We start from the raw sequence: 115,343 nt of genomic DNA on the forward strand, positions 1-115,343 counted from the left end.
CTAAATCGGTGTAAACAAACTTTGTATTAATTAAACTCATAATTTATTACAGTTAATATAATTTTAAAATACATTAATCTTTAATTTAAAATTAATCTTTAATTTAAAATAATTAAAGAAAATTGAAATAGGTCTGTGGTGATCAAAAATAAGTTTAAAAAACTGATAATCATTAGTTTAACATTCCTATTTAGCTTAGTGATATTATTAATTGTCGGTTTAATTAAACCCTTTAATAATAATGATATTGTTACGCAATCAAGCATTAAAAATCAATCATATAACCTAGTTAATCAAGCTAGAATTAACACCGTTAAAGATGGTGAAAAAATTTATCGTGATACTGACGATGAGTTTGTTAGCAACCAAGTAGCGGGTTATGAACGCAGCAATAATTTTAATGGTTTAAAGTTATCAAACGGTGGATATATCTTTATTTCTGATGAAGATGATAGTGTAATTTATCGCACGGATTATTTTTATAATGTCCTTTGAACTTATAAAATATCAAATGTCGATTCAATTGAACGCCATGTTTTAGAAGTTGCACAAGATGATAAAGATCCATCAACATTTTATCTTTTAGCAGCACCAAAAAACAATGATGATGTTGCACTTGCTGCTTATTCAAATTTTGATAAAAAAGGATTTGGAGTATTAGAAAAACTTAAAGAAAATCTTGATCGTGATATTTCTAAACGAATTGATAAACAAGCTGAAATATCAATCGATCCACAAACATTATTAGATAATATTCCTAATACTTGAAATAACAATCCTGACTTTTTAAAATCGTTAATTGGTTTTTCAAATAACGGTAGATTTGTTATTTCATTTAATAACTATTTAGCCAACCTAGCCAACCTTGTAGTTTATGGTGGAAGTGTTTATATTTTAGGTGGAACAGGTAATATTAATACCCAGATTGCTGACCGTTTCCAATCGTTAGGAATTTATCGAATTAATAAAGAAAGATTCAACGAAATTATTGGTTGACCTTATGCTGTTTTAATCGGTGGGTGAAACGAGCAAGGCAATAATAATAATAATAATAATAATAATAATAATATCTCAGTCAACTTACCAATTTTTGAAGATGTTAAATACACTTACGTAATGCGAGCAGCGATTGCAGGAGCTAGGATCATTAAAGATACTTCGCACTTACAATTAGGTGGTAGTTTTTCAATTGGTGATGAAAATGTTTTAACAGCTGGTAAGCATCACGAGATTAATCCAGTTAAAAATAATAGTTCAGATTTAAAAGCAATTGGTAGTTTTAGATTAAGTTTAAATATCCTTGAAGGTTTGGGTAAATTTAATTCACCATCAACAATAACAGAAGATACAGATCTTAAAAAATTAAATCCAGATTTCCAATTAGTTTCACACCTTGAAGACTTTAACTTTAATAACTTCACTGCATTAGAAACTAGCCAACAAAATATTAAAAACCGTTCAAAATTAGCAGGATTAGATGATTATTATTTCCACAATGTTGCTAACTTTGAAGATGGTTTTAGCTTCGGAACTTTTACAATGCAATTCAACGATTTAATTGTTGTTTTTGGTGTAAATCAGACTTATGATTTAATTGAAACGCCTGATTCAATTCGTCAATTATTTGGTAATAAAACTGATCAATACAATTGGAATCATTATGTCAATACAATTAATTCAAATGATCCAGAAAACCAGAACAAAGTAATCATTTGATCATTACATGCTCAAAGTAAAAATAAAACTGCAGCATTAGTTTATGTATTGCAATATCGCAATAATAATTACATAATCAGAAGTCTTAATACCGTAACACAAAGAAGTGGTGGCGTAACCCAACAGATTGCTAATAATTCTAACTTTGGTGCTTATCCAATTACCAACGCCATTGAGCTAGATGGAACCAAACGAATTGTTGTTTATTATGAAACAGCCAACACAACTTGGAAGTCATTATCATTGTTTGAATTTAATATCAATGACAATTTAGCCCAATTAAATACGGATGATACTTACCAAACTCCTAAAACATCTAGAATTACATATCTAGGTAGTGGAATGGCATTAATTAATCCTGAAAACGATACCTTATTCGTGCATTCAATTAAAGAATTAATTGAACCGTTTAACAACGATTTCATGATTAAAAAACAATTTATTCCGTTGTTTATTAAATATAACAATGGTGCTAACAACCCTGATCCTGAAATTGTTTTATTAATTCGTGCTAATGATATTGATTACAAAAATCAAAGCTTTAAATTCCATCCATTAATTAAAAACCCGTTGGTTGAAAATTATTATGAACACATCCCTGGATTAAATTTAGAATTTGAATATTCTGGATTTGGTTCTAACCCAACTTGAGTTTATCGAGGAATTGTTATTGCTTCGGTTGCAATCTTCTTACCACTAGTTTGAATTGGAATTTTCTTCGTATTAAAATTCTTTGGTTTTTCTGTGAAAAACATTGCAGAAACTAATAAACAAAAACGTAAGGATAAACACATCTTATTATCATTCCAAGATGCAATTAGTGAATCTGAAGAAAATAAGAATAAATACGAAATGAACAGTGCCATTGTTGAAAAACAATATGGTGATTTAATGCTGATGATTGACAAAGCTCAACATAACCAATTTGAAGATAAGATTAAGATATATTTCTATGAATCTTCTGCGATTACCAAAGAAGATGGTGATTTAGCGTTTAAATTATTAAAAACCAAATTACAACTTTTACAAAGGTATTTCACTGAAAATGGCATTCCGTGTTATCGTTATAACTTAAAAGATCACCGTGACATTTTCTTAAAGAATCCTAAGTTAGTAAACCACTTGAAAAAGACTAACTTCAAACTTCCTGTAATTATGGATAATAATGACATCTTGCACTATGGAAGTTATCCAAACAACGAAGAACTATCATCAATCTTTGGTATTAATATTAGTTGATTAAAGAAGATTGACTCATTAACAATTAAAACTGTTGATCCCAAGAATGTTGAAGAATTATTACGCAATAATAATCAAAAACCTTATCAACAAAATAATAATTACCAACAACAATTTGTTCAACAACCACGAGTTCAAGCACCAATTCCGCCACCAATAAGACCAACAGCTCCACCACCGAGAGCTCCGTTTAGAAGAACTTAATCAAAAAAATAAAAAAACCCAAAACATTTTCTCGTTTTGGGTTTTTGTTTGTTTAGTTATCCAAAACCCTTTATTTACAATGGTTTTGTTGATATTTTTAATAGATTAAAAACCAAGATAACTTCTATTTATTTTCTAAAATATCACAAATTAAAAATTCATGTGTTTTTAAGCTATTAAAATCCGAATTTTTGATTTATCAAATTATAAAAATTTTAATTAAGTTTATGAGAATTCAATGATTTTTTTATGCTATTATTTATATGCTTTAACATTCAACCTGGAGTGGCGGAATGGCAGACGCAGCAGACTCAAAATCTGCCGATAGCAATATCTTACGAGTTCAAGTCTCGTCTCCAGGACCAATAACTAATAACTAATAAACTAACTAACTAGGCAGCCATGAGCTGCCTCTTTTTTATGTCATATAAAAATAATTATTAATTATTGGTATATCAATAATTAATGAATCACAATAACTTAAAATATCTTAATTGAATAATTCTTTTGTAAACAAATTGAACTGAAAGAAGATCAATAAAGGCACTGCAAAAAAAGCAATCAAAACAAATTTGATTAAATTAAAGAATGAATATAATGAGAAGATTCCAGTTCAATAATCATTAATAAATAATAAATAAGCCCTTAGATTACTAACAGAATTATAATAATTAGCCACTTCAATAAAATTAATTGTATTAACAGCCTTAAACCATCATCAATACAACGGTGTAATTAATATTCCATTGATTGCTGAATATAAAAACATTGATATTGGCACAATTAGTAACCATATAACCAATCATTTAGCTTTTTTAGATCTTAATTTGGTTTTATTAAGGATTAAATTTAATAAATAAAAAATCAGAATGGTAAATATGTTGGTAATTGTTAAAAATAATATCCCAATTCAATTTGAAGGATTCCAAATAAAATGAATTAATGACAATACAGAAGCTAATAATAAAGAAGAAGCTAATGAACTGATATAAATAACAGGTATTAAAAAAACAACTGAAATATCAATTGTTAATGACAAATTGCTAAAAAACGGAATTCTTATTAGACTTGAAACGTATGCAAAAATGATGGCTAGTGCCAACATACTTGCGTTAAAAGACAGTTTAAAATTAAAACTATAATGGTTTTTTTTCTCTCGTTCTTTTCGCATTTGCATGACATTAATGTAATATTTTATGTCAAATACTCTTAGTATTATATTAATTAATTAATATAATAATTAAATAAAGTATTATTTATATAAAGATAAAAAATAAATTCATTAATAATGTCAAATTTATTAGAACTAAATGTAACTATTGAAATCCCTAAGGGATCAAACATCAAATATGAATATGATCGTAAGACTGGTCAAATCTCAGTAGATCGTATTTTATATGGTTCAGAAGTATACCCACACAACTACGGTTTTATTAAAGAAGCTCTAGATTGAGATGGTGATGAATTAGATTGTTTAGTGATTTCTAATCAAGCATTTCAACCAGGTATCAATGTTCCTGTAAGAATTTTAGGAATGATGGGAATGGTTGATGATGGTGAAACTGATAACAAACTGATTGGTGTTATTGCTTGTGACAAACGTTTTGAAAATATCAAAACTTTAAAAGATTTAGGTGCTCACAGCCTTAAAGAAATTAAAGGATTTTTTGAAACTTACAAGTTATTACAAAACAAAAAAGTATCAGTTAAAGGTTTCAAAGAAGTTGATGCAGCTATCCACGAATACAATAATTGTGTAAGTTTAATGAAGCAATATGGTTCATTACCTAAGGATGAATTCATTGCTAAAATGAGAAAACTTTATCCTGAAAAATACGAAGGATAATTTACTTTAATTTTTGCATAAAAATACAGTCGCATTTAGCGACTTATTTTTTTATCTATTAATTAAAAATATTTAAAATTTACGGTAAAAATAAGCATTTTTAATTAATTATTTAGTTTTAAAATAATATAAATAATGCTATTAGATTTATAAAAAAATGATCAGCAATAACAAAGAAATAATTGGTGGTATCGAAGTTAATGTCACTAAGAAAACCAAGATAAAAAATGTTTATATAAAAGTTAAACCTCCACACGGAGATGTTTTTGTTATTGCTCCTTATAATTTTCCAGATTATGAAATTAGAGTTTTTGTTTTAAATAAACTTAATTTGATTCATAAGATGAAAAAAAGAGTTTTAGCTCAATCTTATGAAAACTATAAAGAATATGTATCTGGTGAAGAAATTTTCTTATGAGGAGATATTTATAAATTAAATGTCATTGAACATAAAGGTAGATTTAAAATCAAAATTTTAAATCAAGAAACAATTGATTTTTATATTCCTTATAATGCAGAACAAGAAAGCAAAGAGAAGTTTTTTAATAATTGATATAAAAAACAATTAGCTTATGCAATGAAATTGATAGTTGAAAAACTAGAAGCTAAGATGAACGTTGCTGCTAATGAATATAGAATTAAAAACATGAAAACAAAATGGGGAACATGTAATGTTGATAAGAAGAGAATTTGGATTAATTTAAGATTGACTAAAAAACCGATCCAATGTTTAGAGTATGTCCTAGTTCATGAGATGGCTCATTTAATTGAAAGAAACCATACAAAGAGATTTTATTCATTAATTAATCAATACATGCCTGATTGAAAAATTATTGATCAAATTATGAAGAAAAACATTTAGTTTTAAAATAGATCAATTTAAATTTTTATTTTTTAAAAAATATGATTTTTACCGCATATTTTTAATATTTTTTATTTAAATAACATTAAAAATAATCACTAAATTAATAAAAAATATTTAAGCTAAAAATAGTGATTAAAATAAATTATTTCAAAAATAATAATGCTAATTTTTTGATAAACATTTAAGATTTAAATATGTAATATTTAAACTTTTAAAATAAGATATTTTAAAATTCAGTAATTATGTCAGAGTTAAAACTAAGTAATTTAAGTGTTAATATCGGTGAAAAGAGAATTTTAACCAACATTACAGCGTCAATTAAATCTGGAGATGTTGTTGCTATAATGGGTCCTAATGGGCATGGTAAATCAACATTACTTAAATCAATTATGGGTCATTATGACTCTAAAATTGTTAGAGGAAAAATAGAGTTTAAAAATCAAGTTTTAAACAAGTTAGAAGTTGATGAAAGAGCTAGATTAGGATTATATTTAGCTACTCAAGTTCCAGAAGAAATTCCTGGTGTTTCATTAGTAGAATTTATCCGTTCAGCAATTAATGCTAGGCGAGAAAAACCAATAGATTTACCAGAGTTTTATAAATTAGTTCAAACTAACACTAAAAAATTAAAGATGAATTTTGAACTATTAAATCGTTCAGTTAATGAAGGTTTTAGTGGTGGTGAGAAGAAAAAGAATGAAATCTTATTATTAAAAACTATTAACCCTGATTTTGCAATGCTTGATGAAATTGATTCAGGGCTAGATATTGATGCTTTAAAAATCATTACAAAAGAACTCCAAGAATGAGTTAAGGATAAAACAAAAGCATTAATCATTGTTTCTCACTATGAAAGAATGTTTAAATTAGTAAAACCGACCAAGGTTTTTGTTGTAGTCAATGGAACAATAATTACCCAAGGTGATGCTAGTTTAGCCAAACGAATTGATAAAGAAGGATATGATTGGATTAAAAAAGAATTCAAAATCGACTTTAAAGAAAGTAAAAAACAAGAATTTGATTTAGTTGATCCATTCAAACAATAATCTTTAAATATGAATAAAAAAATATTTGTTTTAGTTGATTCTAAAAAGTCAAAATTTAACTATAAAATTGAAGATAATGTTGATAGCTTTATCCATTTTTTAGATATTAATGATAACGATTCAAATTTAAAGATCAATGTTGATTTAAATGAAAATTCTTCGGCAAAAGTGATCATTTCTACATTTGGAATTAATAAAAATAAGAAGAAATATGACATTAAACTAAATCACTTATCTAATAGTGCTAAAAGTGTTTATCAAAACTATGTTGTGGCAACAGATTATTCTGATGTTTCATCAACAATTACTAGCGTTATTAAAAACAACACATATCACAATGATACAATCCAAGAGATCAGAGGTGTTTTATTAAGTGACAACGCATCAGTTAAGGGTGAACCGCAATTAATCATTGATGATAATAATGTTAAAGCTAAACATGCTATGGCTGTTGGCAGATTAAACCAAAACCACTTATTTTATTTGATGTCTAAGGGTGTTCCAAAAGCCGAAGCAATTAAATTAATTTTGATGGGATACTTTATTAAAACAATTAGCATCATTGATGATAAAAAGAAACAAGAACAAATCATCAAACAAGTTGAAGATTTATTCTTAAAAGTAAATTATGAAAGTTCAGTTAATTAGGCAACAGTTTAATTGGTTTAAAAACAATAAAGATTGGATTTATTTTGATAATGCAGCAACATCATTAAAACCAGATGCTGTAATCAATACGATTAGTGAATATTACAATAATTGATCGTTAAATCCTCATAATACTGATACAAAATTATCTAATCAATTAAATAATTTTATTGATCAAACCAGAACAAAAACAGCAAACTATCTAGGTGTTAATGCTGATGAAATTATTTTCAACAGTTCAGCTACTGAAATATTAAACTTATTTGCTTTTGGATTAATTGATTATTTAAAACCAAATGATGAAATTATTATCAACGAATTAGAGCATGCTAGTAATCTAATTAATTGGGTTGAATTAGCTAACCGTAATAATCTAAAATTGGTTTTAATTAAATCATTAGATGAATTAAAAACTAAAATTAACCAAAAAACAAAGGTTGTTGCTTTTTCAGCATTATCAAACATTTTTGGTTATCATGTTGATTATTTAAAATATGCTAACTTAATTAAAGCAATTAATCCTCATTGTTTGGTATTTATTGATGCTACGCAATATGTTGCTCATAATAAGATAATAATCACGCCTGACATTGATGGTTTATGTTTTTCAGCTCATAAGATTTTTGGACCGACAGGTTTAGGAATTGGCTACATAAAAAAATCATTACAACAAACATTAAAACCACTCAAATATGGTGGTGATATGTATTATGATTTTGATTTGAATAACAAAACAATAAGTTTTAAAAACAACCCACTTAAATACGAAGCTGGCACGAACAATGTATCAAGCATCTATGCTTGATCTAAAACGTTAGATTTTATTAATCAACTTTATGATCAGGGTTTTAAGGATTATGAACAACAATTAGTTAATTATTTTAAATCTAAAATCAAAAACCAAGATAAGTTGATATTAATCAATAAACAAGCAACATACCCAATTTTTTTAGTTCAAATTAAAGGTATTCATTCCCAAGATTTAGCTTCATATTTATCTTCAAAAAAAATCATTACCAGAGCAGGAGTTTCTTGCGTTCATTTATTAAAACAATATCAACAAGATGGCTATGTCAGAGTGTCATTATCAGCCTATAACACTTTTGAAGAAATTGATTATTTTTTTGATGTTATTCAACAGTTCGAATTAAAGGATATTTTAGATGGATTATTCTAACGCATTGATCAGAAGACAGATCATTATTGATTATTATCAAAACCCGATTAATTATTTAAAACAACCACTAAATAACGCAAAATATGAGGTTATTAAAACACAATCAGATAGTTGCACTGATCAATTTAATATTTATTTATTGATTGAAAATAACCGATTAATTGACTTAAAATTTTCAGGCAGTGGGTGTATTATTTCACAAACCACATTTGATTGTTTATCTAAGTATTTAATTAATCAAGAAATTAACCAAGTTAAAAAGATTTTAAATGCTTATTTAGAATTTATTTTTCATAATAAAAAAAGTGATTTATTGGCTGAAGAATTCGAAATTTTTTCATCAGTTAATATGCAATCTAACCGCATTATTTGCGCAACAATTAATGCTAAAGCATTAAATGATTATTTATCAAAGGAATAAACTATGGGCATATCTAAAAAGATCTTAAATAAAAAATACCAATACGGTTTTCATGATAAAGATACAGCAATTTTTGAAACCCACAAAGGGATTTCAAGAGAAATTGTTAAAGAAATATCAAGATTAAAGAATGAACCAAAATGAATGCTAGACATTCGCTTAAAAGCTTTTGATCAATTTATTAAGATGGATAATCCTAATTTTGGTCCTGATTTGTCGTTCATTGATTATGATAAAGCAATCATGTATTCAAAAGCAATTGAAACCCCACAAACTAACTGGGATGATGTTCCTAAAAAAATTAAGAATACATTTAAGAAATTAGGCATCATGGAAGCAGAAGCTAAATTCTTAAACGGGGTATCAACACAGTATGATTCACAAGCTGTATATAACAATATTTCAAAAGAATTAGAAGAATACGGAGTGATTTTTACTGATACAGATACTGCGGTTAAACAATACCCAGATTTAGTAAAAAAATATTTTGGTTCAATTGTTCCGAGTAATGACAATAAGTTTGCAGCCCTAAATACAGCATTCTGATCAGGTGGTTCATTTGTTTATGTTCCAAAAGGTGTTGAAATTAAAAAACCACTACAAGCTTATTTCAGAATTAACGGTCGTAATGTTGGTCAATTTGAACGCACGATCATTATCTTAGAAGAAGGCGCAAAATGTCATTATGTTGAAGGTTGCACTGCTCCTGTTTATTCAGAAGATAACTTACATTGTGCTGTTGTTGAAGTGTTTTTACATAAAAATGCAGTTGGACGATATACAACGATTCAAAACTGATCTGATAATGTTTTAAATTTAGTTACCAAACGTTCAATTGTTTATGAAAATGCTAAAATGTCATGAATTGATGGCAATATTGGTGCTCGGATTAATATGAAATATCCTTCATCAATTTTAGCTGGTAAGTATGCTAGTAGTGATTGTATTTCGATTGCTGTGGCTAATAAAGGAATTATTCAAGACGCTGGTGCTAAAATGATCCATCTAGCTCCATATACTAAATCTAGAATTGTTTCTAAATCAGTATCATTCAATGGTGGTGATACTTGCTATCGTGGTTTAGTTAAAATTGAAAAAGACGCACACCATTCAAGTTCGAAGGTAGAATGTGACACTTTATTAATGGATAATATATCAAGAACTGATACATTACCAACTGAGATCATTAAAAACAAATATTCTTCATTAGAACATGAAGCAAAAGTTTCAAATATTAGTGAAGAACAATTGTTTTATATGATGTCAAAAGGGATTAGTAAAGAAGTGGCTGAAAATCTAATTGTTCTAGGTTTTATTGAACCATTTACCAAAGAATTACCCATGGAATATGCCATTGAATTAAATCGTTTAATTACCATGGATATGGAAGGTAGTGTTGGTTAATTAATTCTTGATATTTTAATCAATTATTTTTATTAGTCTTACTTAATAAAAATAATCTAACCAAGATAAAATTAGTGGTTGATTGATATAAAGATTGCTTAGTTAAATCATCAACATCAGATTGGTTAATTATTTTATAATAGTAAGAATAAAACATAATAGTCTATGAGACCATTTTCAGAGCCAAATTATTATGAAGTATTAGGAGTTGAAGAAAACGCCACTAAAGAGCAAATCAAAAGGGCGTTTCGTAAGTTAGCTCGTGAATATCACCCCGATGTTAATAAATCTCCTGATGCTGAAGCTAAATTTAAAGAAATCAACCGTGCTTATACGATTTTAGGTAATGATGCTGGTCGTTTTGATTTTGATCGTAGACTAAAACAAAGAAAACAACAACAAGCAGCACAAGCCACACCTCCACCACCAAGGGCTAATAAAAACGAGAACTATTACCAAATTCTAAGGGTATCTGAAACTGATAGTCGTGAAAAAATCACAATCCAGTATAAGATGATGAAGCTGCAATATGATGCAGGTGGATTGTATGCTAAGGATGCTCATTCAGTAGAAATGAGCCGAAGGATTAAAACAGCTTATGAAGTTTTAAGTGATCCTAATAAACGACTTAAATATAATCTTTATTTAAAACAAACATCACCAGCTGTGATGAGTTTTGAAGTTTGATTATCACGACAACCTGATGTTAAGCAAACTAAAAAACAAAGCAATCCATTCAACAATGTTGAATTTAAATCAACTAAAACTAAGGTTGAAAAAGAAACCAAACACCAAACCCAAAATCAAGCTGAACAACAAACAACCAAACCTACTAAAAACCCTGATGCGTTGTTTGAAAAACTTCAAACTAATCCATTACAAATTATTAAAAAAACCTCAAAAATTCATTCAGTTTTAAGTTATTTCATGCTTGTGTTTATTGCGGTATCAGTAATCATGATCTTAATGCAATCACGCCCTGGGGTATCAACGTATTATCCAATTTTTGCACTAATTTGATTCCCGATTATTGGCATCTTAGCATTAGCACTATTATTCTTAGGATTCTTAAATATGTATATCTCATGAGACTTTAGTTCTAAGAATAAAGAATTCAAAAAAGTTAATATCATGTGGATTATTACGATATTAACTTTCTTCTCTGGGTTTTATGCAACTTATATTACCAAAAAAGCTGTTGATAACCAGATCATCTTCATGAACCGCATGAACGGTATGAATGATTAAATAATAAATATTGGTGTTTTTATTAATAAATGCGTCTAATGACGCATTTTTATTTTGTTTAAAACCACAACATCTAAAATAAATAACCCTATTTTTACATCTCTTAGTTTAATTATTTAATTAAACAATATATATCGTTTTTTAACTGAAATTATCGCATTAATTTATAAATCATAAAAAAGGTGTTGATTTAAAAATAATAAGAATATTGATTATTTGTTTTGATGAATTTTTTAAATAAGAAATTAAAAAATAAAAATAAATCAAAAACAAGGTAATTAATTAAAATGAGGATTAGACTTAAGAAAGCGTTTATTAGTTCGATAACAGGATTAGGGTTATCAGCATTAGTTATTTCATCATGCACACCCACACCAAGCACAAGGGAATTAGATGGACCACAAAAACCAAATCCTGATGATGAAACAAATAAACAAACTGATCCAATAATAACTAATCCAGGTGATGAAAATATTAACAAACCTAGACCTAGAATTAGATCAAATGAAAAGATCATTTTTCAAACAGCACAGGGTGATTCATATCCACAAATAAGAGCATTAAAAGTATTAGTTGATCTATATAATCAAGAGTTTGAAGATGATCAAGAACACTTAGATGTTGTGCTACAAAACAGAGAAATAACCAAAGCACGATCTGAGGTTTCATTAACAAGAAATACCGTTGATTTAATTAAAAAAGAAGATGATAAGATTCCCAACCTTATTTTGGGTAGTTTAAATTCAGTTAATGCGATCAATGATGTTGGTTATGGTTTGAATTTAAATAAGAGCAAAATCCTTAAGAGACAAAACTTTGAAGAATCAATTTTTGATTATTACAATACGCTAAATAATGCTAAAAAAGATAGTAATGATATTTATGGTTTGCCATTTAGTATTACTACATTTGATAGCTTAGTTTATAACAAACCATTAATGAATTTAATATTTAAATTCGTTAAAGATGGTGGTGGAATGGTTGATGAACATTCTAAGATTTATCAAGAATTAAAACAAGATGATTTCTTAACTAAGATTCCTAAAACTAAACGATGAAATGATCTTGAAGTTAAAAATCGTGAAGTCTTTAAGAATTTAGTTGTGAATGATGATACTTTTGGTGATTTTGAATCAATTATTGAGTTTTCTAATCAAATCGCACAAGGATTAAAATTAAAAGAAGAAATTAGTTCTCCAGAACCAACAAGAAGTATAAAGATCTTTACGACCGATTCATTTGCTTATACGATTCGCAAATATTTATGATCTAAATTAGGTAACAACGAACAAAGCTGGTTATGAACTCATAAGTATAATGATCAAAACCAAATGTTTTTGGATTTTACTAATTTAAAACAAGAAGAAACAATTAAAAAAATCGGTGATTTTTATAATTTCTTCAAAAATAATTTAACTTCACTACCATTATCAAAAAAAGAATATAAACCAACTGAAACAATTAGACCAAATTTATATTCTTATTATCTAGCACTAGGGACTGCTGCTGATTGAACTTTTAGTGACATTAGAACATTTGATACTGCTTTTGGAATTGGACCTCACGTTGGTTGAAGTCAATCAATACTTTCACCAGGAACACTAAAAGATATTAAAGATCCTAATGATCCTAAAAAAGGTGCAAGCATAGAAGATCTTAAAAAAGCAGGAGAACAAATGCCATCAGCTGATGATGTTGTATGAAAAAACCAATTAACCAGATTTAATAAGAACGATAAAGAACTAAACACCTTCTTAGTTGGTAGTGCTGGTTTAATTCCGATTAAATCAGCTCCACATAAAGAAAAACAAACAATTAAATTCTTAGAATGATTGTTTAGTGGTGAAACCAAAATTAAATCAGCAAACAGCCCATGAAAGGGTCGTTATATTTATGAAATCTTTAGTCAAATATCTGGATATAACTTTACTACCAAAGCTGCATTATCAAAACAAACTTATGATACTTTAACTAAGCAGATAGAACAAAAACAAAAGCGAGTTGATGCAATCATAAAATCAGATGATAAGTATTCTAAAATTAACGATCCTGATTGATCAACAATTTATATTGATAAAGCAGCAGCTGCTTCATTAAAAGATTATTTAGATTTCAAAGAAGAACTAAATAAAGATCCAAACAAAAATTCAATTGCCTTCTTATTTGACGATAAGAAGTCTTTAAGAATCAATAATCACTTTACTAGTTCGTTATTTACATTAACAAGAAACTTATTTGGAACTGCACAAACAAATGATAAGTTCATAACAAAACTACGAGCAGAAATCCAAAAACTTGATAAACAATAATATTTTAATAACTAAAACATCTTAGTTTTTAAACAATTTTTTTATATCAACCTCAAAGTTAATATCAATTAATTTATTAATGATATTAGCTTTTTTTATTGTTATTTTATTAACCTAAATCTGATTAACCAATATCATTTTGATAAATCTAAATTATTAATAAAATAATCTTTCTTAATGTTAGTATATAGAAATATAAAACGCCTGATATGAAAACTAAGATAGCAATTCTAGGGACAGGAGCGTGAGGCACTGCTCTTGCTAATGTGTTGTTAAAAAACAACAACATTGTTAATATGTGGGGAATTGATCAAGATGAAATTAATGATTTAAATAGCGGTTACAATACCAAATATTTTGGTCATAAAAAATTACATAAAACCCCTGATTTAGTTAGTAATAACTTAAAAGAAGTTGTTGATGGTTGTGATTATATTTTATTAGCCATTCCTTCAAAGTTTTTTAATGATGTGTTATCTAAGTTATCAGATGCATTAAATGATCGTAAGGTTAATTTAATTAATGTTGCCAAAGGGATGGATGCTAATAGTAAGCAATTCTGATCTGATGTTTTAAAAAAGATGTTTTCTAAAAACATCTTGACATTAACTTCATTATTAGGACCTTCGTTTGCTAACGAAGTATTTAATAACCATCCAACTGTTATTAATGCAGTGTCAGATAATGAACAAGCATGCAATAAGATTTGTCAATTATTTAACAACGACACCTTTGAATTAGTTGCATATAATAATGAACTAGCAGCAGAATTATTTGCTGCAATTAAAAACGTTTGTGCAATCGGGACTGGAATCATCTTTGAACAAACCCAATCAGCGAACACAAGATGTGCATTTATTACGAAGATTTTTAATGAAATGGATCTTTTATATCAAGCAATTGCCAAACAAAAATACGATCCTAAAGCTGTATGTCAATTAAGTGGAATTGGTGATTTTATTTTGACATGCACTAATAACCAATCACGTAACTTTAGCTTTGGTAATTTGGTGGCTAAATATGGAACTAAAAATGCTTTATTAAAAAACAATAATACCGTTGAAGGTTATGTTGCAGCCAAAACAATGTATGAAATTATTAAAACTAATAATTTAAATTTAAAACTATTAATTACAATTTATCAAATCTTATACGAAGGTTTAGATGAAAATATTTTAATTAAGAAATTAATCAATTAATGATTAATATAACCAATCTTTATTAACTTGAACTAATTAAGCAAAAATAACTTTTCATAGTGTTAAGATAAGAACATAAGATAACTACATAAAAATCTCGTTGATCATGCCAAACAAGAATACTCAAGAAGTTGATTTAACATCAGTAATTCCTTATTTTGATGATTATGAACAATCTAATCAAGCATCAGAAACATCAGTTTATTTATCAGCTCAAACGATTGAATTATCTGAGTATTATCAAAATGCAATAAAAGATATTAATTTATCTAATACCAAAGAGATTTATCTTCATGATCATGAAGCAATCAATGAGATTAAGAATCAATTTTATGCTAACTATGATCAAAACTATGATCAAAATATAAACCAAGATCAATATAATTATCAGCAAGAACAATATAACTATCAAGATAATAACCAAGAAGAAGAGTATTATCAACAACGTGCTGAAGCATTTTATAACAGTGCTTATACCCAACATTACCAAGAAAATGGTTATGAAGGTCCATTATTTACCGACCATCAATACCAAGATATGCATTTTTCATATGATCCTAATGCTGGTGATGATAGTCACGTTTATACATTTACTGATGGTAGAGAACGTTTGTTTTCAGACAGTGTCATTGATCCCAAAGAAGCTGAAAAAACAGCTGAATATGACATTGAGAATTTCATAAGAAATGCAGCTGATAAAAAAGCTGCTAAAAAGAAAGCTAAAGAAGAAAAGAAACGTCAAAAAGAAGAACAAAAACGACGTCAGAAAGAAGAAGCTGAATGATACCGTCAAGCTATGGAAAATAACACCACAAATTATAGCTTTGACTTTGGCTTTGATTTTGAAAACGTTGATTGGGACAATGTTAATTTTGGTGGTGATGATTCTAATCAAAATGAAATTGATGAAGCATACGAAGCACTTGGTGTATCACGCAGTGATAGTCCAGAAGCAATCAAATCAGCTTATCGTAAGTTAGCAAAAAAATATCACCCAGATCTTAATAAAGAACCGGGTGCTGAAGCGATGTTTAAAAAGATCAATCAAGCCTATGAAGTCTTGAATGAATATGTGCTTTAGTTGTTATTAATTGCTTTCATTAAATTAATGATTGCATTAATATAAACTTCATAACAAATTTTAATTTCATCAAAACTGATGCGTTCGTTTGGTGCGTGCATTAATACAGAATCCTTAGCAGGACCGTATGCCACACAATTAGTTACTAGTTTTGCATAAGTTCCACCACCAATAATTTTTGGTTGTGGATCTTTTTCTTTACTACTAAAAGCATAACAATCTAACATTAGTTTTAATAATGGTGAATTTAGATCGAAATTTTTAGCAGGTTTTGTATCAAGCAATTCAAAGCTAGCATCAATCTTGTGATCAACTAAATATTGTTCAATGTGTTTTTTAACATCATCAACACTATAAGTTACAGGCACTCTTAGATTGGTGCTAACTTTAATAATGTTGTTGTTAGTGCTGATTACACCAAGGTTGGCCGTAACTTCACCAGAGAAGTCACTAAAGCCCTTTAAAGCAGTATTTAAAGCGTATTGATTATCAAAATAATTATCATTAATGTATTTGATTAAATCTTTATTATCATCAAATACTTCTCCATAAGTTTTTAGTGCATTAATGATCGCATTAACTCCCTTGTTTGGTTGAGAACCATGGCTAGCAACACCAATATATTCAACGCCATCATTAAGCATTTTTTTATCATGATTATCTTGATAATCAAAATATTTTTGATTATCTTTGGTGCTAATTTTACAATAATCAGCAATCTGATTTATCACGCTTCCACCGTTGATAACTAAATTATTTTGGGATTTAAAATTTAAAGCAAAATCATAGATTAATTTTTCAGTGCTAATTACTGGTCATTGTCCATCAGGAGTAAAACCAAAATCAAACTCACCATGATCAGCCATATAATACTTCATACTTTCCATATCAGTTTCTTCACTTAAACCAAAGATCATACGGATTGTTCAATTTTCATCAATCAAATTATGATCGTGTAAGTATTTCATGACATGCAAGTTGATGATTGCAGGACCTTTATCATCAAGTGTTCCTCTGGCAATCACGCAATCATCTTTAACAATCGGTTCAAATGCTGATGTGTTTCATTGTTCAACCATTCCTTCTGAAACAACATCTAAATGTGCCATGATTCCAAAGATTTTTTTACCAGTGCCAATTTCACAAAAACCATAGCGATTATTAACATCTTTTGTTGTTCTAAAACCAAAAGATTTAGCTAAATCTAAAACATAATTTAAAGCATCATCTAAATGCTTGCCGTATGGTAATTTCTTATCATTTGATTTAAATGAAACAGAAGGAATTGCACAAAGGTTTTTAATGTCTTTAATAATTTGTTGCAATTTATTTTCAGTTAATGGATAGTTTTTAAACATAATTATTTGATTAGTCTGCTTAATAAATTATATAAGTTTAGTCTTTTTAAGACTAAGTTAATTGTTAAAATAATAATTGAAAGATAAATTTTTATGGATATTAAAAGTTTTTTAAAACCAGATTTATTCTTAAACAATCTGAGTTTTAACAATAAGCAAGAAGCGCTAAAATATTTTGGTGAATATTTAGTTAAGCATAATTATGCAAGTGATGCTAATCTTGTTTATGAAAAAGCAATTGAACGTGAAAATCAGTTTTCAACAGGAATTGGTAATAAGATTGCCTTACCCCATATTAGAAATGGTGTAATGAAACAACCTGTGATTTTGGTGGCTAAGGTTAATAGTATGGATTGACAATCCTTAGATAACCGAAATGTTGAAGTAATTTTCTTTATTGCTCTAGATGAAAATTCAAGTGGTAATGTGCATTTAGAGATTATTGGTAATTTATCAAGAAAACTGATTAACAAAGAATTCAGTGATGCTTTATTGAATGTTGATAGTTATGAAAAATTAGTTAATTTATTAACTAATGATGATGAGAAAAAAGCTGATAATCAAATAGAAAATAATGATATTAAATCAAACAGTTTATCAAATGATTCTGGTTATGATCTTGTAGCAATCACAGCATGTCCAACTGGGATTGCTCATACATTTATGGCTGCTGAAATTTTAGAAAAAACAGCCAAGGAAATGAACCTTAAAATTAAGGTTGAAACCCAAGGAACTGAAGGTCCTAAAAATGTCTTAAGTCAAGAAGAAATTAATAATGCAAAAGGTGTAATTATTGCCGTTGATAAAGTTGTTGATTTAAGCAGATTCAGCGGTAAAAATAACGTAATTGAGACAGGAACCAAAACCGTTATTAAAGATGCAAAATCAACAATTCAAACCATCTTAGATAACAAAGGAAAAACCCTTGAAGGAACTAAACCAAACGCTTCATCATCTCAACAGACTTTAAGCAGTGATGCAGCTGATATGATGAGCTTCAAAGGTTTTCATAAACGTATTTATAAAGCAATCATGAATGGGGTTTCATACATGCTTCCGTTTGTTGTATTTGGTGGCATTATGATTGCATTAGCATTCTTGATCGATATTAATCATGCTGGTGATAAATCTTATGGTTCAGTAACTGATGGTGCTAAATGATTTAAAACCCTTGGTGATATTGCTTTTGGATTAATCGTGCCAATCTTATGTGCTTATATGGCGTATGGATTGGTTGGTAAGTTTGGATTATTACCAGGATTTATATGTGGATTAATTTCATCTGGTAAATTCATTTTTGACATCAATATTGAAACAGGAGTAGTTAATTGATTTGCTCCAAGTAGTGTGTCAAGTGGATTTTTCGGTGCCATTGGTGGTGCATTATTAACAGCTGTTATTTTAATTGTTTTAGTTAAATACATCTTTAATAAGATGCCTAAATCATTAAATGGGATTAAGAATATCTTATTCATTCCATTAATTGGAACATTATTAATTGTTGTTATTTTCTGAATCTTAAACATTCCATTAATTTATTTAAATTGAGGCTTTAGCAAGTTATTAAATCTAATTAATGAAAGAAATTATCTATTACCATTATTAGGTTTAGTAATCGGATTAATGATGTCATTTGACTTAGGTGGTCCAATTAATAAAGCTGCTTATTTATTTTCAATTGCAACACTAAATGATGCAAACAGCGGAACAGTAGCGATGGCTGCTAGTATGGCGTCTGGAATGGTCCCACCATTAGGCATCGCACTAACTGCAACATTCTTTAAGAATATTTATGACAAAGACGAACGCCAGGCTGCATTTACCAACTACATTATGGGGCTATCGTTTGTTTCAGAAGGTGCCATTCCTTTTACTGCTAAAAATCCTAAAATCATGGTGCCAGCCAACTTAATTGGTGGAATGCTAACTGGTTTATTGGTTGGTATTTTTCAAATCACATTAGCCGCTCCTCATGGTGGTGTGTTTGTTTTTGCTTTAGTAAAAACAAACTTATTACAAACAGATAACACTTCATTAATTATCGGTGCTGGTGTTGGTTTATACATTCTAAGCATTATTATTGGTGCGTTTGCTTCAATGATATTAATTTGGTTATTATCAAAATACTTCAACAAACCAACAGGTGGTGATGATAAAACTAAAAAACAAAGTATCAAACCATTCTGAAAAATGTTTAAGCATAACAAAACCAACAAGTCTGTTAATAAAATCTTATGATCTACACAATAACTTTTTCACCATCAATTGATTATGTAATTAAAGATAATCAACAATTTAAACCAGATGGTTTAAATCGAATTAATGACTATGACTTTTATTGTGGTGGCAAGGGAATTAATGCTTCGGTTGTTTTAAAACGTATTGGGTTTGATAATAAGGCCATCTCATTTGTTGGTGGTAAAACAAAACAATTCTTTATTGATTTACTAAACAACGAAACCATAGAGCTAATTAATTTTGAAGTCAAAGATAATACCAGAATTAATGTTAAGTATTTTAATGATGAAACCAGTTTTGAAATCAATGGACCAAGAACTAAGATTGATCAAGCAACTTTTAATCAATTCTTAGAATTAATTAAAAGTTTTAAGAGCGATGATCTAGTTTTTGTCATGGGAACATGTGAGCTTGATCAATTAGATAGTTTGTTAAAAGTTTTAGTAACCAACAACATTGAGTTTGTTTTAGATGTTGATTTGAATAAAAACTTAGAACTATTAAAATATCATCCTTATTTAATTAAGCCTAACCGTGATGAATTATCACGGATGGTTGATTGTTCTATTAACAATCAAGATGATATTTTGAATGCAGCCGATCAATTAATTAAATTAGGCGCTAAGAATGTCATGGTGTCTGATGGTAAGAATGGCTCATACTTAGTATTAAATAATCACGATACTTATCAAATTACAATTGATCCAATTAAAGACATCAAATCAACAGTGGGTGCTGGTGATAGTTTAATAAGTAGTTTTGTTTGTTTATATAAACAAACAAAAGATATTAATGATGCTTTAATAAAAGCAACTTCAATATCAATTGGCACTGCTAGTAGTATGTGGTTGGCAAATAAATCAGACTTAACTAAATATCAAGATAAAATTCATATCAAGAAGATTAGATAACAAAAAAGTTAATTTAGATATGGAAAAAATACATAAAAGATTACATCAAATCTTTACCTTATTCTAAGTATCTATAAAACTTATAAACCTTCAAATTTTACGATAAATTTGAAGGTTTTTTATTGTCATTGCATTAAAAAACACATCCTAAATAGGATGTGTTAAATGAAGTTTTTTATAGAAATTAATTAATGAGGTAAATCGATATTATTAACTCTTAATCAAAGGATTTGAGAAGGTTTAGCCAACTTAGAGAACGGGCAAGTTTGGTGAGCTAATGTCATTAGTTCTTTTGCTTTATTTTCTTCTAAATCAATTGTTAATGAAATTCCAACTTTTAATTCAAAAGCCATTGGTTCATCTTGTTTGTGTAATTGAACTGTTACTTCAATTGGAGCTTCTTTAACATCTAATCCTAAATTAGCAGCTACTGCAAACACTGCTTGTGAATAACAACTAGCATAAGCTGCTGCAAATAATTGTTCAGGGTTATTGCGATCTGAATTAGCACCGCCAAGTTCTTTGGGAAAACCTAATGTTAAAGATAATTGGCCATCAGTAGTTTGCACTAAACCTTCACGCCCAGCTTTTGCTTTAGCCGTTGCTTCATATACCTTATTAAACATAATACTCCTTAGTTATTGATTAATGATTGAATTATAAAGCATCAATTAATTAAAATGTTATTTTAATAACATTTGATTAATTAAAAGAATGAACCAAATGGGTTTTTGTTTGATTTCAACATGCGCCCCATTTCTTCCATCTTGCTTGATGCATTTTGTCAGTCTTTTAGTAATTTATTTAATTCTTCAACCTTACGACCAGAACCTTTAATAATACGGTTTTTTCTAGAAGGTTCTCTGATTATTAATTTAGGATTTCGGCGTTCTTTTAATGTCATTGATGACATTAAAACTTTTCATACGTGAATTTTAGCAGTTGCTTCTTCAACACGATCTTCACTGATTTTATTAGAAATACCTGGAAGCATTTTAATGATTGAACCTAAACCTCCTAGTTTGGTAATTGATTCAGTTTGTTGTAATAAGTCTTCAAGATCCATTCTTCCTGATAGCATCTTTTCAAGACTTTTCATTGTGGTTTTTTCATCAATCACTTCGGTTGCTTTTTCAGCCAAAGTCATAACGTCACCAAACCCAAGAATACGATCAGCAATTCTTTCTGGGTGGAATAGTTCGATTGCTTCAAGTTTTTCACCACTGGTTGAAAACTTAATTGGCACATTTAGTATTGAAGTTAATGATAAAGCAGCCCCTGCTCTGGCATCACTATCTAATTTGGTAATAATAATCCCACTTAGTTTTAAATAATCATTAAATTCAGTAGCAATATTAATGATCTCTTGACCAGATAAACCATCAACAACCAATAAGATTTCATCAGGATCAACGTTGTTACGGATATTAACCAATTCATTCATTAATTCAACGTTAGTTTGTAATCGTCCAGCTGTATCATAAATGATCACATCAGCATTTTTTTGTTTGGCAACATCAATTGAGTTTCTTGCTGTTTTAATCGGATCAGTTAATCCTTCATTATAAAACGGCATATCGATTTGATCAGCCAACGTATTTAATTGATCAATCGCAGCTGGACGATAAATATCAAGACCAACTAATAAGCTATTTTTATTGTGTTGTTTTTGTAAGTATTTAGCAATCTTAGCAACCGTAGTAGTTTTCCCAGCCCCTTGTAACCCAACAAGCATAATCTTAGATAATTTCTTATCAATCTTTAATGGTTGATTGGCCTTACCTAAAATATTTACTAATTCTTCTTTAATAATCTTTAAGAAATAAGCTTGGACATCAGTTGATTTATCAATTGATTGGCCAATCGCTTTTTCTTTAATTGCTTTAATAAATGTCTTAACAACATTGATATTAACGTCAGCATCTAATAGTGCAATTCTGATCTCTCTTAATACTTCGGTTAAATCTTCTTCTTTAATAGTTTGTGCTAATAATCGTTTTTTTAACGACTTAGTCACAATTGATGAAATCATTGATTTAAGCATATTCTAGTTCTTTCAAATAATTATGTAGTAATTCTTTTTACCTTTTTTAATAACAGTTAATTTTTCATGATTAGCTGGTTGATAAACTTGTTCATAATCACTAATCTTAACATCATTAATTTGGATTGATCCTTGAGTGATTAATTCACGGATAATTCTTTTAGAATCAGCAACTTTTGCTTGTAATAATAAATCAATTATTTTAATTTGATTATTACGATCTAATTCAACTTTATCAAAGTTTGCAAAGACAACAAGTTTTTGTTCATCACTTAATTCATTAAGTTTGTTTTCAAACAGTGCTTGGTTCATTTTATGAACAATATCTAAATCTTCTTGTGAATGAATGAATTTAATTAAGTAATCAGCTAAATATTTTTGGGCAATTCTAGCTTTCTTGTTTTCTTGATGTTGTTTGATGATTTGATCTAATTCTTCTAACTTAACATCTAATACATAACGATAAATTAAATCAACAATAAAATCATCATCTTGGTTGTAAATGTATTGCCAGATTTCATACGGATGGGTTAGTGACTTATCTAAATACAAAGCACCTTTTTCAGATTTACCAAACTTATTACCACTCGAATTAAGTAATAAATTAAAAGTAATACCACATAAGTATTGGGTATTTTCTTCACCGTGTTTTTTCTTGATTAAATCAATACCTGTTGTGATATTACCCCATTGATCAGAACCACCACACTGAACTTGAACATCATATTGTTCATAAAGATGCAAGAAGTCATGTCCTTGAATGATGTTGTAAGAAAATTCTGCATAAGAAATTCCGTTTTCAATTCTTGAACGAATGAATTCTTTATCTAATAAATATGAAATATTAATTAATTTACCAGTATCACGTAAGAAATCTAAAACATTCATTGATTGATAAAAATCAATGTTGTTAATAATGTTAGCGTTTGTAAAACGCTCTAATTGAACTTTAATTTTTTTAGCATTTTCAAGGATTGTTTGTTTGGCTTGAATTTGGCGTTCATTAGCTTTACCACTTGGATCACCAATCAATCCAGTAGCACCACCAAGGATGGCATAAGTTTTAAAACCTAAGGTTTTAAAATATCTTAATGTGATGATTGGAATTAGATTACCTAAATGTAATGATTGACCGCTTGGATCAAAACCAACATAAACTCCTTTTTGGTTTTGTAATGCCAGTTTTAGTTTTTCTTCATTTGATATTTGTTTAATAATATTCCGTTTTTTAAGTTCAGTAATGAAATCCATATAATATCTTTTGTTATCTCAATTATATTATTTAGTTAATAATATAAGCTTTTAGCATTTATTAATGATGAATGAATAAGCAATGAAAATGATTAATAATTTTAAGAATAAATTTATCTTTAAAATCAAATATTAATTAGATGCTAAATTATTTAAATTTACCGTTGATTTTGTTTAAAAATCAACATTTATTAGTTATTAAAAATAAATAATAAAGTTAATCATTAATTAGTATTTTAAATCAGGATAAATTGGGTATTTATTTAATAAGTTTTTCACTTCAGATTTAACCTTATTAATAACACTAATTTCACCATTAGAAACAATAATTTGATCAATTCAATCAGCAATTAATCTAAAGTCATCTTGATTTAATTTTCTTGTTGTCATCGCAGCTGTGCCCATTCGAATTCCACTTGGTGTTGTTGGTGTATTGACATCATAAGGGATCGTATTTTTATTGACAACAATTCCAGCATCATATAACCAGTTTTCAACAAGATTACCTGTGATCTTAAATTTAGAATACAGATCCAAAGTAAATAAATGGTTATCAGTTCCGTTAGCAATCACCTTATAACCCTTATCAAGAAATGCCTGACAAAAAGCTTTATTATTATCAATTACATTCTTAATATATGTCTTAAATTCTGGTTGTAATGCTTCTTCAAAAGCAATTGCTTTTGCTGCAATAATATGTTCTAATGGACCGCCTAATTCTCCAGGAAAGACAGCGCTATCAATTTTTTTAATTAATTCTTCTTTATCTGTAAGAATAATACCACCCCTAGGTCCTCTTAATGTTTTGTGAGTTGTTGAAGTTACGATGTCACAATAAGGAACGGGGTTTTGGTGATAACCAGTAACAATTAATCCAGCAATATGAGCCACATCAGCCATCAATAATGCACCAACGTGATCAGCGATTTCTCTGAATTTTTTAAAATCAATTAATCTTGAATAATTAGATGCACCACAAACAATTAATTTTGGTTTGACTTCAATTGCTTTTTTTAGAATTGCATCATAATCTAATAGTTGGGTTTTTTCATCAACATTATAGTGATAAAAATCATAAATTTTTCCCGAAAAATTCACCTTAGCACCATGAGTTAAATGGCCACCGTCATTTAATCCCATTGCTAAAACTTTATCACCTGGTTTTAAGACAGCTAAATAAGCAGCAGCATTAGCTGTTGATCCAGAATGAGCTTGAACATTAGCATGTTTAGCATTAAACAATTGTTTTAAACGTTCGATGGCGATTGTTTCAATTTGATCAACGAACTCACAACCACCATAATAACGCTTACCAGGAATTCCTTCAGCATATTTATTAGTTAAAATTGAACCAGCTGCTTTTAATACATCCATTGAAACATAGTTTTCAGATGCAATTAGTTCAATATGATCACGTTGTCTTTGTAATTCGTGATTGATTAAATCAATAATCTTATTCATTGCTTACTCTTTTAAAAGTTATAGATAAAGTTTATTATAAATAATATGATATTTGTGGTAAAATTATTATGCTTTATGTGATTTAGTGGCTTCTAAATCATATTTCAATGGGACCTCAAAACAAAGTAATTTATTTAAAGGTTATATATAGTAATGCAAAAAACAACAATGCAAAAGCCAGTTGTTGCAACTAAAAACCGTAAGTGATATTTAGTTGATGCATCAGGTTTAGTATTAGGAAGATTAGCTGTTAAAGCTGCTAACTTACTAAGAGGTAAAAACAAATCTGACTTCACACCTAATGTTGATTGCGGTGATTATTTAATTATTTTAAATAGTGATAAAGTTGTTTTGACTGGTAACAAATTAGACGGTGAAAAGTGATACCGTCACTCAGGTTACATGGGTGGAATTAAATCACGAACTGGTCGTGAAATGGTTGAACATTATTCTGATCAATTATTGTATGACGCTATTAGAAGAATGCTACCAAAAAACCGTTTAGCTAAAGATATTCTTCGTAAGTTAAAGGTTTATAAAAACGATAAACATGAGCACGATGCTCAACAACCTACTACATTGGACTGGAGTAAATAATGGCTACAACTTTTAAAGGATTAGGAAGAAGAAAATCTTCAACTGCTATTGTTAAATTAACTCCAGGTTCTGGTAATTTAATCGTTAATAGAAGAAAAGCAGAAGAATACTTCCCAAACAAAATCGTTATTCAAGATATGCGTCAACCATTAGAAGTTACTAAGACAGGTGATATCTATGATATCAATGTTGTAGTATCTGGTGGTGGATTTACTGGTCAAGCTGGTGCAATTAGATTAGCAATTGCAAGAGCGCTAGTAAATATGAATCCCGATCTTAAAAAACAATTAAAACAACACAAGTTAGTAACTCGTGATGCTCGTGTTAAAGAACGTAAGAAATTCGGTCTTTACGGTGCGAGAAGAGCGCCTCAATTTACTAAGCGTTAGAATAATAAAATCCCTTATTTACGGGATTTTATTTTTATAAATCAACAATTTTATGCATACTAGAACTAACACCAAAAAGGTTTTTGTTGGTGATGTCCAGATTGGTGGGCAAAACAAAATTGTGCTCCAATCAATGACAATTGCCAAAACGAAGAATGTCAATAAGTGTTTGAGTGAAATCAATGCTTTAGTCAAAGAAGGTGCTGATTTAGTTCGAATTGCGGTTTTTGATGAAGCTGATAAAAAAGCAATTAAAAAAGTTGTTGATAAAGCACCATGCCCGATTATTGCTGATATTCACTTTAATCCTGATTATGCGATTGCAGCCATTAAAGCAGGATGCAAAAAAGTCCGTTTAAATCCAGGAAACATTAAGTCTAAAGAAAAACTTAAAGAAATTTGCTTGTTAGCAAAACAACACAATATCCCGATCAGGGTTGGTGTTAATTCTGGATCAATTCCATCTGACTTAATGCGTGAGCATGGTGTTAGTGCAAAAGCAATGATCATCGCAGCCCAACGCTATATCAGAATGTTAAAGCGCTTTGATTTTGATGATATTGTGATTTCACTAAAAACTTCAAGTGCTTTATTAAGTATGGAAGTTTATGAACTGGGTGCAAAAAAGTTTAATTACCCCTTACATTTAGGCATCACAGAAGCGGGCACATTAATTAATGGCACAATTAAATCAGTAGCTGGATTAACGCCATTATTATTAAAAGGCATTGGTGATACAATCAGAATTTCGTTATCAACCAACCCGGTTGATGAAATTAAGGTTGCTAAAAAAATGCTTAATTCACTTGGGTTATATGACAATCTAGTTGATGTTGTGGCTTGTCCGACTTGTGGAAGACTCAACTTTGATTTATTCAAAGTTGTTAATGAAGTTGAAAGCTTTGTTAAAGACCTGCAATTTCCATTAAAAGTATCAATTCTTGGTTGTTCAGTTAATGGTCCAGGAGAAGCAAAAGAAGCTGATATTGGGATTGCTGGTGGTAAATCTGAAGGGATTATTTTTAAAAAAGGCGTCGTTGTTAAATCTGTAAAACAAGAATATCTGGTTGATGAATTAAAACGCATGATTTTAGAAGAATATGAAAACTTTAAAACCAAAAAAATAAGTAAGAGAAAGGACGAATAATAATTTATGAAAAACTTTATTTTTAATCACCCATTAATTTCGGATAAATTAACAAGAATGCGTGATGTTAATACTGATTATTATTTTTTCAAACAATTATTAACTGAAATCACTTCATTGATGATGTATGAAGTTGCCAGAGATTATGAATTAGAAGAAATTACAGTAACAACCCCCTTAACAACAACTAAGGCTAAAAAATTAAAACAAAATTTTGTAATTGTGCCAATACTAAGAGCAGGATTAGGAATGGTTGATGGGGTGAATAGCATCTTACCAACAGCAAGAGTAGGTCATATTGGTTTATACCGTGATGAAACAACGTTCAAGCCAGTTGAATATTATGCAAAATTCCCTGAAACGATGTCAAATGCTGATGTGATTGTATTAGATCCAATGTTAGCCACTGGTTCATCAGTTGTTAAAGCGATTGAAATGATCAAAAAACACAAGCCAAAATCAATTAAATACATGGGATTATTGGGTGCTCCTGAAGGGTTAAAAGTATTAAACCAAGCTCATCCTGATGTTGATGTTTATTTAGCTTGCTTAGATGAAAAACTGAATGAAGATAATTACATTTATCCAGGTCTAGGCGATGCTGGTGATCGTATTTTTGGAACAAAATAGTGATTTTTAATAACCTTGTTTTTTATTCTTAAAAAACTATTCTTACTATGTTATTATTAATTATTACTTAGCTTATTTTTAAAATAGGTTTATTGGTTTATTTATTCATTCACACTAATCTTCATGCCTAAAAAATGATTTAAACTATCTTTTTTACTTTCAGGTTTAGCTGTTGTTTCAGTTAGTGTTTCTTCATGTGGATTTTTTTCTTTTTCAGATTTTGATCCTGGTTCTTTACCATCTGTTAATACCCAAAAAATCGTCACTGAAATTCCTAACCAAAACTACCAAAAAATCCATGATTTATCATTCAGTTTTGAGTTTAACAATACTGGTGGATACAACCCATCAAGACATTTAGCTAACCCAGAACAAAACCTTTCACAAGCATACCAAGTTTATGGAACTGGTTGGTTGTTTGATTGACAAAAACCTGATGCTGATCTTAATGATCAAAGAGCAACATGAACAGGATATTTTGCTACGAACTTACACGTTGCAGAAGCTTTACTAAACCCTTGGGATAATGAAAAATATCGCCCATCTTGATATGATCGTGTTCCGAATAGTGAATGATTAAAAATGCCAAATGAATCTGATCGTATGGATCATACCCTTTATTTCAATTTAGGTAAATGAACTAACGATTCAGATGATCGAATTGAAAATAAAAAAATGAGTTACTTACCAATCAGTAACTTACCAAAAACCGTTTATACAGCAACCAATTTTTTCAAAGAAGAATACAAACCAAATTGGTTAGGTGAAATTGAAAGAAATAATCCAAATATTCGTGAATATGTTGATTTTGCTGTTATTTCAATTACATTAGATTTAAGTTATAGTTTTGATATTTTTGGTAATAAAAAATACAACCAACAACGTGAATATGAAATTTATAATAAATGGATTGTTCCAGCCAAAGAAATTATCAAATCATCATGATCAAATGATCATTTAGAATCAGAAAATGATCATAAGCAAAAAGCAACATTAAAAACGGGACTTTTTGATCGCACAGATTATACAAGTGCTGAAAATGATTTATCTAAAATGCGCGTCTTTTTAGGTGGTTATCCTTATTATGCTGGTTGAACAAGACCGAGATATCTAAAAAACACTGTGCGTAGTCAAGTGGGCGATTATCAATACCGTAACTATGGAATTAGTGTTAATACCAACGGTTCGCCAGGTTGAACAATTAATGCTTCAAAATTATCAAATGATATTGCTGGTCAACCATTAAATACTGATTCAATAATCTCAGCTAACAGCGGAATTAGACGGGGAATTTATAATGCCAGTAATGCTACTAATTTCATGTTAGTTTATCGTAATACTAAATACAAACAATATGGTTATGGATATGTGATAGAAAACTCTAATCTATCAGCTGGATCATCAGGTTCAATGGCATTAACCAAACAAGATAAAGTGTTAGGAATTTATTTTGGAACCCTAGCCACTTCAAAAGAACAAGAAGCTACTTTTGGTTTAGTTGCTGCTTTATACAATCCTAGCCAAATTAGTGTGACAACAAGAACCAATGATGGTATTGAAAACAGCAGAATCTTACCTTATGATCTAATCTTTGGTAATAACATTATGTCTGATCGTTATGGTTCATACCGATCATCAATTAGAACTCTTAATCTAAATACCCAAATGTTTGATCTTGTTGATAATTTCCATCATCCAATCCAAGAAGATGAAGAACCAATCAATGATTGAGCTTAATTTTTGTTAAATTAAATTCTTTAAAAATAGCAAATAATAATCTGATTTTATTAGTTAAAAATCAGATTATTTTTTATCTTAAATTAATTATGATAATTATCGCTTTACAAAAATAAATAAGCGTATAATTTAAGAGTTCTTTTTTAAAAATAAATAGATAAAGAACACAACATAAAATGGTTGTTAGTAAGAAAACGATAATTTATAACCTATCGATTTTTAATCTTTCTTCACTATTAATCTTGATTATTTTAATGATTGTGTGAAGTCAAAAATTGATCGGAATTCAAGTAATTTATGCAAGTTTAATTACGATTGTTTTTTGTAATATCAACTTAGTAATTGGCTTATTCTTACCGAACAAAATTACCAAGATGTCATCAAAATTGACATTAAATCAACTAAAAAGTGTGCGTTTTGGTTTTTTTATGTTGGGCATTCTAACCGTTGGCTCGCGGATTATTTGGTTTGTAATTCCAATCATCATGATTGGCATTATCAATAACTGGGAAATTCAAGGTGAAATTTTTAACGTTTTACCAGCACTGATTTGACCATTATTATTGTTAGCTACTCATATCTTTGTCAATTACTGATTGATTAATAAAGAACTAAAAGAACAAAACCGTCTTAAGGAATTAAATAAAAATGTTGCCACAGGAGATAGTCTTCAAGAACCTTTCTAGTGAGCAGATGGATATTCAAAACCTACTAGGAGCAAAACCCCTAGAAAACCTCGAATGAACGCCGTTCATTCCCACTGCTCATGTCTTAAGTATCTTCTTAGTGTTAATCACAATTGCAATATTAACAGTTGTTTATTACTTAAAGATTAAAAAACTCGATCCAATACAACCACCAACTGGCTATGTGTTGATCGTTCAGTTGTTAATCTTGCAATTTGAAAACATTACAGTCGATTTACTAGGCGAAAAAAATAAAAAGCTAACGCCACTGTTTATAACAATATTCTTATATATTATGGTCAGCAACTTGATTTCATTAGTCGGGGGAATTGCTGCACCAACATCATCTTCAACTGTAACTTTTTCATTGGGATTGATGTCATTTATTGGAACGGTGATCATTGGCTTAAAATACCAAAAACTGGCTTATTTTAACGAGTTTTTTGTAAAAATCAAAATCAAAAATAAGCACATTCCAGTTTTACCAAACCCACTAAATATGATTGGTTGAGTTGCTCCATTATTATCAATCTCATTACGGTTATGGGGTAATATCTTGGCTGGTTCAATCTTCATCGCATTATTATATAGTGTGTTTAGAACCTTCTTTACATTAGGTAGTCCTGATGCGTTTAGTGGTGGATTGATTGCTGGGTCAATTGTTGGTGGATTAATCGTGCCAGTATTCCATGTTTATTTTGACATCTTGATCGCGATTATTCAGGCATTCGTTTTTGTAATGTTGATGCTGACATACTGATCACAACCAATTAAAGAATCTGAACGAGCAAAAGCTGAAAAACAAGAACAAATTAATGCAAAACTGAATTTGAACAGATAACTAATTGAAATCAAAACAATTAAAAAATAAAGCTTTTAGAATATAGCTATTAACAATTAAGGAAAGATAACAATGAACGTTTTATTAATAATTCATGATTTAATTACTCACGCTGGTGAAGCTAATAACACTGGAAGTGGCACTAGCACTGGCAATTTTGACAACCGTCTAGGTGCTTATATCGGTGCTGGTATGGCCATGGTTGCAGCTGCTGGGGTAGGTGCTGGTCAAGGGATTACGGCTGGGATGTGTGCAGCAGCAGCCGCTAGAAATCCTGAATTAATGCCAAAAATTAACATGTTCTGAATTGTTGGTTCAGCGATCTCAGAATCAAGTGCGATTTATGCTTTAATTATTGCTTTCATTTTAATCTTCGTGGCTAAATAGATTATGCGAGTTAAAAAACTTTTAATATTAAGTTTTAACTTCTTATTAACATCAACGATCGTTGCATCATGTTCAATTCCAGAAGAATTAACACCAAAAACGATTGTTAATGAGTTTTTTCCTAACTTCTGAGTTTTTATTTCGCACACAATCGCACTAACAATCATCATTTTGTTAGGAATTTTCTTATTATGAAAACCAACAAAACGCTTGTTAGCTAAAAGAACAGAACTGATCCAAGCTGAAATCAATAATGCTAATGAATTAAAAAAACAAGCACAAGCTTTATTAGATGATGCTAAAAAACAAAAGCTAAATGCTGAAGTTCAAGCAAGAGAAATCATCAATCTAGCAACTAACCAAGCATACAGTCTAAAAGCTGATGTTGAAAGTGATGCTAAACGTAAAGCTAACCGTATTATTGAAAACGCACAATCAGAAATCATTAAGCAAGAAGCATTATTAAAACAAGAGTTAGAAGAAAAAATTGTCGATATTGCTCTCGATGCAACATCTACATTAGTTAAAAAACATATCGACAAACAAGATCATGAACGTTTAGTTCATGAACTACTAAAAGAATTAAACTAATTTTATGGATACCAATGTTATTGGCTTTGCCAGAGCACTTGTTGATCTTGCTCACGAAGAAAATAAGGTGCAAGATTTTTATGAAGATCTAAGAATTGTCTTTAATTTAATTAAAACTGATACCGACTTAATGTCATTAATGAACAATAAGGTGTTATCAAAAACTGAAAAGCACGAAATCATTGATATCGTGTTTAAAGATAAATTAAACAAGACGATTATTAACTTCTTAAAAGTAATTATTGACAACCACGAGTTTTTCAATATTTCAACGATTATTCGTAAGTTTTTTAGATTAATTGAAGAAGAAAACCACACGATATTCATCAAGGTTTCATCAGCAGTTGAACTAAACCAAACACAACAAGAAGAACTGACACAAAAACTACGTAAGAAGTTTAATTCGAAACTTAATATCTTATTTGAAGTTAATCCTGACTTGATTGCTGGGGTTAGAATTCAATCAAATGATTTACTAATCGACAATACGATTGATGGTAAATTAAAGTTATTAAAAAACCGTTTAAAATCCTTAACAAAAGAAAGCTAGATTATGGCGATTAACTTAAATGAATATTCTTTATTAATTAAAGATCAGATTAAAAAGTATGCTAACAAAATCGTTAGTGACCAAAAAGGTTATATTATTACCATTGGTGATGGGATCGTTAGGGTTAGCGGACTTGATGATGTTTTATTAAATGAACTTGTTGAGTTTGAAACAGGAGCTTATGGAATTGCGTTAAACCTTGAACCAAACTCAGTTGGGGTGGTAATGCTTTCAGATTATTTTGATCTGAAAGAAGGTTCATCTGTTAAAAGAACAGGTAAAGTAATCCAAGCACCTGTTGGTGATGGCTTATTAGGAAGAGTAATCAACCCGATTGGAATCCCGATTGATGGTAAGGGTGAATTAAAAAACGTTTCATACGCTCCAATTGAAAAACCAGCATACGGAGTAATGCAACGTAAGAGTGTGCACCAACCATTAGAAACAGGAATTTTAGCAATTGATAGTATGTTACCAATTGGTAAGGGTCAACGTGAATTGATCATTGGTGACCGTCAAACTGGTAAGACCACAATTGCGATTGATACGATCATTAACCAAAAAGGTAAGAATGTAAATTGTATTTATGTAGCAATCGGTCAAAAGAACTCATCAGTTGCGCAAATTACCAGATTACTAGAAGAAACTGGTGCAATGAGTTATACGACAATTGTTAGTGCGACTGCTAGTGAATTAGCTGCATTATCATACATTGCTCCATTTACTGGTGTAACAATTGGTGAAGAGTGAATGCGTCAAGGTAAAGATGTACTAATCGTTTATGATGACTTATCAAAACACGCAGTAGCTTATCGCACATTATCATTATTATTACGTCGACCACCTGGTCGTGAAGCTTATCCTGGTGATATTTTCTATCTGCACTCACGATTATTAGAACGTGCAGGAAAACTAAGTGATGCATTAGGTGCTGGTTCAATTACGGCATTACCAATCATCGAAACCCAAGCTGGTGATATTTCAGCATACATTCCAACTAATGTAATTTCAATTACTGACGGACAATTATTCACCACAACATCACTATTTAACTCTGGACAACGTCCAGCCATCCACGTTGGGTTGTCAGTATCTCGGGTTGGTAGTGCTGCACAATTAAAATCAATTAAACAAGTATCAGGTAGTTTAAAACTAGAACTAGCCCAATACCGTGAATTAGATACCTTCTCACAATTCTCATCAGATCTAGATGCTGAAACTAAAATCGTATTAGAACACGGTAAACGGGTGATGGAGATGTTCAAACAACCCCAAGCCAAACCGATTGATCAAACTAGTGAAGCAGTATTATTATTCGGGATTAAGAATAAATTCATTAAATGAATTCCAATTGATCACATCATTAAGTTCAAAGAATTCATACTAAACAACATCAAAGAGCAAGCTGTGTATCAAAAAATTCACGATAAAAAAGCCTTTGATGATGAAATTAATGCTGAATTAATTAATTATTACAAAGACCAAGTTAAACGTTATACAGCAACCATCGTGGATTATGATGGTTCGATTTATGGCGATCTGAAAGAATTGGAGTAATTTATGGCTTCAATGCAAGATTTAAAACGGCGCATGGAATCGATCACGGTAACCCATAAGATTACCAAAGCGATGAAGATGCTGTCAACCGTTAAATTAAATCGTTTTAAAACGATTTTAGCCAAAACTAAGGATTTTTATCAAGAATTTTATGAAGTTATTGGTTCAGTGATTGCAAACTATAAAAAACTAAAACTTAACCAAAAAACTGATCAGAATAAATCAGATAAAAAACTATGGATCATCATTAGCACCCAACTAGGTTTATGTGGTTCATATAATACCAATATTGGTAAATTGATCTGTCAAAACATCAAACCCCAAGATGAAATCATCTTGTTAGGCACAAAATTAAATTCTTATTTAAAAACTAGAAATGTTGATAAACAAATCATCAAATCACTAACGCTTAATGATAAAGAAGTTGATTTTGATTGATCTTATGTGCTGGGTAAAATGATCTTAGATCTTTATGAGAAGAATAATTATCAAGCGATTAATTGTGTTTATACCAAATACATTAACAGCTTAAACTTCGAAGCTAAGGCAATTCAACTAATGCCAGCTGATCCTAGTATTTTTGAACTAAAAACCCTAGAATCAATTCAAGATAAATTTCCTACTAACATTAGTTTTGAACCAAGTGTGGATGTGATTATTCCATCATTAGAACAACAACTGTTACAAGTAATCTTATATGGTTGTTTGATCGAATCAAAAGTTTGTGAGTATGCTAGCAGGCGTAATGCCATGGATACAGCAGCTAAAAACGCTGATGATTTATTTAATAAATACAAGTTGTTATACAACCAACTTCGTCAAGCTAAGATTACTCAAGAAATTAATGAAATTGTTGCAGGAGCAGCGAAATAATTATGAATACAAAAAACAATTACGGTAAAGTTTATCAAGTGATTGGACCAGTAGTTGATGTTATCTTTGAAAAACAAGAAGATTTACCCAACATTTATGACTGTTTAATTATTGATAATAATGATCAAAAACTTTATTTAGAAGTTGCTCAACTAATTGGGGATGATATTGCTAGATGTATTGCGATGGGTCCAACCGAAGGATTAGCTCGTAATGTTAAAGTAACATCAACCAACCATCCGATTTCAGTGCCTGTGGGAACACAAGTATTAGGACGGATGTTCAATGTGATTGGTGAGCCAATTGATGATAAAAAACCCCTTGATGCGAACGTTAAAAGAATGCCAATTCACCGTAAAGCACCAAGTTTTGCTGATCAATCAAATGAACTAGAAGTTTTTGAAACAGGAATTAAAGTTATTGACTTACTAATCCCGTATGCTAAGGGTGGTAAGATTGGATTATTCGGTGGTGCTGGGGTTGGTAAAACCGTATTAGTTCAAGAATTAATTCACAACATTGCCACAGGTCATGGTGGTTTATCTGTCTTTGCTGGGGTTGGTGAAAGAACCCGTGAAGGTAATGATTTATACTACGAAATGATCGAAGGTGGGGTTATTGATAAAACTGCACTAGTCTTTGGTCAAATGAACGAACCCCCAGGTGCTAGAATGCGTGTAGCATTAACTGGTTTAACAATGGCTGAACACTTCAGAGATGCTAATAACCAAGATGTGTTATTATTCATTGATAATATCTTTAGATTTACCCAAGCAGGTTCTGAAGTATCTGCATTATTAGGTCGGATGCCTTCTGCGGTTGGTTATCAACCAACATTGGCTGAAGAAATGGGTTCATTACAAGAACGAATTACTTCAACTAAATCAGGTTCAATTACATCAGTTCAAGCAATTTACGTGCCAGCTGATGACTTAACTGACCCTGCTCCTTCAACAACATTCACGCACTTAGATGCAAAAACGGTTTTAGATCGAAATATCGCTTCATTAGGGATTTTCCCTGCGGTAAACCCGTTAGAATCAACTTCACGATTACTAGACCCAAGTGTGGTGGGAATTCAACACTACCAAACAGCTAGAAAAGTGCAAATGATTTTACAAAAATTCTTAGAATTACAAGATATTATTGCCATTCTAGGTATTGATGAACTATCAGAAGAAGATAAACTAATCGTTTCACGTGCTAGAAAGATCAGAAACTTCTTATCACAACCATTCTTTGTTGCTGAAAAATTCAGTGGTAACAAAGGTAAATACGTGCCGATTAATGAAACAATCAAAGGCTTTGCTGAAATCGTTGAAGGTAAACATGACGATCTACCTGAACAAGCATTCTTCTATGTTGGTTCAATTGATGAAGCAATTGAAAAAGCCAAAACTTTACAATAATTATTAACAACCCATTACATTATGGTTAATCTCAAAGTGCTAAGCCCCAAAGGGGTATTGTATGATGAACAGATTGAAATGCTACTAGTAAAAGGTGCTGATGGCTATGCTGGTTTTATGAAAAACACCGCACCATCAATCTTTACGATTAACCATTCAATCGGCTACATTACAACATTAGATAAAACCAAGAAAACAGTTGTCATTGATGATGCAACTTTATATTGTTATAAAGATACAATCAAACTCTTTGCACTAGACTTTATTTTTGCAGATAACTTATCATATGATGAAATTTTAGAACGCAAAAATGAACTAGAAAATAAAATAAAATATACAACTGATTCTAAAGAACTACTTCGTTTACAACACGCCTTAGATCTTGAATTACTAAAATTAAAAGAAGCGAAATAATGTTACATTTAGATTTATCTAAAATAAACGAACTTCAAAACCAAATTAATCATTTTGATCAAAATCATACTTATAGTGCATTAACTTATTATTCTTGATCGTTTTATGGTCTTGATGTAAGTTATCAACTAGTTGATGATAAAGGCATAATCTTAGATGGAAAAGTTGATTTAAAAATCAACTTTTTACATAATATCTTAAAAGATAAGTTTTCACCAACTCAAAAAGTGATTATTGCTCCGATTACAAAAAGTGATGATCAAAATAGTTTTTTAGAACTAATCAGTAACCAGATTAATCATCTTAAAAAAGATGAATGTGTTTTTATTGATGATCTAACTACTAAGCAGTTAGAATGATTAAAAACTAAATATCAGTTTGAGGTTGTTCATGAAACAACATCAAACTATTTTTATGAAACTAAAAAGCTAATTGATTTTGCTGGTAAAGCGTTGCAAAAAAAACGTAATCATCTTAACTATTTTTTAAAAAACTACGCAAATAACGCACAAATCAAGATTAATGATCAAGTTGATTATGATCAATTAACAGAGTTTTTTACGTCGTGAATTAAACAACAAAACCAAACAATTAATTACCAACCAGAATTAGATTTTTATTATGCAATTCTTGATTGAATTAAACAAAAAAAACTAAATTTAACCGTTTTGTATTACCAAGAAAAAATCATTGGTTTTAGTGTTTCTTATTCGATTAACAATCGTTGTGAAATTTTTATTGAACACTGTGATGAAACTTATCGTGGTGCTTATCAATACTTATTAAGTAATAGTTTAAAAATTCACCACCAAAACAACGAATTGACTGATCGCCAGGATGATTTAGCTAGCGAAAACATCTCGTTTTCAAAAAGTTCATACAAACCCTTATATACGATTAGTCGTTATCTAATTAAATTATGCTCGAACTAACAACTGACAAAAAACTAATTGAACAATACCAATACTTTTATCTAAGAGCATTTAGTGAAGAAAATGAATTTTCATGAAACTACTTAGTTAATGTTTATTATGATAATCAGATTAAAATCTATGTTGAAAAAGACATTAAAAAAGATTTTAAGTATGGTTGTTTTGTCTTAGATAAAACGATTAATGTTGATGGTGAAAAAAAATCAGCTGCATTAGTATTTGGGGTAGTGAGTGATGAACGCTTTCGGGGTAAGGGTGTATTAAATTTAAGTTTTGAACCATTCTTAGATCAGTTAGCACAACAATATGATTTGGTATTGATCCAAAGTTTTAATTGGAAAATTTATCGTAATTTCAAACTACAACCACTTGATAACTTACATAAGTTTGCCATCTTAAACCAATTCAAAAAAAACCATCATCCTAATAAGATTGATCTATTTAATTATCACCTTAACCAAGATAAGATTAATCAAATTTATCAGATTAGAAAACAATATTTAACTAAAAACAAGATTAATCATTATAGTGATTATTCTTTACAAGAATTTAATAAGTATTTATTATTCAACTTCTTGATTGGTGATGTGATTTATTATGATGAAAATCATTATTGCCAACTTAATAAGGACTATGAAGCTTATCAATTATTTTATTTAGATAAAAACAGCGTCCATGATTTCATTTTAAAGATTCCCACAATCTTAACGTTAAGTTTAAATGATTATCAACTTGATGATTTCAAGCATAATCAAGCATTAATTAAAACTAATCAGATTAATTTAACAAGAAGATATGAGAAGTCAAAATTAAAAATAAATCAAATATTTTTTAATGAGCTAAATTAAATGTGCTATAATTTGTATGGTTATAAACCAATGGAAGTATAGCTCAGCTGGTTAGAGCACACCCCTGATAAGGGTGAGGTCGATGGTTCAAGTCCATTTACTTCCACCAGTTTATGGGGACGTAGCTCAATTGATAGAGCACCTGACTTGCACTCAGGAGGTCGAGGGTTTGACCCCCTTCGTCTCCACCAGTAATAAAATGATTTCATGAAACGAGCAGAAAAAAGCGATTAGTTCTGCTCGTTTTTATTTTCATGGTAGTAGAATTATAACCATTACAATACTAAGCATTATCAAAAATGAAAAAGATTGCAATTATTACCGATTCATCATCAACAATTAAAGATGGTGAGATTAAAGACGTTTTTGTAGTTCCATTACAAATTACGGTGAATAACACCCAAACGTTTCTAGACGGTGTGAATATTGACCAAAACCAAGTTTATGATCTTTTGGTTAATGATAAAAAAGTTGATATCAAAACATCAATGCCTGTGATTGAAAGTATGCTAAAAACAACCAAACAAGTAGCAGACTTATATGATCATGTGTTTGTAATTCCATTAACAAGTGGTTTAAGTGGAACATTTAACCAGTGAAAGATGGTGATTGACTCAGAATTAAGTGATTACAAAAACATCAGTATTATCGACAGTTTTGATATTGCAATCTCATTGCGCTGATTAGTTAATGATGTTAAAGCATTAATTGATCAAGATAAATCAATTAGTGAAATAACTGAATATATTAACAATTGAAAAAACCGCATTTGCACTTTAATCGTGGTTAATGATTTAACTCAATTAAGAAAAGGTGGTCGGATTTCTAAGATGAAATCACTGATTGCAGGGGTGTTAAAAATTAGTCCGATCATTATGTTTCATAATGGAATTAACCAATTGATTGATAAATCAATTAACATTAAATCAGCAATTGATAAATGCTTAGAACATGTTTCTAAAACCCTGAAATTAACCAAAAACAAAGTAATCAAGATGGGTTTTTGTCATACCTTTAAACAAAAAACCAAAGTTAATGAAATTCTAAAGATCATTAATGAAAAACTTGGTGGGTATAATGGTGAAAAAGTTGATACAGCACCAATCACCCCAGTTGTTGGTGTTCATACGGGAATTAATGCCTTTTCAATTAGTTTTTTAATTGATAAATAATAAATATTATTTAAGTTGAAAAATCAAACGCTTAAAATATTTTTAATTTTTTCAATTTTTTATAGATATTAGTATTAAAATTAAAGTTGAAGAGTTTATAAAAAAAGAAAGAAGAATTAAAAATGTCTAAATTAAAAATTGGTATCAATGGATTTGGACGCATTGGGCGTTTAGCATGTAGAGATCTATTAAAAGACCCTACAGTAGAAGTTGTTGCAGTAAATGACTTAACAGATGCTAAAACATTAGCTTACTTACTTAAATATGACACTGCTCACGGTAAGTTAGCTGAAGAAGTAACTGCTACTGATTCTGAAATCGTAGTTGGTTCTCACAAAATTAAAGTTTATAGTGAAAAAGACCCTGCTAATATTCCTTGAAAAGATCACGGTGTTGATCTAGTTATCGAATCAACAGGTCGTTTCTTAACTCAAGAAACAGCTAATGCTCACATTAAAGGTGGTGCTAAAAAAGTTGTTCTATCAGCTCCAGCTAAAGAAAAAGGCATTAAAACAGTTGTTTATGAAGTAAACCACAAAGACATCAAGAAAGACGACACTGTAATTTCAGCAGCTAGTTGTACTACTAACTGTTTAGCTCCAGTTGTTAAGGTTCTAGAAGACAAATTCGGAATCAAAGCTGGATTTATGACTACTGTTCACGCATACACTGCTGACCAAAGATTACAAGATGCTCCTCACAGCGATTACAGAAGAGGACGTGCTGCTGCTAGCAACATGGTGCCAACTTCAACTGGTGCTGCTAAAGCAATCGGTTTAGTTGTTCCACAAGCTACTGGAAAATTAAACGGGATCGCAGTTCGTGTTCCAACAATCACTGGTTCATTAGTTGATTTAACTGTTAAATTAGAAAAAAATCCAACAGTTGAAGAAATTAACGCTGCTATGAAAGCTGCTGCTAGTGAATCATTCTTATACAGTGAAGACGCAATCGTTTCATCTGACATCATCAATGAAACTCACGGTTCAGTATTTGATAGTAAATTAACTTCAGTACTTGAAGCAAATGGTGAAAAACTATACAAAGTATATGCATGATACGACAACGAATCTTCATACGTTGCTCAATTATTAAGAGTTGCTAAATACTTTGCTAAACTTTAATTTAAGATCAAGATAGATTATGGTTACATACAATAAAAAAACCTTAAAAGACGTTGATCTTAAAGATAAAACAGTAATTGTGCGTGTTGATTTCAATGTGCCAATTAAAGATGGTAAGGTTGCTGATGAAAAAAGAATTGTTGCAGCATTACCAACAATTAAATACTTAATTGAACAAAATTGTAAGATCATTCTTTTAAGTCACTTAAGTAGAATTAAATCATTAGATGATATTAAATCTAATAAAAAAAGCTTAAGACCCGTTTATGAAAATTTAGCTGCAAAAATTGATAATGTTAAATTTTTAGATAAAAACGAAGGTTATGATGTTGTTGAAGCTACTAAGAAATTACAACCAAAAGAAGTATTATTATTAGAAAACACACGTTATAACGATGTTAATGAAGCTGGTGAAGTTGTTAAGAAAGAATCAAAAAACAGTCCAGAACTTGGTAAGTTCTGAGCTAGTTTAGCAGAAGTGTTTGTTAATGACGCTTTTGGAACTAGCCACCGTGCTCACGCTTCAAATGTTGGGATCGCTAAAAACATCAAGGATTCATGTGTTGGTTTTTTAGTGCAACAAGAATTAGAAGCTTTATCAAAATTAACAAACAAACCAGCACGCCCGTTTGTCGTAATTTTAGGTGGTGCTAAGGTATCTGATAAATTAAAAGTAATTGAATCATTACTAAAAACTGCTGATCACATCTTAATTGGTGGTGGAATGGTTAATACTTTTAATAAGGCTAAGGGATTCCATATTGGTAAATCATTATTTGAACCTGAAATGCTAGATACTGCTAAACGCATTTTAGATAATGATAAAGATAATAAGATCATCCTAGCAACTGACCAAATGGTAACAAAAGCTAGTGAAATCACTGATATCAAAACTGCCAAAGCAGGAGAATGTGTTTTTGCTAAGGATCAAGAAGAAGAAGACTTTGAAGCTCTTGATATTGGGGTTGAATCAATTCAAACTTTCAAATCATACATCCAAAAAGCAAAATCAATTTTCTGAAACGGTCCATTAGGGGTGTTTGAAAACCCGAACTATGAACGCGGATCATTAGAAATTGCTAAAGCAATTGCCAATTCAGATAGTTATAGCGTAATTGGTGGTGGTGATAGTGCTGCTGCTGCTAACAAGTTCAAATTAGCTGATCAATTCAGCTTCGTATCAACTGGTGGTGGTGCTTCATTAACATTCATGGAAGACACAGTGCTACCAGGAATTGAATGCATCCAAGAAAAATAATCGTTCTAAACAACTAACGATCATTTAAATCATTGATAAAAAATCATTCTTATATAATGATTACCTAGTAAGTTTTACTTACTAGGTTTTTTATTATTCATAAGTGATAAAAACCATTAAAAAATAACGATTTAATGTTTAAAAAAGCACTTAAATCTGAAATAGTTGCATAATGTTGCAACTTTTCAATTATTTTTGAAAGTTTTTTGATAAAATTTAAAAAATCAAAATTAAAAGAAAGACAAGGTAAAACAGACAATTAATGGCAAAAGTTGGGATCAAACTAACTGATAAAAAGAACAAAATCGGACTATTTGCTTCACTATCAATCATGATCGGATCAATGATTGGTGTGGGGATTTTTGTTAAAAACAAAGGGGTTTTTGAACAAACAGCCTTTAACCCTAATTTGGTAATTGCAGCTTGAGTATTAAGCTCAATCATCACTTTTTTAATCGCACTATCTTATATTGAAATCACCACAACTGGAAAATCTAAATTTGGGTTTGCTGGTTATTGTGAAACCGTTCTTGGTAAAAAAGCAGGACGGTTTTTAAAAATATCCCAATCACACTTTTATAACGGGATCATTGGGGTAGTATTATTTATTTATGCTGGTGAATTATTATTAAAGAGTATTGATTCAAACAATAGCATTGGATTATTAACTGACTTTAATCAAACTACCCCACGAGCTTCAATTGCGATGTCGATTGGTATTGGATTTGTGTTTTTTGTTTTGTTCTTTTTCATGAACTGACTATCATTAACACTATCTAAGGGATTCCAATCTTTAAGTGTATTCATTAAATTTGTTCCAATCATCATTATTACCATCATCGGGATTATTGCTGGTGCTAATAGTTATCAAGGATCATTATTTAATTCATATAATTCAACAATAACAACTAACGTTAAACAACCTGCAAGTATTGGTAATTCAATAACAATCATTTTAGGTATCTTGCCTTCGGTTCTTTTCTCGTTTGACTCATTTTTAAGCTTTACATCTGTTCAAGATAAGATGATTAAGCCTAAAAAATATGCAAACATCTTATTATCAATCGGGGTGATTACGGTTGCTGTTGCTTATTTATTGATTACTTTTGCCATGATCTTTCTAGGTAATGGTGATGCAACAAAAAGTATTAGTTCTAATCTATTAACAAAAGTATTTAACGTTGAACAAAACCAAGCCGAGAATATTGCTAACATATTCACAATCATCTTTAATATCTTCTTATTAGTATCAGTTCTAGGTGTGGCTAATGGGTTCATGATTGTTGCCATCTCAAACCACCAAGGATTAATTGAATCAGATCTAATCTTTGGATCAAAGATGCTTAAACGTTGATTTAATAAGAAGTTTGCTAACTTATCTGAACAAGATAAGTTCTACACCCAAAAAAGCGAATTACCAGGAATGATTTCATACCTGTTTGTATTCTGTTTATTTGGATTAATTATTATGACAATCAGCATTGCTCTTGGTAATGATCGGGTGGCTGATGGTGTTACGAACTTCCCAACATTATTCTTCTTTATTTTATATGCTCTAGTGCCGTTTGTTGTCTTCATTCGTCGTGTTAAAGTCTTTATCAAAGATAAAGATAAACGCCTAACAAGAGCTGAACAACAAGAATTAAAACAATTAAAAGCTACTAATAATTTAAATGAAGCACAACAAGCTAGATTAAAAGTTCTAACTGATAAAAATGAAGCATACTTAAATCTATTAAGATTTAGTAAAGAACATCAGATTAGTAAGTTCTTTTCATTCATCACACCAATTGCTTCAATTTCATTCTTCATCATTTTTGCTTACCAAGGAATTTATGCTTTCTTAATTGATCCAATTATTGAATCAGTTAATAATTCTTCTAAAACATTTGATGCATGGGGTGCATTTATTAATTCAACAGATACTATTGGTGGTGTTGGTTTACCTTATTACATGTTGCCAATTATTTATTTTGGATTATTAATCATCTTCTTCTTTATTCCTTGGATTAACTCATACTTACAAAAGAAATATCCAAATATTTAAAATTAGATTCTTATAACTAAATTAGTTCTCATTTTTAATGAGAACTTTTTTATTTTTTCTTTAAAAACAACCATTATTAAATTAGATCAAAAATTGATAAACCAAAAAGCAAGCCATTGCGTTGCAAAAAGCTTTTTTGCGAAGCTTAACACAGATTAAAGATCATTTATTTATAAGAGACAAAAATGTATATAAAAGGTAGGTTTTTAAGGTGGGTTGGTAATTACCACTTCATAACCTCGATATTTTCAATTATTAATACTGTCGTTTTAGCTACACCCTTAGCTTTGGGTTTGATATTAAAACTCTTATATTTAAGATTTTTTATATAGCTTTTTTAGAAAAATAATTAAATTATTTTTTCCAGCAAAGGGTTATAGAATTGTTTTTGATCACAAAGAATGTTGGTGCATAAAATTAATAAAAACAGAGTTGTTATTAAAAACATCTCATTCAGTAAAGAATTGGCCTTTAACGATTTTATGCATAAACACGATTTTTTCTTTAATTAATGATTAATCGTTTTATATTCTAAAAAATATATATTTTAGGTTATCAAAAATATTTGATACTTTTTTAATAAGAGAGATAATTAACCTTGGTATATTTTTTTCTTATAGAAAAAAAGTAACAAACGTATTCAAGAAAGTATTTAAGGAGAAAACATGAAATTAGAAATCATCATTGGCAAAAATAAAACAGGTAAGACTTTCTATCTTAAAAATAAGTATCCAGATGAAAAAGCAAAAACCACAACAAAAAGAGCGACTAAAGCAAAAGGCGATGATGCCTCAGAAGTAAACAACGACATTCAAGAAACAAAGAAAAAGGTTTTATACATTCCAGCAGAAATCGATTATGAATCGATTTATAAAAAAGGAGCTCTTGAAGGTGGTAAAAACGCACCTTTATCACCTCAAGCAAAAATGATTGAGTTCTTAAAAGATCAAGTTACATTCCAAGGAGAACTTCAATTAAAAGAAGATGAAAAGCAAAAAATAATATCAATGGCTAAATCTCTAGAAATCTTTAAAGAGAAATTGGAATATCTAACAGAAGAAGATTGCTATTTAGAAAAGATGGTTAATGAAATGATCCATCTGAATGATTATGAAAAGATTCAACAACAATTTAGTTTACTAAGCGATGCTAAAGTAGATAAAATAGAAGGAAGTTCAGGTTCAATGAATTATTCTTTATTAAGAATAATCAAAGAACTATTATCAGATGATACGATCCCTTTAAATAAAGATTGAATTCTAGTGATAGATGAAATTGAAAAGTTTTGTCACCCAGAATTGATTTATAAGATAGCTCATTTAGTTTTTGAAGTTGCTAAACAAATTGATGTTGTAATCACCACACACTCACCTATTTTTTTAGAAAGAATTTTTTACCTTCATAAGAATTACTTATTCTCAGAAAACAATGACCAATTAGAGATTTCATATAAAATAATGAAACCTTATTGGATAGAAGAGATTAAAAAAGCTAAACAAGACAGCAAACCTGAGGTTAATATTCTCAACTCTGAGTCTGAACCGTGAATTGAATTAGGATTTACTAAATCATTCCTTGATATGATAGTGTCTTGAAACTATAAAGAATTATCAGATGTAGCTAAAATACTTTTTTCAGACAAAGTTTTCTTAGTAGAAGGGATAAATGATAATGATTTTATAAATAGCTTAATTTTATCGCAAGGATTTATCGATAAATATGCCACAATTATTATTTGCGGTTCGAAGACAAGCGTTAAGAAAATGTATAAAAGAATGTCTAATCTCAAGATTAATACAATTTGCAAATTCTTCGTGATCTTTGATAAAGATAATGATGGTAGCTCAGAAAAGCAAGTTGAGGAATTATTGAAAGTCGATGATAAAACTAATGATGATAAACAAAAACAATATCAAATTAAATCCTGAATATTAGAAAAAATTAAAAAGAGAGTTAAAAGCGAAGAAGTTGTGCAGTTAGATAAAACTAACGCTACCCCTCCTAAAACGCATCCGTTTGATCGAAATATTGAAGAACATTTTTTTGAAAAAGAATCTAAAACCGATGAAAAGTTTCGTGTCAAAAAAGAAGATGGTGGAATTGAACTTGTAGACCTAAAAGGTAAAGAGATTATGTTTACTGTTGATTATGTAAAAGAAAAATCTACAAAATCAAATGTTGATGCATTGTTAGAAGAAGTTCGAGAAAAGATTGAAGATTTTATGAAATCGGAAATCAAAAAGATTACTGAATAAGATGGTGGTTTTTAGTTTAAAGAAGATCGAAGATTAGTTTAAGAAAAGCGTAGAGCTATTAACTTCTAAAAACTAGTTAGTTAAATTAAACAATATTAAGCGTTGTTCTAAAATCCTTAACCCTAATTGAAATATTAAGTGCAACACTAACCAGTTGTGCTTAATATTTTTTATTATCTACACATATGAACTATAAACACCTTCAGTTAGAAGAAAGATACTTCATAAACAAAATGTATTTTGAAGAAAGATTGTCTATTAATCAAATCTCTAAAATGATTAAAAGAAGTAAATCTACAATATCAAGAGAATTGAAAAGAAACTTAGATAACACAGGTTATTACGAACCGTGACATGCTAATTTTAAATATAAAAATAGGCAACGAAATAAATATCTATTTAGATTAAAAATGTATGAAGAACTTAGCAATACGTGATAACGGTGTGGAATTTTCAAAAATGGGATTAGACGTAAATGATTAAATTGTGACATTTATTTATGCAAACTATTTACTTCTTATCAAAGAGGTAGTGGAGAAAACTTAAATGAAATTTTAAGAAGGTAGCAAAAAAAGAACCAACTTAATGAAATAAATGAAGTAGAAATTGAAGAAGTTCAAAATCAAATTAATGAAATGGGCAGAAAAATGTTTAATTGGAATTCAAGTAAAGATTTCTACAATTTAGAAATGTGCATTAATTAAAAAAAATACCACCCAATTTCTTGGATAGTAATTCATGTTGTTTAAAATAGTGATGTTGTACTTAGTGCTTCAATCGAGGGATTAGTTCTCATTTTAATGAGAACTTTTTTATTTTTTTTTCTTTAAAAATAACCATTATTAAATTAGATCAATAATTGATAAACCAAAAAGCAAGCCATTTCGTAGCAAAAAGCTTGTTTTTTTTTTTTTTGTGAAGCTTAAAAGAGATTAAAGATCATTTATTTATAAGAAAGAAAAATATTTATAAAAGGTAGGTTTTTTTATGTATGAACAGTTTAATCAATACGGAGAAATAGAATTTAATCAACACGAAGAAATAAAAGAAGAAATAGAAAGAATTCAAAATTATAGAAGAAGCTTTATAAAAGCGAAGTTATTCTTTGCTTTATTTTTAATTCTTTCATTTGTTGGATGAATTTTAATTCTTGTATTTAATTCTAGCGGAGATACTTCTACTAGCCAAATTATTGGTGTTGCAGCTATGTCTGGTATTGGTTGATTTGGGACAGTAATTATGTCTATTGTGACCATATCAGTGTATTCAAAAATTTATAGGGAAATTAGCTCAACTCCAAATGCGCTAATTATTATAGGTATTTTTATTTTTCCATTTATCATAATTCCTATTGGTTTAGCTATTGCAACAAAGAACATGAGAAAACTTCAAGAAATGAAAGAAAATGAATTAAGTAAGCTATCAAATCAATCCGTTCAATAATGTTAATAGATTTGTTAATAGCAATCTAATTCCAAATAATAATTTAAACCAAAACGATATCCAACTCATTAATTAACAAACAAGTTCAAGCAGCATTAGTTCAACAACGATTAACTAAAGAACAAATTCAGTCTATTGTTCATGCTTAAGTTCAAGAACGATTAAAAAAGATTAAAGAAAAATAATAATCTAAGTTAATAAATGATTATGACAAAGCAAAGATTATGGATAACATCATTCATTGAAAGGTTTAGTTTAATTAAAAGACAATTATTTTCAAAAAAAGATTGTTTTTGTGAAACTCAAAATAATTCATTAATTAACGTCTTTTTAAATAATATGCTGATAAAGTAGATTGATTTTAATTTTTTGTTAACCATACCTAAAGAACAGCAATATATAGATTTAATAAACAAAAAAGGATAAAAAACAAATGAAGAAAAAGAAAGTTTTTCAGTTCAAAATAAAATGTATTATTAACATTTTCAGAAATTTTATTCAGGAGACAAGTTATTTAGTTGAATTTTTTGATTATAAAAAATGAGATGGCAAGGACTATATAAATAAAAGTAAAGAAGAAAAAGAAAGATCTTTTATAGACTATTTTATTTTCTTATTCCAAACCAACGATTCTAAAATATTGAATTTCTTCAGTATAAATGTTGAGAGTATAATAGATTTTCTTCTGTCTGAAAAAATTGGATTAAAAGAAAGTAAAAAATGAATCTTACAAAAGATAAGATTGAGAGCTCCTATTTTTACAAAAAAAGATGATAGCAACGAAAAGGTTTATCTACAATTAGGGCCTTATTTTATTGAAATAATTAATGAAGATGAACTTGTTTTTTATTTATTAAGCAATAACGCAAATAATCAAACACAATATAAAGCATTAGAACTAACATTAGCAAATAAAGATTTTGCGATTATTAAAGCATTGCCAAACCCAGAAAGATATGAAGAGATTTATTGAAAATTTTCGGGGGTTTTATCAGGACAAAAAGATTCAAATAATGAATTGCTATTTAAAGAAGAATATAATGAAAAATACAATCAATTAATCGACGATTTAGTCTTTGATCAAGATGATCATGAAAATATTGTTTCCAGAAGCGCGGAATTAATAAAACCGATAATAACAAATTGAGTTTGTAAACAATTTAGTCAAAATCTAAAAAATTGAAGACTTTCAGAAGATGATGATATATCAAATATTAGTCTATCTGATAAGGAATTGAGCGAAAGTAATATTTCTAGAAATATTACTAACTTTTCAATTGTAGATGATACGAAAAAGATAATTATTAATGCTGTTGTTGATCACAAAGGTCAGTTGATTCAAGATCGAAATGAGGATAATGAAAATAAACCGTCAGATATAAAATTAGAATTTAACTATAATCACGACAGATATTATCAAGATTATAAAAAGATATTGGTATTAATTTCTTTAAAATATCCATACGATAAAAATGATGAACAATTTATTTTTTTAGATATAGAAATAATTCCTGATGAAGCGATAAATATGTCAACTGATGACACGAATACTATATATGAAGTTGATTATGAATTAAATGGTAAATTGATACATAGAGGTAGTTTTAGAAGTTTTTCGGTTTGATCAGAAATAGAATCATTCATAGAAAAATTGATAAAAAAATACTGTCCCGAAAGATCTCGTGGTTATAGTTGATAATTATATTTTCTGGTTCTACCAATTTAATGTATTAGTTTATATACGAATAAAAAACAAATAAGGTAAAAAGTTAAGTTTATGTCATGGTTTTTTCAAGATTATAAAGAAAATTTTACGGCACGCGAAATAATTGAATTAGAAACAGAATTAGGAATAAGAATAAAACATGTCAAAGAATATAGAAAAAAATTTAATGGAATAAATGGTTTTTTAACCTTATTCTTAGCTATTAAATTAGTTGCAATGTTTTTTTTCTTATTTTGAGTCGCTTTTTTTATTAAGGATAAACTATATGATTATGATTCTACTTTTTCTATTTTTATAATTTCGGCAATTATTTTTTCCATTGTTTTTATCGGAGGAACGATTCTTTTTTGCACCATAATTCTATCAGTGTATTCTAAGTATTGATCATATAGTTCAGGTCGTTTTTGAACAGACTATATATTTAAGGAATTTGAAGGTAATACTTTTTATGACGATGTACGCCCAACACGGTTATTTATTATAGGTATGTCTTTTGCTTGACTTGGAATTGACTTAATATTAATACTTATCGGATTAAATATTGCATCAAAAAATATGAAAAAATATGAACAAACGCTCCTTGAAGAGCTAAGTTTTAAAGAAAGAAGCCAAACTAATTATTTTCGAATATATCATTCTTTATATAAAAAAGATTATGGATGCGGTAAGCCTGACGATGATGATATTATCGAATCTCGTAAATATCAGGATATGTATCAAAATAGATTTTGAAATAGGAATTTTACAAAAGGTGATCTTGATAGATTTGTTCAAACGAATGTTATTAACAAAAACACCATTAAATCATAACTAGAAAACCAATCCAATTAATAAGATGTGTTTAATAGTCAAGTTTCGAATGATAATCAACTAAAAATGGGTTCATTATTTTTAATATAAAAGATCAATAACAATTAAAAAAATAAAAAACTAATTTTATGGAAACGAAACACAAAGAACTTAATAAAGAATTTAATAATAACGAAGAGCTTGTCATTAATAAAACAACGCAGCAAAATAACGATTATTCATTAAATCCAGACGAAGTAACAATCAATCCGATTGATAATTTCTATAAGAAAATTACGAACAATGTTCCTTTAATTCTTGATGAGTATTTCAAAGATTTATTAGATGCTAACAACGAAAAAATCAAGAAGCAACCTGATCTAATAAAACAGATTATCGATTTAAAAGCTTCAATTTATAATGAACATAAAGATAAAAAGGTTATTAAAAGAGAAATGGACAATTCCCTTATCTTTGTTTGTTTTTTTTTAATCTTCGGAATATTTTTGGCACCAACTTATTCAAAAAATAAAGAAATAATTAAACAGTTTGAAAAAAATAAATCTGATAAATTAGCTAAAATCGAATATTTATTTGATCAACACAAAAAATTAACATTACAATTTACTAATCAATTATCATGTCATTCAATAATTGGTCATGTAGCTAAAAAACTGGGTCTTGGTTATGAGAATAATTGTAGCGAAGAGTTATTAGATTTTTATATGGATCATGATAATAAAAAAGGAAAAAGTGCGGTTTTAGGAATTGCTTCTTCGTTGGTTTTTTGATATAAAAATACCCCAATAATTAATTTTGTGAGAAAAAAAATATCTTTTTTTGAACATAAAACTTCTGGGTATAAGTTGCTTCCGACTACTCAATATGTCCGAACTTCTTTTGATGGATACAGAATAAGAGAAAACACTTGATACGAATATGATTCAGTAGAAGCAACTCATGTTGAAAAAATACCTTCTATTCATTTTTATGATCATTTTATTTTGTTAACTAATTTTAAGAGTAAACTTAATATTTCTACAAATCAAGAAAAATATTTACAATTTGAAAACCGTGAATTTTCAAATATTTATAAGATTAATACGGATGATTTTATTGATGTTGATTTGATGAATTTTTTTACACCTAAAGCACAAGAAGATTATGTTAATTGGCATCGACAATTCCCTAATGATAAATCATTAAATTTTTCTAAAAAAGGCGATTATTTTGAATTAACACCACCAGATGAATATATTGCTCGTACGATTAATACTTCAAACAACTTTAATTTAGTTGTCGAAAATTATAATGATGATATTTTTACCGTTGTTAATAGGGTTAAAAAAATTATTAGTTCATATTTCGAACAATTTGCTAGAAATGTAATGCCAGCAATAATATCACCAGCTATAAATCGTGAATGATATAACTCTGATAATCAATACCAACTCTCAGATAAAAATAATTCTTCGCAAAAATCAATAAAAACAAAAGAACTGAATTTTAGATACATACTATCAAGAATTGATAAACCAGAAAACTTATATTTCGTTAATTCTGTACCAGTCACACGGCCATGACTTGATATTTTGAATTTTGATGTAGATTCTGATGGGTTCGTTCAATTTGATTGCTTATATAAATCACATAATTCGATAAAGTTAGTTGATAATGTGGCTGTGACTAATGATCTTTTCGGTGAAGAAACAATTCCTGTAAAATATGATCGCTTCTACAAAATTGAAGAACCTAAGAAAATTTTCTTTTTACATAAAGAAAAAAATAATCATATCTTTTCAATTTCATCGAATTTAGAACAAACTTATTACGATTTACACAATCAAATAGACAATCACGAAAACAATCCCATATTTAATAATTGGACAGGAAAAATTAAGTTGTGAATGCCAAATCCTGAACGAATTATTAAGAAAAATCAAGATGATCGTTTTCCTGAAATTTTAGAAAAAATTCGTAACAATTCTGACCCTAGAATTTCAATTGAAGCTAACGATGATGGTTATTTCTTAATTGTAAATTTTGTTAGAAAAGATGAATTGATGAATGTTGAATTAAATAATATTATTCAAAAATTAAAAAAACTTTTATTAGAGCTAAGTTATCTAAACGATTAACATGCTAAAAATATAAAACAAATAATTAAGAAATAAAAAAAGGTATATAAATGTTTTCTATAATTGGTTGAGCTTTTAAGCTTTTTGGTTATTTATGGCTCTATTTCTTTAAACTTATCTGATGAGGTCTTCTTTGAATAGGGAGAGGAATTGGATTTCTTATATCTTTAATATTCAATAGAGATTAAGAATGATAAAAACTGATCATTATAATAAATAAAATAACAGCGAGAAATAACCGCAAAATATGATCTTATAAAGCAAAATTTTGAAATAAATATTAAAGAACTAAAAATCTTTAAGTATTTAATGACATTTAATTTTTGCTAAAAATTAAATAATAAAATAATTAAGTCCATATGTTTTGATAAATCTTTTAAGATCATTTAATTATTTTTTAGACTATAGTTTAAAAATATAACAACAACATAGAACTTTAGGAGATAAAATTGTCTAGCGATAAAAAAACTTATGCAAAGAAAGAATCATCGCCTAAATACGAATTGCGTACTTCTTTTGCTATAAAAAACAGAGATAATTCTAATTTCAAAATCAAATTTAGTTTAAGTGTCTTTTTAGAAAAAATTAAACAAACTTATCCAAACATCAATAATATTGAAGAAGTAGATTGTATTAAATCATGTAAAAATCGCGAAGGAAAGACTATTTATTATATAGATATAAAAAGAAAGAAACCTCCCTTTATTAAACTACAAGAGCATTTCTTTAATATAGTTAAATCTTATGCTAAAAAACATCATAATAATGGTAATAATAAAATAATTAACGACAATGATTTACAACCTGCGTTTGTATTTAATATAGAACCTGATGAGAAAAGTAATAACTCTCAAGATTCATCAATAAAAAATGGTGATATTTGTTTATCGTTAGATAATTTCGAATTATTTAACGATTTAGAGATTGATGAACAAGATAAAATTAATGAGACAAATTATTATTGATTTAAGTTTTTAAGTAGCTACAATTTTAACCCTTTAAGTCTATGATTATCGATAATTAATAATAATTTAATACTGGGTATTATTTCTATTCTTGATTTAAACGATATATTTAAAAAATTATTGGATAAAGCTGATAGACAATTTTTAACACATAAAAATAAAATCTATTATGGTGTGCCAGGTTGTGGTAAAAGCCATAAGGTTTATGAAGAAATTAAAAAAGAAGAGGCCTTTCATTTAAGAACAGTCTTTCATCCAGATTATTCTAATGCAGATTTTATCGGTCAAATTATGCCAACAGTTGATGACAATGGTAATATCAAATATTCTTTTAAACCTGGACCGTTTTCATTAGCCTTAGAAGAAGCATACAAAAAACCCAACGAAGATATCTTCTTTGTTATCGAAGAAATTAATCGTGGTAATGCTGCATCGATTTTTGGTGATGTTTTTCAATTATTAGATCGTGATGATGAAGGTGTAAGTAAATATCCAATTATTAATCTAGATATTCAAAAATATCTAGAATCAAAAATTGAAAACCAAAAATTTGAGCAAATTTTTATTCCTAAAAATTTAATTTTAGTTGCTACCATGAACACTAGTGACCAAAATGTTTTTGCACTAGATAATGCATTTAAAAGAAGATGAAACTTCATTAAGATTGATAATGATATTCAAAACAACGAAAACCATCCATATAAAGATTGATATGTTCCAGGACTAGATGAACCAACTACATGAAAAGAGTTTGTTGTTGTGATCAACAAAATAATTACTAAACACCAAAAAGATAATCTTTTTTTAAGTGAAGATAAGATGATTGGTCAATATTTTGTTGATAAAAATTTATTAATTGAATCTGAAGAAGAATTAAAAAACAACAACAAAACTCTAAATGAAAAAGCTCAATTTTTTGCCAACAAAGTAATCATGTATTTATGAGAAGATGTATTCAAAATGGATAGAGAAGCAATCTTTAATTCTGACTACAATTCATTAGATGAACTAATTAAGGATTTTTGTAATAAAAAAATGATATTTAATCAAAACTTTAAAACTAAAATTGAAGAATTCAGAAATCAAGAATCAAAACAAACATTTAGTGAAAATCAATAATCAATCAGTTTATGAAACCTGATGATAAAAAGCTTAAAATAGAATTAGAACTATCTGATTATTTTTGGAATAAAAAACCACATTTTGTTGGTGTTGAGATAAAAAACAATAAAATTGTTTTTTATCCACCCAAGAATTTTGTTTCATCAAAAAACAATGATGATCAATTAAAAAAACAAATTTTTCGTGTATTAAAAACTGTTAATCTTGATGTAAATAAAATAAGACAAAAAGATGATTTAGAACATGATGATTCACAAGAAGATAAGAATGTTCAACAAGATTTTTTAGCCAAAACAAACAATACTATTTTAATTAAGGATTGTTGGTTATTAATTGAACATTATCTAACCAACCAACGCTATGTAAGTATTGAAAAGAAATACTCATTCGGCACTAAACCTAAGATTAATTGAAAAAAAACAATTAAGCAAAAATCCATCATTTCTAATAACAATATTTTGTTCACTAAATATGTATGTGAAACTAATATTAGAACTGAAAATATTATTAATGAAATCTATCTTTATTGCGTTCAAAAAGCCTTTGATTATTTCGGTTGGTATTTTAATAAAACTTTTAATAATAAGAATAAAAAGAACGATCAATTTTTTCATCAAAATTGATCGTTAAAAATTATTAATGATGAGTTACATAAAACCTTTAATGATAACCAAAGATCGGTTTTGTTAGCCATGAAAAATATCATTCAGGGTGTTAGTATAAAACCTTGTGATGATAATGTTAGTGTTTATGGAACTGATCAATATGAATCTATTTATGAAACCATGATTGATAAGTTGTTTAATAACAACTTAAAGATAGAAGGTTTTTATTGTTATGCCAACCATCATCTTATTGATGATTTAAAACCCAAAAACCAATTAGAGCCACTAAGACCAGATAGTGGGTTTGTTTATGAAAATAACTTATATTTATTGGATGCAAAATATTATCTTTATTCAGATAAATCAACATTAATTAATATTCCCCAAACAACAGATATTCAAAAACAAATCACATACGGTAAGAATGCTGATAAGTTAGTTCATAACAATCAATTAAAATTTGATCAACCAATTCAAAATGTTTATAATGCTTTTTTATTACCATTTAATAAAAAAGATGATCATACTAACAATACTAACTTGAAATATGTTGGGTATTTAGTTTCACAATGAGAAGATAACAATCAAACATATCACTACATCCCGATTGTTTATATTGACATTAATTATTTGATTGATAATTATGATAAAAATGATGTGGATATAAGAAAAGAGTTAGCGAACTTAATAAAAGATAATGTTGATAAGCTTTTAGAAAAAAACAATAAAAGTGATGCTGAAAAAATTAACTTAGAACCAATTAATTAACAACATTTTTATTCTTTTAGAATAAAAACTTTAAGCTTTAAAAAAGACATCTTATATACATTATTAATCTAATTATTTTTAAATTTATTTATAAACCCTTGTTTATTTGATAACGAACTATTAATAACCTTCTATAACCTTATATTTATTAAACGATGTGCTATTTATTGTTATTTATAAATATCTAATTAAAATAAATAACTATAGTTGAATTGTTTAATGATTTTTAGTTGATAATAATAAAATTAACTAAATTATTAAGTTGTTGGGTTTTTTATCAAAAATGCTTATATAAATAATGAATAATAAAAGAAAGAAAATATTTAAATTAATGAGTTTATTAGGTACTGGTTCGATCTTAGGTATGGTTGCTGCTAGTTGTACAAATACCGTTGAACTCACAGCACAACAACGCATTAAAAACTATGCTAATACGATTGATAAAACTTCGTTTGAAATAGTTAAAGATGATAAACCGTTAGATATTAGTAAAACATTAGTTAAAGATATTGAAAAACAAAACTTTAAATACAAGAGTTCTAGTAGTAAGTTGTTATCTGATTGAAACTATGAAGTAGAAATCGTTGATAAAAAAGAAAACGAAGGTTCGATAAGTATTTCTGCAACTTTTAATAAAGAAGGTTATCAACCAGTCATCACGAATAACATCACTTTTGATGGTTTTATGAAACCAGATGATGATAAACAAGATAAGAACCAAATGCCTGATGATCAAGGTGAAAATCCAAAAGATGAGCCAATTCAAGACGATCCAGGGATTATTGATTCACCTGATGCAAGTAAGATTAAACAAGAAGTTGATAAATTAAATCAAGATGCATTTATCTTTAAGAAAAACGGTGTTGTTAGTGAAAAGAACCAACTTAAAGCTTCTGAAATAAATAATGATAATGTTGAATTAAAAGAAGGTTTAATTCAAAAAGATTTAATTGAAGGTTGAACAATTAGTTACAGTGTTTCAAACACTAATGTTGCAAAAGGAACACTTGATTTAAAATTAACTTTTAACAAAGAAGGATTTAATCCAATTGAATCTAAATTATTTAATATTGATGGTTTCATTAATTTAAATGAACAAATTGCTAATAAATTATTTGTTGACAAAATGGTTATGCCTGCTAAATATGATACGAATAAAGTATCTAAGAAGGTATTGCAATTAGACTCAGCACAGTTTAAAAATCTAGTTGAATTAAATAAATCTATTACTGTAAATAATATTACTTACAACAATGGGTTTACTAATTTATTAATAGCTAGTCTAAGCTCTAATAAAATTAATGCTAATAAATTAAACCAACAAGATGATTTAGTAACAGCTAATGATTTATATCTAACTGGTGGATTCAAGTTTGTTTCTTTATTTAAAGAAGATGATAGTAAATTTAATGTTAGCTATTATCTAGAACCAAAAGATGCTAACAATCCAGTGATGCTAAAATCTAAATCGATCCGTAGTTTAGAAATTCCTGTTCCAGGAATTTACATCAACGATCTTCTTCCAGATAATGTGAATGTTACAGTTGGTTCAATTAATTTAGAAAATGTAACATTTGATCCAAAAAACCAATCTAATATGGAAGAATATAAGAAGTTGGCTCAACAAGAAAATAGCAAATATAAATATGATGAAGCAACTAATAAACTAACTATTGGTGCTGGTTCAGATGGTAGTAAGATCTTTAATGTTAATCCGATTCAAATTCCTTATATTGAACCGAATAATAATGACAAGATCTGATTGAAAGCAGAATACTATTTTGATGGCGTTGGTATTTATAGTGATTTCTTCAGAACCAAAATTCGTGTTAAGAAAATTTATAACTCAAATAATGATAATAATACGGATAAAAATAGAGGAACTGATGCTTCACAAGATACTGCAAAAGCAATTAGTGATACAGAATTATTAGCACCATATAATAAGATGGAAAAATTCTACTCATTAAATTGAGCAGAAGCTCCTGATAGCAATCAATTCTTTGTAGGTTATCGTGATCAAGAAATTCATGGAAGTGAAAACACTGAAAGCGGTAAAGGTAAGAGTATCATAATTAATAATGAGTCTAACCCAGCGATCAAGTCAAACCAAGATACTGCTACAAACTTCTTATTCTATTCAAGAATTGGTTATTGAAAATCGCAAGTTAATGACCCGAATGCTTGGATTTGAGCAAATACAGCAACAATTCTTCACATTAATGCTAAAGCTTAAAATAAGCATCATTTAAAACTTATTTGATAAATAAGTTCATATTCAATTAAATAAACAATTATATTCAAACAAACAACAAAAAATGTTAAGCGTTTGTAGTGCTTAACATTTTTTGTTTATTATCTAAATTTATTTAATTAAATAATATCGGTGAATTTAATGTTTTCAAATGAAACAGTTCAAGAAGAACCTTTTGAAATATTTAATGTTAAATCTAATGACTTACTGTCTTCTTGATATTTAACGTTGCTAGCTGAGAAAAGATAGCTATTAATACCAATAATTCCATTAGTTTGTTGTGAATCTTCATCTACTGCCTTAGCTGAATAAACTTTAGAAGCACCTTCTAAGTTTTGATAAGCTGCTGGAAGGATTGAAACAGCTTTTAGACCTTTATCATTTACTTTAATAGCTTTGATTAAATTTTCAAAGTCAGTTTTTTGTAAAAGCATACCAAGTTCAAGATCATATGAGTTTGTTGAAGGTAATTCACCCTTAGATAAACTAGCCACTGCTGCTGGATTTGTTAAATTAAAATTACCACCACTAATTGAAGGTATAGAATCAGTAATTTTTAGTATGTTAACTGAATGTTGATCGAATTTGTTTGCAAGTTTAAAAGAATTTCCAGCTAATTTTACTGTAACGCTGGTATTATCAGTTTTATTTGTAGTAGTCTTTTCTTGAGCTTCTCCACTCACGCCACCACCACTGCAAGAACTTAATGCAATGGGAGCTAAAATAGCTGAAGCTAAAAATGATTTCTTCAGAATATTAAATCTTTTTGATTTATTCATATTTTGTATTTACATTAATTGATTAATTCAAAATAAGTGTCTAAAAAAAAAAAAAAACAACCCCTCTCAAATAAAAAAGTGATAAAACTCTTTAAAATAAAGATTTGTGCATCGATATTATTGTTGATTTTTACGGTTAAAACCATAAAAAATAAAAAACTATCCAGTAAGTTGGATAGTAGATTTTATTTAAAATTTAGCTTCTTTTTATTAATTAAAAAATGTTAGTAAATTTAATGTGTTCGAATGAAGCGCTTCAAGAAAGACCTTTTCCAATTGTTAAAGTAAAATCTAATGTTTTACTTTCTTCATTAACTGTAATATTTGAAGCTGCAAAAGCATAATTTTTTGAAATATCAGGAGTTGATAGAGGGTTATCTGTTGTATTGTAATCTTCATCTACAACAACAGCGTTGTAGTATTTAGAAGCTTCAGGTGAAGATGATGCTTGTGATGAGAAAGCTGAAACAGCTTTTAATCCCTTGCCATTCACTTTAATGCTTTTAACTAATTTTTCAAAATCATCTTTTAATAATCTGATTCCAGCTGAACTAGCCGTATTTGTTTCAGATACCTCTACTGATACTGGAAATACAGTTGCTGCTCCTGGTTTGATATTTCCGCCAGCAACAGTCAATGAGTTATTTGGTTTTGAACCAGCATTTTTAAGATTTTGGTAAGATTCTTGGTCAAATTTAACTGCAAGAGCTAATGAATCACCTGATAAACTTACTTTAATGTCGTTGTTTTCTTTATCTTTAACAGTTTTTTCTTGTGGATTACCACCAAGACCAGCTCCACTACAAGAACTTAATGCAATTGGAGCTAAAATAACTGAAGCTAAAAATGATTTTTTTAAGATATTGAATCTTTTTGATTTATTCATATTTTAATTTAATTAATCAATTAATCAATCTGGCTTCTAGTTTGCTAAAAAAAAAAAAAAAAGCAACCCCCAAGCAGAAATAAACTAAAATTCTTGTTCACCAAAATTTTCATTAATAAATATATATAAGGAAGTCTTAATTAAAAAATAAGTTATTAAAATTTGATTTAATACGAAAATTAAGCGATATTATATATCTTTTTCTAATTTTTAGGTTTAGTATAATAAACCTATGAATAATAAGATGGATCAAAGCCTGACCAGACAAGCCTTATACGATAATATTTCAAAATGAGAAGCCTTCTTACAAGGATATAAAAGCTTCTATGGTTTTGATTTTGAATGATCAAAATATATTAAAGATTGCAAGCTTTACTATGGATATTTTGATATCCATAGCTTTATCAAAACTTATGGTAAAGAATGCGAAGAAGACTTCAAACGATTTAAAGCTAGCATTGCTCAAAAAAAGCAAGAAGAAGAAAATAAACAACAAGCTGAACAAGATTTATCTAAGGAATTATTTAATGTCTATGATCAGTTATTTTATGCTGATAGTTTAAGAGTTAGATTATTAATTAACTTGTTGAATCCTAAGAATAGCTATGAGAAAAAAGAATTAAAGCGTTCATGAAAAAATGCTAAAGCTCAAGGCTATACTAAGCAAGAATGAATGAAAACATTGCTTAATATTCCTTTTAAAAAAGGAGAAGTTGATCCAATCGATTTTCAATACGACAAGCATGAAGTTTTCAAGATTTTAGATGAAATTAAGCAAGTTAAAAAAGATTATTTAAATAAGAGTTTAAAACAACGTGCTGATAAGTTTTCAACTAATAAAATTAGTCACTTTGAACAAGAAATTAATCAAGCCTCATTAGTTGTTGATTTCCATAACGATTTCGCTACACGTTTAATGGAACAAGAAGAACGTAAAAAAACAAGAGAACATAACTTATCAACTTATCATAAAGTGATTAGTAATTATCCTGAAAACAACAACGAAACTAAAAATTTAACTAATCCAATTGATGTGCTACAAACCAAAACAGGTCCAGTTTATCAAGCTCAATATGATGCATTATTCGATCAAAGACTTGATGAACAATTAAACGAAATCAAATCAACATCAAAGATGATTAATGATGAGTTTAAAAAAGCAGAAGCAATTAGAAAACAATCAGAACTAGAATATCAAAAAACTAGACAACTAAGAGAAAACCTTACCAAAGAAATTGAACATATTAATGAATCTTATGTTCACAAAAAAAGATAATATCTTATAATCTTAGACGTATAATATAAAATTGTTTTTATTAGATTTATAGAAAAGGAGGTAATTTTGTGCCGAAGGTTGAAGTAAAAGATGGTGATCTTGAATTAGCTTTACGTAAGTTTAAACGTGTTGCTAGTGAAACTAAACGTTCTTTCTTAAGACACGAATACCACCTAAGAAAAGGAATCAGACGTCGCGAAAAACAAAAAGCTGCTCGTAAGCGATTACAAAAGAAAAGCCGTATGTATTAGTCTGAAATTCCACTAGAATTTTCTATACAAAAACTTTAAAAGTTAATCATTTATTTTTCATAATATGCTGTAGTAATTACTACAGCATTTTTTATTGTTTTAAAAGATAAAAAAATAAGGAACGAAATAACTTTCGTTCCTTAAAATATAAAAGATGAGATTAATTTTTAATAATGGGGCGATTGACGGGATTTGAACCCGTGCGTGCCTGATTCACAGTCAGGTGTGTTAAACCGCTTCACCACAACCGCCATAAACACAGGTTAAATTATACTATATATTAATTTAGATTTCATAAATATCATGATATTCGTGATAGTTGCATAGCTTAACATAATCTAATGATAATGTTATAATTACTTAATAAGACTTGATGATAATTAGCTATGAAATTATTTAGAAGAGTATTTTTTGGAGTTGGTCTATTATCAATTGGTATTGGATCAACTTTAGGTGGTCTTTATACTTATCAAAAAGATAAAGTATTAAGCGAACAAGCAGCAATTCAAAGAGCAGAACATCATACAGAAATTCCTGGATTAAATGGTTATGATGAACAAAAACCAGCTGAATTTTTAAATTCTAAGATTGCTTTTGATGGTCATACTTTTAGTAATGAAAAACAAGCAGCTGCTTATTATTTAGCAACCAATAATGAATACATTAAAAGAAAACTTTATATTGGTGATAAGAAAAATATCATTAAAGACGCATCAACTTCTGAAATAACATCTGTATCTAGCTTAGATGAAATTGATCCTTCAAGAGTAAAACCTGCTTATTTATTAAGTGATGGAACTTATACTGAAGATCAAACTAAAGCTGCAATGGAATTATTAAAAGCTCCAGAATACTACACCAAAAGTATTAATGGTTTAGTTTATAACCAAAATGCCTCTTCTGTTAATAAACCAACAAATGATACTGATAAATACTTCAGAGACTTTTATTATTATCAGTTCCAAGATTATTCAAAAGCTAATTTTCAAACTGTTGATATCAATCCATTAAATTACTTTGATATTCTGAAATTAAAAAATATCGCTGTTAATTCATTAAATAAAAATGGCACTAAATATACATTAAGTGTTTATGATTTAGATAAAGAAAATAACCAATACAATAAGGTTGATAACGCAACATTATTAAACAAGATGTTTATTAATGAATTAAGTAACCAATTGTATTCAGTAATCAATGAGTTTTTATGAGAAAACTTATTTATTAATATCCAAGGAACAGTAAATAATTCAGGTAAAGTTTTCAAGATTTGATATGGTGTTCCTTATTTAGCTGCTAGTGATGATGCTTCAATTGAATATTATTTACCTTGATATTTAAGTGATGCAAGAGTTAATACTAACCAAAACGGTGCATTCAAAGACCAAAACCAGTTTATTAACAGTATTCTAAGTTATACTGATCCAAATACTTTTAACCAATCATTTAAAAAGGTTGAACCATTAGTAAGTTCATTTAATAAAACTATTGGTTGAAACTACCGTGATGAACGCAAATCTTTTGGTTTTGATAACGGCAAGATCACATTAAGAGCAAAAGGTAACTGGGTTGGATGAGGTTGATCGCCACATTTAGATGGTGATAATAATGCTGGAATTTATAGCAATGCCAAGTTCGCTAATATGTCAATTAGTTTGAATATTAATCAAAGCTGAGTTGATAAATATCAAGTTCCTAAAGAAAAAATTGATGCATTAAAAAACCAATTAGAAAAAATTATTCCAAGTGGTAATCAAAACCAAAAACAAACCTTTATTGATAGTGTTGTTGGTGCGATCCAAACCGTTTTAACTAAAAATATCTTCCAAGGATTTAATATCAACACCAACACTTCAAGAGATGATATTTACACTTATATTAATACCGTAATTGCTAACCAATTAACTCGTGAATTTACCTTAGCTTTAACTAAACGTAATGAAACTGTTAATACTGATGCATCAAAAGCTATCGAACAATTATTAGGTGGATTATTCTCGTTAAACGACACTTTAAATTCTCGTGAAAAATTATTCGTTATTGAATACAACAATCACCCATTATTCACTTTAAACTTAATAAGTGATGAAATGTTTAAGAAGATTTTTATTAATAAATACACTATCGAATTGAACCAAAGTGCTTTAACTTCAATGGTTAATGCTTTACAAGAGTATCAAAAGCAACAACCAACAAGAATTGGTAATTTATTATTAAATGTTTCAAATAATATTTCATACAATCCATCAACACATCAAGTTGTTTTAAAACCACTAACTGATACTAATCAGTTAGTTAAATACAATGCTGCTAGATTTGACATAACCAATTTATACCGTCAATTTGGTTTAAATCCAAACAACCAACACCACGCACAATTATTAACAAATCCATCTGATTCATCAAAAACTGATGTTGAAACTTACGGAGTTGTTAAAGCACTAGAAAATTCAATATCAAACGATAAATTAATTAATGTTAATGATGTTGTAATTGCTTGAAATGAAGATGGCACGATCAAGCCAACTAAATTAGCCAAGGTTTCAAGTTTAACCATTAATCCATCAGCTAATTCAACAAAATTAATTAGATACCGTTCTGAATTAGAAAATGAAATTATTAATGTTGGTCAACAAACCAAAGAAGTAATGGTAATCAGAAACTGATTAGGTGATATTATTGCCCAAGAGTTTTATGATAAAGATCAACTACCAACCGAAGAACAAATCAAAGAAAAGATGCAAGCAGCAGCACAAAAAATGAGTTTAAATCCATCAACTCAATACATCTTTGATAACGGAACATTTAAACATGTTGATAATTTAAATCTGATTTATGAAATAAATCTGGCAAATAATAAAAAATGATTCAATTCTTATCAAGAAGCATTTAGTTATATTGCAAGATTAATCCAAATTAGTTCAGTAAGAATTAATTAATAAATTAATTAGATAAATTTAAAAACAACCTTATTAATATTTTTATTAAGATTAATAAATCGTTGTTCGTATTCAGTTATCACATTATTTTTTAATAAATCATTGCTTTGATCTAACTTGTGTAAATCACGAGTAAAAGTAATGATTTTTATATTGTCAGACCCTTCAATCATTTCAAGAGCATAATCAAATAATTTATCATTATCCGTCTTGAATTCAATTGTGCCATCGTTCTTTAAAATGCGTTGATATTTTTTTAAGAATTCTAAATCAACAAGACGTTTTTTAGCATGACGTTTCTTAGGTCAAGGATCAGAAAAATTAAGATAAATTGTTTGAAAAATTTGATCGGGAATTTGATCATCAATTTGTGCAAAATCTACGTTTAAAATGAATAAATTGTTTAAATTTTCTAGATCAGTAAACTTATTAATCATCTTTAAAATCACGGTCGCATTTTTTTCAATACCAAGATAATTAACACTACGATCATTTAGTGCTTTTTGATAAATAAAATTACCCTTACCAGAACCGATTTCCAGCACATTATTTTTATTAATATCTAATTTGGTTTTTAATTGTTCAACACTAATTACATTTTTAGATTTAGCAATCTTTTGATCAGCATCTTTGATATTTCTTATACGCATAATATTTAACTACTTAATTTTCTTAAAATTATCCTGACGATTAACTTCATACAAAGCACAAACCACACTGTTAGCTAAATTAAAGCTGCGGATTTGACTACTCATTGGAATTTTTACTAAATGATTATCAAAACGATTTAACAATTCATCAGGTAAGCCATTAGTTTCTTTACCAAACATTAAATAAAGATCATGGTCTTTATTAAAATAATCAACAAAATCATAATCACTTAAATAATGTGTGGCTTTTTTGGTAAATAAAAACAGATTATTATCAATCTTATTAGCTTGATAAAATTCTTCAAAATCAGCATACTGTTTAAGTTCTAAATTATCTCAATAATCTAAATCAGCCCGTTTAAACTTTTCGTCTGTAATAAAAAATCCAAATGGATGGATCATATGCAAAGTGGCATTGAACCCAACACAACTTCTGGCAATATTACCTGCATTGCGTGGATCTTGGGGTTGGAATAAAACAATATTTAGTTTTGCTGACATATCTATATAATTTTAATGTTTAAATAAAAAAATAAATATAAAATTAAAATGGTATATTTTTATATTAAAATACTAGATTTTGGAATATGAATAAAAATTACAAAGACACTTTATTGATGCCTTCAACAGAGTTTGAAATGAAGGCAAATCTTTCAACAAAAGAAAGCAAGATTCAACAAAAGTGATTAGATGATGGCATTTATCAACTAGTTTTAGCTAAGAACCAACATAACGAACAAAAAACATTACACGACGGACCACCGTATGCTAATGGTAATATTCACGTTGGTCACGCTGTTAATAAAATTATTAAAGACATCATTGTAAGAAGATGATCGTCACTTGGATATTACAGTTTATATATCCCTGGTTGAGATACTCACGGATTACCAATCGAACATGCTGTGCAATCAAAAATGGGTCAAGAACAATTCTTTAAATTATCAGTTGTTGATCGTATGAATGAGTGCCGTGAGTTTGCTAGTATTCAAATCCAAAATCAAAAGAATCAATTTGCTTCATTAGGTTTATTAACAGACTTCAAAGCTTGTTATTATACTTATGATCCACAATATGAAATTGATCAATTAAAAGTATTTGCAAAAATGATTAATGAAGGTCTGGTATATCAAGATTACAAACCGATCTATTGATCATGATCTTCTAAATCAGTTTTATCAGATGCTGAAGTTGAATATAAAGAAGTTAAATCACCAAGCATTTATGTTAAGTTTAAGACCTTAGATAATGAACAAATTGGTAAGGATGTTAATTTAATTATCTGAACAACAACACCTTGAACTTTACCGTCTAACTTAGCAATTTCAGTGCATCCAGAATATGAATACACATTATTTGAATCTGGTGGTGAAAAATATTTAGTAACTTCAAATTTATACGAAAAATTAACGCAAAAATTTAATTTTAATGATGCAACTATCATCAAAAAAGTTAAAGGTTATTTATTAGATCGTATTAAATACAAACACTGTTTATATGATGACAACCAAGAACGCATGGTTGTTTTAGGAGAACACGTTAGTGACACTGACGGAACAGGTTTAGTGCATACTGCTCCTGGATTTGGTCTTGATGACTTCTTAGTATGTAAGCGTTATAAAATTGATGCTTATGTTCCGATTGATGATGATGGTAAATTTGATAATTCAGTTTATGATCAAAGTTTAGTTGGCGTTTTTTATGATGATGCTAACAAGATTATTACCAAACAATTAGAAGATAAAAATGCATTATTATCATTAGAATTCTTCAAACACCAAGCAGCACATGACTGGAGAAGTAAAAAACCAGTTATCTATCGTGCAACCAAACAATGGTTTATTAATATCAAATCAATCAAGGATCAGTTAATTAAAAACATTTCTGATGTTAAATATCCAAATGAACGTTATGAAAAACGAATGTTAAATATGATTGCTGAACGTTCAGATTGATGTATTAGCCGTCAAAGAACATGAGGTTTACCAATCCCGATTATCTTTGATGAAAATAATGAACCAATCTTAGATCGTGAAATCATTGATAATACCTTAAGAATTATGGAAAAAGAAGGTATTAAAGCATGATACGAACATGATGCTAAATATTTCTTAACAAATAAATACGATCCAAGAAAAAACTATCGTAAAGAAACTGACATCTTAGATGTTTGATTTGATTCAGGAACATCATTTAATGTTTTAAAACATAACAACATTAAGAATAAAGCGACAGTTTATTTTGAAGGTAATGACCAATACCGTGGTTGATTTAACAGTAGTATGATCTGTTCAACAGTAGCAAATAAAACTGCTCCTTATGAAGAATTAATTTCACACGGATTTACCTTAGATGAAAAAGGTTATAAGATGTCAAAATCACTGAATAATGTGATTGATCCACTAACTATCATTAAAGACAAAGGTGCTGATATTTTAAGATTATGAGCTGCTTCGATTGATTATAGTAATGATCACAGAATTGGTGATACGATTATTAATCAAAATATTGAAATTTACCGTAAAATTCGCAATACTTTATTTAGATTTATCTTAGGTAATTTAAGTGATTTTGATTTCAAAGATATGAAATCATACCAATTTAGTTTGGCTAATTTATTAACAATCAATCAAGTTAATCAATCATTCAAAAAGATTGATGAAGCATACAAACAATATAACTATCTAGAAATCACCAAAGAACTAAACAAGATGATTATTGATCTATCAGCTTGATACTTTGAAGTGATTAAAGACAGTTTATACTGTAACCAAAAAGAAGATCCTACAAGAAGAGCGATCCAAGCTGTATTAAATTACATCTTTATTAATTCATTATTCCGTATTTCACCAATCTTAGTTCATACTTGTGAAGAAGCGTACAGCTTTTATCCAATAACTAATAAACAAAAATCAGTATTCTTAATTGATCAACCATCATTATATGAAGTTAAAACTGATTTAAATTTAGATGAAATTAACAATTCATTTAATGAAATTAAAAATGAAGTATATGCTGAAATTGAAAAACTAAGAAAAGAAAAAGTTTTATCAAAATCAAATGAAGCAGTTGTATATTTAGCTAATAAATATGTTGATATCAACAAGCACTTAGCTAAATCATTAAAACAATGATTAAATGTTGCTGAATTATACTTCACAACCAACGATAAAACTACAGTGAAAAAAACAGAATTCATTAAGTGTCAAAGATGTTGAAACTACTTCAAAGAATTAAATAAGAATAATAATGAAATTTGTGATCGCTGTAATGATGTTATTTAGATGAAAAAGATCGCAATAATTTATGGCACTAATTTAGGAACCACTGAACTAATTGCCAAAAAAATTAATGATTTAATTAAATACCCAACAACCTTAATTGATGTAACTAAAATCGATGTCGATTTTGTTAATCAACATGATATCTTATTGTTAGGAACATCAACATGAGGCACTGGTGATATTCATGATGCTTGACTAGAGTTTGATTTCAAAAAACTTGATGTTAACAATAAAACCTTCTTATTATTTGGGTGTGGGGATAGTCAAACTTATCCTTACACTTTTTGTGATGGTGTCGGTAGATTGTTTGATATCTTAAATCGCAAAAAAGCTAAAATCATCGGTCAAATTAATAAAGAAGATTATGAGTATGATTTTGAAGAGTCAAAAGCGGTTTTTAAGAACAAAGTTGTTGGCTTATTAATTGATCAAGATTCTCAACCAGAAAAAACCGATTGGCGAATTGAAAAATGAACGACTTGAATTAACGAAAATTTAAAGTCTTTATTATAATATTTAGCTAGCTTTTTTTAAATTTTCTTTTGATATAATAAATAAGATAATGGACCCGTTTCTGATTATTTCATTTTTTCAGAAGGTTTTACATATATCTAAAATTTTTAAATATTGCTTAAAAAACTGCAATAGGCTCATTATATGGATAACAATCAAAATAACTTCAATCAACCTGTTCCAGCAGGTTATGATCAATACCAACAATCTTCATCAGCATTAGTAAGCTATGGTTATGATGCTAATGGGAATCCTGTAAGTGATCCAGCGTTAGCAGTCTATGATGCTAACGGTATGTTGATTCAACAAAACCAACAAGATCCAAACCAAGTTCAATATGATGAATATGGCAACCCTGTTGGTATGCTATCTGGTAATACTTATTCTCAAGAAAACGACCCTTATTACCAACAATACAATCAACAAAATCCACAAGATCCTAACCAAGTTCAATATGATGAATATGGTAACCCAGTAGGTATGCTACCTAACCAAAACCAAAATCAGGATCCAAACCAAGTTCAATACGACCAATACGGCAATCCTGTTGGTATGTTACCTGGTGCTCAAAACCAAGATATGAACCAAGTTCAATATGATGAATATGGTAATCCGATTGGTATGCTTCCAGGACAAGCACAAAATCAAGATCAAAACCAAGTTCAATACGACCAATACGGAAATCCAATTGGTATGCTGCCTGGTCAAGCTAATGATGCTAACCAGATGCAATATGACCAATATGGTAATCCAATTGGTATGTTACCTGGTGCTCAAAACCAAGATATGAACCAAGTTCAACCAGTTCAATATGATGAATATGGTAATCCGATTGGTATGCTTCCAGGACAAGTTAACGATGCTAACCAAATGCAACAAATGCAATATGACCAATACGGAAACCCAATTGGTATGTTACCTGGTCAAACAAGTGATGCTAACCAAATGCAGTATGACGAGTATGGTAACCCTGTTGGTATGCTACCTGCTCAAGCTGGTGATGCTAACCAAGCACAATACGATCAATACAATAACAATCAATTAGCTATAACTGACCCTAGCCAAATGCCATATGATGACTATGTAAATCCAAACAATCAAATGGGTCAACAAGATCAAGCTGGATACGATCAAAATCAATACGCTCAATACGACCAACAACAATATTCAGAACAACCTCAATACGACGAATACGGTAATTTAATCCAAGCTAACCAATGAGATAATTACAACCAACAAAACAACGCTTTGGTTGCTTCTGATTGAAATGATGCTAACCAACCAGTTCCAACAGAAGAACTAGAAGTTTCAGATGTAATCGTGCCAAGCACTAATGAAGAATTACAAGCTCAAGAAGATGATTTAAGAAACTTCTTAAATAATTCAGGAACTGAATTAATTTCTTACTACGATGAAGATGAAGAAGAAGAAAAACCTCGTAAGAAAAAACAACGTCAATCATCTGAACGTGGTTTATTACCAGAATTATCTTCAGTAAATCGTCCAGACCAAACACCAGTTACTGTTGCGTCTAGTGTAACTTCTGAATCACTATATGATGAAGATAATTTAAGCACAAACGAACAAGACGATGAAGAAGATCTAGTAGATGGTCAAATTCTTCAACCAGAAGATGAATCGAGTGATGATGAAGAAGAACAAATCATCAATTTGCCAATCGAAGAAATTGAATCTGCATTATTACCTAAATTCGAAGAAGTTCAAAAGAGCAGCTTAGAAGAAATTCAAAAAGTAAGAAAAGAAAGTGCTGAGAAATTAAAAGTGTTACAAGAAGCAAATCAAGAACTTAAGAGTTCTAATGAAGAATTACGTAATTCAAACTCAAGAATTGAAAACCAACTTCAAGCTTTATTAGATAGTATCCAAACAATGAATACTATCAAATCTGAAGATTCAGAACAAGAAGAAAACAAACGTTCAAAACTAGAAGAACGTCTAGAAGAATTAGCAAACAAGCTAGATCAAACTAAAGAAGTAGTTGATCAAACTCGTGAAATTTCACTTTCACAAGACAACACAAGCAACGAATTAATGATGCAAAGTTTTGAAAAGAAACTTGAAGCATTAACTGAACGCTTAAACCAAACACAAGAAGCTAAAGAAAAACAAGAAGAAGACTTCAGTGCTAAGTTAGAAAAAATTCTTGCTCAATCAAAAGAAACAACAGATGCTCTTGAATCTAAACTAAAAGAAAACACTGCTTCATTACAAAGTTCATTACAAGCTTCATTACAAGATTCAATCCAAGGTCAATTAGAAGAAAAACTTGAAAACAAGTTTGAAAACTTTGCTGACAAATTAACTGAAATCACTACTAAGAAAATTGGTGAAAAGATTGGTGAGAAGATTGTTGAACAAGAAACTAATAAAAAAGAAGAAATCAATTTACTTGAAAAATCACTTGATAAGAAATTATCTGATGTTTTAAGTAAGGTTGAAAGTTATGCAAACCAATCACAATTACAATCACAACACTTAAACCAAACATTGTCTTATCACCAACAACAAATTAATAACTCATTAAGACAATCAGCTCAAATGGCTCAATGAAACCAAATGAATCAAATGAATCAGATGAACCAAATGAGTCAAATGATGCAATTGCCACACTTACACCACATGGCAATGAATGGTATGCACCCAATGGGATACAACAACCCTTACAACCACATCCCACCAATGCCGCCACAAATGGTGCACCAACCTCACTACCACCAATTACCTCCACCACCAGCTCCAGCACCAGCGCCTGCGCCTGCTCCTGTAATTCAAAACCCATTACAATTACCTGGTGAAAACCCAACATTGTTTGAAAAACTAATGTTAGCAAACATGTTTAAACAAACAATTAACCCACCTCAACCACAACCTCAACCAGCTCCGAACTACCCACAACCAGTTCAACCACAAATCTTATCATTACCACCAACAGTAGTTCAACAACCAAACTACTTAGTGCCTCAACCTCAAATCATCCAAACACCAGCTCCAGCGCCAGCACCTGCTGCTCAACCTGTAGCTCCTAGCGTTTTACCTGTTAGACACCATGATTATTACAGCGAACGCTTAATGATGGATGATGCTTACAACGCTGGTTATGATGAAGCAATGTATGAACTAGAAAACCGTTACTACCAACAACCAGCATACGAATATCCAGAATACGAAGAAATCCAACCTTCATTTAGAAGACGTGGTGGTCGTCCAAAATTTGATCCATACAACAATCGATAATAAAAACTAATCGATAATAATCAACATGAAACATTATTCTAATTCTGATTATGAGATTGATCAGTTTGATGATCAAGAAAATAATGTCTATCAAGATGTTTATGACACTGGATTTGACGATGGTTACATTAAAGCTAATCAAGAAAATTTAATTGCTAACCAATACAAAAAACCAACAACTAGTTATCAAACCAAAGATAACACTAGTTTATACACACAATCAAGAACAGAGTTAGAAGATCTTAAAAATCAAAGTAATCGTGTTAATAGTGACATTGATTATTACGAACAATTACAAGTTGAAATTGGTAATGAAAAAAACCGACTACTAGCTGCACTTGATGAACTAGAAGCTAACCAACACCAATTTCACCCAGAAGATTTTGAAGCTGAACGTGAATATTTACTAAACGAATTAGATCGTTTAGAAAACGAACTTTATCATGTTGAACAATACAAAAACGATTCAATCGATTTTGTTAATGAACTAAATGAGCGTTTAAAAAAAGAACAAACTAGTCTTGATCATTACAATAAGGATCATGATAAGAACATTCGTTCAAATTACATTCAAATTGATGAACTAAAATCAAAATTATTTAACGAATCAAAACAGTATAAGGATTTATTAGCTTCATCTAGCAACGAAATTAAAGAACTAGATAATCAAATTAATGAGTTGCAATATTGAATTGATCAAAAACTGCATCAGTTAAATGCTGATAGTTATGGCACTCACAAACTTGATAATTTATCAAGACAACTATTACAAGATGAAATTAATGATTTAGTTGCTAAAAAAGCTAAATTACAAAGTGCTAAAAAGATTCATCTTTATAACATTAATCTTAAAAAAGAAACGATTAAGCGTTATAAAACACAACTAGATCAGTATCTAAATTCATTGAAAGAAATGAAAAAAGAACATGACAACAAATACAAGGGTTATGTTAATAGTTTAGATACTTTAAAGAACGAAGTTGAAAAAGCTAAGCAAAATTTTGATGATCAAAAGGGTAAGATTTTCCAAATCAAAGCCAGTGCTGATCAATATTTTGCGTTACGTAAGATTGAATTAGAAAATTCATACAAAAAAGCTAAACAAGCAATCTTACAAGCTAAGCAATCAAATGCTCAAACAGCTCAACAAAGAGAGTTGTTAACTGAAAAACAAAATAAAACTAAACGTTTATTAATCAAACTTCAAGAAGATAAAGATCGATTAAAGATCGCAAACTTATCTTTTGAATCAATGCGTAAGCAGTCATTAGCTGCTTTAAATAATTTACAAAACGAATTAAAACAAAAGTTTAGTTTTGTTGAAAATCGTCGCAAAGAACAAGATTTAATCGTTAATGAAAAAATTAACGAACTAGAAGAATACAAGTCTGAATTAAAAGATGAAAGACTAAAATTTGAACGCGAAAAAGAAACGCAAGAACGTAAGTATAAAAATGCTGAATTAGCATTAAATAAAAAACGTCAAGAGATCGATGAATTATTTTTAGAAGCCAATGCTAAACTAAGTGAAGCTTCAAGAAAAGAAGACGATCTTCATGATAAAAAACAAGATATCTTAGCTAAATTAAGAAATCTAGAACAACTAAAAGCCGAAATTGATCAACGCAAAAAAGCCCTAGATCAAAAAGAATTATTAGACCAACAAACAATTCAAAAGATTCAACTAGAAGTTGAATCTGAACGTGCGGACTTACAACGCATGTTGTTGATTGAGCGTAAGAAAAATGATGAGCGCGAACAAGAACTATTACAATACGAACGTGACATCAAACGCCAACAAACTGATTTTGAAAACAACATTAGTTGAGAACAAAAGAAATTAGTTGATCGTGAAAAAGAATTAAAAGAAGGCTATGAACAACTACAAATTAAACAAGCAGAAGTTCAAGCTAAGATCAACCAATTAAATGAAGAAATCTCAAAAGCACAAACTTCAAAACAAAATTCATTTGTTTTAGAACAAAAGCTAAAAAATGATCTTAATAATTTAAATACAACTAAGGCATATTTAAACAAACAGCAAGAAGATTTAAATCTAAAATCGCAAAAGATGATTGAAGATTTAAAGGTCTTTGAACATGATTTAAAACGTCAAAAAGAAGATCTATCAATCTACGAAAAAAATCTTCAGAAAAAAGAAGCTTCATTAGCAAATTATGAGCATGATATTAATACTCAAAAAAATGAAGCATTCCACAAAGCTCAAGCAATGCACCAAGAGCTAGAATTAAAAAAAGCTCTTGTTGAAAATGAATTAAAAAAACTAAGCACAGAACGCCAACAACTGGACTTAGATAAAGAAGATAGTCTAAAAAAACGTGAAGAAATTGATCAAGAGATCAAACAATTAGCTAAACAACGTAATGATTTAGAAATCTATCAAAACAATATTGAAAACTTCAAAGCTAATTCAATTGAAAAATTGAATATCTTTGAAGCTGAATTAGCTAAAAAACGCAGCGAACTAGAATCATTAAAAACTAAACAAGAAAACGAATACAACGCATTAAACCAAAAACTTAATGACGAACTTAATGAACTAGAACAACAAAAGAAGAAGTTTGCAACCCAAAAACAACAAAAACTTGAAGAATTAATTGATGCTCAAAATCAATTAAAACTAAAAGAAAATGATCTAGCAATCTATGCTCAAAAAGTTAATGATCGCTACAATGAACTAAAAACAATTGAAAACAACAACAAAGCATCAAAACAAGAAATTGAAGCTAAACTTGTTGAATTCAAACAAGCTCAAGTAGAGTTCTTAAAACAAAGCGACAAGATTGCTCAAGAGCAAATCAAGTTTGATAACCGTGTTGAATTACTAGAAAGCGAATACAACCAACGTTCTGAAATCTTATCATTACGCGAAGAAGATTACAAAAAACGTAAGTTTGAACAAGAAGAACAAGAAGAACGCATTAAAAAAGACTTCAAGCGTCTAGAAGAAGAAAAGAATAATTTTGATGAATTAAAACGTAACAAGTTTAATAAGATTTCAAATTTATATCTAGAAATCCAAAAACAACGTAACGAAATCGAATTATCACAAAAAAACATTAACGAGCAACGTGAAACGTTATTCAACCAAGCTCGTGATGGCCGTTTACAAAAACAAGAAATTAACGACAAATTAGAACAATTAGAAAAAGCTGATAAAAAATTCCACCTACAAGAAGAATTATTAGCTAAAAAACGCATTGATCTAATTCAACGTATCGGCACGCTTAAAGCTGAAATCAACCAAAAACACGAAATCTTATCTTTACGTTCAGTTCAACTAAATGAAGTTGCTAAACAACAACAACAAAAAGATGCAGATTTACAACGTAAATTTGATCTATTAGAAGCTGAAAAAGATCAATTCAACCACGATAAACAAGTTGAGTTTGAAAAATTAAAAAAAGAACGTAATGATTTATTAGAAAAAGAAAAAGATGTTAACAAAAACATCAATCAATTAAATTTAGCAATTGCTAAATTAGATTTAATTCGTAAAACTAATAAAGCAGATAAGTCACAAATCAACAACCAATTAGCTTTACTAAATGAACGTAAAGAAAAAATTGATCGTGAAAATGAACAATTAGATGCTAAAAAAACTGAGTTCATCACCCGATTAAAACGGATGGAAAATGATCTTGAAGCACAAAAGCAACAAGTATTATTAGACCGTTCTAATGTTGATCGCATGATGTCTGATCAACAGGCACTATCTCGTGAATTAGAGCAAAAATACCGAACTTTACAACAAGAAAAACGTAATTTCTCAGAACAAAAAGAAAACGATTTACGAGAAATTGATAACTTCTATCAACAAGTTCAACAAAAAGATCGTAATTTAAGTCATAAAATTGAAGACTTAAAACAGTTACGTTATGTAATTGATAAAGAAAGCAGCAACGTTAATGCAAATAAAAAAGAATTAAAACAACGCATTGACGAATACCACAAATTACATAAAGCAATTCTAGCTGATAAGAGAAAATTAGATTCTCAAAAAACTAACTTCTTTAATAAAGTTGAACTCTTAAAACAAGAGTTACATAAAAAATCAAGCAAGATTGAAGTATTACGTTCGAAAGTCTTTAATAACTACAAAGATCAACAACGTGAAAAACAAGTATTAGCTGAGCAAAAATACAAGAATAACCAATTACGTCAGTCTTTATTAAAAACCCAACAAGAATTACATAAAGAACGTGATGACTTTAATGTTGCTAAAAACATCGAACTAAAAAAACTTAACTTCGAAAAAGCTCAAATCAACGAAAAACTTAACCGCATTACCAAAGAAAAACATAAAGTCGCAACGATTAAGCAAGAAGTTGATTTCAGAAAACAAGAGCTAGAAAACTTACAGCAACTAATTGCCAAACAAAAATCTGAATTACAAAAAGCGTTGAACGAAAACTCAGAGAACGCCCAACGCCTACAAGATGCCCAACGTTTAATCAATGAACAAAAACAAAGGCTGAAATCAGAATATGCCAAAGCTAAAAAGATCTTAGCTAACGCAAAAACAACTGATGAAAAACACAAACAACAAGAGCAACAAATTCAGAACCAATTTAAAAAATTAGTTCAAGTTAATAAAAAAATGGTTCAAGCAAGAAATAACTTGCTAAAACAACGAACATTAATCCAAGAAGCAATTAATAAGAATACTATGGCAAACTTCCAAAACCCTTACCCTAATTTCTTAAACATCACTCCAGCAACTCCAACTCAAACTGCTCCAAACCAAATTATTGTTCCTGTTCAAGCTCCAGCGCCATTCGTTGGTATGCCAGCTTATCCACAAGTTTCATATGATATGAACAATCCGTTGATGCAAATGCACCAATTGATTAACCAACAACAAATGTTCATGATGCAAAAAGAACACCAATGAGCATTAGATGAAGCAAACAAGAAGAACAATAAACTATCTAAGCAATTAAAACAATTAAAAAACCACAAGAAGTTGCTTGCCCAAAATGCTTCTCAACATTTAAACTATCACAACCAACTAAACGCTAATAATTCATACAAAATTAATTCATTACACAACTTATTAAACCAAGTTGCTTTTAATACTGAAAAACGCATTAAAAGACTAGAAAACGAATTAGAACACAACCAACAAAATGTTCGTGAATTAGAAGAAATTTCTTCAAACTCAAGATTATTAGAAGAAATTAAGAATGTTTTAAACGATACTAAACAATCAAATTTAGCTCCGATATCTAATTCAAACCAAACTAATGAATTAAAAGAATTAGTTAATGAAATCAAATCTGATTTCAAAAACCAAATGAACTTATTTAGTTCGCAAAAACAAGAACTAAAAGAACAATTCGATCAACTATCAGACGCACTACAAAAAAGTCCGCAAGAAGTAAAAAGAGCAATCGAAAACCAAGATAAAAAATACCAACAAATGTTCGATAATCTAAGACATTCTTACGAACAAAACATCAACTTATTAAGAACTGAAAACCAAGATTTCCAAAAACAACTTTCAGGTCTATATGATGAAATTCACACAATCAAGAGTAATACTGAAAAAATTAAAGTAACTCCACCACCAGTAGTTTCATCTCAACCAACTAACCAAATCAAAGAAAACTTAGATTTAATTAACCAAGCGCAAGCAATCATTGATCAACGTAAAAAAGTTGTTGATCAAAAATTAAATCAAAATTTAAGAATTGATTTAAATCACAATAAAGAAACAGTTAATCACAAAAAAGAACGCATTAACCAATTGGCTAATGAGATTAAAACGATTAAAGAATTAATCGAGAAAAAGAAAGCTAAATAGTATTTATCAAAATGAACAATAAAGAATACTTAAATGCATTAATTAAAGAAGAAGAATTAAAACTTAAAAAAGAACAAGAAGAGTTCATTTCTAAGTATGATATGCCACAAGTTAATTACTCAATTAACTACCAAGAAGAATATACCAAAGAGCAAGAACAAGAAGATGATGCTCTAATTGCATTATTAACCGAACAATTAGAAGCACTAAAAAAACAACTGCTTGAAGATGATGAAATAAAACAAGATGATCAAGAAGTTTATCAACCAACAATGGTTGTGGTTGAAAAACAAACTAATGATCAATCAGTTATCATTAATCAAGAATATTTATCAAGCCAGATCTTATTCTTATCAAACCTATATACCAACTTCTTTAATAAATACCAACAGGCATCAATTTTTAATCTTGATGATTTAATTAATGTTAGTGATAAAAATGAATTAAAAAAACATTATTATTCACTAAACAAGAGTTTTGTTCAAACCAAATTAATCTTTGAAGAGATTAGTAAGTATTCGCAAATTGTTTTTGATGAAATCAACAAACAACCTAATGCTAAATTCGATTTAGTATTTAACAACCAAACATTTAAGTCACTAAATGAACTATCAGTTCATTTATTTGAACTTAAACTAGATGCTAAAACTAAGGTTGCTAGCTTAGAACAAAATATTAATTTATTAAATAGTGAACTAGCTAATTTTGATAATCTAACCAAAGAAGATTTACAAGAAATTAGAAAAGAAATTCAACCAACAAACAGCTTAACCAAACAAGATTTAGCTTTATTAAAACAAGAATTATTAGCTGATATTAATACTGATACCAAAAAAGATTTAGAGTCATTAAAACAATCAGTACTAAAAACACAACTAGAACTAATTGAACTAAACGAACAAAAGCTAAATGAATTAAAACAAGAACACCAAACTCAAATTGAGTTGGCAAAAAATTCTCAACAATTCATCGTTGATCAATTAGTATTAACAATCCAACAACAAGAAAAATTATTAGATGAAAAACTGGCTTATTTAAATGAATTAAGACCGATTAATATTACTGAAACAACTGTTGAAGCTTCACCGATTATTACGGTTAAACCAGAAGAATTAACACAACAACTTCAAGCACAACAAGCGTCAGATCATAACATTAATCTAAGAACAAAATTAGATCAATTTAATGTTCAAAATCAAGTTGTTACACCACAAATTCACCAACAAACTCAACCATTAATTCAACCAGTTCAAACTAATCCAATTCCAGTTAATCCAACATTTAATCAACAACCAACACAATTGATTAATCCAACGATTAATCAACCAATTCAACCACAAGAATTGATCCAACCAAATGTTGTTGTGGTTAATGAAACTAAACTAGATAATGAAGAAGTTTTAGTATCAAAAAACATCAACGAACTTAACCCATTAACTCAAACTAGATTTGAACTAAATGAAGTTAAACCAGAACTAATCAACCAAGAAGTTGTTAATACGCAAGTTAATGTTAATCCAGCCAGTCCTGAGATTAATGATTTAAATGCTTTAGTTAAAAACATCCAAGTTGAAAACATTAAGCTAGATCAAATTAAAAAACAAATCCAAGAAGAAAAAATCAAGTTATCAGAAGTTGATTCTAGCTATCTAATTAATGAAGATGTGATTGTTAATGTTTCTAATAACCAAATTAACAATAAAACTAATAATCCACAATTTAATATCGATGAACAAGTTTTAATCAACCATCAAATTAATGCTCAACCATCAGTTATCAATTCGGTTAATCACTACATTAACAATAACCAATTACACGCTCAATTATTAAATTCGATTCCATCAAATAACCAAATGGTTGATGAATTTAAAATCATTGAAGACAAATTAACTCAATCTGATAAAACTACTGGTTTATTATCAAACTTTAAGATTGATACCTTATCAAAACTAGATCAATTAAAACTAAAATACCAAGAAGATCAAAAATTATTAGAACAAAAACAAGAACAATCACAATTACAAATCCAAGCTCTAAATGCTCAGATTAATCAATTAAAAGAACAGCTAGTTAAAAATCAAGAAATTAACCAAACAGAGATTATTAAAAAAACTAGTGAGTTCAAAGATGTTCTACAAAATCAAAAACAAGCTTACGAAACGATTTTAAACGAACACAAAGAACGTTATGAAAACGAATTGATTAAATCTAAGAATGATTTCATTAAGTTAATTAATGAAAAAATTCAAAATAAAACTAATGAATTAATCGATCAAAAACAAGATGATTTATCACAAATTCGTGATACTTATCTAAGTGTGTTGTCTGAACAACAAAAAGAATACGATCAAGAAATCAAGAAAAAACAAAGCGAAATTATCTCAAAACTAAATAAACAAAAAGAACAGTTTGATGATATTATTCGTCTAAAAAACTTAGAATGAAACCAATACCAAGAGCACATTATTAACAAGAATAATAAAGCTCTTGATGAATTACAAAAACAAAAACAAGCTTATGAAACTGATTTATCAAACAATAAATCACAAACTAAATCACAAGCTGATGATTTAAATTCAATTGAACAAAAGATTTTAAAACTAAAAGCTGAACAACAAAAAACGCAATCAATTATTGATCAATATAATAGTTCAAAAGATCAAATCTTACATAGCTTTGAAGATATTTACAACAAAGAAAATATCAACCAAATTACTAACGAAATAACTAATAAAATTTCACAAACTTTTAATCAAGAAATTTCTCGATTAAAAGAAAATACATACAACTACTATCCAGAAGCAATTGATTATTATGGTTATTATGATCAATACAATGAAGCTTATGTTGATGAAAACGGGATGTATTTTGAACCCGTTGATGTTGAACTAGATCCAAAACTAGTTGATCAATTTAATGAATATAACCAATCTGGTTATGATCTTAATTATGATCATAATGACCAAGTTGTTGATTATAACAACAATGATTATGATGATTATAGTTATGATGCTGATGGCATTAGACACTACAACACCAAAGATATTGTGATCATTAATGATAAGATCCAAGAACACTTAGATAATGACCAATCATTAAAAATCAGAAAACCAGGTGGATGGTTTGCTAGAAAAATCTATGAAGCCAAAACTGGTGAAAAAGAAAAGATTCCACAAAAAATGAGCGGCCGTAGAGGGGTGTTTAAGAGCGTTAACAAAGGCAGACTATCAAAAGATGAAATTAAGCAGTATGCTAATAAGATCATTAATTCCAACAAGTAGAGTTTATTAAAACAAGATGCAATTTATTCATTCAGAAGCAATTAAAAACTGGATCAGTGAAAATCTCACTACAAACTACACAAGAGCTTTTTTTGTTGATGTTTTATTCAACTTAAAAAAGACAAAAAAAGTTTCTGTGATTTCAGGATTAGACTACTGTGGTCAAGCTGAAATTATTAGTGAAATTTACGCTCGTTTTAATGATATTAATTCCCTAGATAATTTATATCTAGTTGATTTAAGCTCTGAATATGTGAATAATGACTTTAAGATCGATGATTTCTTAAATAAGATTAAAGATATTAACAATGCTTTTTTCATGATTAGCAACATGCACCAACAAGAAGGAACCAGAATTTGGTTTAAGCAAATTGCTAAGATTGCTAAAAAACAAAACATTGTTTTTTATCTATTCGTAAATAACTCAGGGATCTTGTATAACAAGGTTATTAATCATTACAACTTTAACCATTTATTCTTAAAACCGTTCCGTTTTAGTGAATATTTAATTGCTAAAGAAAAATTTAATGACATTAGCTTTGTTGATTATTTTGAATACTTAGATTCATACAGTCCGATCTTAGCCAGATTTAATGATAAAAACGACGCCCAAAAGTTGTTTTTCAACCAGATTGTTAATTTATTCAGACATGATGTTTATGAATTGTTTAATAAGAAATATTCAATCAAAACATGCATGGCATTATTAAACATTGTGGTGTATGCTGATTTACCTTGTTTTAATCTCAACTTATTATCAAAAGAACTAAATATCGATTTTGAAGAACTGATTGAAATCATTCGCATCTTAGATAAAGCAAAAATCTTAAAGATGATCAAAGTGATTGAAAGTGACTTATCAAAAAAACACCAACCACTTTATTTCTTAGTCTTTTATCACCCAATTAATTACATCATTTTTGAACCAAATCACTGAACAACAATTACTGAATTAATGAATAGCACCAAAGTGTTATTATCAGCATTTATTAGTGCGATTGATTATGATGATAATATTGAAATTATTTATGATTATCATGTTTCATGAACTGAGCAGATATCAGTAATTGATAAGCATAAAAAAAGGTCTTATATCTTAGGAATTAACAATAATGAGGTTGGACCAATTTTAAATGCTTTAAAATGAAAGTATAATTATCGCGTTAATTACTTAAATCAAAACGATTTAATTAACCTGATTGCCAATCGCGAATTAAAGAATTTTAAGAAGTATCAGATCTTATAAGATTAATCAATTATGGCTAGAACTAAAAAAACTAAAAGTGACTCTAAAAAAAGAAAAACCAAAAAACAAGAAGAAGTTAAATTAGCACAACATTTAGCTAACAACGAACCTGAACTTGTTAATGTAAAAGTTAAAAGTGAGTTTGATGAAGACAACGATTTTGATTTTAGTGATAAATCAATTTTAAACGACGAAAACATCATCTTCTCAGGTGAAATTAAAATCAATAAAAGCCATTTAAAAAGTAAATATTTTGATACGATCTTAGATAAAGAAGACTTATTAAATTCTGATTTTGCCGAAATTAAAAAACGTTCAAAAAAGAGTTTATTAAAGAAAAAAGATAAGAAGTCACAAACTGATACAAAAGCTGCAATCAAAGAAACAATTAACAAACACTTTGAAGGTTTTTTTGATGAAACTGAACAATCACTAATCACAGAACGTATTTATGATGGTGATTACAAACAACAAGATGATAAGGATCTTGTTGATCAAATCAATGAAATTACCACAGCTAGTGATTTAATTCACGACATCTTAGTTAAATCAGAAAAGCAAGAACAAGATAAAGCTGAAAAAGATGTTATTGAAGGTAATCTAAAACCAGTTGAAACAATTAATGACGAAAACTTTGATCTAGATTTAGATGAAGAAGAATTAACACAATTACAAAATCTAGATATCAACACATTAGATCTTGATTGGGGTGATGATCAAAAAGAAGAATTTGATCAAGAACTTGATAAAACCACAATTGAACAAGACGTTGAGCAAGAAGAAGTTTATGTTGGTGTGAAATCTGAAGAAATTAATGACCAGCCAGAAGTATATAGTCCTGATGTTCATTTAAATGTTCAAGAGCCAATTGAAATTCACCAAGAAGTTCTAATCAACACAACAATTGATCAACCAATTAATAACCAAGCACTAAATGATAATGATAGCATTAATTTAGTTAATCCCACAATTAAAGTTGATCAAGTGATTGTTAATCCAACAATTAAACCAATTCCACTAAATCAACCAGTTGATTTAAATAATCTAAAACCAGAAGTTTTAGATTTAAAATTAGCTGATAATGTTATTGTTAATCAATTAAATAACATCAACCAACCAGTTGAAGTTATTAATCAACCAATATCAAATCAACAGGTTGAAATTTTAGATCAAAATACACATCACAACCAAGCAAATATTGATTATCAAGTTGTTGAACAAAAACTTGATAGTTCAGATTTATCAATTGATACTTCATTAACTAACAACGAACTAAACGCCCAATTAAAACAAAACCAACCAAATCAATTAGAAGCCAAAACACACCTAATTGATGATCATATTAGTTATGAAGTGCAAGAACAAAACTTAGCCACTTCTGATTTAAGTGTTGATGTTGATCTAGCAAACCAAAACTTAAATTCACAATACCGACAACCAATTAATGATCAAAAAACATTAGATCAATATGAAATTGTTGAACAAATCGTTCAAATTGATACAGTTAACCCACAAATTAATCAACCGATTAAAAAATCAATTGATGATCTAGAATATTTACCTGTTGTGTTTTATGACAATAGTTATCAAAAACAAGAAATTGAAAACGTTCCAGAAAACGATTATCGCAATTTTGATAACGAATTTATCAATTCAGAACAATCATCATTACAACAACCAGAATTTAAATCATCATTAATTCAATTTAATATTGATCAAGATCTTGAAGTTTCAACTGATCAAGTCCAATTTGAATTTAACTTAGAACAAACAACCAAAGAAGTTAATGATGATCAAATTTATCCAATTCAAAAACATGAATTAAGTTGAGAATTGAAATCAGATAATTCATCTTATGACATGCTAACATTAGATTTCAAAGAATATAACAACATCATTGAAGATCAAAATGAAGTGAAGATGTTTGCTGATTTAGTTGATTATTCAAAATCACCAACAATCAAAGCCCAAGAACAAAAAGTTATTTACAGTGATATTGATAATTTTGATGTTGAATTTGAATATGATGCAAAACAATTAAAAAATGAATTGAATGATGAAACAATTTATCCAATTCAAAAACATGATTTAAACTGAGATTTAACTGATCAGAATGTTAAATATGATTATTTAACATTTGATTTTGATAATTACAAAGGCATTATTCAAGAACAAACAGAATTTAAAATGTTCTGTAAAAAAGCTATTGATTATTCAAAAGCTCCAACATTAACAATTACATCTAAACAAGATGTAATTGATTTAGATAAATCAACACTAACTAATGAAGAATTCTCATCAGATTTAGTTTCATTTAACGAGATTGAAGTATCAGATTGAGAAACTATTGAAAACAACGCAACCTTAGAATTTAATTCTTTAATTAATTCAGTTAATTCAACCAAACCAGCTAACTATTATCTAGAAGATAAAACCAAACTTGATTTAGAAGAAAACCAATCAACATTAAACTTTGATGATTTAGATGATGAAATTACCCGTTTAATTATTGAACAACAACAAAACATTAAACACCGTTTAATTTCAGAAGAAGATAATAATTATAAGCAAATTACTAAGGATTTAAATAAATTACAAGAAGCAACTAATAAGGTTATTGTTAAGAATATTGCAAAAGAATTCAAAACAATTAAAGAAATTAATACATTTAAACAACCATTAGTATCAACTGAAATTAAAGTAATTAGTCCGTTTGCAACCAAAAGCTTAAAAGAAAAACTAACAGCTAACCAAAGTCTAAGAACTAATTCGATTTCAAGAAAAGTTAGCAAGAATTCAATTATGAGCGAACTAAAATCTTACAAGTTCCAAGGTCCTAATTTAATTTATCAAAAACAAGCAATCAAAAAACTAACAAGCTCTAAATAATTAAACTAAATAACAAAGAAATAATCAGGCTATCAGCCTGATTATTTTAATGGTCTCTTGTATTAAGATGTATATGATAGAGTTAATGAAATCTGATAACTAAATAAGCAAAAAAAAGCTAGTAAATAAGAAACAAATATATGGGTTGAAAACCTATTCAGTTAGTCGATTGCATTTTTAAAGTTTGTTAATTTCTTTTTAATAACTATTTATCAAATAGTTTAATGTAATTGTGGTGTTGTTCTAATTTATCAATTTTTGTATCGGCTTCGACATAATTTTTGTATATGTCGGTCCAATTATTCACATATTTAAAACTCCCTTCTTTATTTTTATAAACACCAAAAAGTGAGTTGTCTGTTGCTTCTTTATACCCTGTTGGTGTTTTTCTATTGTTCTGTTTTCATAAGTTATAGATATCTTCTATGCCTGATGAAATTGTTTCAAGTCCAATGTTAGCTACAAAACCTAAACGTCAAAATTGAGTACTTTTTGATAAGGATTTTGAGGATTTATTAGGAGCATTCTTGATTGACCCAGTTTTTTTGTTAGATTTAACATTAGCATCAGAACTTAAATCATTGCTAACAGAATTTATTTCATCACCTAAACCAATGCTTGGTAATCCAAAAGTTAGATCATCATCAAAACCATAAACTAGATCATTCAAATTTGGCTCGACGTTATTTATTTTTGGCTTGGTAGTTCTTTTCTTCTTAGTGGTTTTATCTAAAACGTTCGGAGTTATCTTATAGCCTTCGGCTAATGGAACAATCCCTGTACTTTCTAGATTACTACTTTTGGTTTTTCTTTTTCTGGTTGTGGTAGTTTTCTTGGTACTAGTAGTTCTTTTAGTCTTAGTACTTTTGGTTGATTTCCTAGGCATAAATTAATTACTAAAATCCAGAATAAAGAGAAGAAGCATATGGACTTAGGAATGAATGTCTAGCTTTTGCAGAAGAAAAACTAGATCTTACTGGTGCTGGTCCGTTGTCAGAAATGCCAACCATATATCCTTCTGGATCAGGTTGTGATTTAACATCATTGACAATGTTACTAACCGTCACAGCACCTCTAATTAAAGGTCCGATAATCATTTGGGCAGCCATGATGCCCGTCATGAGGGCTGGTAAAAAGCCACCATGCAATTGTTGCTTTTGGTTGTTATTAAGTTTTTGCATCGTTTTCTCCTGTTAAAGATATGTAGATAATTCTTAAAAAGAAGAAAAGAATAAAAAAAATTTTATGAAGATTAATATTTATAAAACAAAAATAAAAAAAGAAGAACCTCCGTCCTTCTTTCTTATAATGCTTATATTATTTTTGTTTTGATTCTTCTTCTGATTTCTTAACTTCTGGTTGAGTTTTTTCTGATTGTGCTTTTTTAGCTTTTTCAGCCGCTTCATACTTATCGTATGACATTTCAGTAATCTTACCATTAATTGTTTGATCGGTTGTTTCATTAGATTTATAGTAATGACCTAAACCAATACCAAATGGAATAGCAGTTCCTGAGTGACCATCACCTTTTAAGATGTAGAATCCGATTTTTGTTTGTTGGCTCATTGGAGCAAATGGATTGTTGTTTGATCTGTTAGCTGAATCGTATAAACGAGCAAGAGTGATGTCTGGATATTTAACGTTTTGAATTAAGAAACCTAATGCAGTATATCAACCTTCGTAATTGTATTTATAAACTGGTCCAGTTTGTTTTCCGTCTTTATCTTTTTCGACCTTAGGGTTTATAATTTCTTTATTTTTAAACGATTCAACTCTTACACTTAATCCTGTGAATTTAATTCTTCATTCACTTCTTAATTTGTAATCTTCATTAGTTTTATTTTTTCAGTAATTTTCAATATCTGAACCTAAACCATCGTAAGTTAATTGGTTTAAATTAATGCCTCACAAACTCTTAGCTTCATCGTTGTTAAAAGAATCTAATCTAATATCTTCTAGGTCTGTATTGCGTGATCGCTCTGTTGATAGTTTAGGAGCGTTATGAATTCTAATTTTAGAAGGTGTTAATTGATTGTCTTGTAAGAAACGAGTGATTAATTTAACATCATAACTTCCTAAGATGCTATTCTTTTCTCATTCAATTTCTTCTTTTTTAGCATTAATTTGACTTTCTTGTAATGGATCGTGGTAATCTAATCCAAATTCTGATGATGATATTAAACCTTTTTCTTTAGGTTTATCTTTCATTGAACCATCATTAGAGCAAGCACTAGCAATTAAGCCAGTTGAAATACCCATTAATCCGATTAATGGAATAAGACCCTTTTTGAATTTTGTCATTATAGATAAATACCCTTTTCAGTAATTAGTATTTTTAATAAATAATTAACAACAAAAATTTAATCTTATCTATTTTTTATTAAATAAAAACTTAATAACAAAAATTAAATCGCTCTATTTATAAAATGGTTTCACTTAACATTATTATATTATAATCATTAGTTAGATTATTTAAAAAATAATAAATAAATGCTTGGATTGTTCAACCAAGCTTTCCCTAATTGAAATATTAAGTGCAACACTAACCAGTTATGTTTAATATTTTTTTATTATCTATACATATGAACTATAAACACCTTCAGTTAGAAGAAAAATACTTCATAAACAAAGTGTATTTTGAAGAAAGATTGTCTATTAATCAAATTTTAAAATGATTAAAAGAAGTAAATCTACAATATCAAGAGAATTGAAAAGAAACTTAGACAACACAGGTTATTATGTGCTGATTTCAAATATAAAAATAGGTATCGAAATAAATATCTATTTAGATTAAAAAATGTATGAAGAATTTAACAATATGTTTGTTAAGTTTTTTGACAAAAAGTGTTGTGGAGTAAGAAATAGTTATCTAAAAGTAATTGGGTTAAATCCAAGCTTTAAAGTTCCTTGATGAAGACAAATTTAAGAATGCACAATAATAAAAAAATACCACCCAAGTTTTGGGTAGTAATTTATCTTGTTTAAAATAATGGTTGCACTTAGTGCTTTGATCAATGAGGTTTATTTTATTTATTAAGCATCAATATATTTGACTTCACCATCTTTATAAGGGTCATTTGAGATGTTTGTTTTAATATACTTACCTAACCCGATACCAAAAGGAATTGCTAATCCACTCTTACCATCACCTTTTAAGATGTAATACCCAATTTTAGTGTTTTCATTCATTGGTGCTAACGGGTTGTTGTTATCTCTATTCTTTTCGTCATACAATCTCGCGATAGTGATATCTGGATACTTACGGTTTTGAATTACAAACCCTAACGCCGTGTAATAACCTTCAAAACGGTATTCGTATTTAAGTTCTTTATTTTCTTCGTTAATTGTAGTGTTAATCGGTTTTTTATCTTTATAAGTTTCTACTTTAACACTTAAACCAGTAAATTTAACATCCCAGTCATATCTTAATTCATAACTTTCTTTTGTTTTAGTAAATCAATAATTTTGAACAAACGTATTAAAACGGTATGAGAGTAGTTTAATTCTATCTAAACTAACATTCCACAACTCTTTTGCTTTATTGTTATCAAAATCTTTTAAGGAAGGTATTGGAGGTGCTTTTTCGTCAAACGGCTTTTCGATTTTTTCTCTAATAAAAAAATCGTCTGTTTTTAGTTGATTATCTCTTAAAAAAGCACTAATCATCTTAAAATCATAACTACCTAGAATTTGGTTTCGTTCTCATTCTTGTTCTTCTTTTTTGGCATTAATTAAATGCGGGTTAAACGGATTTTTATAATCTTCAGAAGAACCTTCTTTGGGAATCGTAAAAGAAGGATGGCCTTCTTCCCCTTCGTATTTCGCGCACGATGCTGCGATTAAACCAGCAGAAATACCCATTAATCCGATTAATGGAATAAGACTCTTTTTGAATTTTGTCATTATAGATAAATAGTCTTTTAGTAATTGGTATTTTCAATGAAAACTTAATAACAAAAATTTAATCGCTCTATTTATAAAATGGTTTCACTTAACATTATTATATTATGATGGTTGTTTAGATTATTTAAAAAATAATAAATAAATGTTTGGTTTGCTCAACCAAGCTTTTTTAATTTTTGAAATTTATTTGAAGATAAGTTAATTTTTTTACATATCTTTAATTTATTTAACTTAAAGAAAGCTATAAAAAAACATTAAGCCACAAAAATGGCTTAATGTTTGTTATGTATATCTTTTATTAACTAATATTTGAATGGAATGAAAACTCAATTAGCTTCTTGAATTTTTTCAACTCCAAGAATTAGTTTTTCTTCTTCATTTAGAATGGTGCGTTTTTCGTTTCTAATTTGTTCTAGTAATGCTTGTTTTAAAGTTTTGTTTGTAACGATTGCCATTCTGTGGATCTTATCAATTTCACCTTTTTCGATTGAACCAAATTTCTTTTTCATGAAATAATCTTCAACTCAAATTGGTACAAACATAAATGCTAAGAAAATGATTAATACGATTACAACCATTAATCTTGGAATTAAAACTTCAATTGCTCAATTTTCAGATGAAGTTGGAATTAAGAACATCAAGAAGAAATCAGCGATTGGTGCAAAGAATGTAAAGAAGATTGGTAAGATCATACTAATGATTGAACTGTATGCCATTGGTAAGAAGAACTTACTTTTTTGCACTTTAATCTTCTTAGTTTTTCGGTTAGAGATTGCTCCAATAATTGCAAATAAAATATAAGCAAATGCAATTACTGCCGTTCATGTTGCCATTAAATCAGCAAATGAATATAACTCAGCACTACCAGTTCCATAAGATGGTCCATAATCACCAGCATCAACATAAGCTAAACCACCAATTATACAGAAAATAATAATAACTGGAATGGCTAGAGCTAAGTTATATTTGATCCCAACAACAGCTCTTTTATCATTAATTTTATTAACTAATTTTGTGCTGAACGGAACCTCATTAGCGCGGATTAAATCTTCCATGAATCGAGTTGATCATAAAGCAAATCCATTGATGATACCAAGCACACCAACACCAATTAAAATTTGGAATAAAGCATATAATCAGTTAAGATCATGTTTTACTAAGAAACTTTGGAACCCACTTGGTTTACCACCTTCTGCTCCTAGTGACATTGATATTGCGATTACTAAATAAATCACAGTAACAAAGATCATTCCAAATAAGATCGCCCAAGGAGTTTTCTTAGGTTCTTTCATTTCAGTTTGAATACCAGCAGTTACATAAAAACCATCAAATGCAAAGAAGATTGCACCCATTGCGATGAATAAACCAAATCCTGGTGATAATGCATTTAAGTTTAAGATTTTAGCGAAATTAACATCAGGATTTTCATTATTAGCAATTTCAGTTAGATTAACATTTGGATTAAAAATCGCCTTGTATTTTTCATCAGCAACTTGACCATTATTAACGCCTAGAATAACAAATCCTAAAACAGCTGCAAATAATAATGGTAAGAATTTTACACAGGTAATAATTCAGTTTTGAATATTACCAGCCTTAGCTGATAAACCATTAACAACTATGAAATAAACTGACATTAAAATGGCAATCACCATTAAAATTGATCAGTCAGCTTTTGTATTAAAACCAACAATATCAGGTCTTAAAGCACTAATGCCATCTTGAATTGATAACACCACATAAAGTGGCATAAAGAAATATGTCAATGGTAGATAAATATAAACCATAAAGTTCTTACAAGATTTATATATAAATCTTGAATTAAAGGTTTGACATCATCCAATGATTGACAGATTATCGTTTCTAGCACTAGCTATTTCAATTAAAGCCATTGCCATAGAAATTACAGCAAAAGCTGCTAGCAATCATGCAAAGATTGCAAAAACTATTGAGTTGTGCGAACTATCTACTACTGAACCTGCTTTAAAAAAGATTCCAGCTCCAACAGAAGAACCGATCACAACTAACATCGCAGAAAAAAATCCAATTTTCTTCGACGTTGGAGCGTTGGCAAAACTAGCTTCTGGCTTAGAGCCTAGCTCTACTTGTGAATTATTAGACACATTATTTCCTTTCAACATTTACTTCATAATTGTGGTGTTTATTGCAATAAAAAATTAAACACAATAACAATTATTGTTATTAACAACCCGAATATAAAGTTTAATATCTCTCAACATATCAATAACACAAAAAATAAAAAAGGCAACAGTCATTATTAAAAATAACCTGTTGCTTTTGGTTTAATCTAAAAAAAGTTTTTGAATTTTATTCAAATAATCTATTTTATAGATTTATACTAATTAGTGGAAAACGCAATTATCTCTCTCAAATTTAATTATTAATGACCCTTAATAATTCATTGCTGTTTTTCACAATCAGAATAATTTTAAATGTTAAGAAAGGAGAATGTATGTATAACAAAATTAATGTTTATAGTGAAATCGGTAAACTAAAAAAAGTGTTAGTACATACACCAGGAGTTGAATTGGAATATGTCACTCCTCAAAGATTAGATGAATTACTTTTTAGCGCTCTAATAGACCCTATTAGAGCTCGCGAAGAACACGAAGAGTTCATTAGAATCTTAGAATCACAAGGAGTTGAATGTGTTCAGTTATCTAAGCTTGTTGCTGACACTTATAAAGCAGCACCTAATGATGTCAAAGAAGCATTCATTAATCAGTGATTAGATGAATCTATTCCAAAACTGTCTGTTGAAAACAGAGATAAATTATATCATTTTTTAAAAAAAATGGAAGCAGAACCAGAAAAAATGGTTCGCAAAATGATGGCTGGGGTGCTAGCAAGAGAAGTTGATGCAACATCTGATGTTGAATTAATCGTTGATCCAATGCCAAACTTATATTTTGCCAGAGACCCATTTGCATCAGTTGGTAACGGAATTACATTACACCACATGTATCGTCCAACACGTAGGCGCGAAACTATTTTTGCTAACTTTATTTTTGCTCACAACAAAGACTATAAAACCACTCCTCAATACTACTCAAGAAATGAAGAATATAGTATTGAAGGTGGTGATATTTTTGTTTATGATGACAAAACTTTAGTTATTGGTGTTTCTGAACGCACTGAAAAAGAAGCAATTCAATCATTAGCACTAAAAATTCAAAAGAATCCTGATGTTTCATTCAAACGCATCTTTGCAATCAATGTACCTAAAATGAGTAACTTAATGCATTTAGATACATGATTGACAATGTTAGATTATGACAAGTTCTTATATTCACCAAACATGATGGGTGTATTAAAAATTTGAGAAATCGATCTAACTAAAAAAGAATTAGAATGAAAAGAAATCAACGAATCACTTGAAGACTTTTTATCAAGCGTGATTAATAAAAAAGCAATCACAATTCCTGTTGCTGGTCATGGTGCAACTCAAATTGATATTGATGTTGAAACTAACTTTGATGCAACAAACTTCTTAGTTATCGAACCAGGTGTGGTTATTGGTTATGATCGTAATCGTAAAACTAATAAAGCACTAGAAAAAGCTGGAATTAAAGTATTAAGTTGAAACGGCGATCAACTTTCATTAGGCATGGGTAGTGCTAGATGTATGAGTATGCCTTTATATCGTGAAGCAATTAAAAAATAAATATATTAATAAGGACAAAAATAAATATGGCTTGAAATCTTAAAACTCCAAGACACTTTGACACTTTAATGAATTACACAACTGAAGAAATTTTATATTTAGTTGATCAATCAATTAAGGTTAAAGAAAATGAAGCAAATGGTATTAGACCAAAAAATCTAAAAGGTAAAACTGTTGTTGGAATTTTTGAAAAAAATTCAACAAGAACAGCAAACGCAACATTTAAAGCAGCTAATTATTTAGGTATGGATTATTTCTATAATGGTCCAACTGGTTCAAATATGGGAACAAAAGAATCAGTAGCTGATACTGCTAGAGTGTTTACTGAAATGTATGATATTGCTTTATTCAGAACATTTGGACAAGAAAAAATTGATGAATATTGCAAATACTCAGGCATTCCACTAATCAATGGTTTATCTGATCAAGAACACCCAACTCAAACTATTGCTGACTTACAAACTGTTAAAGAAGCATTTGGTTCATTTAAAAACTTAAAAGTTGTTTTTGCTGGTGATTATAAAAACAATATGGGTGCAGCTTGAATGTTAGGTTGTGCTTTCACTGGAATGCATTTAGTAATGTATGGTCCTAAAGAATTTGAAAAAGAATTAAATCCTAAGATTGTTAAATTCTGTAAAGAATTATTTGCTAAAAATGGTGGATCATTATCATTTACAGAAGATAAAAAAGAAGCAGCAAGAGATGCTAATATCGTTGTAACTGACGTTTGAGTTTCACTTGGTGAATCATTTGATCTATGAGGTGAAAGATTAGAACAAATGCACAGATTCCAAGTTGATGAAGAATTAATGCAAATGGCTTCTAAGAATGTTAAATTCATGCACTGTCTACCAGCATTCCATGATATGAACACTGAATATGGTAAAAAAGTTGCTCAATTATATGGTAAAAAATACCCAGTTGTAGCTAATGGTGCTATTGAAGTAACTAACGAAGTATTTGAAAATCCTAAGTATAATTTAGCATTCATTGAAGCTGGTAATCGTTGAACTTCAATTGCTGCTATTATCCAAGAATTATTAAAATAATTTAATTAAATAGCATTATGAAAATTGTTATCGCATTAGGTGGTAATGCTCTAGGTAATAATCCAGAAGAGCAAAAAGAATTAGTTAAAGTTCCAGCAAAAAAAGCGGCAAATTTAGTTAAAAATGGTCATACTGTAATTATTGGTCACGGTAATGGACCACAAGTTGGAATGATTTACAACGCATTTAGTGATGCAAAAAAATCAAATGAAAAAACAGCAACAGTTCCTTTTGCTGAAGCTGGAGGGATGAGTCAAGGTTATATCGGATATCACATGCTTAGTGCTATTCAAACCGAATTAAATAACCAAAAACTAAACAATGATGTTGTTTATTTCCAAACTTTAACTTATGTAGATCCAAAAGATCCTGCTTTTGAAAATCCAACTAAACCAGTTGGACCATTCTTCAAAACTTTTGAAGAAGCACAAAAATCAAATCCAACAGCTAAGGTTGTTGAAGACGCTGGTCGTGGTTTTAGAGTAGTTGTACCAAGCCCTAAACCAATTGATATTTTAGGAATTGAAACTATTAAAAAAACAATCAATAGTGGTGCGATTGCTATCGTTGGTGGGGGTGGTGGCATCCCTGTTATTGACAACAACGGCACAATCAAAGGTTTAGATGGTGTAATCGACAAAGACTTTACTTGTTCAAAAATTGCTGAAAAAATTGATGCAGATATTTTTGTGATTTTAACTGCAGTTGATTTCGTTTATGTAAATTACAACAAACCAGATCAAAAGAAATTAGAAACAATTAATGTTGCTGAATTACAAGAATACATTCAACAAAATCAATTTGCTGCTGGTAGTATGCTACCAAAAGTTCAAGCAGCAATTAACTTTGTAAAAAATAATCCAAATAAAAAAGCTATTATTGCTGATTTAAAAGACATTGAATTAGCATTAGAAGGTAAAATTGGAACTACGATTGTTGCTTAATATTTAGCAAAGAAAACAAGCATTTTAAACCATCAATTGTCATAGCTGATAATTGATGGTTTTTTTATGTTTTTAACGGTAATTTTGAATAATTTTAAGAATTTAATTCTTATATTTCTTTTTTTAAAAATATCAAATTATTAAATAAAAAAACTGATGAAATTTAAAGAAAAAATATGCAACAATAAGCTGCATATTTTTTCTTTATATTGATCTAATTTAAGTGTTTAAAAAGCATCAATGAAAGTGAATGTTGAAAGATCAGCGCTTCATTTTTCATTAAATGAAGAATTAACAAGACTTAAAGATAAATTAAAGCTAATCTTTTTTGCTTGTTCATCAATTTTCATTTTCTTAATTGTGAATGTGTATTCAAAATCTTCCATTTGATTATCCACTAAATTATTTTTATAAAATTGATCTTTCTTTTCTTTAATTGAATTTTGTTTAGTTCAAGTTTTATCGGTAATTTTAACTAAATTTAATAAATTAGAAAAATCGTTATCTAGAAGTAAAATGAATGGAATTTCATTTTCGCTTACAACAACTGAATTGAGATTTTGAGCTTGTAAATTTTCTTCTTTGTTTGATGATATTAAGTTAAGAAAACTTTCTTTAGTTAAGTTTGAATTTGCTAAGAATAAAAAAGGTTTTTTTGATTCCTTAGAAATATTTTTCAAAGCTTCAATTGAACTATTATCAAACTTTTTCTCTAATTTTAATTCGTTTTTAACAACAGATATTTTAGTTTTTTGATCATTAGCTGTATAAACTTTTTGTTGTTCTTTTTTAACTACTGGTGTTGTGCCAGGTGACGGATTTGTTCCAGGTGATGGTGTTGGATTAACAGGTGGAGTTTTTTGCTTTTCTTTTCCCATTTTTTCATCTGACGAACCGCCATTACCAGGATTATTACTACAACTACTAACAACTACTGGTGCTACAAGAGCACTAAACATTAACAATTTTTTAAATTTAAATTTCATAGTTTTGGAATTAAAATTATAGCACAAAAACACTGTAAAAATGAGCGTTTTATTTGCTATTTTGGTTTAAGTATACAACACTACGTGTTGTATTTTTAATATTTGATAAATAATTTAGCCATTATTTAAGACCAAATAATTCGAAAAATAAAACTTATCAAAAACACTTAATTAATTAGTATGAAAAAAAATAAAAGCACAACGACTATTGTTGTGCTTTTTCTTCTTGTTTTAATTCTTCTTTATTTAATAGTTTGTTATTAATTTCGTTTGGTGAATTGATTGTTTGCTCTAATCAAATTTCCATTGCTTTTATTTCTTGTTCTGATTTTTTAATCACTTCTTTCATGCTTGAATTAATGAATGTAATTGCAATTGGTAAAAAAACAAAAGGAAGAAAGAAAATTGAAATAATTAAAAGTAAAGTTGGTGCTGAGGTGACTTTGCTATAAATTCATGAAAACTTAGAAATGATAACAATCACCATTACAAAATAAATTATCCCAGCAATACCTGTTAATAATCAACCTAATTTAATATAACTAAAATTATTTCCTTTATTTCAAAGTGGTTCTAGAAAAGAAATAATTGCACTAACAATAAACAAAACTAATGCGATTACTATTATGGTTTTTGATCTTTTAAAATCATGAAAAGCATTTTTAAGTTTTGTTAATTCACTCTTTTTTGATTGGTATAAAAACATAATTAATATTCCCTTATTTATGTTTGATTATTATATTTTATTTGTTTAATTTATTAAACAAAAATATTTAAGCTTGTTGCGCACTAGATGGTTCAGGAGCTGAAGCAAAACCTGAAGTTACTGATTGCGTTTGGTTATTCTTTTTATTAAAACCGATTGATGTATTAGCCAATCTTGGGTTAAAGTATCGATTTGTTCTAGATGTGCTAATTACAGTATTTAATTCGTAATCATTTTTTGAAATATTATTTGTATTTCGTTGTGGTTCTTTTGCGTAATAAGATTTGATGCGTGATCAAATCATTTTTAATGATATAGCTATGAAAATATATCCAATAATAAATAAAGGTATCGCCATTAATAAAAGAAACCCTGGAACACGATTGACTTGTTTATAGAATCATGAAAATCTACGAATAGTAAGTAGACTTGTTATTATCAGAGAAATAAAACCTCCAAAAATCATTGGATAAATGAAAATAAAAGAAGATACTCCTCCTTGATCATTTTCAACGACGATTGGATCGCTTTTAGGTTTGAAAATATGTCCTAGGATTATTCCTAAATATACTAATGGCACAAATGAAATAAGATAGCTAAAAATCAAGAATACAGAATGAACTATAAAACTTCTGCGATGTTTTAAAAACTCATGATTAGCAGCTTTTATTGCTTCTGAAGAAGACATTTTTATTTAAACCTCATTACTTTAATAATAAAACTTAGTTGTTTATTTAAACGTTATTTAATTATATTTTTATAAAAAAATATATCTTATTAAATTGGAAAACTAGTTTTAGAATTTTAAGCTTAATAAAAACACAATGCTTATTAATTATTGATGAAAATTAACGGTATTTTTTAATAGTTTTCAATCAAAATAAATTTAACATTAAAATAATGTAATATTAATTTAAATAAGATTAGATATTTAATTATGTTTTTATGACAAAATATCTAATTAATTTATCTAATATAAATAGTAGTTTTAATGGTTGAGTTATACTTTAAAAATTCAAAATTTATCGGTAAATTCTATAAAATTTCGTCAAAAGATGAGATTAAAAAAATTATTGCTGAATTAAGATTAGAATACAAAAAAGCAACCCATGTTTGCTATGGATATTTATTAGATAACAACGGTGTGCAAGCTGCTGGTTTTAGTGATGATGGTGAACCTAAAAATACAGCAGGTAAACCTATTTATGAATTATTAAGAATTAAAAACTTAACAGGTTATTTAGTTGTAGTTGTTCGCTTTTTTGGCGGAGTTAAATTAGGGGCTGGTGGTTTAATAAAAGCGTATAGAAAAACTGCAATTGCAACAGTTGAATTGATAGAATCACAAAAATAATTAATTAGTTGGAATTTAATTTAGATTTAATCAATTTAGCCACTTCAATAGGGACAATTTGACTTAGATTTTCGATTGATGCTTCTTTGATCTTATCAATAGTTTTAAAGTGATCAATTAACTTTTGTTTTCTTATTTTTCCTAAACCTTTAATTTCATCTAGTTGAGATTTATAAAATGATTTAGCTTTTGTTTTTCTGAAATAAGTTATGGCAAATTTATGAACTTCTTCTTGAAGATTTGCTAAGAAAAAATATAAGCTAGATTTCTTATCTAATTCGTGTTCATTAAGATCTATATCAACCAATTTATCAGTTTGGTGTTTGTTATTTTTAGCTAGACCAATAATGTTAATTTTACCGTTGATTTCTAAATCTTTTATAACTTTTTTAGCTGCTAAAATTTGCGGTTTTCCACCATCAAGAATAATTAAATCTGCTAAATCTTTAAAACCTTCTTTTAGTGAATGATATAACCTACGATAAATCACTTCATACATGTAATGATAATCACCTTGATTTTGATTATCAGTCAACTTATACTTACGATATTTTTTCTTATTAAATTGATTTTTTTCAAAAACAATCATTGCTGAAACGTTATCGGTATTAAATAAATTGGAATTATCAAAAACTTCAATAATATCTAATTTATCTAAATGCAACATCGCTTTTAGTTGATCAATAGCTTCAGTGATTAAATTTTCTTTTTTAACTAATGATTGATATTTTTGTAATAATTGACTATTAGCATTTTGCAAAGCTAAAAGCATAATTTCATACATCTTACCTGTTGAAGGATTAATAACATCAATATTTAATGAATTATTTAATAAAGCTATATTTTCATTATTTAATGAAGCATACAATGTTTTTGGTTTTATGTTTAATTCATAATATTGGGTTAAATAAGAAGTTAAGACTTCTTGTTCGTCATTGTAATAAAAATCACAAATACTATTTTTTGATACCAACTTACCTTCAACATAAGAAAATAAAACAATACTAATGACATTATCTTTGGTTTGGTAAGCTAAAACGTCAATGCGTTCTTTGTTATTGAACAAATTAACGATTTGTTTATCAAAAATTAAATTGATTGCTTTTTGTAATTCGTAGTATTTTTTAGCAAGTTCAAAATCTAATTTTTCACTAGCAACAATCTCTTTTTGTTTTAATTGTTCTAAAACTTGATCTGCTCCATGATTAAAGAAATAATCAATATTTTGCTTAACTCTAAAATAATCATCATCCGTAACTTCATGCGTGCATGCTTTCATGCATAAATTTAGATCATAATACTCACATTTACGCTTGTTTTTATTAAAACAGTTTTTCAAAGGAAACAATTTTAACAACAAATTATACAGTTCATATGTCTTCATTTCAGCAGAAGCAAATGGACCGTAATATTTACCTTTTTTAGGATCAAAATATCTTGTATATAACAATCTTGGATGTTTTTCGTTGGTAATTAAAATGTAAGGATAACCATTGTTATCTTTTAATAAGATATTGTATTTAGGTTTATGTTTTTTGATTAAATTAGCTTCTAATAATAAAGCTTCATTTTCAGTTTTAACTTCAATAAATTCAACATCATAAATATCTCTAACTAGTTTTGATGTTTTTAAATCCTTAGGTCCATTGAAGTATTGATGAATTCTCTTAAAGATATTTTTGGCTTTACCAATATAAATAATCTGATTAAGATTATCTTTTCATAAATAACACCCTGGTTTTTTTGGTGCGAGATCCATCTTTTGTTTCAGATTAAAATCCATGATTTTATATAATTTTATTATTATGAATCATAAATTGACAGAACGCCAAATTCAGATTTTAAAAGCGATTATTAACGAATATATTTCAACAGCAACTGCTGTTGGTTCTAAAATCATTTTAGAAAAATATTTTAATAATGATGTTTCTAGTGCGACAATTCGTAATGAAATGTCGGTTTTAGAAAAAGAAAACTATATTGAAAAACCACACACATCAGCTGGCAGAGTTCCGACAATTAAGGGTTATCAATATTATGAAAAAAATTTAGCTGAAACCCAGATTTCAGATAATTTAAAACAAAAATTAATGGCGATCTTAACTAAACGTTATTATTCAATTGATGAAGTAATTGAACAATCCGTTGAGTTCATTAACAATGTTACTAATTTGCCTTCTGTCATTACAAAATTTAAATCTTATGATTTATTAAAACGTATGGATTTGATTAAAATTAATGAAAATACTGCGTTAATTTTAATCGTTTCTTCATCAGGTGAAGTAATTAAAAAAACCATTAAATATCAAAACTTAGTTCAATATAACGATGTTTCAACATGTGTGCAGATTTTTAATGATCGTTTAGTTGATACGCCATTTATTGAATTAAAAGATAAATTAAGTGCAATTAAAGATATTGTGCGTAAAAAAGTTCATGAATATGAATTTGTTATGCAACGAATTATTAACTATATCTTTGACATTAATGAAAAAAATACGATTAATATCAAAGGTACTAAAAAGTTAGTTATTCATCCAGAATTCCATGATCATAATAAGTTAAGTGAAATCTTAAATTTATTAGAAAATACTTCGATTTGAGAACAAATTTCATTCTTACAACAAAAAACAGGTAAGTCAGTTATCACCTTCGGGCAAGATTTAGGAATCGACGGTATATCAGTGGCATCAACAATTATTGAAACTGATCAAAACAAACATCAAATTGCCATTGTTGGTCCAAACCGAATGGAGTATGGTAAGATTAAAGGATTGTTAAATATTTTAAAAGAACAGGTTGAAAAAATTGACCGTGTTGCTTTGCCGTTTGATAAAGCTGATGAGGAATAAAAATGAAGTTATTAAAAACCCTTAAAACTTATCAAGATTTTTTAAATCTTAAAAAATCTGATCTAAATTTATTAGCTAATGAAATTAGGGAATACTTAATTGATTTAGGTTATAAAAAAAGTATTCATTGATCATCAAATCTAGGGATTGTTGAATTAAGTATTGCACTGGCTTATTTTTTTAATTTAGATCAACATAAGGTGTTTTATGACACTTCGCATCAAGCTTATGTTCACAAGATGATCACGGGCAGATTTGATCAAATGGATAGTATTCGTGAAACTAACGGTTTAAGTGGGTTACAAAATATGAATGAATCCAAGTATGATTTTTATGCAGGTGGTCATACTTCAAATTCGTTAAGTGTTGCTAGCGGTCTTGTTTTTAGTAATGAATTATTAAACAACGATCAATTAATTGTTCCTGTTATTGGAGATGGCAGCATTGCTAATGGAATTGCTTTTGAAGCAATTAATAACATCGGATTTCATAAGCATAAAATGATTGTTGTAATTAATGACAATCAGATGTCGATTTCAGAAAATTTTGGTGAATTTAACAAAATGTTAAGTAATCTAAAAGATGATGATAAAAACTTCTTTAAACAACTTGGATTTAGTTATATTAAAGTCGAAGATGGTCATAATTTAGATGCTATTTTTGAAGGTTTAGAAAAAGCTAAACAAGAAGTTAAAAATAACCCTGTTATCGTTCATGTTAAGACAATTAAAGGTAAGGGTATTAAAGAAGCAGAAAACGATCTAATTGGTTCATATCATAACTCAAATCGAACTAATAAAACTTACGAAGATCAGGTTGGTTTTGCTGCTGCAAAATATTTAGATGAAAAATTAAAAAACAACGAGAAAATCTGCTTAATTAATCCAGCCATGACTTATGCAACAGGGTTTATTAATCTAATTAATAAATATCAAAAAAATTACATTGATGTTGGTATCTCAGAAGAGCACGCATTATCAATGGCATCTGGTGTTTCAATTAATAAAATTCCTGTTTTTTTACCAATTTATTCAACATTTTTACAAAGAAGTTATGATCAATTAATTCATGATTTATCACGTTTAAATTTAGGAATTAATCTATTAATTGATCGTTGCGGATTAAATGGAACAGAAGGATCATCACACCATGGAATTTTTGATGTAGGAATGATAAAAAATACGCCAAACTCAAGAATTTATGCAGTGAGCAACCCCATTGTTTTAGAGCGCATGATTAATCAAGCAACTAACAACACAGATCAGGTATGAGCAATTCGATATCCTCGTTATCTAGAACCATTCCAAAATCATGAAATTTATTACAAATTTAATGAAAATATCAATGACTGGGTTAAGTTAAATTTATTTAGAATACTCAATCGAACAGCATTAATTTCATATAACAATAATGCTAATATTTTTAAAACCTTACTAGATCAAAACGGAATGGCATACATCGATTCGTATGATGCTATCTTAGTTCACGGAGAAGGATTAGATCAAAACATCATTCAGATCTTAAATCTATATGATGAAATTTATTTATATGAAGACATCTATGGAAACGTTGGATTAGCCAATGAATTCTATAGAATTATGGCGACACATAATTATCAAAACAAAAAACTGATTGTTTATAACTTTAAACAAATTCCAGAACACGGAAATAATAAAGATCTACTAAACGAACTAAATATGGGTCATGAACAAGTGATTGAAGAGATTAAAAAAGCCCATAATCATTGTGATGATCAATCAGTTGAAATCAAACGCTTATAATTGATTTAAAAATCAAAATCTTCATTTATTAAATTAAATTTTTGACAATAAGCTTTTGCTGATTTGATAAGTTTTTTGCAATCTAAAACCTTATCATTAAAACTAATATTAGGATCTTTAATATTAAAGATTTTGGGATTTTCAAACATCCAACGAAATGATGGTGGATTTTTATCATTCCATTTAATTTGATTGTTAATATCTAAATATAAAGGAAATATTCATACTTTTTTATTGGTCCCAACAACCAAATCAGGGGTATGTAACTTTATTTTTGAACCTTCTTCAAAGGCCAATCAATCAGCATGAATTAAGTAATAAATCAATCTGATTAATAAATTAGATACTTTACAATCAAAAGCTCAAACAACATTGCCCTTAAATTTGGATTTTTTAGTTAATGGTTTAATTAAATTATTTTTGTATGAATCATTAAATGAAAACACTTTTTCATCAGCTGAATTACTATCAAAATTTTCATAATAAAAATTTGGTGCGCTGAATGATAAACTTTGTAATGATTCTAGAATATACAACCACTCTAAATGGGTGCCTTGATATTCAAGAACCAATAAATTTTTATCAGGATTACCAACAATCTTTCCTTGTTGTAATGCTCTAATTAAGGGATAAAGTTTAATTAATTCAAGTTTTTTAAAAACTTCTTCATTGTTGATTTCTTCTTTTAATTCTTGGATTCTTTCTTTTGAAGGGACAAAACTAAATTTTTGATAACTAATGCTAATCATGAATAAATATATCTTTTATCAAGATATGTTTTTTCTTCTTAATAAGCATAATTTTTGTTGGTGACATTAAGAATTATTAATCCTTAAATTTAAATTTAATCTATTGCATTTAACCGAATTAAATTAAAAGAAAGTAAATTTATTATTTAATAGTAAATATTAGTGTCTTATAAAGAAGAACATTATAATTAAAACGATAAACAAAAAAATAGTTGTTGAAGAAAATAAAATAAGAATAAACCAAATATTGTTTTTATCTTTATTTTTCTTACTTACTTTATTATTTACTTTATTATTATTCATTTCGTTATTATTCATTTCATTCTTATTATTGTTGTTTTCAATTGGATGAATAGAATAATATAAATTTTGAATATCCAATCGTATTTCGTTTCACTTATTTTTATCGCAAGTTCTAAAATTAGCAGTTCGAAACCTAAGATCCCAACTAGCCATATACCTAGATAAAGGATACTCTCCTTTATTTAATTTCATAAAATACTTCACACATTCTAAGTATTCTGCTTTTAAATGAGAAATTGAATTTTTAATATCATTCCATCATTTCCTTTTATATACTATCCCGCTAAACATATCGTTAAATTGATAAATCATAATAAAAACACCACCTAAACCGACAATTTCCATATCGTTTTTATCTTTATGTGGATATTCAGTTATTTTTATATGTAATATTAAATGTTCTATTAGATTGCAATACACTAAGCGATGGCTTAGCTGATACTCTCAAGGGTTTTTTTGAGCATAATATTTATGTGAAAGTAAAATTGCTTTATCTTCATCTATGTGATGAATTATTAAACCTTCCTGTGTTCTTGAATTTTTTTCGTTTTTGTTTCAATTTATGTTGTTATAAAAATAATTTTCAGGAACCTTACCATATTTTTTTAAACAATAATCTATGCAATCATAGTAGGTAGAACTTAAAAGATATTTAACATCTTCCATTGTTGTTTTAGCTGCATTATTTGTGGTAGATTGGTTGCTAAAAGAATCATTATTCTCTGATTTTTTCTTTGCTTTAGCCATTATACAAACTAAATAAAATGTTTTTTTAATTACTGATATTTTAATATTGATTAAAGTTAGATGTTTTCATATTTTAATCAAACTCTAATTAATTAAACAAACCATTTTATTTAATAAGATAATGCATCATTCTGTTTGTTGTTTGTAAATATAATTTGGTATAATCTTATATGATGATCTTCAAATAATATATTTGAATAAGATTAATACAAAAATCGAATCATCAAAACATATCAAGCAAAGCAGTGTAACACTCACCTATATCTCTTAAATGTAGATCATGGTTGATATCAGATTCATTTTTAAATGTATATCATTTTATATATACATTAAATGGTCACGCTGCGTTGCAGTGTGACATTTTTTTATTTACAAAGGATTATATGAGCCAACAGAACAGAAACAACAGACAAAAAGCATCTTTACCACCAATTAATAAAAACATTAAGTTTAACAGTTTTACATTAATTGATGAAAACGGTTCTAACTTAGGTGTTATGAATAAAGAACAAGCATTAGCTTTGGGTGAAAGTAAAGGATTGGATGTTGTTATCATCTCAAATAATCCCAACACTGTGATTGCCAAGTTAATGGACTATGGTAAGCATGTTTATGAGCAAAAGCGTAAGAAACGTGATAGCAAAAAGAAACAAACCGTTGTCAAGGTAAAAGAAATTACTTTTAAAGCAACAGTGGCTAACCACGACATTCAATGACGTGCAAAAAAATCAATTGAATGACTAAACGATGGGTTCCATGTTAAATTCTTGATTCGGGTGTTTTCAAGAATGATTACCAGAGAAAACTTGATTAAAGAAATTTATGACAAGTTCTATGAAATCATTAAAGATCACGCTGATTTGCAAAAACCTTTTACAAAGGTTTCTCACAACATGTATGAAGCTTTATTCGTTCCAGCTAAGAACAAGAAAAAAGCTGAATCTAGTTCAGAAACTAACGCTGAACCAACACAAAACAATAACTAAGTTAATAATAAGGTAAGTAATAATGCCAAAAATGAAAACTAAAAGCGCAGCTGCAAAACGCTTTAAAATTACAAAAACGGGAAAAATTAAGCGTAAACACGCTTACACTTCTCACTTAGCACCTAATAAAACAACTAAACAAAAAAGACATCTAAGAAAAGATGCTACGGTGCACAAAACTGATTTCAAGAGAATCAAAGAATTAATTTCTAAATAATTAACAGGAAGGATATAAGCAATGAGAGTTAAAGGCGGACCTACTACAAGAAGACGAAGAAAGAAATGATTAAAACAAGCCGAAGGAACATTCGGAACTCGTCATGCATCTTATAAAGTTGCGAAACAAACTGTTATTAAATCAGCTAAATACGCATTTAGAGACCGTAAGAATAAAAAACGTGAGTTCAGAGCTTTATGAATTCAACGTTTAAATGGTACTTTACGCGAAATGGGTGTAACTTATTCAGTATTCATCAATTTATTAAAGAAACAACAAATTACCATCAACCGTAAGATGTTATCTGAAATTGCGATTCATGATCCTGAATCATTCAAAAAATTAGTTAAAGAAGTAACAGGTAAATAAGTAAAATGCTTATAGAGCTTAAAAAGTTAGTAACAGAGCAAAAAGAGCTTGATAATAAGATTTTTAAAAAAACTAAAAGCTCTTATAAGAAGAACCAAAATCAAAGAAGATTGTGGTTGTTAGTTGAAATTGGTAATCTAGCTAACCATACTAAAGAATTTAAGTTCTGAAAAAGTGCTCAAGTAAAAGATAAAATTGCTATCTTAGATGCTTTCGCTAAGGTTTTACATCTAACATTAAGCTTCTTAATTCAATACGAAGAAGAAAAGAAAGAAGATGAAGTTAAATACACATATGATCTAAAACCTCAAAAACAACAACCATCAAGTTTAATTATTTCCAAACGATTTTTAGAACTTTATGGTTTAGCTAAAGAGATGGAAGATCGTTGAGCATGTGAAACTTTCACCGATAAGTTGATAACTTTATTTAGTTTAATGCAACTAGAATACAAAGACTTAATTAAAGCTTATTATAAAGTTCATGCTTTAATTTTAAAACGAGTTGAAGAAGATATTTAAAGTGTTCAACTTTAAATATCTTTTTGTATCTAACAAGATTTAATTATCAGTGTATGAAAACAATCAATAATATCTTAGAACAATTCAAAGAAACGATCAAAACATCAAAGAGTGAAAAAGAGCTTTTTGTTAATAAAAATATCTTTGTTAAAAAACATGTAAATCCATTATTTTCACAATTAAAAACAATAACTGATTTACAAGAAAAAAAGGAGTTTGGTAAGCAATTAAACTTCTTACAAACTGAAATTGATCGTTTAGTTGAACAAACCAAAGACCAACTACAAACAGCAACTGATGCTGAATACAAACCTAAATATGATTTAATGCTTCCAGCATTAAATCTGGTTGATGGTTCGATGCATCCATTAAATTTAGTTGTAAATCAAATTGTTGATTTTTTTAAGAAATTTAACTTTACAATCACTAACTATCCAGAATTAGTTTCAGTTAAGCATTGTTTTGATGATTTAAATATACCAACTGATCACCCCGGGCGAGCTAGTAGCGATACTTTTTATACTGATAAAAACAAGAACCAATTATTAAGAACGCACTGTACAGCTGGAACAATCCAAGCAATTGCAGCAATGAATAAACATAAAGATATTCGTGTAATTAGTTTTGGTAATGTTTATCGTAATGATACAGATGATGCAACTCACTCACACCAATTTATGCAAATGGACTTTATGTGAGTGGCCAAGCACTTATCACTAGCCAATCTTAAATGGTTTGTTACCAAGTTTATTGAACATATGTTTGGTAGTGATCTAAAAACCCGTTTTCGATTATCACACTTCCCGTTTACTGAACCTAGTTTTGAAGTAGATGTTGAGTGCTGAAACTGTCAAAGTGGTTGTTTTTTATGTAAAAAAACCCGTTGAATTGAAATCATGGGATCTGGGGTATTACACCCTAATGTTCTAAAAGCAGCAAATATTGATCCAGATGAGATGGTTGGAATTGCAGCTGGAATTGGAATTGAAAGAATTGCAATGCTAAAAAATAACATCACTGATATTCGTGATTTTTATCTAAATGATTTCAGATTTAATAAACAATTTTATGAGTAATTAAGTTATGCTGCTATCAAAAAAAGTTATTGCTAATTTCATTCCATCAATCTTCAAGATTGATGATAAAAAAATAATTGAAGCACTAAACGCAATTGGTGCTGAAGTTGAATCAGTTAAAAATTTTAAAGAAATTGACTACTTAATTATTGGTCAGATTTTTAATATTAAAAAACACCCTCACGCTGATAAATTAAATATCTGTAGCATTCAGATTGCTGAGAATAAATTTATTAATGTGATTTCGGATTCAAAAAATTTATTCGATGAAAAAACGGCGATTAATAAATACGTAATTGTTGCATTAGAAGGTGCTGAATTAGCCAATGGTATTACAGTAATTAATCGTGATATTCGCGGGATTAATACCAACGGTTTATTATGTTCATACGAGCACTTAAACCCAGAATATGAAAAACACTTATCAGATGAAGATTCATCAAATATTATCTTATTAGATAAAGCTAAATTAGGTGATCAAGAAGTTTATAAATACTTAAACTTAGATGATACGGTTTTTGATATTTCATTACCATCAAACCGTCCAGATTGAAATGGGGTGAGATTTTTAGCTAAAGAACTGGCTGCTTATTTAGGTTTAAAATATGTTTCAATTATTGGAACTAATAAGCAAAATGATTTTCATTCAATGAACTTTAAAGTAATTGATGAAACAGAAAATAAGGCAAAATATTTTGGTGGTTTATGTTTAAGAAATTACCAACTAAAACAATCAACATGAAATACTAAAGGGATCTTAATTAATAATGAAATTAAACCGATTAATGATTTAGTTGATTTAAGTAATTTAATTCCATTATTTACTGCCAACCCAATCCACATTCATGATGCTGATAAGATTGTTGGTGATGTTCATTTAATTCAAGCAGAACATCCAGATGAATTTTTAGCACTTGATAATAAAAAATACACGGTTCAACCTGGTGATCTAATTGTTGTTGATAGTGAAAAAATCATTGCGTTAGCTGGAATTATGGGTTCGATGGCTACTGCGGTTGATCAAAATACTACTAACTACTTCATTGAAGTTGGTAATTTTGATAAATACCAAATAAGAAAAACTGCAGCTTATCATAAGCTAAATACCCGCAGCTCAGCGTTTTTCTCAAAAGAAGTTTCACTATATCAAACTAAAAAAACCCTTGAATATCTTTACCAATATTTATTAAAGAAAGTTTATAACCAACAAATTTCTGAATTAGCTAAACCAATTAGTGTTGATGAATATCATCAACAGATTAAAGTTAATTATGACAAGATTAGAAGTTTATTGGGAGCTAAAATTAACTTAACTGATTTTAAGATTAAAAAGAACTTAACCAACTTAGGTTTTTTTGTTAAAAGCGATATTGTTTTGGTGCCAAGTTATCGTAGTGATGTAACTTATTGACAGGACTTAGTAGAAGAATTATTAAAAATTCTAAACATCAACCAATTTGATCCAGTTCCAATTAAAGCTGATTATTTATTAGAAGTTAATAACGAAACAAACGATCTATTAACTAAGCTTTCTAAAAAACTAAGATCATTACAATTCAACCACATCAGAACGTACAATCTAACATCAGAAAAACGTTCTCAATTATTTAATTTATTTAGATACACTGATCCTGTTATTGTTGATAACCCGATTTCAGAAAATCGTCAGTTTTACCGTCAAAACATCATAACTAACTTATTGGAAGTTTATCAATTAAACCAATCATATAAGAATAAATTAGAACCAATTTTTGAAATCCAAACATTATTATCTAAAAAAAGTTGTAACCATCATATTGGTTTAATTGCTGCTGATAATTTATTTAACAATACATACGATCAAAACTCAGGTGTAAAATTAGATCTAATCACCATGAAAGGGGTTAGTGATGTTATTATTCAAAACTTTGGATTTAACTGTAACTACCAACCGATTAATGATGATACTTATTTAGTTAAAAACGATTCGTTAAAACTTGTAGTTTATGATGAAACAATTGGTTATATTGGTAAGATTAAAAAATCAATCTTAAAAGAATTTGATTTAGCTGATCGTGATATTTATTGTTTAGACATCAATCTTGAACGCTTAATAACTTCAATTAATCGTTATGTAAGAACATATGAAGGTTATGATCGCCATCAAGAAGTATCTCGTGATATTACCTTCCAATTAAAGAACGAAGAAACATTTGATTCGTTTATTAAATTGACTAAATCATTTAATAAATTATCAAATTGACAGATTATTTCGATATTTGATTCATCAGCTAAAAATAACGAAAATAAGAACCAAATTTATCAACCAATCAAATACACAGTGCGTTGTTATTTAAAACAATCTGATAAAACTTACACCACTCAAGAGATCAATAGTATCTTTGAAGAACTGATAAATTTAATGCGTTCTTATCAAATACTGATAGAATAATAAGGATTATAAAAAGATAAGTTAGTAGTTGGTTATAATCAAGGACCAACTATTTTTTTTATAATTTTTAACCCGAGATTGTTATATTAATGAATTTAGGAATTTAAGAAAAATAAATAATGAAAGATAAGATTATCGCTTTAAAAATTAAGAATCTTACCAAGACTTTTAAAAAACACAAAGCCTTGGATAATTTATCTTTTAAAGTCTATAAGGGTGAGCTTTATGGATTTTTAGGAATCAATGGTGCTGGTAAATCCACAACACTAAACATCATCATGGGGTTATTATCAAAAGACTCTGGTGAAATTGAATTATTTAATGAAAACATCAAAGATGACTTCGTTAAAATTAGAAACAACATCGGAATTGTATTTCAAAACTCAATTTTAGATAGTAATCTAACTGTTTATGAAAACTTATATTCACGTTTGTTGTTATATAAAACTGAATTTAAAAATAAAAAGGTTAAAGAAGTAGTTGATGACATCATTAAAGAGTTCCAATTACAAGATATTATTGATCGTAAGTATGGAACACTTTCTGGTGGTCAAAAACGCCGTGTGGATATTGCCAGAGCACTAGCTCATAATCCTTCAATTCTATTTTTAGATGAACCAACAACAGGACTAGATCCTTATTCTAGAAAATTAGTTTGAGAAATTTTAGAAAAGCTTCAAAAAGAAAAAGGGTTGACAATTGTTCTAACAACTCACTATATGCAAGAAGCTGATAATTGTGATTATGCAATTGTTATCAAAAAAGGTGTGAAGATTGAAGAAGGAACACCAAGTGATTTAAAAACCCGTTTTGCTAAAGCAAAATTACTAATCCAAACTAAGGATAAACACGAAGAGATTAAAAAAGTTTTAACTGATCAAAACATTGATTACACATTTAAAACAGATACATACAAATTAACTTTTGATAGTTATCAACAAGCATTAGAATTTAGCAAAAAACACGGTAATTTGTTAGAAAATTACGAATTAATTAAGGGTGATATGGAAGAAGTGTTTATCAACTTAACAGAACAACCAACAAAAAGGAATGAAAAATAATAATGGAAGCATTTAATTACTTACTAAAAAGAAATATTAAGTTATTTTGAAGAAATAAAAGTCGTATCTTCTTCTTATTTTTAGGACCATTAATTACCTTATTTGTTTTCTTCTTATTTGTTAAAAGAAACTTTGATAATGGTTCTGCAACAGATTTTTTAAACATTAAAGAATTACCACGTTATGTTAAAGAAGTTATTTATCCTACTAATTTTTTTAAAGACATTTCGTCATTCTTATTTAATGTAACAGTCATATCAGGATTAACTGCAATTACTGCTTTTACAACTGCTGTGCAGTTGGCAAACAACATTGTACATGATAAAGAAACAAGAACATTAGATGACTTCTTTATTACACCAACAAAAACAACAACAATTAGATCATCTTATTTAGTATTCAACATCATCTTTAACATTATTATTAGTTGTTTTACTTTATTTGTTCTTTACATATACTTTTATGCTTCATTCAGTGATAGCATTATCGTTAGACCTAATGTTTTCTTTAGTGTTTTAGGAATTACTATTCTAAGTGCTGTTACTAGCTCGCTGTTTTTTGTATTCTTATTTTCATACGTAAAAACTAATGCTGTTTTCATGGCATTAAGTGCAATCTTTTCATCAATTGGTGGATTTTTAATTGGTGCTTACTACCCAGTTAGCTTATTGCCTAAATCATTTGCTGGTGTTTTAGCATTTATTCCTCAAACTCAAGCTGGAATCTTAATTAGATCTGTAACATTAGATTATGATTTTATTACTAGCACGATGAACCAATTAACATATGACAATGTTAAATTCTTAGTTGATGACCCAAACACGCACCAAATGCAAGAATACACAGTTCTAGAGTATTACAATACTTATGTTAAACAAGATGTATTAAATCGAGCTTCAACATTTATTAACAAATTAGTTGATGGCATTAACTCAGGAATTAGAACATCAGGAAACCCGCAAATTGCTGCACAAGATATTTCAAAAGGTGCATCATTAGGTTATGTATTAGGTTCAATTGCTGTATTAACTTCATTGCAATTTATCTTTAAATTCTCAAAGAAACGCTAATTCATAAATCGTTATAATTAAATTCAAAATATTAAGCATATTGATTGCTTAATATTTTTTTGTTTTTACGTAAATTTATCGATAATTTTGATTATTTTTTAAACTAAATTAATTAAATAAAATCTTTGATAATATTCATAAAAACAATGACAATGATATAAAAAAATATTAAGCACATTTTGTGCTTAATATCTTAGTTTAATCACCTTAGCTAATTCATGCTCAAGGGATCGTTATTCTTTTAAATATTAATGGTGGAGATGACGGGAATCGAACCCGTTTCCACAATCAACTCATCAATTTAGTTTTATTTACAGTTTAGAAGTTTTAAGATTTCAAACTAATTAAAAAACTTCAAATTATTAGTTCATAACAATCACCCAATAAAAAACTAGTTGGTCAATACCAATAGTAAAACCACGAATGATTATAGATTAAGTTTTATCCTAATTTAATACACAACTAAGTTAATAGAGTGTATCCGCTTTTATATTGTTATTTGATTAAAAGTTTAAAGCGTAGTTTTGGTTAGCAACTTGACTTAATACAAAGTTTTCGTTAGCTAATTCTTTGTTAGTTTTGTCGGTTATTATTACCTTGAGCTATAAAGGGCAGACCCTACTGAACTAAAAAGTTTATCAATCATGTCGAAGCCTTGACATCCCCATGATTTACGCTATTTTAATAATTTATAATTATTAAGTTTTATTATATAGCGATCTCATGAACGATAAATTACCTAATAATTTAAGTAAATTTAAAGATCATTTTATTGCTTGTCTAAATTGCTTAGACAACTTTAATTTTAATGAAATTAAAAAATATTACCAAATTAATGTTGATCGAATAAAGAACTCAAAGCGATTAACGACAATATCAAATCAACTAGATAATCCATTTATTAATCTAGATACATGCTCTAATCTTGATAACTTTAAAAATCAATTATTAGACTTAATTAATGATTTTCATAATAAAGCTAAGAATGACTATGCCTTTTTTAGTTATTCGAGTTTAATGATGAACTATTTTTGTGTAATTGATTTAGCTTATTCACAACATCACTACGGAGAAGAACAAGAACTAAACGGAGAACGCAAATTTTATATTGAATTAAGAGATAAAATTTTTAGCGAATATCATAAGAATGAATCGAATAATTAAAAATTTCAACTGAAAAAGTTGGATCATAATTTTAATTGCTTTAGTTTTTGGAACTTTTTATGTTTTTGTTGCTGGATATGTTGTTATTTTGATTAAAAACTTTGCTGATTTAATAGCAGGTAATAAAGAGCCTGACTGATTAGTTCCAGATCCGAATAATAAAATTCAAGCAGTAATTAATCTTTCAGCAGTAAGTTTGTCATTAATTTTTGTAAGTTTTTTTATCAAAATTATTAGCAGAATAATGTTATTAAAACAAACATTGATTGCTTCTAATTTATTTAAAAATCAGATCTATCAAAAGATCAACAGTTTGTCGTTAGAACAGTTTTCAAAATATAAACGATCAAGTTTAATTAATCGGATTAATGTTGATTATTCTAAGTTAGAAGATGCAGCATTAAAAGTGTTTGTTTATATGATTGAAAATGTTTTCGAAGTATTTATATATATTGGTTTTTCAATTGCATTAAGTCCATATTTATCGTTAATTTATCTAATTTTTATCCCGATCATAACAACACTAATAGTGGTTGGCGCTAAAAAAACCGAAAAGAATTATAAGCAAAGTTATGAGTCGTTAGATAACTTAAATCAAGTGATTCGCGAAAACATTGTTGGCATTAAAGTTGTTAGAATTTTTAATTTAGAACAATTCCAAACTCAACGATATGATCTGCATCATAAAAATTGATTCAAATCAATTTTAAAAGCTGATTTGTTCTTAACAACTATGTGGCAATTAATTTTCTTGTCAATTAATATTTTTATTACTTTAGTTTTGACTTTATCTGGTTATTTAAATAAGGTTAATTCTAATCTTAGCCCAGGAACTGTGATTGGATTTTTAAATTATTTAACATTTACAAGTTATGTTGTCATTGGGCTAGCTGACTACGCATTAAAAATAATTAAAACTAAACCGATTAACAAACGTTTTGATCAAATTTTTTCTTTAAAAAACGATGATGTTAGCGAGGATAAAAACACCAATCCAATTAAGGGAAAAATCGAATTTAAAAATTTAAATTATAAATATGATCAAAATAATTTTAATGTTTTAAATAACATTAATTTAACTATTAATTCTGGTGAAAATATCGGAATCATTGGATCGATTGGATCTGGTAAATCAACATTGGTAGGTTTATTATCTGGATTAAAAAAAGCTGATAATAATTCGATATATTTGGATGATGTTGATATTAATGATTACAACATTAATCATGTTCGTAAAAATGTTAGTTATGATTTTCAGAAGAAATTATTATTTTCTGGATCAATTAAATCTAACATTCTAAAAGCTAATGCAAATGCGACTGATCAACAATTACAAGATGTAATTAAATATTCTTGTTCAAATGATTTCATTAATAATTTTAAAGACAAA

Annotated in this window: 90 protein-coding genes, 4 tRNA genes, 1 other RNA gene and 1 pseudogene (2 of these 96 only partly in view); 72 read left to right on the forward strand and 24 right to left on the reverse strand. The window is 28.5% G+C overall.

The genetic code is table 4. The annotated features are described in order from the left end of the window. Positions 1-40, reverse strand: partial view of an HAD family hydrolase gene (locus JJE79_RS01255; RefSeq protein ID WP_222926676.1) — the beginning only. The gene continues 854 nt to the left of window position 1, outside the view; 40 of the gene's 894 nt are visible here — the first part of the coding sequence; it begins with the start codon at positions 38-40; its stop codon lies beyond the left edge, outside the window. Positions 41-138: 98 nt separating this feature from the next. On the opposite strand from JJE79_RS01255, the gene JJE79_RS01260 reads away from it, so the two are divergent. After that, the gene (locus JJE79_RS01260; RefSeq protein WP_222926677.1) at positions 139-3,159 is read left to right on the forward strand and encodes an arsenic metallochaperone ArsD family protein; all 3,021 of its coding nucleotides are present in this window, start codon (positions 139-141) and stop codon (positions 3,157-3,159) included. Between the two features lie 279 nt (positions 3,160-3,438). Beyond that, positions 3,439-3,524: transfer RNA gene (locus JJE79_RS01265), tRNA-Leu, on the forward strand. A 125-nt stretch (positions 3,525-3,649) separates the two neighbouring features. On the opposite strand, the gene JJE79_RS01270 is transcribed toward JJE79_RS01265, so the two are convergent. Further along, positions 3,650-4,336 (reverse strand): MPN527 family putative ECF transporter permease subunit, encoded by a 687-nt coding sequence (locus JJE79_RS01270; protein WP_222926678.1) that lies wholly within the window; start codon positions 4,334-4,336, stop codon positions 3,650-3,652. 111 nt (positions 4,337-4,447) lie between these two features. Here JJE79_RS01270 and JJE79_RS01275 point away from each other — a divergent pair, with 111 nt between their 5' ends. The 11 genes and pseudogenes from JJE79_RS01275 to JJE79_RS03820 all read left to right on the forward strand — a co-directional run. Beyond that, positions 4,448-5,005 (forward strand): inorganic diphosphatase, encoded by a 558-nt coding sequence (locus JJE79_RS01275; protein WP_222926679.1) that lies wholly within the window; start codon positions 4,448-4,450, stop codon positions 5,003-5,005. 157 nt (positions 5,006-5,162) lie between these two features. Next, entirely contained in the window at positions 5,163-5,867 is a 705-nt protein-coding gene (locus tag JJE79_RS01280; RefSeq protein ID WP_222926680.1) for a M48 family metallopeptidase, read from the forward strand. 245 nt (positions 5,868-6,112) lie between these two features. After that, complete coding sequence (gene sufC / locus JJE79_RS01285; protein ID WP_222926681.1) at positions 6,113-6,916, forward strand: Fe-S cluster assembly ATPase SufC; 804 nt, start codon at positions 6,113-6,115, stop codon at positions 6,914-6,916. A 9-nt stretch (positions 6,917-6,925) separates the two neighbouring features. After that, entirely contained in the window at positions 6,926-7,564 is a 639-nt protein-coding gene (locus tag JJE79_RS01290; protein ID WP_222926682.1) for a SufD family Fe-S cluster assembly protein, read from the forward strand. Continuing rightward, positions 7,545-8,741: an aminotransferase class V-fold PLP-dependent enzyme gene (locus JJE79_RS01295; RefSeq protein WP_222926683.1), complete on the forward strand. Its 1,197-nt coding sequence runs from the start codon at positions 7,545-7,547 to the stop codon at positions 8,739-8,741. Before JJE79_RS01290 ends, JJE79_RS01295 begins: the two co-directional genes overlap by 20 nt. Then, positions 8,728-9,162: an iron-sulfur cluster assembly scaffold protein gene (locus JJE79_RS01300; protein WP_222926684.1), complete on the forward strand. Its 435-nt coding sequence runs from the start codon at positions 8,728-8,730 to the stop codon at positions 9,160-9,162. Before JJE79_RS01295 ends, JJE79_RS01300 begins: the two co-directional genes overlap by 14 nt. Before the next feature lie 3 nt (positions 9,163-9,165). Continuing rightward, the gene (gene sufB, locus JJE79_RS01305) at positions 9,166-10,566 is read left to right on the forward strand and encodes a Fe-S cluster assembly protein SufB (RefSeq protein ID WP_222926685.1); all 1,401 of its coding nucleotides are present in this window, start codon (positions 9,166-9,168) and stop codon (positions 10,564-10,566) included. A gap of 165 nt (positions 10,567-10,731) precedes the next feature. After that, entirely contained in the window at positions 10,732-11,814 is a 1,083-nt protein-coding gene (locus tag JJE79_RS01310) for a DnaJ domain-containing protein (protein WP_222926686.1), read from the forward strand. A gap of 287 nt (positions 11,815-12,101) precedes the next feature. Further along, a complete protein-coding gene (locus JJE79_RS01315) occupies positions 12,102-14,123 on the forward strand; it encodes a P68 family surface lipoprotein (protein WP_222926687.1) in 2,022 nt (673 codons plus the stop codon). 209 nt (positions 14,124-14,332) lie between these two features. After that, on the forward strand, positions 14,333-15,322 hold the full coding sequence (locus tag JJE79_RS01320) for an NAD(P)H-dependent glycerol-3-phosphate dehydrogenase (protein WP_222926688.1): 990 nt from the start codon (positions 14,333-14,335) through the stop codon (positions 15,320-15,322). A 901-nt stretch (positions 15,323-16,223) separates the two neighbouring features. After that, a pseudogene (locus JJE79_RS03820) lies at positions 16,224-16,391 on the forward strand (DnaJ domain-containing protein); the annotation flags it as partial. A gap of 8 nt (positions 16,392-16,399) precedes the next feature. On the opposite strand, the gene JJE79_RS01330 reads toward JJE79_RS03820, so the two are convergent. After that, positions 16,400-17,761 carry a Sapep family Mn(2+)-dependent dipeptidase gene (locus JJE79_RS01330; protein ID WP_222926689.1) on the reverse strand — a complete coding sequence of 454 codons (1,362 nt, stop codon included), beginning with the start codon at positions 17,759-17,761 and terminating at the stop codon, positions 16,400-16,402. A 93-nt stretch (positions 17,762-17,854) separates the two neighbouring features. On the opposite strand from JJE79_RS01330, the gene JJE79_RS01335 reads away from it, so the two are divergent. Together JJE79_RS01335 and JJE79_RS01340 are read left to right on the forward strand one after the other, a co-directional pair. Then, positions 17,855-20,011 (forward strand): fructose-specific PTS transporter subunit EIIC, encoded by a 2,157-nt coding sequence (locus tag JJE79_RS01335; protein WP_222926690.1) that lies wholly within the window; start codon positions 17,855-17,857, stop codon positions 20,009-20,011. Next, the gene (locus tag JJE79_RS01340) at positions 19,996-20,910 is read left to right on the forward strand and encodes a 1-phosphofructokinase family hexose kinase (RefSeq protein ID WP_222926691.1); all 915 of its coding nucleotides are present in this window, start codon (positions 19,996-19,998) and stop codon (positions 20,908-20,910) included. The genes JJE79_RS01335 and JJE79_RS01340 overlap by 16 nt, the downstream gene beginning before the upstream one ends. Before the next feature lie 188 nt (positions 20,911-21,098). On the opposite strand, the gene JJE79_RS01345 is transcribed toward JJE79_RS01340, so the two are convergent. The 4 genes from JJE79_RS01345 to glyA form a co-directional block, all read right to left on the reverse strand. Further along, positions 21,099-21,536, reverse strand: a complete 438-nt coding sequence (locus tag JJE79_RS01345; protein ID WP_222926692.1) for an Ohr family peroxiredoxin — start codon at positions 21,534-21,536, stop codon at positions 21,099-21,101. An 80-nt stretch (positions 21,537-21,616) separates the two neighbouring features. After that, positions 21,617-22,954 carry a signal recognition particle protein gene (gene ffh, locus JJE79_RS01350; RefSeq protein WP_222926693.1) on the reverse strand — a complete coding sequence of 446 codons (1,338 nt, stop codon included), beginning with the start codon at positions 22,952-22,954 and terminating at the stop codon, positions 21,617-21,619. A 3-nt stretch (positions 22,955-22,957) separates the two neighbouring features. Beyond that, positions 22,958-24,205 carry a tyrosine--tRNA ligase gene (tyrS, locus tag JJE79_RS01355; protein WP_222926694.1) on the reverse strand — a complete coding sequence of 416 codons (1,248 nt, stop codon included), beginning with the start codon at positions 24,203-24,205 and terminating at the stop codon, positions 22,958-22,960. A gap of 228 nt (positions 24,206-24,433) precedes the next feature. Further along, positions 24,434-25,666 (reverse strand): serine hydroxymethyltransferase, encoded by a 1,233-nt coding sequence (gene glyA, locus JJE79_RS01360; RefSeq protein WP_222926695.1) that lies wholly within the window; start codon positions 25,664-25,666, stop codon positions 24,434-24,436. 153 nt (positions 25,667-25,819) lie between these two features. On the opposite strand from glyA, the gene rplM reads away from it, so the two are divergent. The 31 genes from rplM (at position 25,820) to JJE79_RS01515 (ending at position 58,902) form a co-directional block, all read left to right on the forward strand. Then, positions 25,820-26,263 carry a 50S ribosomal protein L13 gene (gene rplM, locus JJE79_RS01365; RefSeq protein ID WP_222926696.1) on the forward strand — a complete coding sequence of 148 codons (444 nt, stop codon included), beginning with the start codon at positions 25,820-25,822 and terminating at the stop codon, positions 26,261-26,263. After that, positions 26,263-26,652: a 30S ribosomal protein S9 gene (gene rpsI / locus JJE79_RS01370; RefSeq protein ID WP_304618429.1), complete on the forward strand. Its 390-nt coding sequence runs from the start codon at positions 26,263-26,265 to the stop codon at positions 26,650-26,652. The genes rplM and rpsI overlap by 1 nt, the downstream gene beginning before the upstream one ends. 52 nt (positions 26,653-26,704) lie before the next feature. After that, complete coding sequence (ispG, locus tag JJE79_RS01375) at positions 26,705-27,799, forward strand: flavodoxin-dependent (E)-4-hydroxy-3-methylbut-2-enyl-diphosphate synthase (RefSeq protein WP_222926697.1); 1,095 nt, start codon at positions 26,705-26,707, stop codon at positions 27,797-27,799. 6 nt (positions 27,800-27,805) lie between these two features. After that, positions 27,806-28,429, forward strand: coding sequence for a uracil phosphoribosyltransferase (gene upp / locus JJE79_RS01380; protein ID WP_222926698.1), 624 nt, complete (start codon positions 27,806-27,808; stop codon positions 28,427-28,429). A 123-nt stretch (positions 28,430-28,552) separates the two neighbouring features. Further along, on the forward strand, positions 28,553-30,166 hold the full coding sequence (locus JJE79_RS01385; protein WP_222926699.1) for an MIP family Ig-specific serine endopeptidase: 1,614 nt from the start codon (positions 28,553-28,555) through the stop codon (positions 30,164-30,166). A gap of 176 nt (positions 30,167-30,342) precedes the next feature. Next, entirely contained in the window at positions 30,343-30,852 is a 510-nt protein-coding gene (locus JJE79_RS01390; protein ID WP_222926700.1) for an MG406 family protein, read from the forward strand. 7 nt (positions 30,853-30,859) lie between these two features. Next, positions 30,860-31,693 carry a F0F1 ATP synthase subunit A gene (locus JJE79_RS01395; RefSeq protein ID WP_255565863.1) on the forward strand — a complete coding sequence of 278 codons (834 nt, stop codon included), beginning with the start codon at positions 30,860-30,862 and terminating at the stop codon, positions 31,691-31,693. Between the two features lie 72 nt (positions 31,694-31,765). Next, on the forward strand, positions 31,766-32,080 hold the full coding sequence (locus JJE79_RS01400; RefSeq protein ID WP_222926702.1) for a F0F1 ATP synthase subunit C: 315 nt from the start codon (positions 31,766-31,768) through the stop codon (positions 32,078-32,080). Positions 32,081-32,083: 3 nt separating this feature from the next. Then, positions 32,084-32,671, forward strand: a complete 588-nt coding sequence (locus JJE79_RS01405) for a F0F1 ATP synthase subunit B (RefSeq protein ID WP_222926703.1) — start codon at positions 32,084-32,086, stop codon at positions 32,669-32,671. A 4-nt stretch (positions 32,672-32,675) separates the two neighbouring features. Next, on the forward strand, positions 32,676-33,221 hold the full coding sequence (gene atpH, locus JJE79_RS01410; RefSeq protein ID WP_222926704.1) for an ATP synthase F1 subunit delta: 546 nt from the start codon (positions 32,676-32,678) through the stop codon (positions 33,219-33,221). After that, positions 33,222-34,778, forward strand: a complete 1,557-nt coding sequence (gene atpA, locus JJE79_RS01415) for a F0F1 ATP synthase subunit alpha (protein ID WP_370630557.1) — start codon at positions 33,222-33,224, stop codon at positions 34,776-34,778. It begins immediately after the preceding gene. Between the two features lie 3 nt (positions 34,779-34,781). After that, the gene (gene atpG, locus JJE79_RS01420) at positions 34,782-35,651 is read left to right on the forward strand and encodes an ATP synthase F1 subunit gamma (protein ID WP_222926706.1); all 870 of its coding nucleotides are present in this window, start codon (positions 34,782-34,784) and stop codon (positions 35,649-35,651) included. Between the two features lie 2 nt (positions 35,652-35,653). Further along, complete coding sequence (atpD, locus tag JJE79_RS01425; RefSeq protein ID WP_222926707.1) at positions 35,654-37,060, forward strand: F0F1 ATP synthase subunit beta; 1,407 nt, start codon at positions 35,654-35,656, stop codon at positions 37,058-37,060. A 21-nt stretch (positions 37,061-37,081) separates the two neighbouring features. Continuing rightward, positions 37,082-37,474, forward strand: a complete 393-nt coding sequence (locus JJE79_RS01430) for a F0F1 ATP synthase subunit epsilon (RefSeq protein WP_222926708.1) — start codon at positions 37,082-37,084, stop codon at positions 37,472-37,474. Next, positions 37,474-38,406, forward strand: a complete 933-nt coding sequence (locus JJE79_RS01435) for a phosphatidylglycerol lysyltransferase domain-containing protein (protein WP_222926709.1) — start codon at positions 37,474-37,476, stop codon at positions 38,404-38,406. Before JJE79_RS01430 ends, JJE79_RS01435 begins: the two co-directional genes overlap by 1 nt. After that, complete coding sequence (locus JJE79_RS01440) at positions 38,394-39,254, forward strand: hypothetical protein (RefSeq protein WP_222926710.1); 861 nt, start codon at positions 38,394-38,396, stop codon at positions 39,252-39,254. The genes JJE79_RS01435 and JJE79_RS01440 overlap by 13 nt, the downstream gene beginning before the upstream one ends. Before the next feature lie 32 nt (positions 39,255-39,286). After that, positions 39,287-39,363: transfer RNA gene (locus JJE79_RS01445), tRNA-Ile, on the forward strand. Positions 39,364-39,369: 6 nt separating this feature from the next. Beyond that, positions 39,370-39,445 (forward strand) — tRNA-Ala (locus JJE79_RS01450). A 108-nt stretch (positions 39,446-39,553) separates the two neighbouring features. Beyond that, positions 39,554-40,426: a DegV family protein gene (locus JJE79_RS01455; protein WP_222926711.1), complete on the forward strand. Its 873-nt coding sequence runs from the start codon at positions 39,554-39,556 to the stop codon at positions 40,424-40,426. A gap of 122 nt (positions 40,427-40,548) precedes the next feature. Further along, positions 40,549-41,550 carry a type I glyceraldehyde-3-phosphate dehydrogenase gene (gene gap, locus JJE79_RS01460; protein ID WP_222926712.1) on the forward strand — a complete coding sequence of 334 codons (1,002 nt, stop codon included), beginning with the start codon at positions 40,549-40,551 and terminating at the stop codon, positions 41,548-41,550. Positions 41,551-41,569: 19 nt separating this feature from the next. After that, a complete protein-coding gene (locus tag JJE79_RS01465; RefSeq protein WP_222926713.1) occupies positions 41,570-42,808 on the forward strand; it encodes a phosphoglycerate kinase in 1,239 nt (412 codons plus the stop codon). 262 nt (positions 42,809-43,070) lie between these two features. Next, positions 43,071-44,855, forward strand: coding sequence for an amino acid permease (locus tag JJE79_RS01470; protein WP_222926714.1), 1,785 nt, complete (start codon positions 43,071-43,073; stop codon positions 44,853-44,855). A 665-nt stretch (positions 44,856-45,520) separates the two neighbouring features. Beyond that, the gene (locus JJE79_RS01475) at positions 45,521-47,110 is read left to right on the forward strand and encodes a TOPRIM nucleotidyl transferase/hydrolase domain-containing protein (RefSeq protein WP_222926715.1); all 1,590 of its coding nucleotides are present in this window, start codon (positions 45,521-45,523) and stop codon (positions 47,108-47,110) included. Between the two features lie 185 nt (positions 47,111-47,295). Next, positions 47,296-47,550 (forward strand): helix-turn-helix domain-containing protein, encoded by a 255-nt coding sequence (locus tag JJE79_RS03855; protein WP_222926716.1) that lies wholly within the window; start codon positions 47,296-47,298, stop codon positions 47,548-47,550. A 547-nt stretch (positions 47,551-48,097) separates the two neighbouring features. Continuing rightward, a complete protein-coding gene (locus JJE79_RS01485; protein WP_222926717.1) occupies positions 48,098-48,553 on the forward strand; it encodes a hypothetical protein in 456 nt (151 codons plus the stop codon). Positions 48,554-48,986: 433 nt separating this feature from the next. Beyond that, positions 48,987-50,252, forward strand: coding sequence for a hypothetical protein (locus JJE79_RS01490; RefSeq protein ID WP_222926718.1), 1,266 nt, complete (start codon positions 48,987-48,989; stop codon positions 50,250-50,252). A gap of 78 nt (positions 50,253-50,330) precedes the next feature. Then, a complete protein-coding gene (locus JJE79_RS01495; RefSeq protein ID WP_222926719.1) occupies positions 50,331-51,089 on the forward strand; it encodes a hypothetical protein in 759 nt (252 codons plus the stop codon). A 128-nt stretch (positions 51,090-51,217) separates the two neighbouring features. Continuing rightward, complete coding sequence (locus JJE79_RS01500) at positions 51,218-53,206, forward strand: hypothetical protein (RefSeq protein ID WP_222926720.1); 1,989 nt, start codon at positions 51,218-51,220, stop codon at positions 53,204-53,206. Between the two features lie 449 nt (positions 53,207-53,655). Continuing rightward, complete coding sequence (locus JJE79_RS01505) at positions 53,656-55,290, forward strand: AAA family ATPase (RefSeq protein WP_222926721.1); 1,635 nt, start codon at positions 53,656-53,658, stop codon at positions 55,288-55,290. A gap of 11 nt (positions 55,291-55,301) precedes the next feature. Beyond that, positions 55,302-56,666, forward strand: a complete 1,365-nt coding sequence (locus JJE79_RS01510; protein WP_222926722.1) for an LlaJI family restriction endonuclease — start codon at positions 55,302-55,304, stop codon at positions 56,664-56,666. A gap of 298 nt (positions 56,667-56,964) precedes the next feature. Continuing rightward, positions 56,965-58,902 carry a hypothetical protein gene (locus JJE79_RS01515; RefSeq protein ID WP_222926723.1) on the forward strand — a complete coding sequence of 646 codons (1,938 nt, stop codon included), beginning with the start codon at positions 56,965-56,967 and terminating at the stop codon, positions 58,900-58,902. A gap of 137 nt (positions 58,903-59,039) precedes the next feature. Here JJE79_RS01515 and JJE79_RS01520 read toward each other — a convergent pair whose 3' ends face one another. Both JJE79_RS01520 and JJE79_RS01525 read right to left on the reverse strand, forming a co-directional pair. Next, entirely contained in the window at positions 59,040-59,699 is a 660-nt protein-coding gene (locus tag JJE79_RS01520; RefSeq protein ID WP_222926724.1) for a hypothetical protein, read from the reverse strand. A 214-nt stretch (positions 59,700-59,913) separates the two neighbouring features. Beyond that, positions 59,914-60,585, reverse strand: coding sequence for a hypothetical protein (locus JJE79_RS01525; protein ID WP_222926725.1), 672 nt, complete (start codon positions 60,583-60,585; stop codon positions 59,914-59,916). Between the two features lie 244 nt (positions 60,586-60,829). Between JJE79_RS01525 and JJE79_RS01530 the strand changes: the two genes are divergently transcribed. Both JJE79_RS01530 and rpsU read left to right on the forward strand, forming a co-directional pair. Then, positions 60,830-61,861 carry a DUF5454 family protein gene (locus JJE79_RS01530; protein ID WP_255565864.1) on the forward strand — a complete coding sequence of 344 codons (1,032 nt, stop codon included), beginning with the start codon at positions 60,830-60,832 and terminating at the stop codon, positions 61,859-61,861. 68 nt (positions 61,862-61,929) lie between these two features. Continuing rightward, positions 61,930-62,112, forward strand: coding sequence for a 30S ribosomal protein S21 (gene rpsU, locus JJE79_RS01535; protein WP_222926727.1), 183 nt, complete (start codon positions 61,930-61,932; stop codon positions 62,110-62,112). A 174-nt stretch (positions 62,113-62,286) separates the two neighbouring features. Here the strand turns inward: rpsU and JJE79_RS01540 are convergent. After that, positions 62,287-62,363: transfer RNA gene (locus tag JJE79_RS01540), tRNA-His, on the reverse strand. Positions 62,364-62,498: 135 nt separating this feature from the next. On the opposite strand from JJE79_RS01540, the gene JJE79_RS01545 reads away from it, so the two are divergent. Then, a complete protein-coding gene (locus JJE79_RS01545; RefSeq protein WP_222926728.1) occupies positions 62,499-65,051 on the forward strand; it encodes a hypothetical protein in 2,553 nt (850 codons plus the stop codon). 8 nt (positions 65,052-65,059) lie between these two features. Here the strand turns inward: JJE79_RS01545 and trmB are convergent, their stop codons facing one another. After that, positions 65,060-65,701 (reverse strand): tRNA (guanosine(46)-N7)-methyltransferase TrmB, encoded by a 642-nt coding sequence (gene trmB, locus JJE79_RS01550; protein ID WP_222926729.1) that lies wholly within the window; start codon positions 65,699-65,701, stop codon positions 65,060-65,062. 9 nt (positions 65,702-65,710) lie between these two features. Then, complete coding sequence (locus JJE79_RS01555) at positions 65,711-66,202, reverse strand: tRNA (cytidine(34)-2'-O)-methyltransferase (protein ID WP_222926730.1); 492 nt, start codon at positions 66,200-66,202, stop codon at positions 65,711-65,713. An 86-nt stretch (positions 66,203-66,288) separates the two neighbouring features. Between JJE79_RS01555 and ileS the strand changes: the two genes are divergently transcribed. From ileS to JJE79_RS01590, 7 genes are all read left to right on the forward strand, one after another. After that, positions 66,289-68,985 carry an isoleucine--tRNA ligase gene (gene ileS, locus JJE79_RS01560; RefSeq protein ID WP_222926731.1) on the forward strand — a complete coding sequence of 899 codons (2,697 nt, stop codon included), beginning with the start codon at positions 66,289-66,291 and terminating at the stop codon, positions 68,983-68,985. Beyond that, positions 68,986-69,498, forward strand: a complete 513-nt coding sequence (locus tag JJE79_RS01565) for a flavodoxin (protein WP_222926732.1) — start codon at positions 68,986-68,988, stop codon at positions 69,496-69,498. 144 nt (positions 69,499-69,642) lie between these two features. Beyond that, positions 69,643-72,753 carry a fibronectin-binding protein PlpA gene (gene plpA / locus JJE79_RS01570; protein WP_222926733.1) on the forward strand — a complete coding sequence of 1,037 codons (3,111 nt, stop codon included), beginning with the start codon at positions 69,643-69,645 and terminating at the stop codon, positions 72,751-72,753. 25 nt (positions 72,754-72,778) lie between these two features. After that, positions 72,779-78,580 carry a cytadherence high molecular weight protein 2 gene (locus JJE79_RS01575; protein ID WP_222926734.1) on the forward strand — a complete coding sequence of 1,934 codons (5,802 nt, stop codon included), beginning with the start codon at positions 72,779-72,781 and terminating at the stop codon, positions 78,578-78,580. A gap of 11 nt (positions 78,581-78,591) precedes the next feature. Further along, complete coding sequence (locus JJE79_RS01580; RefSeq protein WP_222926735.1) at positions 78,592-81,861, forward strand: cytadherence-associated protein; 3,270 nt, start codon at positions 78,592-78,594, stop codon at positions 81,859-81,861. A 16-nt stretch (positions 81,862-81,877) separates the two neighbouring features. Continuing rightward, complete coding sequence (locus JJE79_RS01585; RefSeq protein WP_222926736.1) at positions 81,878-83,107, forward strand: hypothetical protein; 1,230 nt, start codon at positions 81,878-81,880, stop codon at positions 83,105-83,107. A 12-nt stretch (positions 83,108-83,119) separates the two neighbouring features. Next, positions 83,120-85,996: a hypothetical protein gene (locus tag JJE79_RS01590; RefSeq protein WP_222926737.1), complete on the forward strand. Its 2,877-nt coding sequence runs from the start codon at positions 83,120-83,122 to the stop codon at positions 85,994-85,996. 205 nt (positions 85,997-86,201) lie between these two features. On the opposite strand, the gene JJE79_RS01595 is transcribed toward JJE79_RS01590, so the two are convergent. The 5 genes from JJE79_RS01595 to JJE79_RS01615 form a co-directional block, all read right to left on the reverse strand. Continuing rightward, a complete protein-coding gene (locus JJE79_RS01595) occupies positions 86,202-86,882 on the reverse strand; it encodes a hypothetical protein (protein ID WP_222926738.1) in 681 nt (226 codons plus the stop codon). A gap of 10 nt (positions 86,883-86,892) precedes the next feature. Further along, entirely contained in the window at positions 86,893-87,117 is a 225-nt protein-coding gene (locus tag JJE79_RS01600) for a hypothetical protein (protein ID WP_255565865.1), read from the reverse strand. A 196-nt stretch (positions 87,118-87,313) separates the two neighbouring features. Then, entirely contained in the window at positions 87,314-88,297 is a 984-nt protein-coding gene (locus tag JJE79_RS01605) for a hypothetical protein (RefSeq protein WP_222926740.1), read from the reverse strand. A 732-nt stretch (positions 88,298-89,029) separates the two neighbouring features. Next, the gene (locus JJE79_RS01610; RefSeq protein WP_222926741.1) at positions 89,030-89,899 is read right to left on the reverse strand and encodes a hypothetical protein; all 870 of its coding nucleotides are present in this window, start codon (positions 89,897-89,899) and stop codon (positions 89,030-89,032) included. 302 nt (positions 89,900-90,201) lie between these two features. After that, positions 90,202-92,022 carry an APC family permease gene (locus JJE79_RS01615; protein ID WP_255565866.1) on the reverse strand — a complete coding sequence of 607 codons (1,821 nt, stop codon included), beginning with the start codon at positions 92,020-92,022 and terminating at the stop codon, positions 90,202-90,204. 350 nt (positions 92,023-92,372) lie between these two features. Here JJE79_RS01615 and JJE79_RS01620 point away from each other — a divergent pair, with 350 nt between their 5' ends. The 3 genes from JJE79_RS01620 to arcC are packed head-to-tail and all read left to right on the forward strand — an operon-like array spanning position 92,373 to position 95,580. After that, positions 92,373-93,584 (forward strand): arginine deiminase family protein, encoded by a 1,212-nt coding sequence (locus JJE79_RS01620; RefSeq protein WP_222926743.1) that lies wholly within the window; start codon positions 92,373-92,375, stop codon positions 93,582-93,584. A gap of 26 nt (positions 93,585-93,610) precedes the next feature. Continuing rightward, entirely contained in the window at positions 93,611-94,636 is a 1,026-nt protein-coding gene (gene argF / locus JJE79_RS01625) for an ornithine carbamoyltransferase (protein WP_222926744.1), read from the forward strand. Between the two features lie 17 nt (positions 94,637-94,653). Further along, on the forward strand, positions 94,654-95,580 hold the full coding sequence (gene arcC / locus JJE79_RS01630; RefSeq protein ID WP_370630555.1) for a carbamate kinase: 927 nt from the start codon (positions 94,654-94,656) through the stop codon (positions 95,578-95,580). 227 nt (positions 95,581-95,807) lie between these two features. Here arcC and JJE79_RS01635 read toward each other — a convergent pair whose 3' ends face one another. The 3 genes from JJE79_RS01635 to JJE79_RS01645 all read right to left on the reverse strand — a co-directional run bounded on the left by JJE79_RS01635 (position 95,808) and on the right by JJE79_RS01645 (position 97,960). After that, complete coding sequence (locus tag JJE79_RS01635) at positions 95,808-96,566, reverse strand: hypothetical protein (RefSeq protein WP_222926745.1); 759 nt, start codon at positions 96,564-96,566, stop codon at positions 95,808-95,810. Positions 96,567-96,771: 205 nt separating this feature from the next. Continuing rightward, a complete protein-coding gene (locus JJE79_RS01640; protein ID WP_222926746.1) occupies positions 96,772-97,272 on the reverse strand; it encodes a hypothetical protein in 501 nt (166 codons plus the stop codon). Positions 97,273-97,339: 67 nt separating this feature from the next. After that, positions 97,340-97,960, reverse strand: coding sequence for a hypothetical protein (locus JJE79_RS01645; RefSeq protein ID WP_222926747.1), 621 nt, complete (start codon positions 97,958-97,960; stop codon positions 97,340-97,342). 303 nt (positions 97,961-98,263) lie between these two features. Between JJE79_RS01645 and JJE79_RS01650 the strand changes: the two genes are divergently transcribed. Then, positions 98,264-98,626, forward strand: a complete 363-nt coding sequence (locus tag JJE79_RS01650) for a YigZ family protein (RefSeq protein WP_222926748.1) — start codon at positions 98,264-98,266, stop codon at positions 98,624-98,626. Positions 98,627-98,630: 4 nt separating this feature from the next. Here the strand turns inward: JJE79_RS01650 and uvrC are convergent, their stop codons facing one another. Then, entirely contained in the window at positions 98,631-100,409 is a 1,779-nt protein-coding gene (gene uvrC, locus JJE79_RS01655) for an excinuclease ABC subunit UvrC (RefSeq protein ID WP_222926749.1), read from the reverse strand. A gap of 22 nt (positions 100,410-100,431) precedes the next feature. On the opposite strand from uvrC, the gene hrcA reads away from it, so the two are divergent. Continuing rightward, positions 100,432-101,478 carry a heat-inducible transcriptional repressor HrcA gene (gene hrcA, locus JJE79_RS01660; RefSeq protein WP_222926750.1) on the forward strand — a complete coding sequence of 349 codons (1,047 nt, stop codon included), beginning with the start codon at positions 100,432-100,434 and terminating at the stop codon, positions 101,476-101,478. 2 nt (positions 101,479-101,480) lie between these two features. Next, positions 101,481-103,259: a 1-deoxy-D-xylulose-5-phosphate synthase gene (locus JJE79_RS01665; protein ID WP_222926751.1), complete on the forward strand. Its 1,779-nt coding sequence runs from the start codon at positions 101,481-101,483 to the stop codon at positions 103,257-103,259. 5 nt (positions 103,260-103,264) lie between these two features. Here JJE79_RS01665 and JJE79_RS01670 read toward each other — a convergent pair whose 3' ends face one another. Together JJE79_RS01670 and JJE79_RS01675 are read right to left on the reverse strand one after the other, a co-directional pair. Further along, on the reverse strand, positions 103,265-104,008 hold the full coding sequence (locus tag JJE79_RS01670) for a hypothetical protein (RefSeq protein ID WP_222926752.1): 744 nt from the start codon (positions 104,006-104,008) through the stop codon (positions 103,265-103,267). A 159-nt stretch (positions 104,009-104,167) separates the two neighbouring features. Then, entirely contained in the window at positions 104,168-105,058 is an 891-nt protein-coding gene (locus tag JJE79_RS01675) for a hypothetical protein (protein WP_222926753.1), read from the reverse strand. A gap of 383 nt (positions 105,059-105,441) precedes the next feature. On the opposite strand from JJE79_RS01675, the gene infC reads away from it, so the two are divergent. The 8 genes from infC (at position 105,442) to JJE79_RS01715 (ending at position 112,789) form a co-directional block, all read left to right on the forward strand. Continuing rightward, positions 105,442-106,044 carry a translation initiation factor IF-3 gene (gene infC / locus JJE79_RS01680; protein WP_222926754.1) on the forward strand — a complete coding sequence of 201 codons (603 nt, stop codon included), beginning with the start codon at positions 105,442-105,444 and terminating at the stop codon, positions 106,042-106,044. A 22-nt stretch (positions 106,045-106,066) separates the two neighbouring features. Further along, positions 106,067-106,261, forward strand: a complete 195-nt coding sequence (gene rpmI / locus JJE79_RS01685) for a 50S ribosomal protein L35 (protein ID WP_222926755.1) — start codon at positions 106,067-106,069, stop codon at positions 106,259-106,261. A gap of 21 nt (positions 106,262-106,282) precedes the next feature. Then, positions 106,283-106,630: a 50S ribosomal protein L20 gene (rplT, locus tag JJE79_RS01690; protein ID WP_222926756.1), complete on the forward strand. Its 348-nt coding sequence runs from the start codon at positions 106,283-106,285 to the stop codon at positions 106,628-106,630. A gap of 5 nt (positions 106,631-106,635) precedes the next feature. Beyond that, positions 106,636-107,151, forward strand: coding sequence for a dUTPase (locus JJE79_RS01695; RefSeq protein ID WP_222926757.1), 516 nt, complete (start codon positions 106,636-106,638; stop codon positions 107,149-107,151). A gap of 53 nt (positions 107,152-107,204) precedes the next feature. Beyond that, entirely contained in the window at positions 107,205-108,227 is a 1,023-nt protein-coding gene (pheS, locus tag JJE79_RS01700; RefSeq protein ID WP_222926758.1) for a phenylalanine--tRNA ligase subunit alpha, read from the forward strand. A gap of 7 nt (positions 108,228-108,234) precedes the next feature. Beyond that, positions 108,235-110,658 (forward strand): phenylalanine--tRNA ligase subunit beta, encoded by a 2,424-nt coding sequence (pheT, locus tag JJE79_RS01705; RefSeq protein WP_222926759.1) that lies wholly within the window; start codon positions 108,235-108,237, stop codon positions 110,656-110,658. A 119-nt stretch (positions 110,659-110,777) separates the two neighbouring features. Beyond that, positions 110,778-111,719 carry an ABC transporter ATP-binding protein gene (locus JJE79_RS01710; RefSeq protein ID WP_222926760.1) on the forward strand — a complete coding sequence of 314 codons (942 nt, stop codon included), beginning with the start codon at positions 110,778-110,780 and terminating at the stop codon, positions 111,717-111,719. A 2-nt stretch (positions 111,720-111,721) separates the two neighbouring features. Further along, entirely contained in the window at positions 111,722-112,789 is a 1,068-nt protein-coding gene (locus tag JJE79_RS01715) for an ABC transporter permease (RefSeq protein WP_222926761.1), read from the forward strand. 252 nt (positions 112,790-113,041) lie between these two features. Here the strand turns inward: JJE79_RS01715 and ssrA are convergent. Further along, positions 113,042-113,455: a transfer-messenger RNA gene (ssrA, locus tag JJE79_RS01720) on the reverse strand. A 57-nt stretch (positions 113,456-113,512) separates the two neighbouring features. On the opposite strand from ssrA, the gene JJE79_RS01725 reads away from it, so the two are divergent. Next, positions 113,513-113,953 carry a hypothetical protein gene (locus JJE79_RS01725; RefSeq protein ID WP_222926762.1) on the forward strand — a complete coding sequence of 147 codons (441 nt, stop codon included), beginning with the start codon at positions 113,513-113,515 and terminating at the stop codon, positions 113,951-113,953. Then, on the forward strand, positions 113,937-115,343 hold the 5' portion of the coding sequence (locus JJE79_RS01730; protein ID WP_222926763.1) for an ABC transporter ATP-binding protein. Its footprint extends 354 nt past the window's final position; only the first 1,407 of its 1,761 coding nucleotides appear in the window; its start codon is at positions 113,937-113,939; its stop codon lies beyond the right edge, outside the window. Before JJE79_RS01725 ends, JJE79_RS01730 begins: the two co-directional genes overlap by 17 nt.

Origin of the sequence: Mycoplasma sp. E35C, assembly GCF_019873825.1 — a bacterium.
Taxonomy (GTDB): Bacteria; Bacillota_I; Bacilli_A; order Mycoplasmatales; family Mycoplasmoidaceae; genus Mycoplasmoides.